Here is a 115,343-nt window from a genome sequence, read left to right as displayed (position 1 = left end):
TTTTAACAGATGTGTCGCATCTAAGTGAAAAAGGATTTTGGGATGTGATGAATCTAGCAAATTTTCCATTTGCTTCTCACTCGAATACAAGTAATCTATGTGAACATCCAAGAAATTTAAATGATGAACAAATAAAAGCAATGTTTGATAAGGGTGGGCATATCCATGTCGTTTTTTATCCTCCTTTTATTAATGGTAAGGACACAGCCGAAATATCTGATCTCATCAAGCATATTGATCATCTATGTTCGTTGGGAGGAGTTAAGCGAATTGGATTAGGCTCTGATTTTGATGGCATGGATTTCTATACAAATGGTCTTCACAAATCCTCTGATTTCCCAGTTTTGATAAATGAGTTATTGAAATGCTATTCAGAAGAAGAGGTACAGGGATTTGCTTACAAAAACTTTATGAATTTACCTGTTTTACAGAAGAATTAATAGTCATTTTACATTATTCGCTATATTTATATTTATTGTATAATTATAGGAAAATTTTAAGGAGGTTTCTATGAAACCAGTCATTGGTGTTTCCTCGAATTTAACGGATCTTGTACTTTCTGTACCGACCGACAATATTCATGCGATTGCAAGATTCGGTGGCGTCCCTATTGTGTTACCAAATATGGAGATCGATGTCATTGAGTCTATTTCAAATTTAATAGATGGACTACTATTAACAGGTGGCGGAGATATTGACCCAACTCTTTTTGGCGAAGAGCCCCATAGAGGTCTAGGAAATATCGTACCAGAACGGGATGAATTTGAAATAGCTCTGATTAAAAAGATGCTTGAGCAAAATAAACCAATCTTAGGAATTTGTAGAGGGGCTCAAATCCTAAGCATAGCTGCTGGCGGTGATATGTATCAGGATATATACGATCAGGTGAAAGTAGATCTCCTGCAGCACGATCAAAAAGCAACAAGAACTCACGCCTCACACTATGTGCAGGTCAATGAAGGAACAGTTCTGAAGCAAATAATTGGAGAAAATCGCATAAAAGTAAACAGCTTTCACCATCAGGCTGTACGAGAAGTTCCTAAGGGATACAAAATTTCGGGTTTAGCTAGTGATGGAATTATAGAAGCATTTGAAAGTGAAAATCATCCTTTTGTATTAGGTTTACAGTGGCATCCAGAATGCTTGGTAAATAAAGAAGATGCCCCATCCATTGCCATTTTTAAAAAATTTATTGAAGCGTGTAAAAATTGACTTTAACGACTGTCTTACATTGGACAGTCGTTTTTATTTTGTTCAAAAGACCATTAAATATGTTTCCATTTTTGATTCATGAAATTAGTTTGTTTGGGGAAACTACTGAAAGAATAAAAAAGGAGGTATTTTGATTTGATGCGCTTACTTGTAAAATCTTTATCCATCGGCTTCCTATTTCTGTTCTTTACCTCCGAGGTTTCGGCAGCCGAGGAACTCACGCGCGAGCAAATTTTAGACAAGCGGATGGATTATTATATAAGGTATTCTACAGATACATTACCTTGGTATTACTTGGCGGCAGTGGACCAATACGAAAGAAATATTCAAGAGGTTAGAAAAGATTTACCAGAGCGTGATGGAGTTGTAGCTATTCAGTTTACAGATGACTTTTGGGTGGGACCACTGAATCCGCTAGGGGATGATACTAATTTAACCACTATTTCATTTTTTGATGGACAAGGTCGAGATGGTAATAATGACGGATTCGCTGATCGTCAAAATGATGAGGACGTCATGTTTACGCTTGTCCAGTATTTAAGTCCAAGAGTGCATTCTGAAAAGGATTTCCAAAGGGCTTTAAGGGAATACTACGACAAAGAAATAACGGTCAAACAAATCATGACGAATGCTAAAATTTATAAGACATATGAAGTGCTAAATTTAGATAAACGAGCCTTTGTACTATCTATTCGGCATGACTACAGCTACCGCAGTACGTGGGGAGACAGACGGGGATGGGGCGGTAGACGTATGCATGAGGGAACAGACCTTTTTGCCTATAGCGGAGTTCCAGTAAAATCAGCAACGCACGGGATAGTGGAAACTAAAGGGTGGAATGACTATGGCGGCTGGCGGGTAGGGATTAGAGATGTTAATAATACGTATCATTATTATGCCCATCTTTCAGGCTACGCTAAAGGAATAGAGGAAGGAAGCATTGTAGAGCCAGGCACAGTGGTCGGCTATGTAGGAAGTTCTGGCTACGGCAAGAAAGGTACATCTGGTAAGTTTGCACCACATTTACATTATGGAATGTACAAATACAATGGACGTACAGAATGGGCCTACGATCCGTTTCCTTTACTGCAAAAATGGGAACGTGAAGAAAAAATCCGATATAAGTTAAATCCAGCGGCTAAATAGTTGCTGGATTTTTTTCGCCATGCAAATTTTACTTATGCAATAAACAACATATATAACCAAAATATATGTTTGAACAGTACAAATGCATAAAGGAATAGGGCACCCGCTATAAGGAGCTGCAAATAAGCTTTAGGCTTTAATTTTGTCATAATATACATAAACAGAAGCGGCAAAACGATTTTAATCGAGAAGAATATAAATACACTGTTTTCATATACATAGCGCATAAGTGGATTGGATTCTTCTATATAGCTGTTACTTAAACCGAAATGGGTGATTAAGCTATCGCAAATAGCTAATACTAAAAGAAGAAACGTTGTAAAAAGCCACCTATTTTGTTCGATAGGCTCGTTTTTAATTTTTATGTCCATAAGAGAAGAACTCCTTAACATTGTTTTATTTCTTGAAAAAATAGTCTTAGTAGTATGACATTTAAAAAATCTTTTTAACCCTTTTTATGGAATAAAATTAAAATAATATAACCTGAAATATTTAATTTTATTAAAATTTTTGTATTATTTTAATATTTTAAGTAATATTTTTACATTTATATTTTTTTACTTTGAAAAGAGAAATGCCTTTGGAATCATAGGTTGTTTATTAATAAACTAAATTTTCTTGAAATTAAAAGTATAGATAGATAGAATTGATAATAATATGTATATCTTTGGAAAATATTAAATTTTGATAATATTTAAAGAAGATTCATACAAAATAGGGGGAATTCGATGAATGGGAAGCATATGAAAAAAATAGTAGTTGCGTTTGTCTTAGTAATATCTCTTCTTTCTAATTCTTTTGTGGGTGCAGCTTATGCATCTCCAATTGATACTGTAGAAAAGGCTCAAATCCAAATAGAAAATACGATGAAGACTTCTTCTAAGTCTCCTTTTTTAAGTTCAATAATTGATCAAACTGTAGCAAAGCTATTTATGGCAATGCTCTATGTAGTACCTCCAGCTTCTAAGGTGAAGGAAAGCGATGAAAAAGTTATTAAAGTAGTCCGTGCTACGTATGAGAAGTTGACCAAAAACCAGAAAAAGCTAGTAGACATAACTAGATTAGTGGACGCAGAAAATGCATTAATAGCGTTAAAAGCGGCTAAGGAAGATAAGTTAATTGCTGCAAAGGTAGTAGCATTAATTGATCAAATTAAAAAAGATTCAAGTGCTTCAGAATATAAAAATGCGATTTCAGTAGCGCAAGCTGAATATAGTAAACTAACTAATAATCAAAAAGCTTTAGTTACAAACTCGGACAAGCTAATTAAGGAAGTAGCTGATTTGAAAGCTGCTGAAGCAGAGACGGCTAAAATTACTCCAAGCACAATTGGAGAATTGGTAGAAGGAGATATTTTGCTCGATAAAATATCAGCTTTAATTGGTGAAGATTATTCAGTGGCATTAACATCTACACCTGAGGGTATGGTTGTAGACGGTCGAATTGTACAGCCGGAAATTGGTGAAGAAGCGAAGTCAGGCACAGTTGTAATGTTGTTGACTAGAGCTGATGGCACAAAGGTTGAGCATTCCGTAGAGCTTACACTAAAGGCTAAAGTAAAGGTTGAGAAAGGTCTTGTTCACATAAGTTTATACAAGGATAGTACCTCTTCTATGAATAAAATTGACTTTGCAACTGTTTCTAATTTTGCATTGAAGAATAAAGAAACAAACAAAGTTTATAATGTAGGGACTTCTCCAAGCAATCAGAAGCATGTATTTCAAATGAAGGACCTCCCAGCGGGCTCTTATACGATCGAGGTAAATACTCCAGACGTATTCCTTGTAGAGCGCATTGACCTTGGAGATACCTATAAAGAAACAGTCTACCACCCAGATACTAATCCCGTAGTAATTGCGAAGGATAAAACGACTTATGTAAAAATTGTATTAAAATCAGAGATTACATTACAGGATATTAAACCATTAGAGAACATAACTGTTCCTTATGATATTACCTTCGAGGAGTTCCAAGCAGCCTTACCAAAACAAGGTAAAATTGTCGATTCAACAGGCGAGGAACATGCTGTTGCATTGAAATGGGACGTACGACCTTTTCAATTTGAAAATTATAAAAAGCCGGGGACTATGACCCTTTCCAGTGAATTCTTCAGTTTACCTATAGAGGTATCTAATAGTACGCCAGCACAACGTCTAGATATGACAATTCAAGTGACTTTTGCAGAACCTGAAAAGGGGAATACACAAGTCAGCTTATTCAGAGATAGCACTTCCTCTATGAATAAGATAGATTTCACCAATATTAGCAACTTTAGCTTGAAGAATAAAAAGACAAATAAAGTTTATCAAGTAGGCACCACGCCAAGTAATCAGAAGCATGTGTATCAAATGAAGGACATTCCAGAAGGTGCTTACACGATTCATTTCGATACGTTAGATACGATGAGTGTAGACAAAATTGAATTAGGAGAAGCGTATAAAGAAACAACTTATCATGCAGACTCCAATCCACTGGTAATTACGAAGAATAAAACGGCTTATGTAAAGATTGTTTTAAAGTCAGAGGTTACTTTACAATCTATTAATCCATTAGAGCCTTTAACAGTTCCTTCTGACATTACTTACGATGAGTTCCTTGCACAACTGCCGAAGCAAACGACTATTGTTGATTCGGATGGTGATGAGCATACAGTGGCAATTTCTTGGGATGTTCGACCATTTCAGTTCACTAACTATAAAAAACCTGGTACAGCTTCTTTAACTAGTCAGTTCTTCCAGCTGCCAGTGGAGGTGTCTAACAGCACTCCTGCACAGCGATTAGAGGTAGGCTTACAAGTAATATTCGAAGCACCAGAGACATCTAATATAGTACAAGACGAGGAACAATAATATAAGGAAATCTCTTTAGAGCCGAGTGCTTTAAAGAGATTTTTTAATTTATAAGAAAGCAGAAATTGTATATCTTTTCACTCGAAGATAAATAGGAAGAAGCTAGTGATTGGAGAAATAATATTCGAGGTTAGCCTATTTAAATGTATAAGAGTTATATATATTTACGTGTTTCTTATAGCTGGAAAGATTATTTTTCTGTATATAGGGTACTTTAATAAGGCTATAATTATAATTAATTATTCTTAAAACAATAAAATACATAGTTCAATGGAGGTTGCATAGATGACAAAAATGAATCGAGGCATTATTACTGCTTTATCGGCAATAGGTTTGGCTCAAGGTTTAAAGGTGCTCACGCATAAAAAAATAACAGGGGAATGGGACATCAAGCAGGCATTTACAACAGGAGGAATGCCAAGCTCTCACTCAGCAGGTGTTGCAGCCCTTGCATCATATGTAGCAGCCAACAAAGGAACACGACACACAGAAACAGCCTTAGCCGTTGTTTTTGGTGCAATCGTCATGTACGACGCACAAGGTATTCGTCGTCACACTGGGGAAATTGCACAACTAGTAAACGACCTAGAGGACAATGTCGTGGCGCTTTCTGGAAATTTTCCAAGCTTCGAATTAGTTCAAAGAGAAGAAGAACTAAAAGAGCTACTAGGTCACCAACCAATCGAAGTGTTGGCGGGAGCAGCCCTAGGCACAGTATTTGGCATTGCATGCGCCCGTTTCGAAGACCGATAACCATGCCAAGTATATTACAGGTGCTTGGCACCTGTAATATACTTGAAATATAAAAAAGCGCCAAGGGGAAAAAATGTCCGCTTGGCACTTTGTATTTTAGTTAACTGTATAATTCATGGTTTCACCGTCATCGTATTGTACATCTAAGTTAAAGGCTGTATATTCATCTACTTCGAATGCTGCTGTAACCTGTTGCACAACTTCTTCGGTGTTCATGTCTTTTTTCAGGTTTAATTCCTTAAAGACTGGGTCTAGCGTTTCTGCAGCTCCATCTCCTTCTGTATTTACAGCAGTATGCATATTTTTATACACTGCTGAAGAAGAATCTACTTTATATTCGACTATTACAGATTTCTGGTTATCAGGTGTATCAATGGTTAATGTAAATTCTTGAAATCCATAATCCGTTTCAGGTTCAGAAATTGCTTCTCCTGACTTTTCTTCTGGATTAGGTTCAACAACGTCCGATTTTAAGACATTTTCATCTTTGTCATCGTTATTATCACCACAAGCTCCTAACAACAAGGCAGTGGAAAATATAGATGCCATTATTAACGTTCGTTTTTTATATATCATTTAAATATTCCCTCCTAGACGTTATAGTGCCTATTCTTTTAATATCCAAATATAATATAGGTTAAACAATTATTTACCATTTATTAATGAAGCTATTTTTAAAAACTATGGTCATAATCTATTGAAGCGGTAAAATACTATCAGTGAATGGAGTTCTAGTTAGCTAATGCGGATAATTTTAACATGGTCACTAAAGTAAAAAAACTAGCATGGGAGATTCAAGATTTCTCCAAGCTAGGCTTGTTTTATTTTGTTCGATTATATTTAATTTCTTTTCCCCCCGCATAGTCAATCTCCAATTCGAAGCTAGAATAATCTTCCGCTCCAAAAGTATTCATCACATGCTGAATAACTTCCTCTTCGCTCATCTCTTGATTTAACTGAAGCTCGATGAGAATGGGCTGTAAAAGAGCAAATGCAGGGTCTCCCTTAAGATCGGTAGAAGCATAATCATTACTATATATAGCCTCGGTTTCACCGTCTTTTTTATCAAACTCTGCTAGCACAGTTGCATCCTTATTTTCTTTTGTATAGATAGCTAGCTTTAATTTATTATATGGAAGATCTTTAATTTGCTCTTCCACATTAGCTGGCTGTTCAACAGTTGCATCTTGTTTTGGATCTGAAGCCATGCCTTCCGGAATTGCTTGAGTATCCTCTTTACTATCCCCACAACCTGAGAGCAACAAAGTAGAGATCAAAAATAATGAAGAAACTAAGCTATTTTTCATTGGTAAACCTCATTTCTAAAGTATTTAATATATATTTAATATTCTCTTCTTGATAGAGCCCTAAACAATAATTAATCAGGATTGATGATTTGTACAAATACTGTACCTTTTTAACAGCAAAGAGCGTAAGAATGAGTTTTGTTTGATAGGATATTTTTATTACAAAAGTGTTACTGGTGCCAGGCACCAGTAACACTTTTGTAATAATTGTTTAAAGTGGCTTATGGAGGGTAAGAGTAAGGAATAAGGAAGGTGATTTAGTGTCCAATTTTAAGGAAATCACAAATATTGAAGAGTGGAAAGATGTGTTGGAACAGTCAAAAAGCCATAAGTTATTACTTTTAAAACATAGCACTACTTGTCCGGTTAGCGCTCATGCATATGCGGAGTTTACTTCTTTTGAATCGCCAGTGGAAAAATATTTAGTGAAGGTAATTGAAAGCAGGGCTGTGTCTAATGAGATAGAACATGATCTTGGAGTTAAACATGAGTCTCCACAGTCCTTTTTGATTGTAGATGGGAAGGCCTCCTGGGGGGCATCACATTGGAAGATTACAAAAAAGGAACTAGCTAACGCCACGGAATCTTTCTAGAGGGTGTGTACTTAAATGAACGAGATTTTAACAGTAAGCGAGTATTTAGTAAAAAATGCAGAATCCATTGGTGATGAGCTTACAGAACGAATATTAGCAGAATTAAATAGTATAGAAAAAAATATTAAGCTTGAACCCTATTTGATCAATAAAAATAAAAATCAACAGCTCATTGCCATTCTTGGTGATGCTTTAACTAAACCAAGAGCGCTTGCAGAGGAACAATTAGTTAGTTGGATTAAGGAAGTTAAAGAAGAAGGGATAGCAGATTTTTATAGCTTTTCTGCTTATATTAAGCCGAACGTGAAAAGTAAGTCTATCTTTTTGGAATATATCAATGAAGTGTGTTTAAAGCTAAAAATTTCAGCTGAAAACATAGTGAATATTAACAACCAAGTTAGCCATCTAATTGATGTGTGGCTCGTAGATAAGATGTATGCCTACGAGGGATTTAAAGACCAAATGATGAGAGAACATCAAAAAGCAATCAATGAATTAAGTGCTCCAATCGTTCCAATTCAAAGTGGAGTAGCAGTTCTTCCGCTTGTTGGAGCAATCGATTATATTCGTGTTCAGCATTTGTTATCTTATGTCCTTCCTACTATTCCCAACATGAATATTGATGTATTAATCATTGATTTTTCAGGTATTTTAACCATTGACGAAGAAATTGCCCAACATATCTTTGCTATTCACAATGTGCTTCAGCTACTTGGTATCAAAGTGCTGTTTACAGGAATCCGTCCTAACTTATCAATGGTAATTGTTAAAGCAGGTATAGATTTTTCTTCTTTTCAAACCTTTGGAAGTGTCAAACAAGCGATAGAAAGTGTAAAACTCTAATTCACCGTTCTACTGGAACGGTTTTTTTTGTTAGTATTTTTAATTGCAAGATGGAGATGAGTCTAAACTATTTTAAAAGTGTTTAATCGGTCTTAAGAAACTTTCTCTGTCCAAAGACATACAACTTCAAATAAGTTGGAATAAGGAAGAAAGAGGATTTGTTTTTGTACATAAAGCAATAAGAAAAGGGGGGGAAATAGGTTTTCATTTTTGAATATAAAGTGGGGTATTTTTACTTTTAATAAATTATTGAGAATTTATAGTTTGAAGTATAAAGCTAAGGGTAATTGGTTATTGTGAACATTTAACAAACAAAAGGAGGACACAGAATGTTTGATGAATTCTATTGGAGGGACACTCTTCATTTCTTACCAGAGTTTTTATTAGCATTATTAGTCTTGTTAATAGGATTTTTTGTAGCCAAGCTACTAGAAAATGCTACGTTTAAGCTTTTAAGAAAATATCGAGTAAATGAACGTCTTGGAAATGTTAAAGGGGAGTGGTCAGTAGAGAAAATACTTAGCAAGGTAGTATTCTTTATTGTTCTAATCTTTGCATTTATTCTATTCTTCTCTATTCTAAACATGGGTACCTTAGTATCTCCATTTGTATCTATGTATTCAGGGATTACAGAAGCTATATTAAATATTTTAAAAGCAGGTCTCATCTTACTGTTTGCATGGGTTCTAGCTACGTTAGTTAAAAAAGTGATTAAAATGGTTGGTAATAAGTTTAGCCTAAATAAATACATTATGAAAACTGGAGGAGATCCTTCAAAGGTAGACCAAGTAAAATGGACAGATACTGCAGCGAATGTTGCGTATTATTTAATTTTCCTTTTATTCATTCCAGCAGTATTAAGTGCACTTGGAATTGATGGATTGAGTGGACCTTTTGAAGGTATGCTTGCTAGCTTCTTTAATTTCATTCCTAAATTAGTGTCGGCAGCAATCGTGTTTGCTATTGGATGGTTTGTGGCTAAGCTTGTTCGCACTTTAGTAGAAAAATTTCTACAGGCTGCTGGAGCAGATAAACTAGCAGACAAATTAAAGCTTTCTAGTTTCATAGAAGGTACAAGTATTTCTAAGATTGCAGGAATTATTGTATTCGTACTGATTATAATTCCAGTTTCAATTACAGCACTCGAAATTTTAGATTTACAAGGAATATCACAACCAGCGATTGCAATGTTAAATAATATCTTAGCAATGCTACCTAAGATTTTCGTAGCAATTGTGCTTGTTCTTGTTGGTATTGTAGTTGCTAAGTGGATTAAAGATGTAGTTGTTACTTTACTGCAAAACCTAGGAATCAATTCTATCTTTGGCAAAATGGGCTTTTCTTCTACTGGAGGTTCAGCACCCTCGTTTGCGGGTATAATTGGTACTATCGTACAGGTTGTCATTATTTTATTGTTTGTTGTTGAAGCATTACAAGTGTTAGACCTAGAATTCATGGTAACCCTTGCTACGGCAATATTTGCTTATTTACCACATGTCATTGCAGCGGTAGTTATATTGGCGGTAGGCTTCTGGCTAGCTAATCTAGCAGAGAAATTAGTAGGAAGCGTGATGAAGCATTCTTCAGGAACTCCACATTTCTTACGCTACGTTGCTAAATATGCTATTCTAGCATTTGCGTTTTTCATGGCATTGAGTCAGCTAGGGATCGCAGCAGCAATCATTAACTCTGCTTTTATATTAATTCTTGGAGGAGTTGCACTAGCATTTGGCCTAGCGTTTGGTCTAGGTGGACGCGAGCACGCATCTCGTTACTTGAGTAAAATGGAAAAAAGCATTGAGGAAGCTGATGTTTCGAAGGAAAGATATGAAACAGAAAAAGAAGGCATAAAAGAATCATTTAAAGAGAATTTCCGCGATCCTTCAGAAGCGGAAAAGAGTTTAAAAAGAGGAAAAGGACCTCACATTGACGAGGTCAAACCAGTAGGTGATTTTGATCAGCAAACTGGCGAAGACCACCCAACTGGAAATCCTATGAAGCAAGCTCATGAAGAGGATTCTCCGAGCACAGGCTATAATATCCCATCAACGGATGACTTACATCCATATGAGGACTTGCCTCCAAATGATAATAATAAACCGAATAACTAAGCATTTTAGGAACACTCTAGCATTAATTGCTAGAGTGTTTTCTTGTGCAACAGATGATGCGATATTTTAATTGATTGATAGTAGGAGCTAGATTACAGATATATTACAGGTGCCTGGCACCTGTAATATATCTGTAATTTGAACGGCGTTCAATTTTTAGTTTTATTTTGTTTCTCTAATCTATATAATAAATAATAATGACAATTTTCTGAATAATATACGAGAGGGTGTGATTGAATGAAGGGTACGTTTTTAACAGAGGAGCATGAGCTGTTTCGAAAGTCTTTAAGGAAGATGTTAGATAAGGAGGCTTATCCTTTTTATGAGAAATGGGAGGCTGAGCGAGAGATACCTCGTTCCTTTTGGACTAAGATGGGGGAGAATGGTTTCTTGTGTCCTTGGGTCGATGAGACATATGGCGGATTAGGCTTGGATTTCTCTTATTCTATGGTGTTAATAGAAGAGTTGGAACGTGTTGGACAGGGTTTAGCTAGTGGTATGTGCCTCCATTCTGATATTGTAAGCCCTTACATCGCGGAGCTTGGAACAGAAGAGCAAAAGCAAAGATGGCTACCCGGTTGTGTTAGTGGGGAGCTAATAAATGCGATTGGTATGACTGAACCGGGTGCTGGCTCTGATTTGGCAGGCATCAAAACAACTGCACGTCTAAATGGTGACCATTATATCTTAAACGGAGAAAAGACTTTTATCACAAATGGTACGATAGCTGATTTTGCTATCGTGGTTTGTAAGACAGATCCAACCGCTCAGCCTGCTCACAGAGGTATTAGCTTACTTGTTGTGGAAAAGGGGATGGAGGGCTTCAAGCATGGAAAGAAGTTAGATAAAATTGGGATTCATAGTGGAGACACTGGTGAATTAATATTTGAGGACGTCAAAGTTCCAGTAGAAAATTTACTTGGGGAAGAGGGCAAAGGGTTTTATTATTTAATGCAAAACCTTCAACAAGAGCGACTGATTGTGGCTAGTCAATGCCAGGTGGAAGCAGAGGAAATGCTTCGAATCACGATAGATTATGTAAAAAGTAGAAAAGCCTTTGGACAGTCTATTAGTAAATTTCAAAACACCCAATTTAAAATTGCTGAAATAGCAACGGAAATTGATATCGGAAGAACCTATATGAACCAATTGACAGCGCGTCATATTGATGGGGAAGATTTAGTCAAGGAAGTTTCTATGGCCAAATGGTGGATTAGTGAAATGGCAAAACGTGTTGCAGCAGAGTGCTTACATCTTCACGGTGGGTACGGGTATATGGAAGAGTATGAGATTGCTAGAAGATATCGAGATATTCCAGTAGCTAGTATTTACGCCGGTACGACGGAGATTATGAAAACAATTATAGCTAAAAAGTTAGATCTATAAGGCATGCAAGGAGGTTCTATTTTGACGCTCTCTGAGAATAAAATCAGGAAGAAGAAAGAGGAAATTATCTTATCAGCGGTCAAAATTATGAATGAAAAGGGATATCAGCGAGCCACGATGGAAGAAATAGCTGCTGAGCTACAAATGACGAAGGGATCACTCTATTATTATTTTAAAAATAAGGAAGATCTTATTTTCCAATGTCATGAGCTAGTACTGGAACAAGCCATCGGAGAGCTTCGAGAGGTTTTTCATAATTGTATTTCTAATGAAGCAATACTTCGCCAAATGATTGCTGTTCATATTAAATATGCGGTGCTAGAGAAGGAATCCTTTAACATGATAATCAAGCCAGATGAAACATTTTCTACAGATCAGCTTCATCCGATTTTGAAGAAAAGAAATGAATACGCTAGTTGGTTCGATCGCGTTATTATAGCAGGAATTGACTGTGGAGAGTTTAGCATTAAAGAATCTAAGATGGCAAGAATGCTTTTATTGGGATCCTTAAACTGGATTCAGCAATGGTACAAGAAAGATGGAGAGAATTCTCTTTTAGAATTGCAAAATATTTATAGTGATTATTTATTGAAAGTAATGAAGTAAGTCTAATCAATTAAAAAGGGGATTGGTTAATATGTTTATTACTGAAAAATTGGCATGGCATGTAAAGGAGCAACCTAATCACATTATCACGCAATTCAATGGAAAAGAGACAACCTATAGGGAGTTTTATGAGCAAGCAAAACGTCTAGCTGGTTACTTTCAAGAAAAAGGCTATAAACAAGAGGATATTATCGCCCTATACCTACAAAACTCCGATTATTTTTTAGTTTGTTATTACGCATGTCAGCTAGGTGGTTTTACAGTGATGCCAGTAAACACCAAGTTAGCTGCTCCTGAGATAGAGTATATATTCAAGCATTCGGAGGCAAAGGCCCTTATATATGACGCTCGATTAGAATCTGTGCTAAATGAAATTACGGAGACATTTGAAAGTTTTCATGATGTACTTGAGGTTGGTGGAGATAACACGCTAGAAGCCATCCTTGGAGACTCGAGTATACAGATGAATGAAGTACCACCAATGGAAGAGAAAACAAGTGTGATTTTTTATACTTCAGGAACTACTGGCAAGCCTAAAGGAGTAATGTTATCTGCTAAGAATGTATATTCGACGGCACAAATATGGGGAGAGGCAATGGAGCTGAATGGAAGGGATAGAATGCAAATAGTAGCTCCGCTGTTTCATTGTGCAGCAAGTCATGTATTTAGCATTCCAGTTATTTATGCGGGAGGAACTATTGTCATAGAAGAGGCTTTTTCTCCAGAGCAAGCGTTAAATACGATGGAGAAAGAGAAAATTACCATTTTCTTTGGCGTTCCAGCAATGTATAGCATTCTATTAAACACACCAAAAATTCAGCAGATGAAGCTTCCTCACTTAAGGTTATTGACTTATGGAGCTGCTCCTATGCCCTATGAAGTTGTTCGAAAGGTGAAGGCTTTATTTCCAACGGTAAATGTACAAAATCTGTATGGTCAAACGGAAAACTCTCCAGCTGCAACTACGTTGAAGGACTATTATGCTTTGGAAAAAGTGGGTTCAGTTGGAGAACCTCTACCGCTGACCGAAGTTCAAGTTGTCGATGAGTTTGGTGAGTCTTTGCCGACTGGGCAGGTTGGAGAAATAGTTATAAAAGGTCCTCAGGTCATGAAGGGTTATTTAAAGAATGAGGAAGAGACAAACAGAGCTATCCAAAATGGCTGGCTATATAGCGGGGACCTTGGGAAGTTTGACGAAGAGGGTCTGCTTTTTATTGTAGATCGTAAAAAGGATATGATCATTCGCGGTGGTGAAAACGTGTATCCAGTCGAGGTCGAAGAGATACTGTATCAAATCCCTGAACTGCTAGAGGCTGCTGTAATAGGGGTCCCTCACCCGGTTTACGGGGAGGTTCCGAAGGCGTTTGCAGTGATTAAAGACGGTCAGCAAATTACGGAAGAAGAGGTTTTAGCTTTTTGTTCCAAACATTTAGCGAAATTTAAGATGCCAGCAGAGGTAGATTTCATTGATGGCTTGCCTAGAAATGCAAGCGGAAAGGTTTTGAAGAATTCTCTTCGAAACGGTTAGGAGGAAAATATGAAAACAGTATTTTTAATTGATGGTGCAAGGACGGCTTTTACGAGTTTTGGTGGGTCCCTAGCAAGTGTAAAAGCGGATGATTTAGGAGCAGTAACTGCAAAAGAGGCGATGGAGCGGTCACAAGTTAAACCGGACCAAATAGATCATGTTATTTACGGAAATGTCATACATTCCAGCACCAACGCCGCTTTTCTTTCTCGACATATCGGTTTAAAAGCAGGAATACCAATTGAGGTTCCAGCCATGAATGTCAATCGCCTATGTGGCTCCGGTTGTCAATCTATTGTTTCTGCGGCTCAAATGATTTTGCTGGGAGAAGCTAATATAGTTCTTGCTGGTGGTGCAGAAAATATGTCGATGTCACCTTATGCAAACTTTACTGCTAGATTTGGTGGTAGCAAAATGGGAACAATGAAGTACGAAGATATGGTACTGAGCACGTTAACGGATGAGTACATCGGAAGTGGTATGGGGTTGACTGCGGAGAAATTAGCAGAACAATACAGAACATCACGAGAAGAACAGGATGAGTTTGCTCTACTTAGTCAAAAACGTGCAGCCTATGCACAAGAGTCTGGTAGATTTGCAGAGGAAATCGTAGGCGTTGAAGTATCGAGTAGAAAGGGCACAACTTTAGTCGATCAGGATGAGCATATTAAAGGTCAGGTAACGGCAGAAAAGCTCGCTTCATTAAAGCCTTCATTTCAGAAGGACGGTACAGTTACTGCTGGTAATGCAAGCGGCATTAATGATGGTGCTGCCTCAGTAGTGATTGCAAGCGGAGAAGCTGTAGATAAGCATGGGCTAAAGCCAATTGCAAAAATTGTGTCTTGGGGCATAGCTGGCGTAGACCCTTCCATAATGGGAATTGGACCCGTTCCAGCAATTAAACAAGCACTTTCTCGAGCAGATTTAACTTTAGAGGATATGGATCTAGTAGAAATAAATGAAGCATTTGCCTCTCAATATTTAGCTGTGGAAAAAGAATTAGGTCTTAACAGAGAAAAGACTAACGTCAATGGGGGAGCAATTGCTTTGGGACATCCTGTTGGAGCGAGCGGAACACGTATCTTTATTTCTTTGGCATATGAGCTAAAAAGACGAGGGTTAAAGTATGGGATAGCCAGCCTTTGCATCGGTGGCGGTCAAGGTATTGCTATTATTATTGAAAATGTAAGCTAAGGAAGAAATTTATGCAAGGATTCTATAAGCTGTCCCTAGGGCTAATAATAATTTACCAATATTTATCATGTTTCGCTAGATAAGTATTTCTATTGGAAGTATAATAATATTATCGGGCAATTTTCTGATAATTGAAGTGGCTTTAAATAGTTATATCAAAAGAGAAGTTAGAAAGAACATCTTAGAGTTTTAGGAGGTAACCATGATGAAGATTGGTGTATTAGGAGCAGGAACCATGGGGAACGGAATCGCACAAGTGATGGCTTCAGCAGGGCATGAAGTGACGCTATGCGATATTGACAACGAAACACTGAGAACAGCAGCTTCAAAGATTGATGCTAATTTATGGAGACTCTATAAAAAAGAGAACAAAGAATTTAGTGAAATTGGACAGGTGCTAGGTAGAATCACATTTACAGCTGATAAAACAAAGCTAGTAGGGTTAGACATCGTAATAGAAGCTATATTAGAAAACAGCGAAATAAAGAAAAGAGTGTTTGCTGAATTAGATGTTATTTGTGATTCAAAGACAATTCTAGCTTCTAACACTTCAGGCCTTAGCATAACAGAAATAGGAGCAGCAACTGAGCGTCCGGACCGAGTGATCGGAATGCATTTCTTCAACCCAGTGCCTGTGATGAAGCTAGTAGAGATTATAAAAGGCTCTGATACAAGTGATGAGACGTATGAAATGGTGAAAGGGTTAGTCCAGCACATCGGGAAAGAAAGTATAACGATACAAGATGCTCCGTTATTTGTTGTTAACCGTATTCTAGTTCCTATGATCAATGAAGCAATTTTTGTCTTAGGCGAGGGAATCGCAACCGCTGAGGATATAGACAAAGGTATGATGCTTGGAACAAACCAACCAATCGGTCCACTAGCATTAGCTGATTTGATTGGTTTAGATACACTTTTATCAGTAGCAGAAACATTGTTTGAAGAAACTGGAGACAGCAAATACAGAGTCCCACCTCTACTTAGAAAAAATGTAAGGGCGGGTAAACTTGGTCGAAAAACTGGCAAAGGGTTCTATACTTACTAAATTAAAAACCATCATCTATTAAAAAATAGATGATGGTTTTTTCAGTTCTATATATTAAATAGATAATCGTGTCAGGAGTGTTACAGGTGCCTGGCACCTGTAACACTTTTGTAATATAAGGGTGTTTAGGGATTGAGTTTGTGTTGGGATTTGTCATAGGTTCAAGTATCTTTGAACTAAGATATTTGGGTGATGCTATATTACAGAAAATGAGGCAAATTACTTGGTTTATGTTAAGGATAATAAAATGTTGATATTTAGAAAAAGTTTTTATGGTGATAATAGCTAGAAATTTGTTATAAATTTTAATTATTAAAAAAACGTGACGAAAGTCTGTGAGTTATTAGTGCTAGAAAGTAAAAATAGCAATTTTGGAATTCTTTGACTCCTTAAAAAGAGAATGTTATTTATTATATTAGGCAATGGAAATAATGTGTTTTATACCCCTTAAAAAAATATTTTTATTAATAGGTTTATAGATTGCCGAACAGGGGGATAAGACTATAAGAATTGGATTTATTTAGTATAATTCATGGCAGAAAGTATCAAAAAGTAAAATATATCCATTAGCAATTATTTTATGTAAAATATTTGTAATCTAATTGGATAAAGCAGTAAAAAGAGGAAGTACCTGTGGAGGAACATAAAGAACTTCTTTACGTTAGCTATCACAGTTATTTTATAAATTGCTAAAAAACTTAAACACAAGGGAGATGTAATGAATGTCAGGAATTATTCGCGTAACACCAGCAGAATTGGATGCTATGTCATCACGTTACAGTCATGAGTCAAGTGAGGTTGCTTCTCAAATCGGCCGTTTGGATGGAATGATTGGCGAATTGCAATCCATGTGGGAGGGTGCTTCTAGTGCAGCCTTTGCAGAACAATATGAAAGACTTAAACCGCATTTCAACGATATGCGTGAGCTTTTAAGTGAGGTTAGTGTGCAATTAAGTCGTACTGGTCAAGCTCTTCAAGATGCTGACCAACAAATTGCTAGCCAAATCAGAGGGTAAGAGTTGCAATGTGAAGGATGAAAACATAGAGCGTCATTCCACTGCGGAAGGCGCTTTTCCTTCTTTTTCTTCTATTTTGGTTAGCTTTAATACTATTTTCGAGAGGTGAGATTTGTGTATATAGAGATTACAGTAGACCTTTCTAAGTATAACGGGAAAATTATTGACCTCCGGCTATCCGATTATTACACGATGAAAAAAATGATTGATATTGCCTGGCAGGCTGCTTCCATCTCAGAACCAAAGCGAGAAGGACATTGGATACGCGTGGTAAACAAAGATAAGTTGTTTCCAGGGCATTTAACTATGTCTGACTGTGGAATTACGACCGGCGATCGAATTGAAATCATTTAAGGAGAAATGGATATGGCCTCTAAAAAGAAAGAAAAGATTAAACAAAGAGCTAAAACAATTAAAACTTATACATATTTAAAAAACAGAACCGGTGCGGAAATAAATGAAGAAGCAAATAAAACCACATTTGTATTCCAGAAGGAACGAGTTGCTTTTAAACGTACAGAGGAAATTATCTTCTTAAAAGAAGTAAATCCTAAAATATCTAAAGATATAGTTATCACAGATGATGAGCTAATTCTTCAGGCAATGATTCCAAAGGATTATATGCGTTTTAAAGACATTCAGAGGGAAGAGGAAAAATCCAGATGGATGCTTGGTTATCAGCTAGTAGAAAAAGTATACTCACATCCATATCCTCGATTAAATCTGATTGTATGTCCTGAAAATATTGTATATAGCAAGGCTGTTGAGCCGATGTTTCTCTACTACGGTGTTCTAGGGAGTCTTCCGCCATATGAAACGGATGAAGAGAGGCTTTGGCTAGAGACAAAAGCAGTAGTAGCAGCTGCAATTGATGGTTCATTTACCTTTGAAGAGTATTTAAAGTACTCCGAAATATTAGAGCTAAAAGAAATTGGAGCTACCATAATGGGGATGAAGAATAGTCAATCCCTTTTAGACTACATTGCAGAACAAATGGAACAACTAGAAATAAAAGAAAGGAGCAATGTAAAACTACCAAGAAAGAAATGGAATTGGACAAAATATTTAGCTATAGGTCTAGGCATTTTAATTCTTCCTGCAATCATATTTACTATTATTTATTTCGTACATGAAAAGCCTAAACATGAGGCATATACATTGAGTCACGAATACTTTCTTGGCCAGAATTATAGTCAGGTAGTGACATTATTAAGTCCATATAGCGTAAAAGGGATGCCTTATGTTGTTCTTTATGAGCTAGCTTACGCCTCTGTAACAAATGAAAGACTTGATGAGGAACAGAAGAAAAACGTACTATCAAATATCACGTTACAGACCGATTCCTCCTATTTAAAATATTGGATACATTTAGGGCGTGGGGAGGCAGAAGAGGCCGTTGACCTAGCGCGAGGAATGGAAGACGGTGAGTTAATTACATTTGGTTTATTAAAAAGACGTGAAGAAGTTAAGGCAGATAAGGATCTGAGTGGGGAAGAAATGCAAATACAGCTTAATGAAATAGATCAAGAGGTAGAAGAATACGAAAAATTAATGTTAGAAGCAGAAGAGGCTGAAAAAGAAGCGGAAGAAAATTCTAAGAACTAACATTGTAAATACGACATATTGCGTTCTATTCGTTTTATTATGTATTCAGTATTTGCTCGCACAAAATTATGAGTGATTGAAAGAAGGTGTTCAGATTGTTACAGCTATGGGTGTTTTATGGAGAAGATTATCAACGAATAGAACTAAAAGAAAAAGACTTCACAGCGCTTACCATTGGCCCAGCTATTGAGCACGATGTGACCGTACAAAACTTTCCGTTTCTTTTTGGAGAAATTAAGATAGAAAAAAAGGAAAATCGTTTAGTAGTTAACGATGGGTCCCAGGAGGTTGGTGAGTTAACAGATGAAAACAGTTTAACGATCGAGCAAAGAGAAAGATTTCTAAAGCTCTATATAACATCAGCTCCGCTCCAAGCAAAGACATACTATACCGACTATGAAAATGAGGTATCTTTTGACAGTAAAGGGGATAATGCAACGTTTTATCGTCATAATATACAGTTTCCTGAGATAGAGCTTGGACATTTCTCTGTAAATAAAATTAATGATGGTTGGATAATAAAGAAGGATTTTCTTTGTCCCTTATATTTGAACGGAAAAAGATGTCAAGCAAATCAAATTATCCAATTAGGGGATGTCCTTCAATGGGCTTTCATGGAGATAAAGCTCGTTAAAAGGGATTTAATCGAGGTAGTTACTAGCTCAAACTATACAAGTTTACTACCTGAAATAGAGCTTCCCAAATCCGAAAGATATAGTATGTATCCTGAATATAGACGAACTCCTCGTATGATATATGACCTCCCGGAGGATAAAGTATCCATATCCTTTCCAGCTCAGGAAAGTGATTCAACAGGAAGAAGTTTGTTATTAACGATTGCCCTACCACTTGTAATGCTTATTGCGATAGGTACAATCACGATCTTTGTACCACGAGGACTATTTGTCATTATCTCCATTACGATGTTCATGGCGGTTCTTGTAACCTCGACGATTAACTATTTTAAGGAACGAAAAAAGCGAAAAGAAAACGAAGAGAAGCGAAGAAGAGTATATGCAGCGTATATGGCTAATTTGCGTGAAGAGTTGTATGAGCTCTCCGAAAAACAAAAATTTGTTTTAGAATATCATTTTCCTTCATTCGACGAAATGAAACAAATGACTGAGGAGTTATCCGGTCGTATTTGGGAAAAAAGCTTAGAGAGTCATGACTTCCTACAGTTTAGATTGGGTAAGGGGGATATTCCTTCTAGCTACGAGATAAAACTTACGTCAGGCGACCTGGCAAACAGAGAAGTCGATGATTTGTTAGAAGAAGCTCAAAGAATGGAAAAAGTATATCAAACGATTCCATCTGCGCCAGTCACAACTGACCTCCATAAAGGTATTTTAGGTTTGATAGGTAAGGAAAGTGTTATTAAACGCGAGCTTCAACAGATTATTGGACAATTGGCATTTGCTCATAGCTATCATGATATTCGTTTTATTAATATTTTTAAACATGAAGAATATGAGGATTATGAATGGATGAAGTGGCTTCCCCATTCCACCCTCCCAAATATGCACGCGAAAGGCTTGATCCATAACGAGGAAACTCGCGATCAACTTCTTTCTTCTCTATATGAAATAATTCGAGAACGCGACGTCGATGAGATGAAAGGGAAAGTGAGATTTGCTCCCCATCTTGTTTTTATCATCTCGGATACCTCCTTAATAGCGGAGCATGTCATTATGGAATATTTAGAGAAAAAAGACACGAGAGAATTAGGCTTCTCTGTTATTTTTGCGGAATCTGCTGAGGAACGAATGACTGAGAATGTTCATACCCTTGTCCGATATGTAAATGAACAAGAAGGAGATATTTTAATAGAAGAAGGGAAGGCAGTTAACAAGCCATTTCATCTGGATGAGTACGATTCAGTTACGAATGAACGATTTTCACGTATGCTAAGAACTTTAAATCATCAAATTGGGATGAAAAATTCTATTCCTAATTCTGTAAGTTTCTTAGAAATGTTCGACGTCAAAGATGTGGATGATATTCCGATTAGCCAATACTGGAAAATGAATGAATCCGCTAAATCATTAGCCGTTCCCATTGGATTAAAGGGTAAGAAAGAGCTTGTTCATTTAAATTTGCATGAAAAAGCTCATGGTCCCCATGGATTGTTGGCAGGGACAACAGGTTCTGGTAAAAGTGAATTCCTTCAAACATATATTTTATCGCTAGCAGTTCATTTCCACCCACATGAGGTTGCGTTTCTATTAATCGACTATAAAGGAGGAGGTATGGCTCAGCCATTTAAGAATATTCCTCACCTATTAGGAACAATCACCAATATTGAAGGTAGTAAGAACTTTAGTATGCGTGCCCTTGCTTCGATTAATAGCGAACTAAAACGGAGACAGAGGCTCTTTGATCGCTATGAGGTTTCTCATATTGATGACTATACAACGCTTTATAAAAATGGTGTCGCATTAGAGCCTCTCCCTCACTTATTTCTTATTTCTGATGAGTTTGCGGAGCTAAAGAGTGAGGAGCCAGAATTTATTCGAGAGCTAGTAAGTACTGCTCGGATTGGGCGTAGCTTAGGAGTTCATCTAATACTGGCGACTCAAAAGCCAGGTGGGATTATTGATGAGCAAATTTGGAGTAACGCTCGTTTTCGTGTAGCTCTGAAGGTACAAGATGCAAATGATAGTAAAGAAATCCTAAAAAATAGTGATGCTGCTTCTATTACAGTCACAGGTAGAGGTTATTTGCAGGTAGGGAACAACGAGGTTTATGAGCTATTCCAATCGGCTTGGAGCGGGGCACCTTATATGGAGGAAACACTTGAAGGAGAAGAAGACATTGCTGTTGTAACTGATTTAGGACTCATTCCGCTTACCGGAATTGAAACGAAGGTAAGTAAGAAAAAAAGCAATATGACCGAAATCGAAGCAATGGCAGCTAAAATTGCACAAACGCAAGACGATATGTCAATTCAAAAGCTACAAAGTCCGTGGCTGCCTCCTTTAGCATTAAGAATCATCCCGTTCGAGTATGCAGAACCGCAAAAAGATGCATTTTTGTTAGGTATGATTGATGAACCAGAAAAACAGGCACAAAATCCAATCTATTACGAGTGGAAGAAGGATGGGAATGTAGGTATTTTTGGTTCCTCTGGCTATGGAAAATCGTATACCCTATTAAGAATCCTACTAGGCATAGCGCAGAATCTTAAACCTACAGAGGCTCATCTATATATTTTAGATTACGGAAATGGTTCCCTTCTTCCTTTAAAACGACTCCCGCATACGGCGGATTACTTTACGATGGATGAGGAATTAAAGTGTGACAAGCTAGTTAAGCTATTAAAAGATGAAATTTCCAATAGAAAGGTAGCCTTCCAAAATGCCGAGGTAAGCAATATCCATATGTACAATAAATTATCGGATACTCCTTTACCTTTAATTTATGTTGCCGTGGATAATTACGATATTGTGCGTGAAGAAATGGAAGAGCTAGAAGCACAGCTGATACAGTTTGGTAGAGACGGTCAATCTTTAGGTATCCACCTTCTTATTTCCGCAACTAGAGTGCAATCGATCAGACAGTCTCTCATGAACAATTTAAAAACGAAAATAGTTCATTATCTAATGGATAACACGGAGGCTTACGGTGTAATCGGTAGAGTCCCATTTGACTTAGAGCCTTTCCCAGGGAGAGCCATTATTAAGAAGGAAGACGCTAAATTTGCACAGCTTTTCTTACCAACGCAAGGAAAAGATGATTTTGAGGTACTTGAATCTTTGAAATCAGAAGTACAAACAATAAGAGCTGCTTATGCAAGTCAGCCAGGGCCAAAGCCTATACCAATGTTGCCTCTTGAACTAAGCAGCAACAACTTCCAAAATTATATAGAAGAAAAGCCTGCCCAAGGTATGGTTCCATTGGGCTTAGACGAAGAGACGGTTCGACCAATCATGATCAACTTCAAAAAGAATCGTCATCTAATGTTAATCGGACCTGTTCAACGAGGCAAAACGAACACAATCAAGTGGTTAATACACCAATTAATTGACCAAGAGAATGGTTTTGTTGCTATCTTTGATTCATTCGATCGAGGACTTGCAACTTTCTCAGACGATCCACAGGTGGAATATTTGGAAACGAAGGATCGATTGATCGAATGGATTGCACGCGTAGAGCAACATTACACAGAGGTAGAAAACAGTTATCTAGAGAGCTTACAAAATGGTCAATCACCAAAGATTATACCTGCTCACTTTATCATTGATGGCTATACAAGATTTTTACAGGTGGCAGATGTGGGCATCCAAGATCGCCTATCTAAGCTTATGAAGAAATCTACACATCTAGGCTTTAATGTGATTGTATCTGCTAACAATTCAGAAATAACTAAGGGATTCGATGCGTTCACTAATGAATTGAAGCTAGTTCGACAAGGCTTAGTCTTTATGAAAAAATCGGAGCAAACGCTATATACAGTTCCTTATGAAAGAAAAGAGGCTGAGCTGCCACTAGGCTATGCTCATTACGTATTCAATGGAAATGCTACAAAGGTTTTAATTCCGTTATGTAAGATGGAGAGGAAGATCACGCAATGAAAAACTTAAAAAGCTCGGGGTTGTGGAAAATAGTTGCTGGGATTGTTTTAATATTAGCTCTCCCTATTTTGTTCTTCCAACTGATGGGGGTCAGTATATTAGATTTGGATAACCCAAATAAACGGGTTATCGCAATTGTAAATGAGGACCAAGGTATTACAAAGGGGCAGGAGAATATTGACATGGGGGTAGAGGTAGTTACAATTCTAGCTACCGACTCACCATATGAATGGAAGGTAGTTGGTCGAGGGGCTGCTGAGAATGGGCTAAAATCCAATCAATATGAGGCAATCGTGTATATTCCTTCTAACTTTTCATCCAATATTATGTCCTATGATCAGCAAAACCCTGCCAAGGCAGAGTTTTCGTATAAAGTGCACTCTCAAAAGGCCGGTCTTCGTAAAGAGCGTGTACTACATGAAATAGAGTCAGCTAGCAATCGAGTGAATGAAAAAGTATCAACTCTATATTGGACGTATGTGGCTCAAGAGATGGATCACATAAAAAAGGAATTCGCCAATATTTTAGGTAAAGAGACTGAGTTTTTAACGACAATGTCTGATTACTATAAACCTGAATCTGAAACGCTTGCTGAGGAAATGAAACGACAAAAAGAGCAGATGGCCGGATTGCTTTCCACAATCAGCTCCGCAAATAATGCCCATGCATCTAGAATTCAAAACGCAGAGACCTTTGGCAACCAAATGGATGGATTTATAAGTTATGTTCAGCAATATAAAGTCTTCCAGGATAGCCAAAAAGAAATTTTGAAGCAGGTTCAGGATGATAGCTTGGCCAAGATAAAAGTAGCGGCATTTTCGCAGTCGGAGAAATTTAACAAAACAGTACAACAGCTTGAAGAAAGCAATGAAAAGTTAAACGATGAAATATATAAGGTCAATGAAATCATAGATGTCAATCAAGAAAAATTTAATGCTTTGTCTGAGCTACGAAAAGGTGAGGTAGACAGACAATTGAATGACCTGCTTGCCGTCCAAAAAACTGCAATTGATCGTTACAACTACTCTGTTCTTAATAGTTTAGAGAAAGGAATTGAGGCTAGAAAGAATGGTACAGCTGTTTTAGGTCTAATGGATATTGGGACAGATCCACAGCAGTTAAATACAATTCGCGAAGAAATGGAGCGCAAGGCTGCAGCTAAGTCGGAAACTCTTCTTCCAGGCTTAGAGGAAGAGCGTACAAAGGTCAATGAAATTCTGACCGCGCTACAATCTTTAAAAACAAAAGTAGCGGAAACAGACCCTACTTCTACTTTAGTAAATGATTTAGAGCAGCTGCAAGGAGAGTTGACGAATGTTACTGCTCTTATTTCTCAGAAGGAAGGTATTTGGAATAACTCAAAGCAAGAAGGAACAAATGATTATGCTGCTGCAACTGAGGAATATAAAAATCTTTTAACTAACTATCATACGGTATACGGAGAATACAAATCCGTTCAACAAATCATCGACACCTATCCGGCTGATACAGTGAGATTGGGATTAGAGATTAGCCAAAAAGAAGAAGCTCTATTGAATCACGCTCAACTAACAGCAGAACAGAAAACTAGATTACAAGAATTATTTAGTAAAAGAGTTACCAATACGGAGCTAAGCTCTTTATTGTCCTATTACGCAACACTAGAGCAGTTCGAATTCACATTAAATGAAGGTGGAGATAGCGTCAATAAGGATGCACTGCTTGAGGATGAAATTTTAACTGCTTTACTAAAAAATGTCGTAGACGTAAATGATTTGGAATTAGAAAGCTGGACTGCGGTTGAAGAAAGTATTCCGCAAACGCAATTAGGTATGACAGACCTTAGTACAACGTTTGCAGCTATTATGTCAGGTCAAAGAGAAACGGTAGAAGAACAGCATTTATCACTACTCAATGATTTAGACACTATTGATAAGCAGGCAAATCTTTTGCTACAACAGATTCAAAACCCAGCTACTATGTTAGGCACTGGTGAGCCTCAACAAACGGTAGGTGAAGGAGAGGTTGTTTCTAGTCAACAAAATGTAAGTAATCAGCTTCTTTCACTTAGCGAAATGATGAACACCTTATCAGAGCGCCAGAATAACCTCGTGAATTATGCGAATGATTTACATGCTAAAGCAGATGATATTAAGTCAACTTCTAACGAGTTTAGTAGCAAATGGGAAACTAACGTGGATGCAATGACCGACTTTGATGGAGACATTCAAAGTTTCCTAGCTAACACATATGTGGATGGACAGGAGAATGGATATGCATTTAACCATTTTGTTAATCCATTAGGAGTAAAAGGAGCAACTGCCGTATCAGAAGATGGACAAAAAGTTCCGCCAGTTATTTTATTTATCATATTACTCATTAGCAGTTTATTAATAGGGTATTTTACTTATCAATTAAAGGATGGGGCAATTGGGCTTCGCGTAGCGATGACGATAATTTTATCCGTTCTAGTAGGAATAATTATCAGCTTATACAGTGTCAATATGTACATTCTAAATGATGAACGTGCCATTCAGTGGACGATTTTTACAGTGCTATTACTATTGGCAAGTGCTTCTATAGTTCGAGCGGCATTAGAATTTGGTCAGGCTGCAGGCTGGTTGGCTAGTATAGCACTTATGTGTGTGTATATCGTTCCTTTACTAATACTTGCAGTTCCAGATGTAAGTGTTCCAGATATTTTATCGAATGTATATTTATCTATTAAATATGAGGCAGACACAAACTTTTTGGTGGGAGTAATTATTACAGGCGCTATTGCTATAGTGATGCTAGTAGTTTCGTATTTTGTGAGCAAGAATAATGGCCAAAATGCTACAACAGTAGATGAAGCCTATGAAAGCTAACAAAATTATTTTGATTATCTTCTGTGCAGCACTACTCTGTTTTTTTAAAAGTGGAGAAGTGCTAGCAGATGAAAATAAAACAATTGATGAATTAGAACCTTTGCTATATGAAAAATTAGAATTCAAGAAGAATACCGATTATCTACACGATGTAAAGAAGACCGAAATGAAAAATACTATTCCTGTTAAGCAATTTAATATTTATTTTGATGGTAGAAAAAAGTTACCTGATCGAAACGACTCCTCTTTCTTATTTCAACATGCTGAAAGAGGAGAGAATAGTACGGTAGCAGCAAGATCGGTAGAATTAAAGCTATTTACTTCAGGGGACAAAGAGACAAAAGTACAAACGAACACCTCTTTTCAAGAGGAAGAAAGCTCAAGCAACAATCTTCTTATCTTCATTTTTCTTTCCATTATAGTCATTGGGATTATCATTCTTTTCACTGTATTTTTACCGAAGCTTGCTCAACCAGCAAACGGTGTTTCTAGAAGAAAAGATCAAAAACCTTTAGGAGAGGGGTAATAGAATTGATCGCACATTATTATGCCATGATAGCAAAAAAAGAAGAGGAAATAAGAAGATTGAACGAGTGTCAATCCTCTTTAACTGGAAAACAATCTGAGTTTACCTCGAATGAACCGAAATGTATGGAACCGGAGTTAACTACTACAACCTGGTACGGGACGCTAGCCACTGCTTTTGATGAAATACGTGAGTCAGGAATAAAGGCTCCTTACCAAGAAATTATTGGGACGCAATTTAGCGCGGTGTTTAGCGCAATTTCAGCTAAAATAGCAGAAATTCAAGCAGAGATTGCGGCTCTTAGGGCAACAATCGCAAGAATAGCGGCGGAGGAAGCTGCTAATCCGGGAAGATATACAGGAGTATAACAAAGGAGGTCTTTTTATGACTGAGGTAAAAATTGTCTACGCTGATGTAGAAAATCAGTTAAAGGAAATGACGGCTGCAAATGAGGGACTAAATCCTACAAAAGAGTCGCCCATTGAAGGAAATGTATTAGATGTCGTTGATAAACTAAATGAACTTTCTACAAATCTAGAAACCTTATTGACTAAATACCAGAATTTATTGAATGAAAATATCCTTACTACTACTAGCTCTGTTGAATTTATGAAAGAAACGGATGAAACATTATCCACGGGTATCAAAGGCTCTGGAGGATATAGGATGTTGGCGCAATGAAGGTATTAGATGTAGATTTACTTCAAACTGGTATAAAGAGCAATTTGGATATGTTGACTCGTTTGGAAGAAGAAATAAAAGAAATAGAGAAGACTATAACAGGCTTAGTGGGAATGGATAGTAGTCTAAAAGGGCAGGGTGGAGAAGCTATTCGCTCCTACTACAATGATTGCCATCTTCCTTTTCTAAAATTCTTTTTACAATTTAAACAAAATTTTAAAACAAAGCTTGACCAGCTAAAATCTGCTTTAGATTCATTGGAGCCAGACACAGAGGGGTATATTCAGGAAAGCTTCCTTTTAAATGAGGTAGAAGAAGGATTAGCTGAAATATCTAGAATTACTGGTAATTTAACTGATGAGTCCAATGCCATAATGGACCAGGTGTCCGATATTGTGGCACTTCCTCATTTAGATGATAGTGACGTTCAGCAAGGGGTCATCGATTCTAGAAAAAAGAAAGATGACACAGTAACTGACTTGAATGAGTTTGACTCAACTCAAGTATCCTCTATGCTATCAGTCGAATCGAATATAAAAACAATGGATACATGGTTACAGGAAATGGAAGGAATGATGAGCTCAGGGCTCTCCGACATTCATTTTCCTGCGGAAGCTTGGGCTCAATATACGGCTTGTACCCCAATTTTAAGTAATCTATCGAGCAGTGTAAACGATCCAGGTTCTGTAGCGGAAAAAGATGCTTCTGAAAGTACTGGGGATGTTTCAAAAGATGGTAATTTTAGTGAGTATGTAGGTCATTATGGTAATGCTAGCACTATCATAACTGACACTAAATCGGGTATTCACATGTATAATGCTACTAAAAACGGGCAACTATCTACTTCTAGGCATTTTGTTCATGAATATGGTAAAACTTCCTACCGAATTAATGCTAGTGCTACAGCTATGGGGAAATTAGGTTTTCCCAATGAATCTGGAGGAATGCTTAAATATGCTGGAAAGAAACCTGGACAGTCAGGTTGGTCAGCAAAAGGAGAAATGGTTTTAGAAAAACATCCCCATCTTCGGTATTGGGGAGATAGTGCCACCTTTGGTGAAAAGGTAAAGACCGTTGGTTCTGCTACGTTTAAAGGAGCTGGAACTGGTTTTACTGATTTAGTAGACTTTAAAGGAGTTACACAAAATGGTGTGGCAAAAGGATTACTAAAAGGAGCTACTAAAGGAGTTGCCCCTCTTACTGCTGCATTGAGTTTTAATGATAATTATAACACCGCTAAGGATGATGGATTGAGTGGAGGAGAAGCCGTAGCAAGAGCTACAGCAGATACCGCTGCTGATGTGGCGATTGGGAGTGCCATTCAAGTAGGTCTGACTGCAGCTGGTACTGCATTTATACCAATACCAGGATTAGGAACATTTGTTGGAGCAATAGCAGGAGTTGGGGTCAATATGTTACTAAACGCTAAAGGGGACGATGGTAAATCCGCTTTGGATAAACTGAAGGGGTGGTTCCATTAAGAAAGAGGAGAGAAATTTGGCAAGTAGGTTAAAGGAAGAGGATTTTGAGGTATTAAGGATTCCTTTAGAGTCAGGGAGACAAGGGCCAGCTCAATTGGCAGTAGCATTAATTTTAGGGGCTATTTTTATGCCACTGATATATGCTTTAGAATACTATGTGGCATCATACGATAGTATTTTTCCTTATAAACAGGAAATTCTGAATGTGCACTTTTGGTTTACAATTATTTTAGCCGCTTTGTCAATTGTTTATGCTATTCCATTCATTTATCGTAGAAGCCAAAAATTCCAATATTTATTAAGCATACTAGTTTCTCAAAATCTTTTTACATTTCCCTTATTTATTTGTGCTTTATTTTTCATCGGGAGAGACGGAGAAGGGATGAAGGCTACGCCTGAATCTCTTCTAAACTTTACATATGTTTTATTATTTATTGGTTTACTGGTTTTTGTTGTAACATTTGTAAGATTTTATATTTTATTACGAAAAGGGCAGTATAGAAAGGGTTCTCGCAAAGAGCAACTTCGAACAAAATTTGAGAAGAAGTCCTTGTTATCTACTGCTATATTTGTGGGAATTGGTTTAGTATTGGTTCTCCAATTCATCATTAGGAAATCTGCTATCAATGATTTCAATATGTACGGTGTAGTCCTAATTGGTATAACTCTTTTTTATGTTATGCTTTTTATTCTTCCGGAGCAGCTTATTATTCTATATTGTAAAATGCGTTTTAAAAGCTTTAATTATAATGAACGTGGTTATTTAAATGGTTTGGAAACTGATCTGAGAGGGTGAACTTGATGGGGATTGAATTATGTGCACTAATGTTTGAAAATTTGCTAGTCTTTAATGCCGAGGGGAATAAGGAAGATTGGCAGGAAGGTATTTATCATTTAGAGGATATTGCATTAACCAAGGATGTATATAGAAATGGACCTTTGTTTTTCTCGTTTAAAAGTGTGGAAGATAACGAGTCTTTTGGAAAATTTACTTATTATCTTCCGATAAATAGTCAAGTGGAAGTTGCAGAAGATGCGAACTTTTCTTTTCAAAAACACTTTAAAGTGGATAGAGCATTATTATTACGCCAGGCGGATGAAAAACTTAATATAAACACTGCGTTCGATGAAATAAAATCCTATTCCAATTTAAATAATATAGAAATTGAGGATTATTATTATTGTATCCTTCTAAATGTTTATGGGGAATACATAGTAGATTTATATGTACCATTAAAAAGCCAGGGTGATGAATAATGATAGTAGAGGACCATCAAATTGCTTATCGTAACGTAGCATCAAAAAAATATAATTTTGTTCCAGAAGAGATTGAATTAGCCTTCCAAGACTTCGTACAGCTTTTATCGAAGCATAATTATTCACCAGCAGGTGTAGTATTTTATACTATTCTTAGTGAACCAACCGCAGAGGTTATGACTGCAGAGATATTTTTGACAATAAATGAAGATAGCTTAGTTATTCCTAGTGAGGAAGCTGTTAAATTTACTAGCTATTTTTGCGTAGACAATTTACTGATGACTAGAGTAAAAGATGATTTCGTTTTAAAATCTCAAGAAAAATACTGGGAGTTATTTAGCTATATGGAGCAAAAAAAATATGTTCAGAAGACCCCACTTTTCATTCAAATGAAAAAAATGCATACAACTAATTCCTCTTACGTGGAAATGAGTATAGGCGTATTTTAAGGTTAATAAGTACCCGGTTTGTAGCATTTTGATGATGGAAATTCAAGAGCCCTTATTAAAGCCTGTACCCGTGATGGTATGGGCTTGCTTATTATTTATTACAGGTGCCAGGCACTTGTAATATATTGGTCATAATTCATAAGAGTATAGTCATTTTGAAAACGCATCCTTTTAAGAAGGATGCGTTTCGTTTTATTTGGTATAAAAATCAATCTTTAATGTTAACAACGTGGTTATCGCTGTTTCTTAACTTGAATTCGTGCTACTTGGTTTAGATTAATGGTGTATTGGTTATCTGTCACCACGAACATTCCACCATTTATGTATTCGCGCTCTGCTGTTCTAATGTCCGTGTTTGTTTCAAATAATAGTTGATGGCCATCGTGAAAAGATAATAAAAATTTATATTTTTTTATTTCATCGACGTTCTCCAATTTTTCACCCCCTTTTAATCGATAGTATCATTTGAATAAATTAATTTCAATATAATTGGTAATAAAGAGTGAATATTTACTCATTGTATTCATTGAGTAAATATAAATAGGTATAAGCCCTTTCTTGGTATATAATAAGTGGACAAACATAATTGTTTTAATAGAAGCTAAAAGGAGTTTGAATTGATTGAGTAAAAAGTCTATAAAAAATGAGTTGCCTGAAAACTATGAAGAGCTAAAGAAAGCAGCCAATCGTACTGGAAGCTGGAGAACTCGTCTTAGTGCCGTTGAAGAATTAGGAAATTATAATACAAGCCAAGTAATAGATATCTTAAAAGTTAGATTAACCCATGATCCTGTATTCCAAATTCAAGAAGAGGCTTTCCGCGCATTGCTAGAATTAGGAGAAAATGTAGAATTACCTAAGCGTAAAAAGTTTGAACTAGTTAAAGGAGCGAACAAGGTGTTCGTTCGAGTGAAAAAAAGCTTACCAAAAGATCATAATTTTGATGAGTATTTAACTAAGCTAAAAAGAATGAGAATCGATGTTTATGATGCATACGAGGGTGAAAAGGGCTTAGACTGGTTAGAAGAAGAGTGGAAAAATTTAAAGTAACCTTTTAGAACAAGGTCAATCGAGCTAGATGATTGGCCTTTTTTTATTATAAAATACATGATTTCTGGCTTTAGAATAAATAGTTTAATTTTTTGAGAGATTTTATTTGTACAAAAACTTGTTTAACTTTATAGTTATTTGAATTTTTTAAATATTTATATAAAATTAACTTTAAAGATAGAGTATAATATTATTTTAGGAAAAGTTTTAATTTTTGTTCTAGCCCAGCTCTTATCCTTTGAAGTAAATGGGTGCTTGGATTTAATTATTTTTATTGAAATGGAGGGAATACGGTGACACAACTATTATGGAATACTCCACAAAAGCTTCGCGAACTATTGTGTGAGCTAGTGAGCTGGAATAGTATCACCTTAACTGACGGAGAAAGAGAATTTGCACCAAAATTATTAGAAAAAATTAGAGAAATAGAATATTTTAAAAATCATCCAAGTCAACTGCAAATGCATGATGCTGGTTTGGGGAGACAAGCGGTTACAGCTTTATATAAGCATCCAGAAGCGACTGAGACAGTAGTGCTTATCAGTCATTTTGATACAGTTCAAACGGAAGAGTATGGAACATTGGAGCCACTGGCATATTTCCCAGAGGAACTGACGAAAGTGCTAATGGAGAATCCAAGTGAACTGCCTGAGGGAGCACGAGCTGATTTAGAAACAGGTAAATATTTATTCGGCCGTGGGACTATGGATATGAAAATGGGTTTAGCCTTACATATGCAATTAATAGAAAAAGCAACTTTGGAAGAGTGGCCAATTAATTTAATTCTTACAAGTGTCCCAGACGAAGAGGTAAACTCTGCGGGAATGCGAGCCGCAGTAACTCAGCTAGTAAGGCTGCGAGAAGAATTTGGACTTAACTATAAACTGTTTTTAAATAGTGAGCCTTCCTTTTCTCAAAATCCTACTGACATAGACGAATATATATATTCAGGAACTATCGGTAAAATAATGCCTGCCGCATTGTTTTATGGTAAAGAAACACATGTAGGAGAGCCAATGAAGGGGATGACGGCAAACTATATTGCTTCTTTCTTAACGCAGCGTATGGAATTTAACCCTTTGTTTACAGAAAAGGATCTTGGTGAAAGTACGCCTCTACCTGTATCTTTGCAGCAAAAGGACTTGAAAATGTCTTATTCTACACAGACTCCTTACCGAGCGGTTGCTCTATATAATGTATTTTTATTTAAAAGAACAGCTAAAGAAATTATGGATTTGTTTGAACAGGTAGCTAATGAGGCAATGGAAGTGCTGAATGAAACTTATAAAAACATTTGCGAGCGTGAACATGTAAAAGGGGTAGGACAGGTCAAAGTCTTAAAATATGAAGAACTGCTTGCTTATGCAAATAAAAAGCTTGGAGAAGAAGAAGTACTTAGGTTAAAGCAAGAGGCTTTGCTAGATGAGGAATGGGATGACAGAGAAAAATCTCTTCGTATAGTCGATAGTTTGATGATTCAATGTCAGGAGCTGGCGCCAGCGACGGTTCTACTATTTGCACCACCTTATTATCCTGCAGTGAATACTTCTCATGATCCAATCATCAAAAATGCGGTTGAGCTAATGAAGAAATCAGCCAAATCCTTTGATAATACAGTAAAGCAAGTTCACTATTTTAATGGAATATGTGATTTAAGCTATGTAAATTATGAGGACGACAGAAATGGCTGGACCTCATTTGAAAGTAACACACCAGTATGGGGAGATACGTATAGCATTCCATTTACAGACATGGCAGAACTAAAAGGACCGGTATTAAATGTTGGTCCATTTGGTAAAGACGCTCATCAGAAAACAGAGAGATTACATATAGATAGTGCTTTTGTTGAAATGCCTGTAATGCTGGAAACACTCATCAAAAGTTTATACTGATTTATACTACAGAATATTGCTTGCTTCTTAAGAGTGTAGGGAAGGTCATTTTGACTTTTCTACACCTTTTTTATTGGTTCATGATTAGAATTAGCCATTCTGAAAATTTATTGACCGGGAAATAAATGAATTGTTACAGGTGCCAGGCACCTGTAACAATTTAATCACGAAAGGGCTTCTTCTGTCTCATGTATGTGATTTTTTAGATATTGAAGAACGCCGGTTGTAAATAATTCTACACCTACGGAAAGCATATCTTCGTCAATATCGAATTTTGGATGGTGATGACCGAAAGAGTTTTCTTTTCCTATGCCGATAAATGTAAATGATGCAGGGATTTCATGTGAATAATAAGCAAAGTCTTCTCCTCCGAGAATTGGATCTATATCGATTACTCTCTCAGCTCCAAATAAACGAGTTGATGTTTGTTTTATAGAAAGAGTAAGGTCTTTGTCATTCATTAACGGTGGATCACCATGAAGGTATTCTAACTCATATTTAGCTCCAAATGATTTACAAACGCCGTCAACGATTTCTTCAACTCGCTTATGGATTAATAGGGAGATGTCTTTGTTAAAGTAGCGAACAGTTCCAGATGCAAAAGCAGTGTCAGGAATAACATTGTAATTACTGCCAGCGCTTAATTCTCCAATACTGATAACGGCATGGTCTATTGCCTTAATACTGCGACTAACAATAGTATGAAGCTGAGTAATGATATGTGAAATGACAAGTGTCGGATCAATAGTAGTTTCTGGCATAGAGCCATGACCTCCACGTCCAAGGATTTTAATAGAGAAGCGATCAACTCCTGCCATTGTTGCTCCTTCTCTTACACCAATTATTCCTGTTGGAATTGGCTCCCACAAATGATAACCAAATATAGCATCTATATCTTGAAGTCCATTTGCTTCAACTATTTCTACCGCACCGCCAGGAACTTCTTCCTCAGCATGCTGAAATAAAAGATGGATTTTCCCATATATTTTATCTTTGTTCTCCACTAAAACTTTGGCGATTCCAAGCAAAATGGCCATATGCCCATCATGGCCGCAAGCGTGCATGATTCCACTATTGTCTGATGAAAATGATAGGCCGGTTTCCTCTAATATTGGAAGGGCATCCATGTCAGAGCGGATGGCGACAGTTTTCCCAGGATGAGCTCCCTCTATAACTCCAACTATATCCTTGCCGGTAATAGAATATGTGTAAATATTAAGTTCATTGAGTCTCTCCTCAATATAAATCTTCGTTTTTGTCTCGAAATGAGATAATTCAGGGTTTTTATGTAAATGTCTTCTTTGCTCAACAATCCATGAATTTAAAGAGGTACTAATTTTCATAAAAATTAACTTCCTTCCTTCAAATCTTTTTTAGTAAGTATACATTTTTCCTTTAAAAGTGGGAATAGGAATTACAGAATTATTGCAGGTGCCAGGCACCTGCAATAATTCTGTAATATAATTTGCCGATTAATACAAAAAGCTGCTCAGGCTTAATGAGCAGCTTTGTTGTTTATAGCTTGAATTTGTTAATGAGGTGTTGGAGTTCTTGCGCAACCTCATGGGTTTCTGCTGAACGATTGGATATCTCATCAATAGAAGCAGTTGTTTCTTCAGTCACTGCTGAGATGCTAGTAGTAACCTCTTCTATTTCACGCATAGATTCAGTCAGACTTTCAATAAGTGCCACTACTTGTTTAGAATTGTTTGCTTCTTTGGTTGTCATTTTGGATATAAGAGAAATTTCTTCAACTGTTTTAGAAACTGCTGTAGAGATGTCACGTAACGATTGAGAGGTTTGCTGAACTGTAGCATTTCCATTTTCGATTAGCTTTGTGCTTTCATTAGTGGAATTAACTACATGGCCAATGCTCTCAGTGATTTCACTTACAATTTTTTCAACCTGATTGACTTCTAGATTAGATTGTTCTGCAAGCTTACGAACTTCCTCTGCTACTACTGCAAAGCCTTTTCCGTGTTCTCCAGCACGAGCTGCTTCTATTGATGCATTTAGAGCCAATAGATTTGTTTGGGCTGCAATTCCAGCAATAGATCCGGTAATTTGCTGTATTTTATTAGTTGCTTCATTCAATTTTACAATTGTTTCTCCAGTTTCAATGGAGGAGCTGTGTATTTTCTCCATATCCCTGCTTGTTTCTGCAGCACGTTTAAGCCCTTCTTGAGCAGTTTGCATTGTGGACATGGAGTGTGTCGCACATTGGTCTGCAGTTCCTTTAGAATGTTGTAACCCTTCTGCTAGATTGTTTAAAATAGCGGAGGAGCTTTCTGCGGAAGCTGTTCCAGTAGAAATAGATGCAACGTTTTCACTCATATTATTGGCGATTTGGTGAATGGCTTCCTTCATTTCATTTAAAGAGAAGGAAGTCTCCTCGGAATTTCTCGTAAGTTGAGAGGAGGTATTTTGGACAGTGCCAATGATAGTGCGTAAATTTTCAGCTACTGTATTAAGCGTTATACTTAAATCGCCAATCTCATCCTTGCTAGTAAAATTCGTATCCTTAACAGACAGATTTCCTTTTGCAATCTCGCCAGCGTGAGCAATCAAAACCGATAAAGGTTTTGTCTTTCTTCTTATTAAAAATAAAGTCGCAAGAGAAGCTAAGATTAAAGGAATTATACTTACTAATAATCCCTTGCTTACTACGTCCCAAGTACGCTCCGATACGATGTCTGCATTGAAATCTATTACACTAATTGCAATTATTTCTTTCGTAGGATCGTGATCCTCAAAAATAGGTGCATATCCAGATAAGCGATTCATCCCTGCGTATTCGTAGCTTTCTGAATAAGTAGAGTGACCCATCGAGACAAGCATATTTATAGCTTCTTCGTCTATGTAAAATTGATCTCCTGCTTTAAAGCCGGCTTCTTTTAAATTATCATCTAAAGCTAATATTTTTCCATCTAAATCTAGTATATATTGCGTTTCAAATATATCTTTGTGTGCAGTTGTCCAATTTAGCTTTTCACCTATGCTGTTAACTGCAGCAGAGTCTCCGGATAGAATTTTTTGGACATCCTCTGGCGTCAGTAGGCCAGTAGTTATATTAGCGCACCCATATGCTTCAATACCAGCTGCTTTATATAGTTCCCCATAGGCAGTTTTATAGGTAGCGATAGAAGTGATAGTTAGCATGACAATCATTACTCCCACAATAATAGCCCCAAGATGGGTTGTAAGAGTATTCTTCCATTTCCATTTCACAATAGATATCTCCTATTCTATTTTTTTATTGATGAAAACTTATTAACCTTCTATTTATAACACGTTTTTACTAATAAAAGATAGAGGAAATGTACATATTACTTATAATACTTACATAATAATTAGGCATATTTACTTAAAAAGACATATTTATAATTAGGGAGAGAGTATTAGCATAATTTTTGCTTGTAATCTTTTTGTTACACAAATGTAAAAGCGCTAGTGTTTATTCCATGTTAGGATGGGTATAGATAAAATTTCAACGAGAAAGTAATAGAGAAATTTTTCAATACTTCTTTGGGGGAACATCAACTTTGAAATCTATGTTTAAAAAAATCATCACTATCTTTACTCTGACTCTAGTTTTAGCCATGGGAACATTTGCAGGAAATACAGAAGCTGCTAGCACTGTAGCGTCCAACAAAATAGTATCAAGTGCGAATAATTTAATAGGAATAAAATATCGATATGGTGGTACAACTAAAGCAGGATTTGATTGCTCAGGATTTATTGGATATGTATACAAAAGCAACGGAATCACTCTTCCTAGAACAGCTGCTGGAATGTATAGTAAAGGAACATCAGTAAAAAAAGCTAACTTAGCTGTTGGTGATCTAGTTTTCTTTAATACATCAGGTAAAGGTGTTTCACATGTTGGAATGTTCATCGGCAACGGAAAATTCATTCATGCTTCTACTTCAAAAGGAGTAAGAGTTGATAAAATAAACGATCCATATTATTGGGGCAAGAAGTACGTAGGTGCTAAAAAAGTAGCAAACGTACAAGTAGCGAAAAAATAATGAAATAAATAAAACCGTTTCGGCTAAAGCTGAAACGGTTTTTTGTGTGCATAAAGTCTAAGGTTAGTCTTTTAATAATAGGGCTAGTTGGAGTGCTATGGCATCCTGAAAGTTATTAGGATTATAGCCTGTCAAATGGGCTATTTTGTTTAATCGATAGGTAAGTGTATGGCGATGAATTCCTAGGTCTTCCGCGCAAATACCTAGTTGCAGATTGCTTTCGAAATATTTTTGTAAAGTTAGCTGTAACTTCGAGTCAAGGTGTTGAAGTAGTCTTTCTGTATACGTTTGAATCTCAAAGGCTTCCTTACTTTTGAAAAGAGAATATATTTCTACTTCCTCAAAGGAAACGATTGGTTTATTAGGATTACCATACTGATGAGCAAGCTTAGCAGTATGGTATGCATAATGAACCTGTTCTAGGTTGGCAACTTCTCTTCCCAAACCTAAAGAAATAGAATAATATTTAGTCAATTTATCAGCTAGTAAAGAAACCTTACGGGAAAACGTTTCTTGATCTAACCCAGATATTAAAATAAAATGCTCACTCGCCTGATAATGTCCTACTAAAATGGAGTCAGTTTCTAAATAAAACTCTATCTCCTCTATAATATTTTGATAGGAGGAAGACTCAGGATCAACCTCAAGCATCATAGCATAAAATGGAGCTTTATTTTGAAAGCCAATTTTATTTAGTCGTTCCTGTAAATACTTCTGGATAGGCTGTCCACTCATCAATTCTTCAAATACCAATTCTTGAATTTTCCGCTTCCACTCTCTTTCTGAAACGATTAAGGCTTGATGAACCATCATTTCTGTTGTGAGTTGAACGAGTTTTGAGATTTCTTCAATCTCTTGTGGCTCTCCAGTGACTCCCATGACTCCAACTAAATCCTCCTGAAAAAATATAGGCAAATTAATGCCTGGCTTTGTTCTAGGAAAAAGGTGATTATTATCTTTTGTAATCCATAGAGGAGACTTAGTTCGGGCTACTTCAATTGCTCCTTCATGAATTCGGTTAACTCTCATCTTGTCTCCAGAGGCAAGAATGACTCCATTAGTTTGCATGATATTAATGTTTCGGTGAAGACGAAGCATAGTCTGTTGGACAATTTGCTCGGCTAATTGTTTGGTTATCAAAGGATTCACCTCAATGTATAAAAAAACTTCTGTTATAATACAGATAATTTATACTTTAAGTATAATGCAATGACTTTTCCTTTGCACTATAATTTTTGTAAGCGCTTCACTTTGAAGGAGGAGATCTTATTAAAATTGTTGTTAGCCCTGATTCTTACAAGGGTTCCTTGTCTGCAACTGAAGTTGCAAGAGCCATTGTAGAAACTATTAATCAGATTAACCCAACTGTTGAAACTGTATTACTCCCTGTAGCAGATGGTGGAGAGGGGACATTAGAACCTCTTATTTTTGCAACTAAGGGACGTTTTGTGAATGCTACTGTAAGCGACCCGTTAGGAAGACCTATACAGGCATTGTATGGCGTTTTAGGAGATGAAGAAACCTGTGTCATAGAAATGGCAAGAGCTTCAGGTCTTACTCTTTTAACTGAACAGGAAAAAAATCCGCTAGAGACATCTACCTATGGAACTGGCGAGCTTATTCGTCATGCTCTCGATCAAGGATTTAGAAAATTCATCATTGGGATAGGTGGAAGTGCAACCAATGATGGCGGGGTAGGAATGCTTCGTGCATTAGGGATGAGATTTAAGAATAAAGTAAAAGAGATAATCCCTGATGGAGGGGGCTATCTTGGGGACATAGAAGAAATTGATATTAGTGGATTGGACGAAAGATTGCAAGGTTCCCAGTTTATATTGGCTTGTGATGTAGACAATCCTTTGATAGGTGCTAATGGAGCAACTGCTGTCTTTGGTCCCCAAAAAGGCGTGACCCCTGATATAATCAGTCATTTGGATGCGAATTTACATGTTCTGGCAGACAAAATTGCTGAAGTAACAGGTATTCATGTGCATCATACACCTGGTGCTGGTGCAGCTGGAGGACTTGGAGGTGCATTTCTTGCATTTTTTCCTGTCCATTTGAAACCTGGTATTGAGGTGGTTATGGAAGCCATTCATTTTGAAAATCAAATAGAGGGTGCTGATTTTATTATTACAGGTGAAGGAAAAACAGATCAACAAACTCTATCTGGAAAAGCACCAATGGGTATTGCTAAAGCTGCAAATAAAAGAGGAATTCCCGTTATATTAGTCTCAGGCTTCATAGAGGATGAAGATAAAGGTGAACTGTCATCCTACTTTTATAAGCTTGTGAGTATAGTAGACGATTCCGTAAGTGTAGATGAATCTATGGAAAATCCGGTTCATCATTTGAAGGCAAAAACGAAGGAAATAATGCAAGCTATCCTAAAGAAAGAGGTGTAGGAAGATGTTGTTTTTAGTTATATTGTTAGGGGTAATTTTTGTTGTTGTTGCTACAGCCATTTTTAAGCTCCACCCTTTTTTAGCTTTATTAATCAGTGCTTTCTTTGTAGGAATTGCCTCTGGTATGCCATTGCTAACAGTGGTAGAGAACGTAAACAGTGGTTTTGGCGGGTTGATGACAAGTATTGGTATTGTAATTGTTGCGGGAACAATTATTGGAGTTATCCTAGAAAAGTCTGGTGCAGCATATCGGATGGCAGAGGTTGTCCTTCGTATTTTAGGTGAAAAACGACCACAGCTCGCTATGTCAATCATAGGCTTTATTGTTTCAATTCCTGTATTTTGTGATTCTGGTTTTATTATTCTATCAAGCTTAAAAAAATCATTAGCAAAACGTGCTAAGGTCAAGGTAGCTTCAATGGCAGTCGCTTTATCTACAGGTCTTTATGCGACTCATACATTAGTTCCTCCTACACCCGGTCCTATCGCTGCGGCAGGTAACATTGGGGCAACAGATTATTTAGGTACGATTATTTTGGTTGGTTTGTTTGTTGCAATTCCAGCTACTATTGTTGGGTACTTATGGGCTGTGAAGGTAGGTACAAAAATTGATGTACCTGCTGACCATGAAGAGGCGCTAGATTATGAAGAGGTTATTAAGTCTTTTGGGAAAATGCCTTCTACATTTAAATCTTTCTTGCCAATCGTCTTGCCTATATTATTAATAGGGATCGGGTCAGTAGCTGCATTAGTTGGGGATGAGTCAGGATGGACGAATTTCCTTAGATTCCTAGGTTCACCGACAGTAGCTCTGTTGTTTGGTGTGTTTACATCTTTTCTATTGTTACCAGAAATTAGCGAAAAAACGTTGTCGGGCTGGATCGGCGAAAGTTTAAAAGAGGCAGCACCGATTCTATTAATCACAGGAGCTGGTGGAGCATTTGGTACTGTTATTAAAAACTCGGGGGTAGCAGAATTACTGCAAGAAATGGATTTAGGAGTTCTGGCAAATGGAGCATTATTCCTGTTAGTACCATTCCTAATTGCGGCAGCTTTGAAAACTGCTCAAGGCTCCTCTACAGCGGCGCTTGTTATTACATCATCTTTAGTAGCCCCAATGCTTCCAACTTTAGGAATAGAGGGAGCATTGCCACTTGCATTAGTCGTAATGGCAGTAGGAGCAGGTGCAATGACAGTCAGTCATGTCAATGATAGCTATTTCTGGGTAGTGACACAATTTAGCGGTATGAAAGTTACAGATGCTTACAAGGCTCAAACAATGGCGACACTACTGCAAGGTATTACCACTATCATCGTCACAGCAATTCTTTGGTTCATATTTGTGTAAGTCATTTAAGAGGTTGATATGCTGACTATTATGTTACAGGTGCCTGGCACCTGTAACATAATACACCCTGTAAAATAAAAAATTGCAAAGTAAAAACCCCATTTAGACACTGCTTGCCAGTGCTTAGATGGGGTTTTGAGATTTACTTGAAGTTCATCATGTCGTCGCGATAGTTTTGTTTTAAGTCAGATTCAAGGAAATTCATGTAACGAACGAGCAATTGTGAAGCTTTTCCTCGAGTAAGAACTTCGTTAGGGTTAATACGATTCTTTTTATCAGGATCGATTAATCCTAATTCACTTGCTACATAGATACTATCTTTTGCAGCTTTCGGTATTTTGTTATCATCGATAAATTTCGTTGTATAGCCAGGAGTTGGAGCGCGTCCTTCCAAACCAAGAGAGCGTACAATAATAGTTACTGCTTCAGCTCTAGTGATGGATTTATTTGCACCAAAAATGTCAGCGTTCACCGGACTCACAATTTCTTTATTCAAAGCACTTTCGATATAGACGTAGTTGGGATCTTTAACATCTAAATCTGTAAAGAGCGCTTTTTTTACATTTTTCTTATTCTTTGGTTTTTCTTCTAGAACACGTAAGTCTACTGCTTTTGCTACTGCCACAGTAAAGAGATCCTTTTTCATTGCTGCGTCAGGAGAGAAAAAGTTACTTGATTCATCGAAAATACCTAAAGAATAAAGTTTCTCTATATTTGGTTTGGACCAATGTTTTTCGATATCTCGGAATTTAGGGACAATCAATCTTTCCACGGTAGGGGTGTTCTCATTATTTAATGAAACAGTACCTGTTGTGTTGCTACTCTTAAGAGAAATTTCATAATCATACTCTGCAACCGTACTAGAGTTACTAATGACAGAATGTCCTCCAGTAAAACTTGATAAGAAAGGGAGATTAGGTTCATATTCTAAAATTTTTGATTTATTGTCAGAAACCTTGCTGGTAACAAATATTGTTCCTTCAGGACTTTCAATTTCATGGTCAATAAGTTGAGTATCCGTTGATCCCCAAAAGTTTTTATATCCTAAATCATGACCATTAATATTTACAGTTATAAGATCATTAGTTGCTACTTTTACATTTTTTTTATTGCGTTTATATATTTTATTGGCAATAATCGTACCTGAATAGTAATCAATTGCAGGTCGGTTATCAATCACAGATCCTTTAGAAAACTTATAATGATCCAAGGTATAAGTGGTTTTATCTGCCATTGTAATTTTTTCAGTGTAACTTTTTACAGTAGTACTAGAAGTAGTTTGTCCTTTTGATACATGATTTTTTAACTGAGATACATACACTATATTTCTTGTTAGTTTATGGGTTACACCTAAGTCGTTACTTGTTAAGTTAAATTTATAGGTTGTAGTAACTTGATTTTTATTTTCTTTTTCGGTAACAGTTGCAGTTCCTGAGAATTTAAGAGGTTTTCCAGTTAGAAAGACATATTCTTCATAGGAATATTCACCTAAAACGCCACCGTTAAAATCTAGAAGCTTTGCACTCGCTCCATTTACGCCTAAAATTAGTATAAAAAATATAGCCATTAAGGGAATAATTGTCTTTTTCATTAATTGATTTTTCATTTTAATTTCATTTACCTCTTTCTGTATGTAATGGAGGGTATGAAACTTCATACCCTCCAAGTTGTTAGTCTACTAAAATAATTTTTGCCTGGTAATAGCTGCTGTGGATCATATAAAGTCGATCATTTCTTTTAATATCCTCTGCTTTTATCACTTTTCCTTCTTTTATGAACATAGTGTTAGTGAAATCTATATAGTTCCGCTGAGAGGCAGCAAGCCAATCGCCGTATAGCCATTCACTTACATCTTTTAGACTAAGCCGGTGGTCCCAATTATTAAAGTTGTATAAATTATTTAATCTACCAATGGAAACGGATGTGTCCGGTGTAGTATAACCAACTATTTTAGCCGCAACAATATGGTTATCCTTCACGTAGAAGTAAGCATTTTTCCCCGTACTATAAGTAAAATCTTTTGTAGAGGTATTAGAATCCTCCGTTACTACTGTATCATTGCTGAAGCTGAAGTTAGCGTTCCCTGTTGAGTACCAATAATTATTAGAAAGCATTTGAGTATTATTTAATGAAAGATGATATTGATTCGTATAACTAATTTGTCCAAAATACAATTGATGATCAGCTAAGTTAGCGCTTTGGAAACCGTCGTTTGTTATATGGATGACATTAGCATATTGATTAGAAGAAGCTCCATTGGAAATGACAAAAGCTTTTCCACTAGGCTGAAGTGCAATAGGATCCACTAATCGGCCATTTCTAATAATAATTGTTCCACTATGATATGGAATGTTTCCAGAAGCGGATAATTTTATTGTCTTGTTTTTCGTATCTACTGCATTCAAATTCTCGTGAAGTGTTCGCTCATTTGTCTTTTTAATAATCATTTTTTGGATTACTTCTTTTCCAGATTGCTTCACTGTCACATAGTAAATCTCGTTGTTTCGATAATTACGTAGTTGGCTTTTATCAATTTTTTTAGTACCAAGAAAGATTGGTGTCTTATCTGTAAAACTCTTTGAATTTATAGCATTGCCGTTAGTGTTGCTCCAAGTCCAATTAATAAATGCTTTCTCATCTTTAATGACTAGCTTATTTTGTTTGGAGTCAATTTGTTGAATGACACCTTTATATATATTTTCTACCTTGACACCATCTTTAGTAATTTCAATGGAGGATAAAATAGAATTGTCATATTCGGATGTTTGGAGTTTCACTCGATCTCCGACATATAAAATACTTAAATCTACTATTTTATTGTCTTTAAATAATTCTGTTTCAGAATCTAAATAGAACCTGGTTGATTTTTTGTCTTTTAAATTTATTGAGATAAATTTTCCGCTTTTGTCTATTTCGTTTATAGTACCTGTAAGACTTTGACCAATGGCTTCAAAGTCACTCTTGTCAGGTGAATCTTGCTCAATTTGAACTAGACCGTTCAGTTCTATTATTTTGTTTCCCTGAAGCTCTGCTTCGACCCATACACCTTCCTTAAAGGCGCCAATAGAGGTAGGGGTTGAGTCCATGTATAGAGGGGTATATTTGTCTATACTTAACGTTATTTCTTTCCCGTTTTGATTCATTAAAATTATGTGAGTCAATTTTTTCTCTGTTGTATTGTCAGCTAGTATGACCTCTTCATAAATTGTTTTGACGAACACGCCGCTTACCATCGATGATGCTTTAGCAGGAGTGGACGAAAAAATGGTGCTTATTAAAAGTAATAAGCTTAATATGTATAAAGTATTTCTAAACACATATTTACCTCCTATCTTTTGGTATTTTCATATACTTTATCTATCGGATTAAAGAAGGGGATATTTAGACAGCAAAGCTTCAATTTAATTAATCATAGGAGGAAAATAAATATTTCTAAAAAATCCACAAAATGTTTTGAAAATTTTATAAAAAGGTATTTTCAAATTTAATAAAAGGAGTATAATTGCATATAATATATTGCACATCTATAAAAGTCGCAATTTACAAAATATTTAATCGATTGGGGAAATACGTCATGAATAGTGTAAAAATTAGAATCACTGAAAATGAAATGAAGAACGAAAAAACGCCAGCTAGTCAACTTGCCTTTGGTACGAAATTTACAGATCATATGTTTATTGCGGACTATACGGCAGGAAGTGGATGGCATGATCACCGTATTGTCCCTTATCAACCGCTTACGTTAGATCCTTCAGCTACGATCTTACATTATGGGCAAACTGTATTTGAAGGAATGAAGGCATATTTATCGGAGGATGGAGTAGTCAGACTGTTTCGCCCCGAACAAAATATGAAACGAATGAATAGTTCATGTGACAGATTGAGCATGCCTCAAATAGATGAAGATTTTGCTTTGGAAGCATTAAAAGAATTGCTAGAGATTGATAAGGAGTGGATTCCAACTGAGCCAGGAACCTCTCTATATATTCGACCATTCATGATTGCAACGGAGGCTCATTTGGGTGTTTCCGCTTCTAAAACGTACAGCTTTATGATCATTATGTCGCCAGTCGGTTCTTATTATAAAGAAGGTATTCATCCTGTTAAGATATTGGTAGAAAGTGAATATGTTCGTGCTGTTGCAGGTGGAACAGGAATGGCTAAAACAGCTGGAAACTATGCATCAAGCTTAAAAGCGCAGGAAGTGGCTGACAGAGAGGGCTATTCACAAGTTCTATGGTTAGACGGAATTGAACGTAAGTATATTGAAGAAGTAGGAAGCATGAATGTGTTCTTTAAAATAGATGGAGAGGTTGTTACTCCATCATTGAATGGTTCTATTTTAGATGGTATTACTAGAAAATCCATTATTGAATTATTAAAATATTGGGGAGTGCCAGTAACAGAACGTAAGGTGTCTATGGAGGAAATACGCGAAGCTTATTTAGACGGTAAGCTAGATGAGGCATTTGGTACCGGGACTGCAGCAGTTATTTCTCCTATTGGTGAGTTACGTTGGAAGGGCGAATTATTCTATGTGAATAATGGAGAAACTGGCGAGATATCTAAGAAACTATATGATACTTTGACAGGTATACAACATGGCACTATTGAAGATCCATTTGGATGGGTCGTTGAACTAAAGCAGTAATAAGTATCGCTCCTAAAATTAGGAGCGATTTTTTTATGGCTCTCTTAAGTTTGAATTATATCAATTAAAATTCATCTCGTAACTAAAATGCAAGTCCTGTCTAGTACGAAAGTTTTCACAATAAGCTACATAGTTTTCTTCTTTGATTTCTGGATATTTTGCTATCAAAGAGGGGAGTAGTTCGGTGTTTACAAAAGGATAGTCACTTTTCTTATTGTAAAAGTAAAAGGCAAAGGAGCTATAAGGATAATATTCCATTCTACTAGCCATAGCTTTAGAAGTTGTAAGTGGGTTTTGGTGAATATAACTACTAACATTTAATAATCCAATGGGATCAGAAACCATACTGGAAAAAAATCTTGTTTCGTAAAGTTGTCCAAAGTAATTATATTTTCGTTTAAAGTATTCAGAGTAGGTCTTGTTAATGGATAACATCACATCCGAAAGTGGTGTTTCAGGGGAGCGTATTAAAAGGTGATAATGATTGTTCATAATGCAATAAGCAACAATAGTAAATTTTGATTTTTTATATGTACGTTGTAAAGCTCTAAAAAAGAGAGATACATCGCCCTCATTTAAGAAGATATTCTGACGATTATTCCCTCTCATTGTCACATGATAATAAAGCTCAGGCTGCCAAATTCTCCTTATTCTACCCATTACATTTCCCTCCATCTGTCCTTTTAAACTAACATACTATAAAGCTCTCAGTTCTTCAATGACTTAAATTATGCAATATTCATAATAATTTGATTTTTGTTGTAAAAAGTCGTTTGAATTCCTATTTTGTCGCTAAATTATAGCCTAAAATATTATAAAGTAGCTTTATTACGAGAGTATTACTGGTGCCAGGCACCAGTAATACTCTCGTAATGTTTGTTTTGGTTGCTTAAATAGGTTGTAGTAGATTGTGTTAAAATAGGTATAAAGAGGAGGGGTGCGTATGAAAGAGAATGTATTAATTATAGAAGATGAGGAAAATATTGCGCGTGTTCTTCAGTTGGAGCTGGAATTCGAGGGTTATTCTGTAGAGATTGCTTATACAGGTACAGATGGCCTTATAAAATATAGAGAGCAAGCATGGGATCTTGTGTTGCTAGATTTGATGTTACCTGGCTTAAATGGGCTAGATGTTTTAAGACGCATAAGAGCGACTGAGGCTAATACTCCAGTTATTTTGTTGACAGCAAAGAGCGGCCTAGAAGACAAAGTAAAGGGTTTGGATTTAGGAGCGAATGATTATGTGACGAAACCTTTTGAAATTGAAGAATTACTTGCGCGAGTGCGCTCTGCCATTCGCTTCAACAAGTCCTCTCTCCCTATACCCGTTAAGCAGGAGAATGTTCATGTCTTTCATTCTATCGTTTTAAACGAGCAAACTAGAGAGATTACTAATGAAGGGGATCAGGTAAATCTGACTCCGCGCGAATATGATTTGTTGCTGTATCTAATGAAGCATCCTAACCAAGTGTTAACAAGGGAACAACTGTTGGATGCGGTATGGGGATTTGATTATTATGGTGATACGAATATAGTGGATGTTTACATAAGATATGTGAGAAAAAAATTAGAGGAAAACGATCGCCTCTCTTACATTCATACGGTAAGAGGCGTTGGATATGTTTTAAAGGAGCTGAGAAATGAAGCTTAAAGTTAAGATTCATTTATTCTCAACTTTTTTGACGTTAATTATTTTAGGCTTAATGAATGTAGGAATCTATTTTATATATGAACAAATGGCATTCGACACTGAATACAATCAATTGAATAGTGACGTGGACGAGCTAGTCTCAGCTCTCAGTAAGATGGGAGTAGATGATGACCCGGCTACAATTCTGAGAGCTTTTATTCCACCAAATGGGGGTATTAGGGTTTTCAATAGTGAAAAAACCCCCATTGTATTTGTAGAATCTATCGAAGAGATGAATGAATATTTTCCAGAATTACAAGAGGGAGAACGATATACCTCAGGTTATTTTCATGGTGTTCCGGTTCTTACGATTATAAAGCCGGTAATTTGGGCGAATGGTGAAGTAGTCGAAGTACAAACTATGAAACAGCTTATTGAAGTGGATAAAAACTTGGACTTTCTACGATGGACTTTAATCAGTGTGACATTAATAGGGATGCTGCTTATGACTATTTCAAGTGTCGCTTTGGGAAACATCATTACGAAGCCTATTAACAAATTGATCAATACGATGTCTCAAAGTAGACTATCAGGAAAATATCAAAAAATAGAGTTAAGTAAAAACCGTAAAGATGAAATGACACAGATGGGCATTGCCTTTAATGAAATGATGGAGCAGTTAGAGGAAAACTACAACAAGCAGGAGCAATTTGTGTCTGATGCCTCTCATGAATTAAAAACGCCTCTAACTGTCATAGAGAGTTATGCGAAGCTATTGTCTCGACATGGCTTTAAGAATAAAGCGATAGCTGAGGAATCAGTGAATGCGATTATTAATGAAACGGCCAGAATGAAAGAGATGATTACTCAAATGCTTGTATTAGCCAAGGGGAATGGTCAGCAAACACAAAAAACAGAAACAATTGATTTATACGAACTTGTTGAAAGCACTCTACAATCTATGCGTACAGCTTATAATCGAAACTTTATCCTAAAAGGTGAGGGACCAATTTATGTAAACACAGATATGGAGCAGCTAACGCAACTTCTTTTTATTATTCTGGATAACGCTAGAAAATATAGTGAAAAGGAAATAAAAACAACAATATCAGAGGATGAGGAAAATACAGTGGTTGCGATTCTGGACTACGGTAATGGAATTCCTAAAAAAGATATTAATTATATTTTTGATCGTTTTTACCGAGTGGATGAGGCTAGAAATAGGAAAACTGGGGGAACGGGTCTGGGACTATCTATTGCTAAAGAGATAGCAAATCGACTATCTATAAAATTGGAAATAGATAGCACAGTTGGATTTGGTACTACAATTTATATTTTTATTCCAAAATCTCCAATTCTCATCAATTTTTAATGTTTGTCTTTTAAAATAGAATTGGGGGGAGGGAAAGCATGAATGAAATTTACTAAAATCAAAAAGTACTCATTGATTTTTGTATCAGTGACAGTTATTGTGGGCACTGGGTTCTTGTTGAATGTCACCCAATCGAACAGAAATTCTATATCAGAAAGTGAAGTTCGTTCCCAGCTAGAGCAATTATATGGTGCAGAGGTAACAGATATAACATTAAAAGAAGATGTGTATAAAGCACTTATTATGAAAAGCGGGACAGTTTATTTAGTTGAGATTAACCCTGAAAACGGTGACGTGTATTCATTGGAGCAAACTACTGAATATATGATTGAGGATTCAGCTTATTATGCAGGTAAAACACAAAGTGCTACATTTGACGATACTTTTGAAGTAATGGAATACCCATTGACTAGCAATATTCGACAAATAGAAAACAATAATAATATTGTGGTAGAAATGAGTCCAATCACGCAAATTGAAATAAAAGAAAACAATAAAAACTCTATAAATAAAGTAGAAACTGCCCAAGCAACTGAGATTAAGTTAATCAAGTCTAGTATTTCTGCAACTTCTAAGATTGAGGAAAAGACTAACGATACTAAAGTTGATAAGCCGATAACAGAAGTGATTAAAAATGCAATAAAGGATGCCTTGAAAACTGAAAATACTAAAGTAGAGGAAGTTAAAAAAGACACCGTCAAAGAAAACGTTGCAAAAGCGGATGACACAAAAACAGAAGTAAAAACAGACTCTACTAAAATCGATGGTATCAAAACAGATTCATCAAAATCAGAACCTGTAAAAAATGAAGTTTCTAAGACTGAAACTTCGAAGACAGAGAGTAATAAAACGGAGTCTGGTAAAGTGGAATCCGTTAAAACTGAGACTAGTAAAACAGAAACGACCAAAGCAGAAGAGGCAAAAAAAGAGGAAGTAAAAAAAGAAGAGGATGACTCTAAATCTTCCACTACAAGCACTACTCAAAGTGAGTCTAAAAAGCCTGAAGAACTAAAACCAGAGAAGCCAGCTACTGTTTTGATCACAGCTGAGCAAGCAACAAAAATAGCACAGCAACAACATAAGGGTACAGTTGAAAGTAATTCCTTTATAAAAACAAACGAAGGCGGTTACTATTTAATAGTAATGCAAACAGCGTCTACAGATGGTGAGTCAAAGGATAGTAAGGATAAGAAAACGAAAGCAACGATTCAGGTGCATGCGATTTCTGGAAAAATTCTTTCTGTGACATGGGAGTAATTAATTCTCATCAATTTCTAATAAAACTCTCTGTGTATTCTCATTTAGTTCCTATATGATGAACTTATAGCAAAATTAATATAAGTTGTTGAACAAGTTTTGAAGGAGCTTTTTCACCAACTAAGCATAATAGGGGATACTTTTTACACACGAGCGATAAAACGATGTGGAAGTAACGAAGGTAAAAAATTACGGCGATTTAAATATACCCTTGAGCGATAACAAGGAAAAACATCTCATTCTACCATCCCCGTAGAATGAGATGTTTTTATTATGTCTAAAGATAATTGCCTAGAGAGTATACAATTTGTATGATCGGACCTCTATTTGATTTCGCTTTTATTCCTAGTTTAAAATAAATGGACAATATAGGAGCAATATGGAAAAATTGTTTTGAATAAATAATCTAAATAAAAGTACTGAATAATTTTAGCTTACAATATTAATAGAGGTGAAAGACAAATGTATGACGTAGTAGCATTAGGTGAAATATTAATCGACTTCACTCCTTATGGTAAATCCGAAAATGGGAATATTTTATTTGAAAGAAATCCGGGCGGAGCACCAGCAAATGTACTAGTTATGCTGAGTAAGCTTGGATTAACAACGTCCTTCATCAGTAAAGTAGGTGCAGACGAATTCGGAAAATTTCTAAAGGAAACTTTAGATTCCTATAAAGTAGATACAACTGGACTAGCTATAACTGACGAAGTGAACACCACTTTGGCTTTTGTTCATCTGCAGCCTAATGGAGATCGCTCTTTCAGTTTTTATCGAAAACCAGGTGCAGATATTACTTTGGAGGAAAAAGAAGTGAACTACAAATTAATAGACAGAGCCAAATTATTTCATTTTGGTTCTGTTTCAATGACTAATGAACCTGCAAGGCAAGCCACTCTTAGTGCAATTCAATATGCTAAAGATAAAGGATTACTTATTTCTTATGACCCCAATTTACGTGAAAACCTGTGGGAGGATTTGAAAGAAGCGAAGAAAATAATCTCCGATAGCTTATACTTTGCGGATATATTAAAAGTATCTGAAGAAGAGCTTCTTTTTTTAACCGATTCATCTGACTATAAAGAGGGAACAGAAACATTATATAGAAACTACGGAATCTCATTAATTTTTGTAACTCTTGGAGAAAATGGATGCTTTTTTAGATATAAGGATAAAACTGAAATTATTCCACCTTATGTAGTGAGAGCTATTGATACAACCGGATCCGGTGATGCATTCTTCGGAGCATTGTTATACAAAATTTTAGAGAAATCTCCTATTGAAGAAATGAATATAGAAGGTCTAAAATCTAGTGTGCTCTTTGCAAATGCTGCAGGAGCATTAGCTGCTACTAAGAGAGGTGGCATACCTGCTCTTCCAGATTTAAAGGATATTACTCAGTTCCAAGAGGCAAACCATAAAATATAATTAAGAAATAAAATATTTTTGAATTATCTTCATGCTATTAACGAAAAAAACTGCACTACCTGTTGGTAGTGCAGTTTTTTTGTTTACTATTTTCTTTTTGTTAGTCTTCCGATGGCAAATGCACCAGCTGCAATACCAAGGATTGTATTTGTTTTTTTGTTGAAAACTTGTTTTACGACAAGGTTCATGTTCGCTGGTCGTTCTGCAAGGCGACGCATGAAGTATCCATACCAGTCTTTACCGAAAGGAACGTATGTGCAGAAGTTATAACCTTCTTTAGCAAGCTCTAGTTGCATATCCGTGCGGAAACCATATAGCATTTGGAATTCAAATTTGTCATATGAAATATTGTTGTCTTTGATAAATTGTTTAATATGGTTAATCACATTATGATCATGTGTTGCGATTGAAGTGAATTTACCATTCAATAAATGCCATTCAATTAATTCAATGTAATTTTTATCGATTTCTTCTTTTGTTTGGTAGGCTACATCTGCTGGTTCTTTATAAGCACCTTTTACGATTCGAAGTCGGAAGTTTTTATACTTTTGAATATCTTCAGCAGCTCGGAAGAAGTATGCTTGAATTACTGTACCTACGTTATCAAATTCCTTAGACAATTCGTCTAGGATATCAAAGGAAGGTTGTAAATGTTTGTTAGATTCCATATCGATATTAATAAATGTATCGTATTTTTTTGCTACTGCTGCGATATCTTTTAAGTTTTGTAATGCAAAATCATAATCTATATCTAGCCCTAATTGAGAGGGTTTTAATGAAATATGAGCATCAACCTGATGTTCTTCAATTGCTTCAATAACAGCGATAATTTGAGCTTTTGCTTCTAAAGCTTCTTCTTTTTCAAAAACAAACTCCCCTAAATTATCTACCGTACAAGAGATACCTTGAGCATTAAGTTTTTTAATACTTTGCATTGTTTCTTCGATATTCGTTCCTGCTACAACATGTTGAGCACCCATTTTTAAACCATATTTTTTAGCTGCTCCGTTTAATGCTTTGTTTTCTGATAATGTCATAAAAATATCTTTTAACATGATAATACTCCTATCTCTATTGGGATAACTAATTATAACATAAATCACTTTCATTCGTAAAAATTAGCGTGAGTCGACAGGGAATTAACAAGAAAAATGATGAATTATTAAGATATTATAAATATTTGAAAACATCTTGCTAAATCTATTGAATTACGATAACTTTTAGTAGTATATGAATATTTTGACAGATCATATATTAGATAAACTAGGAGGTAAGACATGAAGAACAAGACGATCAAAAAAACGGCGGTAGCTGCAATTGTGGCGACATCATTATTTTCTGCATCTAGTATTTCCTTCGCAAGTACATCTATCCAACAGGTGATTGACAACGCAAGAAAAGATATCAAACAAGCTTCTTATTCTTATTCGACACCTGCTCAAGCAGGCAAATTGGCAACGAGCAAAGAATTATACCCTATATTAAATAAAGCAAAAGCAAATTATCAAAAAGCTAAAAACGAAATTAACAAATCTAATGTAAAGAATAAAGCAGCACTTCTAAAAAGCTTAGACGATTTATATTATGAACGTGTAACAAAAGGACTTATTCCGTATATCGATGCGTATAACTATGCTGACAAATATTTAACACCGATTATGAATGAAATTGAAGCAGCAGAAGCTAACAAAGACTGGGCTAAGATCGAAAAAGGTTACCATAAGCTATCTGCTCAATTAAAAACTAGAACTGCTATCTTATACCGCTTTACAGGAAGAGACGCTCGTCATCTATTACTAACTCAATATAAAGATCCAGCTAACGAAGTAAGAAATGAATTGATGGTTCCTGTAACTGTATTTATGAAAGTTAACCAAGCTGAAGCCCTACTTTCTGCAGGAAAACAGGATGAAGCAAACAAAGTGATTGCAACAATCCAGCCACTTCTAGAGAAACTCCCGAATGAAAAGGATCTACCAGCGGTTAACCAGCTTTTGGAGATGGTACACAGCTTAAATTCTCAAGTTGACGCAGATTTTTCTCTATCTCTAATGCATGTAAATGATACTCATGGTCATGTGGAGAAAGCACCAAAGCGAGTCACTGCAGTAAAGGAGTATAGAGCTTCTCACAAAGACGCTCTACTTATAGATGCAGGGGATGTATTCTCTGGAACGCTTTACTTCAATGAATTTAAAGGCCAAGCAGATTTAGAATTTATGAATCTAATGAAATATGATGTGATGACATTTGGTAATCATGAATTTGATTTAGGAACTTCTACAGAAGGACATAAAGCATTAAAAGAGTTTATCGAAAAATCTAATTTTCCGTTTGTTAGTTCAAATGTGGACTTCTCACAAGATGATTTGTTCAAAGGGTTATTTAATGTAAAAGTATCAGATGATCCTAAAAATGGACAAATCTACAGCGGTATTGTAAAAGAAATAAACGGTCAAAAAGTTGGTATCTTCGGTTTAACTACTGCTGAAACAGAAGGTATCTCAAGTCCAGAAAAAGTAAAATTCACTGACTACATTAAAGCAGCTCAAACTATGGTTGATGAGTTCGAAAAGCAAGGAATTAATAAGGTTATGGCTGTCACTCATATTGGTTATGATGACAACCCGGCAGTAGATAATGACTTAATGCTAGCAGCTGCAGTTACTGGAATTGATGTAATAGTTGGTGGACATAGCCATACAGAGCTGAAAAAGCCTGTAGTTGTAAGTAAAGATAGTAAAGGTGCTGAAAAGGATCCTACTGTTATTGTGCAAGCTTATCAATATAGTGATTTCCTAGGAACTTTAGAGGTAGACTTTGATAAAGAAGGTAAAGTAATTGCTCATGAAGGTGAGTTAATTCCAATTAAAGATCAAAAAGATGATGAGGAAGCCCTAAAGCTTTTTGAAAAGTACTCAACTAAAGTAAAAGAAATTGAATCAAAAGAAATTGGTGTATCTACGGAGAAGGATTTAGAAAATCCTCGAGTAAGCGAAGATGATTCACAGCCAAGCGTACGTAAAAACGAAACAATTTTAGGTAATATCATTACAGATGGTATGCTAGCTAAAGCTAAAAAGTATGATAATAAAGTAATTATGGCGCTTCAAAATGGCGGAGGTATACGCTCAGAAATCAAAGCGGGACCAATCACAGTTGGTGATGTAATTACTGTTCTTCCTTTCGGTAATACACTAGCTACAATGGAAATCAGTGGTGCTGACTTAAAAGCAGCATTTGAGATTAGCTTCAAAACCTATCCAAAGGAAAATGGCGGATTCTTACATGTGGCAGGTGGTAAGGTAACATTTGATTCTTCTAAACCTGCTGGAGAGAGAGTCGTTTCCATTCAATACTATGGAGCAGATGGTAAATTAGTAGATATTAAGGATAATGAGACATATGTAGTTGCCACAAATGCGTTCACCGCTAAAGGTGGAGATAGCTATGATGTGTTTAAGAAAATCTACGAAGCTGGTAAAGTAACTGATTTAGGTCTTTCGGATTGGGAAAACCTACGTGAACAATTAGAGTCTCTTGTTAAAATACCTACAGAAATTGAAGGTAGAATTGTTGATGTAAAAAAATAAAATAAATCCTTTAAACCCCTTATCTTTTTAAAATAGATAGGGGGTTTTTATATGCACACTTATTTCCAACATAACGTAAAAAATAAACAAATATATTGTATGTGTGGTCGGAAATGGATTTCTATTACTCTAAAATTCACTTCTTTTTTATTTGTTCGTAATATTATGTCAGAACCTTCTCTTTCATAACAGTTGATTAACAATGATTTTACAACCGTTTAGTAAGAATTATGCGGGGTATTTTAAAGATTAGGCACCTGATATTTACACTTAGGTGTATATCTAACTTCCAGCTTCAAGTCGAAGCGAGTGCTTACTTTCCAAAAGAAAGAGGAGGCGTTTTCTTATGAAGAAAACAGGTATAAAAGCAACAGCTGCAACAGCCCTTCTATCAGCTACAATTTTAGGAGGACCTTTAGTTGGCAGTGCACATGGAGGACCAGGAGATCACGGTGGCCCTAGTAAAGATAAGGGACATTCAAAAAACGGATATAAATCTCATCAAATGATGGAGAAAAGGGAACAGCAGAAAGATGAGCGTAGAGACGGATTAGAGCAGAAACGTGGCCAGTGGAACAATAATGTTGATAACGTCAGTAATGTACAGGATAAAAAAATTGATAGAAGTAAAGGAAATGCGGGAGTGGCCCATCAGGATAGGGAACATGTGAAACCAAATATGCCAGAAGTTTCAGGAGTTACTTTTGCAGTAGCAGACGCTTATGGTAAAAATACTATTTTGCCACTGTTAGCAAACATTAATACAGCAGAGGCAAAATTAGATTGGCCAGTCCTTGCAGAAAATTATCATCTGCTATCTAAGGAATTAAAATATGGCACGGCTATTTTTTATAAAACGACCGGTGAAGAAAATAGAAGTACCCTGATCGCTAACTATAAAGCACCTGCAGAAGAAGCAAGGGGAAAGCTAGCTTTACCATTGTCCATTTATACAGGACTAGTCCAAGCTGAAAAAGAGCTGGATGAAGGTAATGTAGCGAAGGCATGGAAAAAAATTGAGAAACTTAAAGTACTAGCGAGCAAATTAGACAATGTGGAAAACAATGCTTTACAAAAGGACATAGTGAATAAAGTAAATGCTTTAGAGGAAAATGTAAAAAATGATCTCCCAGATCAAACTTTCTCTAAGCAACTATAGGCTTTAATAAAGTGATCTCCCTTACTTGCTAAAGTTGTAATTTGATAGCTTAAACAGAATAAAATTTATAAAAGGGTTGTAAGTGTAGCTTGGCACTTACAACCCTTTTAGTAAAGTATATGCTTTCTTTTTATCTACAGCGAGCCTCTATAGAAAAAGCTATAGTAGATGGTCGTTTAATTGTTTACTAACTTGATTTCTTAATATGCTGATTTAAATATCCAACGGTCTATTGTGAATTTTTTTATAGTCTCCATATTCGGTTCATAGCCTATTCCGTATCCAGTCGGGGCAGTAATGTATCCATCTTTAGCAATAACCTCTGGACTAATAATATCCTCATCCCAATAACGGGAAGAACTAGATGTATCTCCTGGAAGAGTAAAGTTTGGTAAGGTTGTAAGCGCAATGTTGTGTGCCCTACCGATACCGGCTTCTAGCATACCTCCACACCAAACAGGTATATTTTTTTCCATGCAATAGTCATGTATTTTTTTCGCTTCTGTCAGTCCGCCAACACGACCTATTTTAATATTAATAACTTTAGCGCTGCCTAATTCTACTGCTTTTTTAACATCCTCTAGTGAGAGAATACTTTCATCCAAGCAGATGGGAGTTTGTATTTCATTCTGTAGCTTAGCGTGGTCTACAATATCATCGTAATCTAGTGGTTGCTCTATCATTAATAGATTATATTGGTCGAGCTCTTTTAATAATGAGATGTCTTTAAGTGTATAAGCTGAATTAGCATCGGCCATTAAAGGTATATTTGGGAAAGCTTCTCTTAGAGCTGCTATTAAATTGACATCTTGTCCAGGTTTTATTTTGACTTTAATACGTTTATAACCTTCATGTATGTAACGACGGACTACGTTTAATAGCTGCTCTGTGCTCTTTTGTAAACCAATACTTACTCCTACTTCAATTTTTTTAACTGAACCACCGAGTGCCTCGGAAAGTGTTAAGTGATTTCTTTTTGCGTAAAGGTCCCAAATGGCTCCCTCTATACCGGCCTTTGCCATATTGTTTTTTCTTATAGGAGAGAATATGGCAGATACTTCGTCAGGGTGGTTTATTTGTTTATTTAACACTAAAGGGATTAAAAAATCTTTTATGATATGTAAATTGGTTTGAAAGGTTTCCTCGTTATACCAAGGCGCTTGGAAGGCAGTCGTCTCACCCCAGCCGATATTTCCCTCTTTATCCATGACTTCAACGAGTAGGAAAGGCTTCTCCTGAACACTACCAAAGCTAGTGACAAAAGGGGTTTTCATATTCATATTCAGATGATGTAACGTTATTTGTTGAATGATCAATTTTATATGGCTCCTTTGTTTGGAGGTACTTCAGGATTTTTTAATAAACTGATAATAATTCACCGGCTCATTGGTTTTTCGAACTGCAATAATAGAGTAATCCTCTATAAATAAAGTTTGAATAATTTTTCTAATTTGCAGATTCCACTTTAATGCTAAATCAGGCTCGGTAACCCGCATTTCCTGTATCAGTTGAGGAATTGGCACCTCATATGCTTCCTCTGTCGGAATAAATAAACAAGGTTCAATTAATACTGGATAATTATGTTCTGTAATGGCAATTTGAAATGGTTGTTTAAAAGTTTTATTTTCCGACATCCAATTATCCTCCACTTTCTCACTCTTAATCTACCACTTTTTCATAACTGTTTCATTGATATTCCATGTAATTTTATGAATCCTCGTCAGTACTTTCAAAAAGAAAATGACTCGGAATACTTTGATACATAATCTGCCTATTTTTGAAGGCATCCTTTTGCTCCACAATTAACCCAGAAACGATAGCATTCATAAATGAAAATAAGGGGGCTACTGCATCAAAGGTCGATTTATTTTGAGAAAACACAGGAAATAATACGTCGCTAAATTCATGAATAGGAGCGAGCATAGAATCACTGATACCAATAACATAAGCCTTTTGTTTTTTGACAAGCTCAGCAATTTGAAGTGTTTCCTTCAAATAACGATGAAACGATATAATGATGACAACTGAATTCGAGTTCATCTGGGAGACAGTTCTAATCACATCTTCAGTATCTGGTCTTATAAAGTGAACATTTTCTTTTACTAGCCCTAAAGAAAAGGAAAGCCAATTCGCTGCTGGATATGAAGTACGTAGACCCAAAACGTATATTGCTTTAGCCTTTGACAGGCGCTGAACAGCTGCATAATAAGAAGCAGCATCTATTTGATCCATAGTTGTGAGGATGGATTGGCGATCTTTCTCCATAACCTGTTTATGAAAGCTATCTTCTTGAGACAGCTCAATTTCTGTGTGCTGATAGGGGCTAGTCGTGGGTTCATTTATAAAAAAATGTTCTCGCATTCGTTTTTGAAGCTCCACATAGCCTGAAAAGCCAAGAGAATATGAAAATCGTATAACAGTTGATTCACTTATCCCTATTCTTCCACCTAATTCGGCGGCGGAACAAAGCGCAATATCCCTAGGATGATCTAGTACATAAGTAGCCATCTTTTTTTGACTTTTAGACATACTAACGAAGTTATCTCGAATCAGATTATGTAATATCACATTGTTCTCCTTTTGAAGTTAAGGCATTATTTGAGATCCTTTTTGAAGTAGAAGCTTCATTTTCTATTATTGCTTAATTTATCATAATATTCCATTGATTACAATTACTTTTTGGTAAATGGTAATTATTACGTAAATTGTTTATAATAGCTTAATCGTAAAACGAAAAAACCCACTTATTAGTGGGTTGAAATTATTTTGTATTTTCTTTTTTCTCGTTTTTTTTATCCTCTTCGGCGTCAAAATCAGGACAACCTTCTCCAACCATGTTAAGAGAGGCGATCTCATCTAAATCTCGCCTTCTTTTCATTTCATTCGGATCAACAGGATTTGAATGCAATTATTATCCCCTCTCAACTTTTACTTCAATATATTCTTTCAAAAAAGAAAAAAGTCCAAAAAAATATTTTGTCCATAAAAAATTGCTTAAATTTGTATTATGTGCAGGAATTAAATCACAAAATGTAATAATCACGTTAAAAAAATGATTCTGATAATTGTAAAAATAAAATGAAATAGTAAAATAAAATTAATAGAGGGGAGCGTTAATCGTGCCAGTTAAACATTTTGTCCATGGAATGAATAAAAGTATTAGTCATGTCGAAAAATCTGTAGAACAAATGGGATTTCAAACGAGTATGACTAAGGCGGAACAACAACAAATTATGCAAGCTTTACTAGAACTAAGTGAAAAAGTAAAACTGATTGAAACATATATTAATATGGAAAAAAGAAAAGACATTTCTTAATGTCATTTCTTTTAACAAATATTTAAGCATGCCCAGGTTATAAAGACTCGTAAGAAAGTGCCTCAGCAATTTTTGTGATCTCTGTCAAAGGTGGATGACAAATATTGTTTTGACATATTTGCACAGATAAGGCCTGTGGCGAATCGTTCATTGACCACACATCAAATGGTCTGTATGTTGTCTGCAGGAGAGTGGTAATATCTCCAAATGGATGACCGCTTAATTTTATTTGTCTACCATTACTATTTTGTGACATAAAGCCAATTAGTAAAGAAAGATGAGAGGTAGGGTACAGTGTGATTTCCTCAGCAAAAGTTGTGACTGTTCTTTCAGCCTCTTTCAGTAGAGCCATGTCATCTGTAATTTTTGCTAGTTTCCATAACTGCCAGGCAACGGTTCCGTTTCCGGAAGGAATAACCTGATCCATCACGATTTTTTCTCGAACCAATAGTTTTTCGGCATTATTGCTTGTAAAATAAAATCCTCCGTTTACTTCATCCTTAAATTGCTGTGTAATTATTATTGCTGTTTTTTTAGCTTTTTCTATATATTTTTCTTTTCCTGTAGCCTCATATAGTTCGATAAATGCCCATAATAAATTAGCATAGTCATCCAAATATGCGATATGCTTTGTCTCGCCTTCTCGATATGTTGCATATAGTGTGCCTTCCCTTATAAGATGGGATTCTATAAATTGAAGTGCATCTTTTGCTAATTCGATAAAGGGAGAGTTAGTAAATACGGCTCCTGCCTTTGCAAGTGCAGCGATCATCAACGCATTCCAAGAAGTAATCACTTTGTCATCCAAATGAGGGGAGACACGTGATTGACGCTGCATTAATAGCAAGGTCCTTGAATTCTCTATACGTTCCTCCCATTCATCCTCTGATATATTAAACTCTTCTAGAATAGAAGCTGGATCGATATAAATCAGGTTCGGTATGTTTTCGCCCTCGAAATTTCCTTCTTCCGTAATATCATAGGTCTTAGCAAAAAGTAAGCCTTCCACGCCTCCTAAGACCTCCATTATTTCATGATAAGACCAAGTATAATACGTACCTTCTTTACCTTCACTGTCTGCATCAAAAGCAGAATAAAATGCACCATTTGGATGTAACATTTCTCTTTTAAGAAATTTAACCGTATTATAAACAATTTCTTCATATTGCGGGATTCTGGTGATTTGGTACGCCTCTGTATAAACCATTAGAAGTAAGGCTTGATCATATAACATTTTTTCAAAGTGAGGGACAAGCCAAACCTCATCTGTAGAGTATCTAGCAAATCCATAGCCGAGATGATCATAAATTCCACCACGAGCAATCCCATCTAAAGTAGTTTCTACTATGTTTAGAGCGTCTGCATCCTTTGTTGTATCATAGTATCTCATCAAAAAGAGCAGGTGAAGAGGAGAGGGAAACTTTGGCTCTTTTCCGAATCCGCCATATTGGGAATCAAACATACTCGATAAATGTTTGAACGCAGTTTCAAATATAGAAGGTGGTAGAGTTTTGTCTTGACCCATTTCCTTTTCGGTAGCTTGAAGTGCCGCAGTGAGCTTTTCACTAATCTCTTCTATATGTTCAAATTCGTTTTGAAATACATTATGTAATCGTGGCAGCAATTCAAGCAAACCGGGTTTTCCGTACTTTTGTTCCTTTGGAAAGTAAGTTCCTGCATAAAAGGGCTTTTGCTCAGGTGTTAAAAAGACATGGAGTGGCCATCCTCCTTCTCCAGTTAGCATCTGGCAAACGGTCATATAAATAGAATCAATATCCGGGCGTTCCTCTCGATCAACCTTTATGGATATAAAATGCTTATTTAAAATGTCGGCGATTTCTTGATCCACAAAAGATTCTTGTTCCATCAAGTGACACCAATGACAACTACTATATCCAATACTAACAAAGACCGGCTTGTTCTCTAGTTGTGCTTTTTCAAATGCCTCCTTGCTCCATGTAAACCATTCGACTGGATTATAAGCATGTTGCAGTAAATAAGGAGATTTTTCAGTGATTAGTCTATTAGGTTTATTATTAGGCATTAAATCAACTTCCTTCTGTAAGAATGATTTATTTGTACTTTACCCAATAATTGATCTTTTAATAGTTATCAATGGCTTTAGTATTATATTTTCTTATATATAAAGCAGAGTTAACATCTAGTTTGTATAGAAAAATATATAAATATAATTATATTCTATTTGTCTTTTTAAATGGTACAATGTGGAATGTATATAGTGTAAAGGGATTTATATACATAAGATTTTAGTAACTAATAGGTAATAAATACAAAAGGATTGTGTATGTAAATGAAATTAGAATTGCTTTTAAATGAAGTAAAGAATATTAAGGGAAATCATGAACTTATTCAACGGAAAACTGGAGGCTACTATAATATTTTTGAGATTACCAATATTGCTCATGATGAGGTACGGATATGCCGTTTCCTCTATGATTTATTAAATCCGAAGGGTAGTCATTATCAAGGAAATATTTATTTACAACTTTTTATCGAACATGTCCTTCAATTAGAAATACCTTTAACGGAAATAGAACACGTTAATGTATATCGTGAATTCTTAATTGAAAATAATCGGAGAATTGATTTAGTCATTCAGACGCCTAATTATTTTATTCCAATTGAAGTTAAAATTTTTGCAACAGATCAAGAAAATCAGTGCGCAGACTATTTAAAAGTAGCCCAAAATGCCAACGTTTTTTATTTAACTCGTTTTGGTGAAATGCCTTCTGATAGTAGCATTATAGAGAAGAAACACATTACTCCAATCTCTTTTTCTCTAGATATTATCAAATGGTTAGATAAATGTCTTGAGCACCGTGATATTATCAAGGTTGCATCCATACGAGAGGTACTTTTTCAGTTTCAATCAGCTATTAGGAATTTTACAAACCAATTGGAGGATGAGCAAGAGATGGAAATAAAAGAGCTGCTGAAAACCTCGTCTGCATCAATGAAAAGTGCTGTTGCAATTGAGAAGAGTTTAAAAGGGGTAAAAACTGATTTATTGCTTCGTATATTTAAAGGATTAGAAGAACGCATAGGGTTGGGAAAATTACATAATACATATGATTATGAATTTAATAACATGAAAAAAATAGAAACCTTTTATGATGTAAAGGGCAGTACTTGTCCAGGGATTAGTTATTTATATAAAGAAAATGTGAAGCCAGGAGTGGATATTTGGTTTCGACTTGAAATAGAAGATTATTTAGATGCTGGATTTGTCGTGGCTAAAAATTCAGAGCTTACTCAACAGGTTTTAACTGAAGAAGAAATTAAACTTCATATTCCTCATTTAAATCCCGAGCTCTTAAACTGGTGGGCGTATTGGGAACACTTACCTGTAGATGATGCAAATCAAGTTCCTAATTTTAAATATTTAGATGATGAAAATTTATATTTTAAGCTTTTTGATGAATGGTATTTTAAAGAATTTATAAACGAGTCAATGAAACGAATTGAATTAATTTTTCCATATAGAAAGTAAAGTAATTTTCGAGGTAGGATTTTTTTGCTCTATCATTATACAGTTGCTAGTAGAACGCGAACGTAGCTAATACCCCTCAAAAAGCCCAAAAAATGAATCATGTTTACATAAAAGTAAACATGATTCAAAACAAATCGGCTACAAGCTAATACCGGTAGAAAGTAGTAAAAAGTTTAGTGAAACAACTGCTACTGAGATGTGCATTAAAACTGTTAACCAGTTTTTGCTCGAGCTTTGGAAATCCTGTACAGTCATAGCTACTGACCATATGAAAATAAACAAATATGCTAATTGTAAAAATATTGCTGGCAACATCATAACACCTCCTCTTTTCTATCATATTGCGACGAGAGGAAAAGAACTCCACTAATGTCTATCTTTTATTTATTAGACTTTTATTGAATGTAAAAATGTTAACAATGGCATGCTAAAGCTATGAATTTAGTATCTCTCTTACAAATGTTAATTTCACATAAAGTATGAGATAACAAAAGAAGTTAAGTTGCATAAAGTATGGTGATTTCTACTAACTATGAACGCATTAGCTTTGGAAAGCGACAAGTTCTTCATGAAGCCTATGCGTCTTTTTGATGCTGTAACTGTCTCAGTCGTCCTAATGGTTTTTGCGACCTCCTGGAAATAAAGTTATAAAACCTTTGACAAGCTATAATAAATCGTGTAAATTATCCAATGGACGAACAATTTATCTTTTATACAATAAAAATATTCGTGTTTAGGAGTGTTGTAACGTGGAAAACGTATTTGATTATGAGGATATTCAATTAATTCCTGCGAAATGTGTGGTTAACAGTCGTTCTGAATGTGATACTACAGTTTCTTTAGGTGGACATAAATTTAAATTACCGGTTGTGCCTGCAAACATGCAAACAATCATTGATGAAAAAATTGCATTGTATTTAGCGGAAAATGGATATTTTTATATTATGCATCGTTTTCAGCCAGAGGAACGTGTAGATTTTATTAAGAATATGCAATCCAAAGGTTTAATCGCATCTATTAGTGTAGGTGTAAAAAAAGAAGAATATGATTTTGTTGAACAATTGGCTAATGAAGCATTAGTTCCTGAATTTATTACAATAGATATTGCTCATGGTCATTCTAACGCAGTAATCGATATGATAAAGCATATTAAAAAACATATACCGAAAAGCTTTGTCATTGCTGGCAACGTGGGAACACCTGAAGCTGTGCGTGAGTTAGAAAACGCTGGTGCAGACGCTACGAAGGTAGGAATTGGACCAGGCAAGGTGTGCATTACAAAAATCAAAACTGGCTTTGGAACTGGCGGTTGGCAATTAGCTGCATTACGCTGGTGCGCAAAAGCTGCTAGTAAACCAATTATAGCGGACGGTGGAATTCGTACCCATGGTGACATAGCTAAGTCTGTAAGATTTGGAGCATCCATGGTAATGATCGGTTCGCTATTTGCAGGACACGAGGAATCTCCTGGAGTAACAATTGAAAAAGATGGTAAACGTTTTAAAGAGTATTTTGGATCAGCTTCTGAGTTTCAAAAAGGTGAAAAGAAAAATGTAGAAGGCAAAAAAATGTTCGTTGAGCATAAAGGGAATCTTGAGGATACCTTAAGAGAGATGGAGCAGGATTTACAATCTTCTATTTCTTATGCAGGTGGAAACAAACTTGACGCTATACGTAATGTAGACTATGTAGTCGTTAAAAACTCCATCTTTAATGGAGATAAAGTATATTAAAAAGTATCTTATTTTGGAAATAATTTCTATTAATTAACAAGGTGATATGGTACAATTTCTCTGAGATTATTATTATTTCAATAACAAAAAATAGGGAGTGTTTCATATGGCTGTTAATGTATATATTAACTTTAATGGGAATTGTCGAGAAGCAGTAGAATATTATAGCCAAGTTTTTAAAACAGAAGAGCCACAAATAATGACTTTTGGTGAAGCACCAAAAGATCCAAACTTTAGTCTTCCAGATGAGGTCAAAGATTTAGTTATGCATACTCGTCTTAATATTGGTGGTAGTAATGTGATGTTTTCAGATACTTTCCCTGATTATCCTTTTGTTGTTGGAAATAATATTAGTTTAGCTTATATGAGCGAAGACGAGGCAGAAATTAAAGCCGCTTTTGAAACTCTTAAAGAGGGTGGAAAAGTTGGTATGGATATACAAGAAACCTTTTGGAGTAAGTGCTACGGAATTGTAACAGATAAATTCGGGATTGAGTGGCAATTGAGCCTTGAAATGAATAACCATTAGTACATTTTAAAGAGGATGGGACAAAACCCACCTTAGAAAATTACGAGTCCCGAAAATTTACCGATTAGTAAATTTTCGGGACTCTTTTCTATTACATAGTGGTGTTCTCCGCTACAGTGGACGCTTTCCTAGGGCACGGATCGAGCCCATAGTCTCTCCCACACGCTATCTTAAATAAATATCTTGCCTGGATTTAAAATACCATTCGGATCAAAAAGTAATTTAATAGACTTCATCAATTCTACCGCTTCGCCATGCTCTTTTAGTTGATACTTCATCTTCCCGACACCTACACCATGCTCACCTGTACAGCTCCCACCTAATTCTATTGCTTTCATGGCAATTTGGTCGTCTGTATATTTTGCTTTAGCTTTTTCTACAGGATCGTTAGGATCATACATGACCATCGTATGGAAATTACCGTCACCTACGTGTCCAAACACACCACCGATAAGACCGCTTTCCTCTAATAGTGTACGACCGAATACTACCATCTCGGCTAGCTTAGAGATAGGTACGCATGCATCGGCACCAGTAGAAGCTTTTCCTTTAATATGCTTGTAAGAATAGGCTAGCTCATGACGAGCCTTCCACAAATCGGCACGATCTTTTGGGGTATTGGCGCGTTCCCAATTGCTACAACCGAATTCCTTCATTAATTCTTCTACAACCGAAGCTTCCTCTTCAACAATGTTAGGTGTACCTGCAAATTCAAAGAATAGTGAATGCTCTTCTGGGAACGCATAGCCCCCATAACTATTCACTTGTTTAATACTCTCAGCATCTACTAGCTCCATTCTAAGTACTTGTATCCCACAGGACAAGACTGCCTGAGCAGCTTCTGCACATTCTCCAGGTGTATTAAATGTACAACGTGCAGCTAAAACCTTTTCAGGTATGCCATGTAGCTTGAGTGTAGCCTTTGTAATAACTCCTAACGTCCCTTCGGAGCCAGCCATTATTCCATTCAAGTTGTAGCCAGAAGAGGACTTCTTCGCCTTTGAACCAGTATGTATGACAGTGCCATTTGCTAGAACAACCTCTAAATCTAATATTTGGTCTCTCATAGACCCATATCGTACGGCCGTTGTGCCGCTTGCATTATTTGCGATCATTCCACCAATCGATGCATCCGCACCGGGATCAATTGGAAAGTAAAGTCCATGCTTATTTATAAATTCGTTTAGCTGAAGTCGGGTGATGCCTGGCTCTACTGTTATCATCAAATCCTCAGGATAGAATTCTATAATTTTTTTCATATTATCGAAGTTCATAGAAATTCCTTTGTGAATCGGAATAGCTTGACCTTCTAGTCCGGATCCTGCTCCATAGGGGGTAACAGGAATTTTATGCTCATTTGCTATTTTCAATACTTTCACAATATCTTCTACGCCTTCTGGAAAGTACACAAAATCTGGCTCCACGTAGGGATGGGAGGATTCATCTCGACTATGTCTATATAATTCTGATTCACTTTTACTTATTTTTTCTTTTCCAAGTACCTCTAAAAATTGCTCATATAAATAGGTTTCCATGACAATCCTCCTGTAAATCTAAAAATTCAAAATATTTATTTACAATAATATTAACATAATATATTATTCATGTATACAGTATACAGAAAGGAGAATGCTCTTTGTGAAAAAGCTATTTCCAAAAGAATCTCTTGCTGATCAAGCTTTTAAGGCTTTAAAGGATGCAATTATTACGGGCAAACTTCCCCAGCAGGAAGAATTACCAGAAGAAAAGTTAGCGGTAGATTTAGGGATTAGCAGAACTCCAATACGTGAAGCTATAAAAAGGCTAGCAGTCGAGGGTCTTGTACAGTTAAATAAGTCTAAACCAGCAACTGTAGCAACTTTTAAGAAAGAGGACGGACTCCATTATATGGAGATACGAAGGCTTTTAGAAATCTACAACATCGACAAACATGCCCATCAAATCTCTGAGGAGATACTGTGCGCCTTAGAGGATAACCTAGTGGAGCAATTAGCATCGATTAAAAACGAAAGCTACAATACATTTATTGACTTAGACCAACAATTTCATTTGCTAATCGGAAGTATAGGAGCCAATCGCAAATTGAGTGAGCTGATAAATGAAGCCAATGCTGGAAGTAATCGTGCTTTTTTAATACTCTCCAACACGTTAGAGGTCAGTGCAGAGGAAGCCTATTATGAGCATGAAGAAATTTTAAAAGCGCTTCGAATACATCATAACGATTTAGCCAAACAACTTATGACTCGTCATCTAGATAATGTAGAAAGAAGATTTTTATCATATTTTAATGAGGAGGATAAGAAATGAAGAAATTATTCACATTACTAATTATTACATTAATTACGTTAAGTGCATGTGGAAGACCATCCACCAATACATCAACATCTAGCTCGGGGGAAGAACAAGATCAATATACTATTAATCTTGCATATTTGGTGTCCGAAGAGCAGTCCACACATTTAGCAGCCAAAACATTTAAGGAAAAGCTAGAAGAAGAATCTGATGGACGTTTAAAAGTAGAGTTATTTCCAAATGGACAGCTATACCCTTCAGACAGAGAGGCTATTGAAGCTGTTCAGTTAGGTAACATCGAAATGACTATTCCAGCAGTAGCACCATTGGCATCTTTCAATAAAAAGTTCATGGTTTTTGATTTGCCATTTTTGTTTAATGATCATGAGGCAGCATATAGAGCGCTTGATGGAGATTTAGGGGATAAGTTGCTTGCGGAATTAGAGAGTAATGATATGAAGGGATTGGTTTTCGCTGAGAACGGCTTCCGTCATATGTCTAATAACAAAGGTCCAATTGAAGGTATAGCAAATCTGAAGGGGTTGAAATATCGAACGCTTGAAAACCCCGTACATACGGATACCTTTAAGGCCTTTGGGGCAAATGCCTCTCCATTTGCTTTTGGCGAATTATACACAGCACTTCAACAAAATACATACGAAGCAATGGAGTCTCCAATTTCTTTGTATTATACTAACAAATTTTATGAGGTTCAGGATTATCTAACTCTTACTAGTCATGTTTACGCTGCAACTATTTTGTTGATGAACAATGATTTCTATAATAGCTTACCTGATGACTTGCAGGAGCTAGTACAAACTGCTTCTGAGGAATACAGAACAGAACAACGAGAAATTGCACAAAAACAAGATGTAGAATTCCTAAAAAAATTACAAGAAGAAGGAATGAAAGTCAATGAACTGACTGAAGAGCAACGCAACGAATTCAAAGATGCAACTCAATCCGTTTATGACAAATACGTAACTGAAATAGGAGAGGATCTTGTCCATATGGCAGAGGAAGCAAACAAACAATAATGGAGCAGGGGTGAAATGTATATGCTAAAGAAATTTGCCAAGTTCGAAGAGATATTGCTAGTCTTCTCCCTAGTTTTAATGGTTGTACTAATTTTTGGTCAAGTAATAGGCAGATATGTCTTCTCCTCAGCACCAAGCTGGACAGAGGAAATGGCAAGATATATTCATATTTTCCAAGTTTGGATTGGCGCAAGCTATGCGGTCAAATTAAGACAGCACATTAGAGTGGAAGCGTTTATTACTCGCTTCCACGGGGTGTTTCGCCAAGTACTAGAAATATTATCTATCCTGATTTGGTTTGCAATGGCACTATTTTTGGCGGTATTTGGTACAGAACTTGTTCTGAGTAGCATTAATTATGGTCAACTGGCACCCGCTATGCAAATTCCTATTTGGATTCCTTATTTGGCTATACCACTTGGTGGAATTGGAATGGCAATCCGATTAGTGATTCAAATAAAAGAAGTCATACGCGGCAATTATGAAAAACCTGAAGAAGAGGAGATCATACTATGACGGTAGCTCTTTTGTTTGGTACTTTGTTTATTTGCCTATTGATTGGCGTTCCTATTGCAATTTCGTTAGGGGTTTCTGCTTTAGTCGCTATTTATTTCGGTTCGAACCTTCCACTCGGCATTATAGCTCAAAAAGCATTTACATCTTTGGATTCTTTCCCACTATTGGCAATCCCTTTTTTCATGTTAGCAGGGGTTCTGATGAGTAAAGGAGGAGTCTCTAAAAGGTTATTGGATATGGCTGCAGCCTTAGTAGGTTGGATTGTTGGAGGGTTATCTTTAGTAACTATAGTGGCATCTATGTTTTTTGCAGCTATATCAGGATCAGGACCTGCAACGGTAGCAGCAATTGGTGGTTTTATGATTCCTGAAATGAAAAAAAAGAAATATGATGGTGGATTTGCGGCTGCTGTTTCCGCTTCTGCAGGATCCATAGGTGTGATTATTCCACCAAGTATTCCTTTTGTTCTTTATGGAGTAATTGGGAGTGTGTCCGTAGGAAGTATGTTCCTTGCAGGAATATTACCTGGTATTATTATCGGTATTGGTCTTATGATCACTGCTTATTTTATTGCTAAAAAACGTGGCTATAAGTCAGAGGACAACGCAAGCTTTTCATTTAAGGATGTATTAAAAGCTACATACGATGCAAAATGGGCATTGCTAATACCTATAATTATTTTGGGTGGGATTTACGGGGGCTTTTTCTCTCCTACAGAAGCTGCAGTAGTAGCAGTCGTCTATGCATTAATAATTGGATTGTTCGTGTACAAGGAGCTTACTTGGAAATCCGTTTTTGAATGCTTTCGTGAAGCGGTCGTCATTAATGCTACTACGATGATTATTATTGGACTTTCAGTATCTTTTGCGTATTTTATGACTTTAGAACAGGTACCCAATGATATTTCTTCTTTCTTGACTGAATTATCTACCAATCCAATTGTCATTTTAATAGCTATTAACATCATACTATTAATAGTAGGAATGTTTATCGATACAATATCTGCATTAGTCATCCTAACACCGATCCTTTTGCCAATTGTTATTGCCGTTGGTGTCGACCCTATTCATTTTGGGGTAATATTAGTTACCAACTTAGCGATTGGTTTTATCACACCACCACTTGGTGTAAACTTGTTTGTAGCTTCTAGTGTAGGTAATGTAAAGTTTGAAAAAATAGTAATGGCTGTCATTCCGTTTTTATTCAGCATGATCGTTTGCTTAATCCTAATTACTTTCTTACCGAGTCTATCTTTATGGCTTCCAAGCATTCTAGGCAATAAATAATTGTGAAAGAAGGATAAATAGATATGTCTTTAAACATTAATCCACGTGCAAGAGCACTTGAACAACCTGGCATTCGTCAGTTTTCTAATCAGCTCGTTAACTTCCCAAATGCTATTAATCTTACAATAGGACAACCAGATTTTCCAACTCCACAGGCAGTAAAGGATGCTGGAATAAATGCTATTCAAAATAATTTAACTGGATATTCTCATAATGCTGGATTAATAGAATTACGAGAAGCAGTTAATAATTTTTTTACAGACAAATATGGTTTCTCCTACAATCCTGCTAAGGAAATTGTCATTACGAACGGGGCCAGCGAAGCCATCGACACAGTATTTCGAACAATTTTGGAAGAGGGCGATGAAGTTATATTGCCAGCTCCTATCTATTCCGGCTATGAACCTGTCATTAAATTTTGTGGAGCTAAGATTATTTATCTAGATACGACAAACACTGGTCTTCAACCATCAGCCGATGCACTGGAAAAACTTATAACCGATAAAACAAAAGCTATTTTGTTTAATAATCCATCAAATCCTACGGGCATGGTCATTGAAAAGAACGTAATGGATGACCTAGTTGAAATGCTGAAGGATAAGGAAGTTTATATTGTCTCTGATGAGATTTATAGTGAAAATACCTTTTTAGGAGAGCATGTTTCCTTTGCTTCATATCCGGTGCTAAGAGAGAAATTATTTTATATCCACGGTGTTTCAAAATCCCATTCAATGACAGGCTGGAGAATTGGATTTATATTAGGGCCTGAAAAAATTATGGAGCATGTGCTTAAAGTACATTTATACAATTCAATTTGCGCTTCCTTGCCATCACAGTATGGTGCGTTAGAGGCATTAACGAATTCGAAAGATATCCCAAGTGCGATGAATGTAGAGTATGTAACAAGACGTGATTATGTATATAATCGTTTGTTAGAAATGGGCCTACCTGTCATTAAGCCTAACGGAGCATTTTATATATTCCCTTCTATAGAAGCATTTGGCATAAAGTCATTTGATTTTGCTACTAAGTTGCTACATGAAGGCGGTGTTGCTGTTGTTCCGGGTAGTACATTTACTCCATATGGAGAAGGATATATTAGAATTTCCTACGCTTATTCCATGGCAGTTTTAGAAGAGGGTTTAAATCGTTTAGAACGTTTTATAGAAAAACTATAATTAATAGTCCCAAAGATTTCTATTACATGACGAAATGGAGAATACAATGAAAAAAATTATTTCGTATTCACTTGCAATTGGTATTTTTAGTAGTGCTCTTTTTACTCCAGTGGCTAATGTACATGCGGCTTCTCTAACAAAAGCGGAAACACTTGTTCAGAGAGCGCAGAAAGAAGCGACGGCTCTAAAATGGCAAATTTCCTACGAGCATACTAAGTCTATTAAAACTCCAGATATGAGGGTTTTTAATTCGACTAAATCAGCTTACCTAGCGGCACAAAAAGAAATTGCATCGATCAATGACTCTGCAAAAAGAGCTGAACTAGAAAAAAGGTTAGAGGAAACGGTAGGGAGCCATTATAAGCGTTCCATGGGATACGTGGATGCAATCACGTCTGGAAATAAAATTCAGAAACTATCAGATACCCTGGAACTAGAGTACAGGAAGGACCCAAGCTCTAAACTTACGGAAACAGCTTATCGTGCCTTGTCTGAGGAGATTAAAAAACAAGGAAAGCTTCTCTATAAAGTATACGGCAAGTCTACGCGTGAAGCTTTTATTACTAAATATAAGTCGCCTGCCGAACAGATGCTACTTAATGTAAAATCTGCGAAAACAGCTACAGGCTTAATCAATGACCTGGATCAGGCGATTCAAAAGAAAGCAAAACAACAGGAAAAGGATTCTATTTTAAATCAGTTGTTTTTAAGTCTAGAAGCGCTAAAAGATGATTCTATGTATTATCAATTATTTGATGAATACAGCAAGATAATTCGAAAAGACTCTAATTTTCTTTCTCAAGAAAAAGAATTAACAGCTTATTTTGAACATATGAATCAGCTAATAAATAAAAAGGATATAGCTGGAGTTTTTGCATTGTATAGTGAGGAATTTCCGGACTATCAATATTTGAAAGAAGATATTCAAGGCTCTTTCAATGAAAATGATACAAAATTCGAATTGTTAAATGCATATGTCTATACAATCATTAGTGATTATGCCTATGTTGAAGTGGAGGACTTGGCGACAACTGGGAATCAGAAGGAATCTATTCTAAATGTATACTTACTGAAAAAAGAAAGTAAGGAATGGAGAATTGTGGATATTTTTACTCCTTACTAATATATGAATTTCTAACAACCAATGGGTTATAAACTTGTTGGTTGTTATTTTTTGTTTGAAAGAATGTTAGAATTATTAATATAGAAAATTCTAATAACTTTATAATTGCTTTCGAGGAGGAAAATAAATGAAGAAACTTCTTTTAACAGGATTTGAACCGTTTTTAAATTATACAGTGAATCCAACTATGAAAATTGTAGATGAATTGGATGGTTTAGAAATCAATGGTTATAAAGTGGTTAGTAGAATCCTAACGGTAGACTTTCTTTTGTCTGGGCAACAATTACTTCAATTATTGGAGGATGAAAAGCCAAATGTCCACATTTCATTGGGCTTAGCAGCTGGCAGATATAAAGTCACTCCGGAGAGAATTGCTATTAATGTTAAAGATGGAGATGCAGACAATGTAGGAAATAGACCAATTGATGAACCTATTCAACCAGAGGGAGAGCCAGGTTACTATTCCACGCTACCAATTCGCAAAATGGTTGATAAGCTAATAGAAAATGGTTTTCCTTCAGAAATTTCTAATACCGCTGGCACTTATCTTTGTAATAATGTGATGTATGAAGCATTACATTACGTGAATACGACTAATAGTTCTATAATATCAGGGTTTATTCATATCCCAGCCTCTCATGAACTGGCTATTGAGCATGGTAAAGTTCCAAGCTGGTCTCATGAAGATTTAAAAAATAGTGTTATCACTTGTATAAGTGTTTTAGATTCTAATGAATAGAGATAAGCCTAAGTTCTTTAGAACAGGTGAGAGAACCCTGCGTTTTAGTTTCCAGGAGGCTATTAGTCACGAAATACTAAGTAACGTACATTCCTTTGCCGAAATGATTTCTTTGGAATGGAGTCATTATATAGAAGAAATCGTACCAAGCTACCATACGGTTACTGTTTTTTTCTACACTTCGTCTACTTTAGAGAAGGCAAATATAGAGGAATTACTAATAAAATGGCAACAACAAAAGCAAATGGATAAAAACAAATCGACTAGATTAGTACATATTCCGGTTTGTTATGAAGAGTCATTTTCAATTGATATTGATAGAGTAACTTCTATTAATAAATTATCTAAAGAAGAGATTATTAAACTTCATACGCAAACTTTATACACCGTGTATATGGTTGGATTCTTGCCTGGTTTTCCTTATTTGGGTGATTTAAATAAAGATATTTGCGTGTCACGTTTAGATAAACCCAGAGCTTTTGTACCAAAAGAATCTGTTGGAATTGGTGGAAGTCAAACAGGTATATATCCGATCGACTCTCCAGGAGGGTGGAATATAATTGGTAGAACCCCTTTGGAAATATATTCGGTTAATCGAAAATCACCATTTTTATTGAAAGCAAGAGACCTTCTTCAGTTTTATCCTATTTCTTTGAATGACTACAAAGAGTTAGAAATCGAATTGGAAAAGGATCCTGAGGCAATTTATCGTTTTGTAGAGGAGCTGTGACCATGAGGATTGATATAAATGCTGATGTTGGAGAAAGCTTTGGTAGCTTTAAGGTAGGAGAGGATGAAGAATTATTTAAAGTCATTACCTCTGCAAATATTGCTTGCGGATTTCATGCTGGAGATTTCACGGTAATGAACAGTACAGTCCAAGGGGCAAAGAAAAATAATTTATCTATTGGTGCTCATCCTGGTTTTCCTGATAAACAAGGATTTGGACGTAGAAATATGAATATGTCTCCAAATGAAATTTATGAAATGATCATTTATCAAATAGGGGCGTTAAAGGCTTTTTGTCAGATTCATAATGTACAGCTTGCTCATATAAAACCTCATGGAGCACTATATAATATGGCAGCTATAAATAGTTCTATTGCTAGAGCGGTAGCTCGAGCAATCTATGATATAGAACCGAATGCGATTCTATTTGGCTTAAGTAACAGTGAAATAATAGTCGCTGGGAAAGATCTTGGACTTCAAACTGCCCAAGAGGCTTTTGCTGATCGACTTTATGATGAAGAAGGTTATCTCGTTAGTCGAACTGAACCAAATGCTGTGTTAGCTACTGTGGAGGATGTTGTCAATCAAGCATTACGAATTGTAAAAGGAAATGAAGTAAGGACCAAGACAGGTAATATAATAAGTATCCATGCCGATACTTTGTGCTTTCATGGTGATGGAAAAAATGTCTCGTCTATAGTTAAGAAAGTGAGAATGGTGCTAGAGGAAAATAACGTAAAGGTTGCACCTGTGGAGTTGAGTAAGTGAAAGCACTATTTAAAGTAATAAAAGAGGGGGTATACGCCTCCTATCAAGATTTAGGAAGAACAGGGTATCGAAAATTTGGTATGCCAGTGGCGGGGGCGATGGACAAGTTTGCTTTTCAAATAGGTAATAAAATAATGAATAATTCTCCAAATTCCCTTACTTTAGAAATATTTTTAGGAGGAATTTCTCTAGAAGTATTAGATACTCATAAAATAGTCATCTGTGGAGCAGACCTCGAAGCTGCTTTAGATGGAAAGCCCATAACTTTATGGAAGTCTTTTAGTGTCTTTAAGGGACAAGTCTTAACTTTTAAAGGACCAAGGGGTGGAAGTATTGCATATATAATACCAGTAGGAGGGTTTTGTGCTGACACAGTCATGAACAGTAAATCTGCATATCCACGAGCTGACATAGGAGGTTTGTTGAAGCCAGGAATGATCTTGTTTGTCCCAGATATCCCTTATAGTAAAGTGCAAACTGGTTTAATACCATCTTTTATTCCTAATTATGAAAAAGAAGTTACCGTAAATGTATGGAAAAGCCCCCATTTGTCTTTGTTTAAACAAAAAAGTATCGAGACTTTTTTGGACTCGACATACATTTATAAAGCTGGTGATCGAATGGGGTACTACATAGAGGGCGCAGAGCTGGAATTTGTTACAAATGGAGACATCTTATCCGAGGCTACACAGTTTGGTACTATCCAAGTCTCTAACAATGGTCAGCCTGTTATTTTAATGGCAGATGCACAGACAGTTGGCGGATACGCAACCATAGGAAAGATAGCTGAGGAGGATTTGTGGAAGGTTTCTCAGTTGAAAATTGGTGGGAAAATACATTTTCAATGGATTATATAACTAAACTGTCATAATTTACGAGTATAGAGTTACCGTATTTTATGACAGTTCTAAAAAATGATATTTATAGTTGGTTTGTAAAAGATAATATTTGCGCTTCTACAGAGCTTTTACTACATTTTTAAATGCTCGTTCATTTCCCTGGAAATATCATTTAATTCATCCTCGTTCATCATATAATACCAAATACCATTCTTTAATTCTCCGACACCGTCCTCAAAGGATAAAGATTCAATCGTATTTATGCTTTTTTTATATTCCTTTTGTATATTTAGCATTTGCTCGAAGGTCATATTGGTTTGTATATTTTCTTCGATAATATGAAGAAGCTCATTATGCTTTAAGAGTATGTTAAAGTTGGCTCCCTTTTTTAGTAGGGATTGAATTACTTGTTTTTGACGTAATTGCCTCCCAAAATCTCCCTGTGGATCATCCTTACGCATTTGTACATAATCTAAAGCCTGTTCTCCGTGTAAGCTAATTTCTCCTTCTTTGAAGATAGTATCATTCACCTGGAAGCTCCTGTCATTGTTAACTGTCACGCCACCTATAAAATCCACAATGTCCTTAAATCCTTCCATATCTATTTGAATCACATAGTCAATTGGAACATTTAGTAGATTTTCAACTGTATTTACAGACATTTCTATGCCCCCGAATGCATAGGCGTGATTGATTTTGTCTTGAATTTCTTTTCCGATGATCTCTGTATAAGTATCTCGAGGAATGCTAACCATTTTAATGGATTCACTAGTAGGGTTCACTGTTAGGAAAAGAATTGTATCAGAACGTCCTTTATCTCCTTCTCTTTTATCCACACCTAAGATTAATAAGGAAAAAGGGATTTTCTTCTGTAACACAATCTCATCTTTTCTTAATACAGAAACTTTTCTTAGCTCTGGCTCATGTATTTCTTGAAGAGTGGTCGTAACGTCACTATATACATTTTGGGCATAAAAAAATAAACCTATAAAAATACAACAGAAAAATAATAGAACTAACAGGATGATATTCTTTTTAGACATAAAAAGTCTCCTTAAATAACATATTCTTATGTATTTGTATGAATTTATTGAAGTAAGTAGTAGTAATATATGTCCGGTTAGAAAAGTATTTTTTATGCTTGAACTAGCAAATTGAATATTTCAATATATAGATAGTTTTTAGTGAATATTTGATTTAGATTCTTCTGCATTCTCCATCAGCACCGATTCATAAAATGATTAAAAATAGTTGTTTAATGTAATTATGTGATAATTATCACAGGGTGTTCGATTGAATATAGGTATAATTATTCGTGAAAGGGGTGTAATTATATGAAGGGGTCTGTGAGAAGTAAACTTTTAGTCCTAGCTTCAATCGTGATATCAATACCTTTACTAATGGTAGGTCTAAACAATTATTTATTGGCAAAAAACGAATTAGATGAATTAGGCAAATTAGGAATTCAAAATGGCACCTACGCAATTTTGGATTTGATTGATGAGTTAAGCAAAGAGGTAGAAAAAGGTAATTTAACTTTAGAAGAGGCACAGGGTCGAGCGGCCGATAAAATCATAGGTCCTTTAAATGAAGACGATAAACGAACGATCACTAATCCGGCAACCTTTGGGGATAACTTCTATTATTATGTAATGGATGAGAAAGGTACATTATTGGTGCACCCTAGCATGGAAGGAGAAAATTTATATAATAATCAATCCGAAGATGGTAAGTATTTTATAAGAGATGTAATAGAAAAAGCAAAAAATGGTGGGGGGTTCGTTTCTTATAAATGGCCACTCCCTAGTGACCAAGAGCAAGTGGAGCCTAAAATTACATACAGCATATTAGAACCTAACTGGGGTTGGGTGGTTGTTGCTGGCACGTATGAAATGGAATTTAATAAAGGTGCAAACACCATTTTACTTACTACCATTATTACTATTATTATATCTCTTTTATTGGGAATTGGTCTCTTCTGGTTCTTTGCGGGAAAAATGACCTCTTATATAAAGAAGATTATGGTGACAACCTCGGATATAGCAGGCGGAAAGCTTAGCGGAAACGTTATTCCTATAGAAACAAAGGACGAGCTTGGCCAGTTAGCATTAAATGTAAATAACATGAAAAAGAGTCTAGAGGAAATGGTAAGTCAAACAAAAATATCATCAGAGCATATGAGAGATTCCTCTGAAGCACTTAGTGCGGTGACGGAAGAAACAACTGCAGCAACTAGTGAAATTTCTCATGTCATCACAGAAATCTCTAGGGGGGCAGTTATACAAGCGGAGGAAGCGGAAGTTGCTTCTGACAAAGTAAATGACCTTTCTGCTGTGATAGAAAAAACGCTAGAGCAATATAAAGAGATTATAGATGGTGTTAGCCAAATGACGAACGTGCAAGAGAATGCCGTATCTAACATAAATATTTTGACTAACAATACCGATAGATTTCAAATCGTTATGGATGTGCTTCAGTCGAACTTTACTCAGCTTACTAGTCGGATGGGAGAAATAGGGCAAATTGTTCAAACGATAAATGATATTTCTGCTCAAACTAATCTACTTGCTTTAAATGCTAGTATAGAAGCTGCTAGAGCAGGAGAGCATGGCAAGGGTTTCGCGGTGGTGGCAGAGGAAGTTAGAAAGCTTTCAGAAGGTACCCAAGATGCTACGAACAGTGTACGCAGTCTATTAAAACAAATTGAACAGGATACACGATCGGCAGAAGAAAAAATGAGAGAAACCCAATTTATCTCAAATGAACAAATTATTTCAGTAGGATATACAAAACAAGCCTACCTCGAACTATCTAATTCAATCCAACGAATAAAGGAAGGGCTTATTTATTTAAACGATGAAATGAATAAAATGTACTCTAATAGAGAAGTAGTTGTCGGAGCAATTTCTAATATTGCTGCAGTTGCAGAGGAATCTGCAGCTGCTACTGAGCAGATGAATGCTTCTATAGAAGAACAAAGTAATGCAATTGCTTCTATTATGAATTCAGCTCTTCAACTTCAAGATGAGGCAGAAAACATGCATGAATTGGTATCGAGATTTGAATGAAATCACTTCATAACTAATGGAACATTCGAACTCCTATAATAGAATATGCAAAATATGGTTTATCTTCTTTCTATGTTATAATAGATACATATTTTTATTAAATAGAGGAGTTTTAAATGATGTCAAATTCACCCCAAAAATATAAAACAGAAATTAATTTCTCAAATGACTGGGACATTTCAACACAGGATAAGTATATTTTCCAATTTTTTCATCAACAATTAGAGGATTTAGAAGCTAACCAATTACATGTACATGGAGTAAAGCTATATAAAGTAGAATCAAGTATAGTCGTTACAGCAATTTTAAGACACTCCCTTCCTAAAAAGTTATTGTTAGAACAAGTCGTCCTACTAGTAAAAAATAAGGATGGTAAAGAGCTTGCTAAAAAGCAATTTGATATGGCTTTATTCGGAGAATTAGAACCATGTACTGCGAGACCATGGAAGTTCTTATTTGAAGAGGCTGATCTATTAGTGCCGCTTGATGAAATTGAAAACGAGATGGACTTTGAAATGGCATTTGAATATTATGAAAAAGTTATAAGTGACTTTGAATTATATTTAGATGAAAACTGGTCTAACGGCCTTACAGTAGATCAACAAGGATATGTTAAAAATTTAGTATCAAGTCTAGAGCCTATTAAAGTAAATGAGATTTCTATAGTAGGGTTCCATTTCGAAGAATCTGAACAAGCTGTTAATATATTTATCATTATACGAAATGCTTTTTCTCAAGCATTAACTATAGAAAATCTGCCTATACAATTGTTTGATGCTACAGGAGATATAGTTTGTAAGCTTGGTTTCCCAATTGGGGAATTTCAAATCGCATCTAAACAGGCAAGACCAATTAGCCTTTCCTTTTCAAAAGAAGTTTTCCAAAAAGAGAATCCTGATTTTAGTTCATGGAAAATTGAAATGGTTCCACAAACACTATAAAAAAAAGTCTAGAGGAAATCCTCTAGACTTTTTTTTTATTCCATATCCTTTGTTACTTGTACTTGTAGGTAATAACGAATGACATCACGGAAGAAGGAGTTAATCATTTTATTGAAAAGATCCAAAGCATCAAATGAATATAATCGATAAGGATCTTCTTGCGCATATCCTCTAATGGAAATGCCTTCTCTTAAATGATGTAAGTTATCTAAATGGGTAATCCAGTAACGATCCAAGGTTTCAATATAAATGGCTTGAATATCATTCCAACTTTCGTCTTTTGAATCTATACTTTCGAGTGTTTCAAAAGATTGATTGTATACTGACTCCAATGCTTTTGTTAGTTGTTCTTTGTTTTCAGGGTCTAACGCTGTAAATTTACTATCATCTTTTGTAGTCAGCATTGTCATTATTCTTACTTCATCCATAATTTCATTAAGGATTGACGAAGTGGACTCTTCTGAGTTTAATTCAGGAATCTCTTGTACAAAGCCAAAGTAACGTTCTTGAAGTGCTTTTTCAATTAAATGCTTCATGTTCTCAACATGAAGTGCTCTTTCCCGATAGCTATAAATAACTTTTTGCTGATCATTATTTATTTCATCTAGTTTTAAAAGGTGGGAGCGGCTTGAAAAATGAATGCCTTCAATAACCTTTTGAACATTATAAACAAATTTTGTTGGATTTGGTGAAACAATAAGGCCGGTTTCGTCTGATTTTACTTTGTTTTTATACCTAGCAAACTCTTCTTCGTCATAATAATAAAATAGCTCATCCTCTAAAGATACAATAAATTGCGTACTACCAGGATCTCCTTGGCGACCACTACGCCCCCTCAGTTGCATATCTATACGAGCACTGCTGTGCAGCTCGGTTCCGATAATGTGTAAGCCCCCAAGTTCTGCAACTCCATCACCAAGTAGAATATCAGTTCCTCGACCAGCCATGTTTGTAGCGAGCATGATTTTATGCATCTGACCAGCATTTGAAATGATAGCGGCTTCATCTTCTTCAGTTTTAGCATTTAAAATGTTGTGTTCAAGACCAGCTTCTTTCAGACGTAAAGAGAGCAATTCTGATTGTTCGATTGAAGTTGTACCAATCAAAACTGGTCTACCAGTCTCGTGAAGTTTTTTTGTTTCTTCCACAATTCTCTTGGTTTTATCTTCATGCGTTAAATACACTAGAGTATCCATGTCAATTCTTTTGTTAGGCTTATTTGTAGGAATTTCCGTTACTCTTAAGCTATAAGTTTCCCAAAACTCCTCTTTCGAAGGAACAGCACTACCTGTCATTCCAGAAACATGTTGATATAGTCTAAAATAATGTTGAATAGTAATAGATGCTTGGGTGTTGTTTTCTTCTTTAATGGAAACCTTCTCTTTAGCTTCTATAGCTTGATGTAAACCATCACTATAAGTTCTGCCCTCCATTATGCGACCTGTGTACGGATCAACAATCTGAATTTTGTCATCCTTTACAATATAATCTACGTCTTTGCGCATTATCACTTTTGCTCGAAGTGATTGCATAGCGATGTGCATGAACTCACGATGTTCACTATCATAGACATTTTTTATTCCAAATGCTGCTTCTAGTTTATCTGCCCCTTTATCTAATAGGACAATTTGTTTTGTTTCTGGATAGTAATCATATTCCTTTTTATCCTCGAAAGTGTCGATCACCATATGCATTATTGGAAAAAGGTTTAAACTTGCATTTGATTTGCCGGCAATAATCAACGGAGTTCTTGCCTCATCGATTAAGATGCTATCTACCTCATCTATTAATGCATAGAAAAGCGGTCGTTGAACTAGCTGGTCTTTACTTTGAATCATATGATCTCTTAAATAATCAAAACCAAATTCTGTTCCTGTTCCGTAAGTGATATCGCTATTATAAGCAGCTTGTTTTTCATCACTTTCTAAGCCTGCTACATTTAACCCTACTGTAAGACCTAGAAATTCAAAGAGTGGTTTCATTTGCTCATAGTCCCGTGTAGCCAAATATTCGTTGGCAGTAATAATATGAGTACCTTTACCATAAGCAGCCATTACATAAGCGGGTAGAGTGGCTACTAAAGTCTTACCTTCACCTGTTTGCATTTGTGCAATTTGCGACTGAGTTAAGACAGCGCCTCCCATTAACTGAGACTCATAGTGTCTCATTCCTAATACTCTCTTAGAAGCTTCACGCACTACAGCAAAGGCTTCAATAATTAGTTCCTCAGGAGATATTCCATTATTTAATTGCTCTCGGAATTTATCAGTATATGCTTTAAGTTCTGTATCACTTTTTTGAGCAAAAGTTTCTTCTAAGGAATTTATTTTATTTACAATCTTATTCAGCTGTTTTAACTCTATAATTTCTCCTGAAATCATTTTCTTAATAGATTCTAGCATATATGTCTAATCTCCTATCTTTTATTTCCAGTATTATTATATCATGAAACATTAGTGGTAGCATTTGCTATATATATCGCTAACATTACATTTTAGTTACATGATTATATTTTAAAAGTTACCAAATCATGTTAAAGTTAGAATAGTTATGAAAGGGGTTAGAATGTTGAAAAAAATTAGTTTGACGATGATTGCTGTTATGTTAGCTTCGCCAATGAGTAATGTCTATGCTGAAAATATTGTAAAAGAGACAAGTGCTGAACAAGTTAAAGAGATAGAAAGTTTAGTAAGAGAAGAGCCAATAGAGGAAACTGTTGAGGTAGATAACTCAGAAGAATGGTTGGACGATATCATTGAAGAAAAACCTGTGGAAGAAGTTATTGAAGAAGGCTATGAAAATTTAGGGCCTATGATTTTTAAATCTTCTGCTGTATCTGCCAAAATCGCACCAAATAGCGAGGGCGACTATTTTATTTATTACATCATGCATGGCTCTCCAGCGGCTCTAGTTGTTGTTGACTATAAGTCAAAGGAAATCTTACATACGTTTACGTTAGAAGATTCAAAAAGTGCATGGGGATTAGATGTGGATGAAAACGGTAAGCTTTGGATTGGTGGATCTGTTTCTAGTGTGCTTTATAGCTATGATCCTAATGAGGAAGTATTTGAAAAACATGGAGCTATTTTTTCAAACAAAAGCGACACTTCTATTCAGGATTTAATTGTATCTGGTAAAAAAGTATATGCAGGCTCTGCATACGGAGGATCATTGGTAGCTTTCGATACGGAAACAAAAGAGATTGAAGAGTTCGGACAAATTCGTAAACGCAAAGAATTTGTAAAAGCTATTGTAGCAGATGAAGAAAAAGATGAAGTGTATGTTTCTATTGGCTCTCCTATGGACTTGCTTATTAAAAAGCCAAATACAAAAAATTTTACAAGCTTTCTTCCTGTTAAGTACATGTCAGAGAAGTATGCTCAAGATTTAGTTCTAACAGAGGATTATGTTATAGCAAGATTGCATCCATCCAATATGGCAGTAATTTTTGATAGAAAAACACTTAAGATAGTTGATGAATTTGAATTGAATTCAAAGACTGTCTCTACAATATCTCCTAACGGAGAAGGTATGTATTATACAAAAGGTCAACAGTTGGTAAAGTATGATTTTGATACTAAAGAGCATACAGAACTTGGCCTGTTTTTACCTAAGGGAACTGAAGCGATTAATTTAGATTTCATTATAACAAGTCCAAAACCTGCAAAAGATGAAAATGTTGAAGCCAAGGAAAATAGCTTACCTGAAAATCCAAAGGTAACAGACCCATCAATTAAAAACAATTCAGGTAAAATTACCGTGGATTCTAATATCCCTACTACATTACCTCCGGTTATTGGGAATCCGACTGAAGAAGATAACATTGAAGCACCTATTGAAGAGGAAACGAAAGAATGGATTTTATCAGGGATGGTCGATAACTTAGGTCAAATCTTTGAATATAATCCGCAAACAGGTGAAATTAAACATCAATCTTTTGATTTGCCAGAGCAACCAGTGGAATTATATACATTAGCATCCAGTTCCGATGGGAAAAAGATTTTTGCAAATGGATATATGTCCGGAGGTCTAGGGGTTTATGATGTTCAAACTGGAAATAAAGAACTTTACCGAAATGTAAGTCAAATTGAATCCATGTATGACATTAACAACAAGCTCTATATTGGTGCGTATCCACTTGCTAGACTGCTAGTATACGATCGCTCTAATCCATGGGGAAATGGTAATCCAACAGAAGTCATTAGAATGAGTGAATATGGACAAGAACGTTCAACAGCTGTTACACCATACAACGGTGGTAAAGAAATAATATTAGGCACGCTTCCTGATACAAGTGTCGGTGGTGGGGCATTAGTGTTCTATGATACCGCTACGAATAAAACGGAGATATTTGAAAACTACATTTATAACCAAAGCATCGTTTCATTGGTAAGCCGTGGTACACAAGTATTTGGAGGAACTTCTATTCATGCGAACCAACAAATAAATCCTCGTGGAGCAAGACTATTCTACTTTAATAGATACAACCCTGAAGATAAAAAATACATTCATCTTCCATTTAGTGCAAGTATGATTACAAGTTTAATAGTAGATAAAGAGAATAAAATTTGGGGTATGGCAGATGGAAAGCTATTTAATTATACAGATGAATGGACAGATGTAAAAACAGTTGAATTATTACCTCTTATATCCGGTCGTTTCCGTAATGCACAAATCTTAGAAGGTGTCGATGGCTACATTTACGGAAGTGTGGAAGGTAAGCTATTCCGCGTTACTAAAGATACTTTACAGGTTGAATGGTTGAAGGATAAAGGAGTTTATGGTCTTGAACAGGACTTAAACGGTAACCTTTATTACTACGATGGAAGCAACCTTTGGAGATATACGATTGAGAAGAACAGAGGAAAACAAGCTGAAAAAGCTGGGAATTAAAGGAGAATTAAATTAAAATGAAACGAAAATTGCTATACCTTTTTGTCGTTTTTGCAGTTGTCACGAGTTCACTATTCCAACCAAGTCAAGTAGAAGCGCAAGCAACGAAAGTATATTGGGACGGTATTTTAATGGTTCCAGGTCAAGTGGGAAAAATTAAAGTAGTAAAACCGATCAACCTATGGAAACGTACATCAAATGGTCTAGTGTTTGAGAAAATTCTAAAGCCAGGGGAACAATATCGTGTTTACCGATATGATAATTTATACGGTGGCCAGTACGGTCTAGGTGGAGGAATGTATATAACAAAAATGGCGGGATATGTTGAGTATAAAACACCGTCTAAGTCAAAGCTAAAAGAATTGGAAAACGCTCAGGGAGGAACTCCTTCAGTAGGAAATCCTTCATCAAATCTGTTTCCCAAGGAAGCTATTCCTAACCTATCTATTGGAAAGGTAGCAGCTCAGGCAATTACGCAAATAGCTCCTGGAGTAAGGAAGAAGCTAATTGATATTGATGGGGCTGTAGGTCCTCAAAAGTTATTTGTCATTGATTATGATGGTAAAACATCCAATATTCAAATGAAGGCAGAGCTTGCTAAAGATCAAATAATCGGATTTGAGACTACTTCTTCTCAGGCAAATAGTGTTCCTCAAAACGATTCTTATCACGTAGTAGCAGGTGTCAATGGAGATTATTTTGATAAGCAAGGACAGCCTGTTGATTTAATGATGATTGATGGAACAATTGTATCGACACCACAAACAGCATTAAGTGATCTAGCAGTACTAGGTATTACAACGAAAGGGAAAGCAATTATTGGTGCTCCTCAAGTTGCGATGAGCCTTTCTGTAAACGGAAAATCTTATCCAATTAACTCTGTTAATAGAAAAAGGTTAGCCAACCATTTAGTAGTATATACAAGAGATTTTGCTCCAACTACTAATACAAATGAGTTAGGTACTGAAGTTCGTGTCAAAATTGACTCAGGGAAACTCAATGGCGGTGAAACGTTAGTAGGTACAGTTACAGAGATAATAAGTGGTGCTGGAAATGCTGCTTTAAATCCAAATGAGATTATTTTGTCTGGACATCATTTTGCTAGTGATTTCTTACAAGGTATTACTGTTGGTGACCAAATTCAAATTGCTACTAAGTTTACTCCAGCCGAATGGAATGATGTTAGAGAATCGGTAAGTGGAAGATATCACTTAGTTAAAAATGGGGCACTTCAAACTATTAAAGTTGCGGGAGTTGCACCTAGAACAGCGGTCGGAGTCAGAAAAGACGGAAGTCTATTTACAGCTGTAGTAGACGGGCGTACAACTGGAAGTAAAGGACTTACATTACAAAATACTGCAAAGCTAATGAAAGATCTGGGAGCTAACTACGCGATGACTTTTGACGGCGGGGGCTCTTCCACAATAGTAGTAAGAGAGCTTGGAAACAATAAAGTAACTGTTGCCAACAACCCCTCGGATGGCTACGAACGTTCTGTAGCTAATTCTCTTCTATTTGTTAGCACATATAAAACGGGTCCAGTCGCAACAATTGCTCCTGCATCTGATGTGGTAGAAGTGTTCCAAGGTGCTTCTTATACTAATTTATCGGTACCTGTTAAAGGGATAGACCAATATATGAATCCCGTAGCAATTTCTGGATCAGGAAAAGTAACTTCCTCTATTTTAACTAACTCAAATGGGAAGCAGGTCGTAAATGCAAAACCTGGTACCTATGCAGGGATGGTCAATTATGAAGGAAAAACTACTAATATACAATTAAGAGTAACAAACACACTTGATAGTATAAAAGCTTCAGAAAGCTCTCTGCAAGTAGCTAAAGGACAAACTGTACAGCTGTCAGTAAGCGGTATGAAAAATGGACAAGCGGTATTAACAGATGCAAGCGCGTTTACTTGGACTAGTTCGGTAGGTAAAGTCCAAGCAAACGGTAAATATACTGCACCAAATAAAGATGGTATTGGTACTATAACTGTTAAATATGGTTCTAAATCGTTAAGTATTCCTATTATAATAGGTGACGTTCCACCAACTATTCTAGAATCATTTAACAAAGGGATATTAAACTATGAAGCAACGAGCGACCGAGCTAATAATGTTACTGTTTCCTCTGTAGTCAATGATCGTGATGGATCAAAAGCTATTAAACTAGCATATGATTTTAAAAATACTACGGGTACTTCTGGTGCATATATTAATGCTAAAACTAATTTAACTATTAGCACTCCTTTGAAGAAAGTTGGGATGTGGGTTAAGGGAGATGGTAAAGGCAACTGGTTAAGATCCCAGGTAGTAGATGCTTCAGGTAAAACGGTTCAATTAGACTTTGATAAAAATGTTACCTGGACTGATTGGAGATTTGTTACTGCTGAGGTGCCTGCGGGACTTTCATATCCGTTAAAAATGGACCTTCCTGTTCGTTATATGCAAACAGAAAATGCTAAGAAAGCAAATGGTGAGATTATCATTGATGACATTCAAGCTATTTACAAGGATTAAAATGAGTAAATAGTAGTAGTTGTTGCGTAGCAATTTAAGGTATGATAATTTAATAAGTATCGATTTTTGCTAACTTGGAGGGAAGTACATGACTTCGGAAGAAAAAAGTAATGAAAACAAAACTGAAGAAAGTGCCCAGAAAGTAATAGGTTTCTATAAGAGACAGGCTTGGGCGGCTAAGGTTTTTGAAAAAATAGAACAAGAAAATATTGTAGAAGATGGAAATGGAATAGTACTTGTTTCTTCTATTATTCAATCAAGCAACAATTTATACTTTCCTGCCTTTATGAGAATAAACCTGAAAGAAAATGGGAAAGTAGCTGGAGCTTATATGATTATGGAAGAAGATGATAGCTTCAAACTATTACCATTAGAGATATTGCTAGAAGAACCTGAAATGGAAGAACTTCTTCCACTTAAGTATCGAACGATTGAAAAGATAGAAGGCGACACTTATCAGGTTAATTGGCCAGAATTCTCGTAATAAAGTACTAGAGAAAAAGTAAAACTTTTTACTGGAATAGAAAGGACTGATTTTTGCTCATACTAAAGCGAAAAGTCAGTCTTTTCTTTCTTTATATTAAATTTGGTTACAAAGCTATTTTTATAGTATAATCATTTATTGAAGAAACTTTCATGTCGTTAGTTCGTCTATTTTGTAGAACCTAGCGATAAATGAAAATAAAAAAACAAGGATGATATTTTTGGATATAAAATTACTTCTTGCTTTTATCATATCTATGGCCACGGCAATCGCAGTTACCCCGTTAGTAATCAAGCTTGCTCATAAAATAGGGGCTGTGGATAAACCTTCTGAAAGAAAAGTTCATCAAAAAGTGATGCCTCGTTTAGGCGGACTTGCGATTTTTATAGCAGTAACAGTTGGTTATTTCGTTGCGGGATTGTATGAAGCAAAGATTACTGGAATTATGGTTGGGGCTATAATTATTATTGTCTTAGGTATTATCGATGATAGACATGAAATCTCCGCCAAAGTAAAATTATTAGGTCAAATTTTAGCGGCATGTGCAGTAATGGGTAGTGGACTAACTATTGAGGTTCTAAATATCCCTTTCTTAGGAGTATTTGATCTTGGTATCTTTTCATATGTAGTAACACTTTTTTGGATTTTAGCAATTACTAATGCTATAAATTTAATCGATGGATTAGATGGACTATCAGCTGGAATCTCATCCATTGTATTTGCAAGTATCGCATTTTTAGCGTTTTCTGCAGACAAAATGTTAATCCTGACACTTTCTTTAATATTACTTGGAAGTACATTAGGGTTTCTATTCCACAATTTTCACCCAGCGAAAATTTTCATGGGTGATACGGGCTCTATGTTTTTAGGGTATGCTATTGCTATATTGTCTCTTTTAGGACTATACAAAAGTGTTACACTCTTTAGTTTTGTAGTTCCAATTATGATTTTAGGAGTACCAATTTTTGATACTTCGTTCGCGATAATACGGCGATTGGTTAACAGGAAGCCTATTTCAATGGCAGATAAATCACATTTACACCATAGATTATTAGCTCTTGGACTTTCGCACAGAGATACTGTGTTGGTAATATATGGTTTTGGTTTGATATTTAGTATATCAGCCATTACTTTTGAAACACTAACGTTACGCTGGGCGATTTTCATTATTTTATTTATCTTAATTGCATTTGAAATAATTGCAGAGAAAATTGGACTTGTGAATGAGGAATATCGACCAATTATTTCTGTTTTTCAAAAAGTTGTTGGGTATAAGCGTAATTAACCACTAGAAAACTCTTTTGAAGTTCATTTGGCCACTTATGAGTGGTTTACGCTTTTCACATATTAAATAATTCATACAGGGTTGGTGTAAACAAAATGAAAGTACCAATGTTAGATTTATCGGAGCAATATGCATCGCTGAAAACAGAAGTTTTAGAAGCATTAGATGGAGTTATGAGTAATTCGGTCTTTATTCTAGGAAGCAATGTAAAAAAACTAGAAGCAGATATTGCTGAGTATAGCCATGTGGCGCATGGTATTGGTTGCGGTAATGGTAGTGATGCAATCCACATTGCACTACAAGCAGCAGGAGTAGGACCTGGAGATGAAGTAATTACAACTCCATTTACTTTTTTTGCTACTGGTGGAGCAATCGTTAGAGCTGGTGCAACACCTGTTTATGCAGATATTGACCCTGTTTCTTTCAATATAGATCCAGCTGAAATAGAAAAGCATATCACAGTTAAAACAAAGGCGATTATACCGGTCCATTTATACGGCCAAATGGCTGATATGGTAAGTATTCGTAAAATAGCGGACAAGCATAATTTAATTGTTATTGAGGATGCCGCACAAGCAATAGGAGCTCGACAAGGAGATTTTACTGTTGGAGAGTTAGGGGATGCTGCAACTTACAGTTTCTTCCCAACGAAAAACCTTGGGGCATATGGTGACGGTGGTATGATCGTTACTAATAATGAAGATATCGCTGAAAAGTGCCGTGTAATCCGTGTACACGGTAGTAAGCCAAAATACTATCATAGTGTATTAGGTTACAATAGCCGACTTGATGAGCTTCAAGCTGCTGTATTGAACGTTAAGTTCCCTCATTTAGAAGATTGGAGTAAACTACGCAGAACTCATGCGGATTTTTATACTCAGCTATTGAATGAAAAAGTTGGAAACTATGTTAAAACTCCTGTGAAGGTAGAAGGTTTCCATCATGTATTCCATCAGTACACAATTCTAACTGAGCGTCGAGATGAGCTTCAAGCTTACTTAAAAGAAAATGGTGTGGAAACTATGATTTACTATCCACTTCCATTACATATACAACCGGTATTTGAAAGCTTAGGGTATAAAAATGGGGATTATCCTAAAGCTGAAAAAGCAGCCAATGAGGCTCTTTCTTTACCAATGTTCCCTGAGCTAAAAGAAGAACAGCAAAAATATGTTGTAGAAAAAATTGCTGAGTTCTTTTCTGGAAAATAATGATTGAACAAGTAAAGGGAGACGTTTTTGCGTTTCCCTTTAACTACCTATATGAATGTATTTAAAGGAGAAGAGATATGTCAGAAAATAAATCGTATCGTCTATATGACTCTCTAGAGTTTTTCTGGAGGAAAAAGATTTGGTTCATTATTATACCGATCATTGCAGCTTTAATAGGTTACGGAGCATCGTTCCTAGTGCCATCAGACGGAAAGTATGTTGGAAAAAGTACAATCTTTACGGGCTCAGTAAAGCTAGAGGCCTTAACTAATCCAGACCATATTATGACTAAATATGGAGAACATTTTACTGGTAAGACTGAAGTTTTTGTTCCTACAAGAAGTTACATAAAAACGGAGACTTTTGGAGATAATGAAGAACAAGTATCAAAAGAATTAACGCAATTTAATGACCAATTACTCGCAGGTTTAATGGAACAACATGATAAAGTAATTGGTGGAACAGAAACATACGCTTCTGTTCAAGCAGAACGTATCGCTTCTCTTAAAACTGCTATTGAGGAATACAGAGAGATTTTAAACGAATCAGATAATCTAACAGTGATTAATAATTTTACAACATTGTTATCCACAGCAGAAATGGATTTAACTAATGCATTAGCAACAGAGCAAAGAGTACGAAATGACATCATTGCATATGAAAAGCCAAGCCTTGCTGTTGAAACTTATGTTGTAAAAACAAAGACATATGGATTAGAAGCTGCAATAGCAGGATTCATTTTAGGGATTTTATTAGCGATTCTTACTTTATCTATGTGGAAGTATATTATAGATGCTAGAAAGAGCAAAAGAGCATAAATAAAGAACCCAGTCTTATAAGACGTGACAATAGCATCAATTATTAAATAGTGGGTTGATATGTGAATCCTAGAGATGCTATTGTACGTTATTAAAGTGAATAATATTAAATGATAAATTGCTTAGGATATGATGGTGTGATAATTTACTATTTATATTTTGAGTTATCTTAGATTAGTGAATAATCGAGCAACACCTATAAAAGGAGAGAAAAATAATGTCTACATATTATGAAGAATTATTGGCGAAAATTGAAAATCATACTGCTGTTATTGGGGTAGTAGGTTTAGGTTATGTTGGCTTACCGCTAGCAGTAGAAAAAGCTAAAGCCGGTTATCACGTTATTGGCTTTGATGTACAGGAATCTAAAGTACAACAAGTAAATGAAGGTATTAACTACATTGGCGATGTAGTAGATGTTGATTTGAAGCAAATGGTAGAGTCTGGTCATTTAAAAGCTTCTTCTGATTATGGTTCAATTAGTTCGGTTGATGCTGTAGCTATTTGCGTACCAACGCCTTTAGATATTTATCAACAGCCTGATACTTCTTATGTAGAAAGCTCAGTACATGAAATTGCTAAATACGCTAAAAAGGGAACATTAGTTGTACTTGAATCTACTACATACCCTGGTACAACAGAGGAAATTATTAAAACAGCGCTTGAAGAAAAAGGGTTTGTAGTTGGAGAAGACATCTTTATTGCTTATTCGCCTGAACGTATCGATCCAGGTAATAAAAGCTTTAATACTAAAAATACTCCAAAAGTAGTTGGCGGTATAACTGATAACTGTACAACAGTAGCAGCCGCTTTATACAGCAATGTACTAGACGGAGACGTGCATAAAGTTTCTAGTCCGGCTATTGCTGAAATGGAGAAAATTTTTGAAAATACATTCCGTCATATCAATATTGCACTTGCTAATGAAATGGCAATTCTTTGCGAAAAAATGGGTATCGATGTATGGGAAGTAATTGATGCAGCTAAAACGAAACCATACGGCTTCATGGCATTTTACCCAGGGCCAGGTCTAGGCGGTCACTGTATTCCAATCGATCCATTCTACTTAACTTGGAAAGCAAGAGAGTATAACTATCACACAAGACTAATCGAGCTTGCTGGTGAAATTAACAACTCAATGCCGGAATATGTAATTACTCGTGCAATGCAAATTTTAAATGATGATGGTAAAGCTTTACGTAATGCTAAGGTTCTTTTATTGGGCGTAGCTTATAAAAAAGATATCGATGATATGCGTGAATCTCCATCCCTAAAATTAGTTGAGTTATTAATGCAACAAGGTGCAGAATTTAAAACGGTCGATCCGCATGTAACTTCATACAGAGTAGCAGGACAAGTAATTGAAACAGTTGAGTTAACTGACGAATTATTGGAGTCAGCAGATATCGTTGTGTTAGCTACGGATCATACTGGTTTTGACTATGCGAACATTGCTCAAAAATCTAAAGTTATTTTTGACACTCGTAACGCGTTTAAAGGAATCGAAACACCAAATCGTTACATTAAACTTTAAGGGCGGGATTTAAATGAATTTTATACATGAAACTGCTGAAATAGGCGAAAATACGACAGTTGGACATTTTTCTGTAATAGAAGAAGGAGCAAAAATTGGCGATAATGTTCGCGTAGGCAATCGTGTTACAATTCACGCTGGTGCCATCATTGGAGATGGTACCACCATCGATGATGGTGCAGTAGTTGGTAAACAGCCAAAGCCTGCTAAAACAAGCACAATGCAAATTACTAAAGAGATACCGCCGCTTGAGCTAGGTAAGGAATGTACAATTGGTGCAAATACAATTGTCTATAGAGGGGCTAAAGTTGGTGAAAGTACATTAATCGCTGATTTAGCAACTGTACGTGAAGATGTGGAAATTGGTTCTTATGTAATCATTGGTCGCAATGTAACAGTTGAAAATTTTGTTACTATCGGAGATCGTACAAAAATTCAATCTAACTCATACATTACTGCACATTCTACTTTAGAGGATCATGTATTCATTGCTCCTTGTGTAACTACTACTAATGATAACTTCATGGGTAGAACAGAAGCACGATTTGACAAGATTAAAGGTGCAATTGTTAAGCGTGGTGCTCGTGTGGGCGGAGCATCTATTATTCTACCTGGTATAACAATAGCTGAAGAAACATTCGTAGCGGCTGGAGCAATTGTGACAAAGGATACGGAAGAAAAAACTGTAATTAAGGGATTCCCAGCAAAATTCTTGAAAAATGTACCTGAGGAGGAGCTTCTCTAAGTGTTCTCTCAGTTAAAACGTTTAGGAGCGGATTCGCTCCTTTATGCATTTATGAACGTAGGAACTAAACTAATCGCTTTTATATTGTTTCCTTTGTATGCACATTATCTTGAAAAAGAATCCCTAATTGGTGTGCTTCAAATGGTAGATACTACCGTATCTATGCTTACCTTCCTAGTGATATTTGGAACCGATTCTGCTCTTGCCTATTATTATTTCGAATATAAAGACAAAGAAACCCGTGAGAAGTACGTTCGCTCAGTTATGACTTTCCGTTTATCTATGGTTATCTTACTTTTTGCCATATTTTTAATCGGTGGAGATTGGCTGGCTGCTATAATATTAGAATCGGCAGGCTACTCACAGCTATTCTATATTGCTTTAGGTACGTTGTGTTTAGATACAATCATTACACTTGTTTTAACCATTCTAAGATACGAGTTTCATACTAAAAGAGTGGTATTTACAACTATAGGTAAAATGTTATTAATCGCAGTTGTTTCGATACTTTTCTTAATGTTTGTATGGACTTCTCTAGAAGGAATACTTGTAGCTCGTTTAATCAGTGTCGCAATTATTGTAGTAGTCTTAATAAAGCCTACTAGAGTATATTTAAAGCCACTGTTCGATAAAGTAATTTTAAAGAAAATCTTAGTTTACGCAGCTCCTTTAGTGCCAGCGTCTTTAGCATTTTGGATAATTGCCAATGCCAATAATTTCTTTATACGCGCATATGGTACGTTAGATGATGTTGGTATATATGGGACAGCTATTAAGTTTGCAACATTTATCACATTATTGACTAGTGGGATCCAGCTAGCCTGGAGACCATTCTCTATGTCTTTAAAGGATAAAAAAGATAGCCCTCAATTATTTGCAACATTATATGCGGCATTTTTAATAATTGGCAGCTTTGGAGTTTTAGCTTTAGCGACCTTCATGCCACTGATTATTTTGGTTATGCCGGAGAATTTTAGAATTGCATTTCAATATGTGGCACCAATATCGATTGCAACATTTTTAAGTTTTTACTATATGATTGTTTCTACAGGGATATTTTACTCTAAACAGACAAAACATATTTCTATAGCATTTGGTATTGCAGCAGTTGTTTCGGTTGTATTGAACTTTATATTCGTGCCGTACCTTACTATTTGGGGAACTGTTATTTCTTATGTAGCAGCATATTGTTTAGCCTTGTTTATGGTATTTCGTAAAAGTCAGAAACTATATTATGTGCCTTTTTCGGGATTTAAAATGGCTTGGACAATATTATGGCTAATAGCTGCAACACTTGGAATTGTATATATTCAATTAAATGATTTAAATAGCTGGTTAATCCTAGGAGTATGGATAGTATTTATCATCCTGGTTTTACTAGTTCGCATGGATAAATATTTTGTAAAAAGAAAGTAATGGGGGATAAGGCATGTCGAAAAAATGTATAACTAACCTTAGGCATAAAGATTTTTATCCTATAAAAGGCGCTGGGTATGAAGGTTTTTTGAGAGGATACTTCTACTATGAAAATCAATATGTCACCCATGAAAACTTCGCTAGCATTATTAATGAAGAAATATTAGCTTCCAAGGACTTTGCTAAGTGGAATGGAGAATATGCACTTATCTTTACTAATGATGAGTGCACAACTCTTGTTACGGATATGAAACGTTCTATTCCGCTGTTCTATTCAATGGATGACTCAGGAAACTGGCTAGTACAAGACTTCATACAGCCTCACGAAGGAATGAAGATGAATTCGGAGGCAGAGGAAGAATTCCTCATTACGGGCTTTGTTTTTAGAGACAAGACCTTATTTGAGGAATGGAAGCAAGTTCCTGCAGTGTCTTATCTTATTTTAAAAGAAGAAGCATTCCAACACTATTATTATTCATATGTATTACCAAAAGAGACAGAGCCAATTGATGTATTCGCAAAAGAGCTTAAGCAAGTTTTCAATGACTTGTTTGATGATTTAGCAGATAGATTAAAGGATCGTCAAATTGTCATTCCGCTAAGTGGTGGGTATGACTCACGGTTAATAGCATTAAACTTAGTGGAACGTGGTTTAAAGGATAATATTACTGCCTTTACATACGGTAGGCCAGGAAATGGAGAATCCACTGTAAGTAAGCAGATTGCCGACAAACTTGGTTTAAAGTGGAAGTATTTTGCCTACGACAAAAAGATGTGGGAAGATATGTACAAGTCTGAGGAATGGAAGGACTATGTAGTGTATTCTAGCAATGGTGTTTCAGTAGCACACTTGCAAGACTTTCCAAGTACCAAGCTACTTGTGGAGCAAGAAGGCTTACAGGATGCTGTATTTTTACCAGGTCATTCATTAGATTATCTAGCTGGCGGTCATTTACCCTATGAATCCATTGTAGATAAGCAATTTGAAAAGAGTGAGATTCAAACCTTTATCATGAACAAACATTTTCGTTTGTGGGAGCTTTCTGGGAAAGATAGCTACGCAGAAACGGCTATTGGAAAAGGGTTGTATCAAGATATTGAAGCACATTCGAATTATACCAATGAACGAGTTACTTCATTAATAGACGAATGGAACTGGCGTGAAAGACAAGCAAAATTTATCATTAATTCTGTTCGGGTATATGAGTATTTTGGACAAGGATGGTCCATTCCATTATGGGATGACCGTTTGATTCACTTCTTTAGTAAAATACCAGCGAATTTAAAGTATAAAAAGTATTTATATGATTATACATTGCATCAAATGTATCCAGAATATTATCCATTGCCACAAAAACCAGGACCTGAAAATTCTCTAAAAAATAAATATGGAATTCTCTACCCTATGTTGCGCAAAATATATAGAAAGAAAAATCTATATCGCAAATATTTTGATGAGCCGATGGAATGGTATGGGATCTATCCAACCTACAAGCAATATGTTCAATCTCTGACATTTAAACGAAATGGGCAGAAGTATGAGCATCCGTATAATATAAATTCGTTTATCGTAAAAGATATGATTCAAATGATGAAGGAGATTACAAAATGAAAGTTTTAACGATATTAGGAGCAAGACCTCAGTTTATTAAAGCCGCCGCTGTTTCACGCGTTATTCGTGAAGAGGTAAAGGAGCTTATTGTACATACTGGACAACATTATGATGCCAATATGTCTGATATTTTCTTCGAGGAGTTAAATATTCCAAAACCAGATTATCACTTAGGAATTGGTTCTGGGAATCATGGCAAACAAACCGGTGAAATGTTAGCAAAAATTGAGGAAATTATTTTAAAGGAAAACCCAGATTTCTTGCTAGTATATGGAGACACTAATTCAACTTTAGCTGGAGCTCTTGCCGCTGCTAAATTGCATATTCCAATTGTGCATATCGAAGCAGGTTTACGCAGCTTTAACATGAGAATGCCAGAAGAGGTTAACCGTATTTTAACGGATCATGTATCGACTTTGTTACTATGTCCGACAGACACTGCTATCCAAAATTTAACTAACGAAAATATTACTGCTGGTGTTTATAATATTGGTGATGTTATGTATGATGCAGTGCTGTACAATAAAACATTGGCACAGTCTTCTTCTACTATTTTAAAAAATGAAGAGCTTTCTCCGAAAGACTATTTATTAATAACGATACATCGTGCTGAAAATACGGATGATGTTGAGCGTATGAAAGCCATTTTAGATGCGTTTACTCAAATACCTGAGAAAAAGGTTTGGCCAATACACCCACGCACTAAGAAAAAGCTGGAGGATTATGGATTCCAATTAAACGAAATTCCTAATTTAAAAGTAATTGACCCAGTTGGATACCTAGATATGCTTTCTTTAGAAACAAATGCAATGAAAATCGTAACTGACTCCGGTGGTGTTCAGAAGGAAGCCTATTTTGCAGAGGTTCCTTGTGTGACAGTTCGGGATCAAACAGAGTGGGTAGAGACATTAATTGAGGATGCCAACATTTTAACTGGAACTGATACTAACAAAATCGTTGAAGCGGTTAAAAAAGAAGTAACTCCTTCTTATACTCCTGTTTTTGGTGATGGAAAAACATCGGAAAAAGTGTTAGCTTTACTAAAGGAATATTCAAGTAAATAAAGTAGGTGTGAGCATTGTTAATATTTAGCATATGGCTCTTTACTGTGGTGGCTTCCACATACCTTTTCAAAAAGGTTTCTGGAAGCCTTTCTCTTGTAAAGCCAAACATGATTTCTATCGTTTATTATTATTCTTTCCTTATCTCCAGTTATATTGGCGGATTATTAATAGCTTTAGGAATAGATGATTACTATATGATCAAAAGAATGGACCATGAGGAATATCGAATCATAGGTTTTATTTTATTGACCCTATTAATGATTTTATTCCCACTAACTCAGTTAGTTGTAGGTAGAATTTTAGGCTTTAATGCGGAACTAGAATTCAACAAGTATCTACAAGAACCCGTTCGTACAAGTGTAGATAAAAATAAGCGTATTTTTAGATTGGCATTTGGGGCTTTATCCGCTATTTCTGTTTTAGCAGTCGCTTATACCTTATTGAAGACGGCGAACGTTCCATTGTTAGAACTATTAAAGGGGAACACATCAGAGCTTGCTAAGCTACGGATTGATGCTAGCAGAGGCTTTAGTGGAATTGATGTATATATCCGAAATATCTTTGGAATTGCATTAACACCAGTGCTCTCTATTGTTGCATTTGTATATATGACTAAGTCGAGAGCTCTATACTGGAAAGTAGTTTTTTTCACATTGTTTATATCTAGTATATTGATTTCTACTTATGATTTAGCGAAATCTCCAATATTCTTCTATCTAATCATGTTATTGTTGGCGGGTGTATATACTCAAAAGCTCAAGCTAAATTGGAAGAGAATAAGCGGTTATATTATAGCAGGTAGCGCATTATTGATTGTTATGTATGTAGCTATACAAGGGGTAACTGAGCTAGAAAGCTTTTTGGCTTATAATTCCGGACCAATTGGACGAATATTGTTAGCACAAATTTCTCCTTTCTTTTTACATCTGGATACTTTCTCTCATTCCTTGAGCCCATTAGAGGCGAAGGGATTACCATCTTTTATCGCTGGTATTTTTGATATTGAGCAAGTGCGTTCGGCACGAATGGTAATGGAAAATGTATTTCCGGAAAATATAGATAAAGGGACGGGTGGAGTACTTAACACTATTTTCCTTGGTGAAGCCTTTGCATCATATGGTTATCTTGGGGTTATTGTAGCTATCATTTATATCGCTGCTGTCATTCAGGTGTTATATATTATCTTTTTACGTTTACCGAAAACACCAGTTGTCATTGCATTATTTGTTTACTTTACAATTAATATTCCTAGAACGCTTGTAGGGGGAGTTGCAGACTTTTTCTTTAATCCTATTTGGATTATTATGACAGTTGTATTAGGAGGTTTGTTTATTCTGGAGCAGTATTTCCATGTTATTTGGAAATTCCTATTAAGCAAAGTACGAAAAAAAGGAGTAACACAATGAAGAATATTTTAATTTACTATCCTTTTACTCTTGCTACTAATCCTAAAAGTGGTTCTGCAATTCGTCCCATTGAAATGATTAAAGCATTTGAAAATTACGCTCAGAAAAATAACGTAGAAGTAATTGTCATCTCCGGCACAAGTACCGAAAGAAGACAGCTTTGGAACAAGATGATATCCGAGAAAAAACAAGAGCAAACATTGTTTTGCTACTCTGAAAATCAGACGATTCCATTATGGCTTACAGATCCTGGACATATTCCGAAGGATTGGATTATCGATCATGATGTGTTTAAGACATTGAAGAGACTTCATGTACCTATTGGTGTTTTTTATAGAGATGTATATTGGAAGTTTGACGAGCTTTATAAGTTAAAGGGTATTAAAAAGACTGTTATGAAGACCATTTATAAGATGGAAGAAAAGTTTTATAAAAAGTATGTGCACACTTTATTTTTGCCCAGTGACGCTATGGGTAAATTTGTTAATATTGATACAGCTAAAATGGCACTTCCCCCGGGAGGACGTTTCACTGATATAACTACTAATGATCAAAATATTCAATCGCCATTTAAGGGTATCTATGTGGGTGGTATAAACAGTGAGGATTATGGTTTGCCAACTTTAGTAGAAGCGTATGCAATATTAAATAAAACGCAAACTAATGGTGAATTGGTAATCGTTTGTCGAGAAGAAGAATACACGCAGCTAAGCAAAGAGGAAAAAGAAAAGCTAAACAAAGCATATATTGAGTTAAAGCATGTGAGTGGAACAGAGCTTCAAGCATTGTATGAGCAGGTTGATTTTGCTTTTATCCCACGTAAAAGATCTACATATAATGATTTTGCTGTCCCAATCAAATTAGTAGAGTATTTGACTGCAGGCTTGCCAATTGTAGCTACAAATTGCTCCGCTCAGGAGGATTTTATCCAATCGGGTCCCTACGGTGTTATCACAGAGGATAGCGCAGATGGATTAGTAGAAGGTATGCAGGCTATACAACCAGACTATTTGCAGTTTAAGAAAAATATTCAACAAAGCTTTTTACAGCAGCATGCATGGAATACACGTGCTGAACAAGCTGCACAAGCACTTCTAGGAGGTAAAAAATGAAAATAGCAGTATTAGCTCCAAGTAAGTCAATTCATACTCATAAGTGGGCTTTATTTTATCAGTCTAAAGGTATTGATGTGAAGGTTTATACATTTAAGGATCACTATTCAGAGAACAATGCAAAACAGGTTCCAACAGAAATATTGCCAAAGGTTTTACCAGGTAAGGCTTCTTATATTGCCGCAGCACCTGCTTTAAAGAAGCTTCTTAAGGAGTGGAATCCAGATATTCTGCACTCTCATTTCATCTCTAGCTATGGTTTATTGGGAGCAATAGTCGATTATAAAGTACATTTTGTTTCTGTATGGGGTAAAGATATATTTGATTTTCCTAAGAAAAATAAGTTAAATGAAAAGCTAGTAAGATTTACTTTAAGTAAGGCAACTGCCATATGTTCTACAAGCCATATTATGGCAAAAGAAACTAATCTTTATACAGATCGTCCGGTTTATGTTACACCGTTTGGAGTTGATTTAGGGATATTCCACCCGGCTCAAGAGGATACTGAGTTTACAGAAAAAATTATTGTTGGAACGGTGAAAGCATTAGAGGACAAGTATGGGATTGCGGACTTAGTGAAGGGCTTTGCCTTATTTAATAAGGAATATCCTAACTCAGAATTGCTTATCACTGGTGATGGTCCTCAAAGAAAAGAGTATGAACAACTCGCAACTGATTTAGGAATTTCTGATGTGACGACTTTCACGGGGAAGGTTCCTAACACAGAAGTTCCGAATATCATTCGCAAGATGTCAATCTTTGCTGTACCTTCTACAGAAGACAGTGAAAGCTTTGGAGTTGCAGCAGTTGAAGCAATGGCATGTGGCGTTCCCGTCGTCGTTTCTAATGTTGGTGGGTTACCAGAGGTTGTAGTTAAGGATGTTACTGGCATTGTCACAGACAAGGAAAGCCCAGACCAGCTCGCAGCAGCTTTTAAAAAGCTAGCTAGAAATAATGAGATGAGAATGAAAATGGGTGAAGCTGGAGTCGCTCATGTTAAGAATCATTACAGCTGGATAGATAACGCAAATTATATGCTGACATTGTATGAAAAATATAATTTAGAGCGATAAAGGTTACTTCATACGCTCTCAAGAAGAAAAGGTGATTATATGATTAAGAAAGCAGTTATCCCTGCAGCAGGCTTTGGAACAAGATTTCTTCCTGCAACAAAAGCATTGCCTAAGGAAATGCTTCCAATAGTTGATAAGCCCAACCTTCAATATATTATCGAGGAAGCAATTGCTTCAGGAATTGAAGATATTATCATCGTCACTGGACGAAACAAAAAATCAATGGAAGATCATTTTGACAAATCCATTGAATTAGAGCTTTTACTAAAAAATACAGGAAAACTAGAGCTGTTAGAGCAGGTAGAAAATATCTCTAATCTAGTTGATATCCATTATATGAGACAGAAAGAACCGCTTGGACTTGGGCATGCTATATTATGTACGAAAAAATTCATCGGTAACGAGCCCTTTGCAGTGTTACTTCCGGATGACATTATAGATGCTGAGGTTCCAGCATTGCAGCAAATGATTTCAAAGTATGAGGAAGTACATAGCAGTATCTTAGGAGTAAATGAAGTACCTACAGAGGATGTACATAAATATGGAATCGTGGATTACAGTGCTGCTGAAAATGGTTTGTTTTCGGTAAAGCGATTAGTGGAAAAGCCGTCTGCTCAGGAGGCACCATCTAACCAAGCTATTGTTGGGCGATATATTTTAACCCCTGGAATTTTTGAGGAATTAGAAAAAGTAGCACCGGACGCTAAGGGAGAAATCCAGTTAACGGATGCTATTGATTCTTTGATTAAGAAAGAATCAATTTACTCCTATATGTTTGAAGGAAAACGCTATGACGTTGGGGACAAGTTTGGATTTTTACAAGCAACATTTGACTTTGCATTAAAGCGTGACGATTTAAGAGAACCGTTACTTGCTTATTTGAAGAATAAATTGAAAGATTAACGGTGATAGTTATGCGTATTGTATATTTATGTCAACATTTCCCACCTGAAACTGGTGCACCCCAAATCCGTGTTTATGAGGTAAGTAAAGAATTACTTGCTCAAGGACATGATATTCAAGTCGTGACTGCATTCCCACATCATCCTCATGGGATTATACCGGATGAGTACAAGGGAAAAAAATATGAATTTGAAATGTGGGATGACATTCCCGTTCATCGCACATGGATCTATCCTTCTAAAAAGGGTACCTTTTGGAAGCGTTTAGTCTCCTACTTCTCATTCACCTTTAGTTCCTTCTATGGATTGATGAAAACAGGGAAGGTAGATGTGATTATCGTCAATTCTCCGCCGATCTTTTTAGGTTTGACAGGTCTAATTGGCGCTAAACTTAAAGGAGCAAAATTTGTTTTTAATGTAGCTGATGTATGGCCTGAATCTGCAGTAAAGCTAGGACTTGTGAAAAACAAAATGTTCATCAAGCTTGCTGAGATATTAGAGTCGTTTCTATATAAGCATTCATGGAAAATTGCAACTGCCACAGATGGCATTAAATCATATATTATTAACCATTCCCAGCCGGAGGAAAAAGTATTTGTATTGCCGAATGGTGTAAATACAAATTTCTTTTATCCACAAGAAAAAAATGTAGAATTCTTAGAAAAATACAATCTCCATGAAAAATTTGTTTTTTCATATGGAGGGAATCTAGGCTATGCGCAAGGCTTAGAGTACATTCTATATGCTGCTAAACAGATGCAAGAAACAGTTCCTCATGCACATTTCCTAATTGCAGGAGCGGGTCCTGAAGAAGAAAAGCTACATAAGCTCAAAGAAGAGCTTGGCTTGCAAAATACAACATTTTTAGGGCATCTACCTTTAAAAGAAATGCCTAAACTATTTTCAGTGAGTGATGTAAGTATTGTTCCGCTTCGTGATATACAATTATTTGAGGGAGCTCGACCTTCTAAAATTTTTCCGGCTGCTTCATCAGCAGTTCCTGTGCTTTACTGTGGAAAAGGAGAAAGCGCGAATATCATTACTCAAAATAACATAGGTTTAGTAGCACAACCTGAAAATGTTGACTCAATTTCTGAAAAAATGTTTGAATTTGTGGAAATGCAGGTAAATGATAGAAATGCCATGAAAGAAAATGGAAGACAGCTAGCAATGGGAGAATTTAGTTGGACTACCATCGTAAAAGAATTACTACAAAATATTACACAAAAGTAATTTTCTTTGCAATATACACCATCCTTTAAATTATGTATAATAAATTAGATAAAATTTAAAAGTAAAGTAGGGAACTAATATGACTACTTCACGTCAAAAGAACAGGAAAACGAAGACGAGAAGAAAAATTTTATATACAATACTTATCGTTGCGATGGTGTTATTGTCTGGAGTTATCGTCTTTGCAACTAATTTGTCGTTTCAAACCAAAAATGCTGTAAATAAAATTTATGAGCCACTAGAGCGTGAGGAAAAAACAGAGAACGAGGCAATTGACAAATATGACAAAGCTAAGGCGGAGGATTCTGCTTTTACCATTTTATTAGCCGGTATTGAAAATCAAGAAAAAGCAAAATATGGTCGTTCCGATGTTCTTATTGTCGCAACAGTAAATCCAAAGACAAATAAAGTATCTATGGTTAGCATCCCGCGTGATACTAGAGTTTATATTCCTGATTTAGGATATAACGATAAGATTAATCACTCGTATGCAAACGGTGGTATAAATTATACTATTAATACGATAGAAGAATTATTAGATATTCCAATAGATTACTATGTTTCAACAGACTTTCAAGGCTTCGAGGACATCGTAGATACTGTTGGTGGAATTGAAGTAGATGTGCCATTTACGTTTAAAGCGCAGCTAACAGGTAGTTTAAAATGGAAAACGTATACACAAGGTACAATGGATCTTAACGGTAACGAAGCTCTTGCTTATGTTCGTATGAGAAAGAGTGATCCAGAGGGCGATTTAGGACGCAATAAACGACAAAAGCAAATTATTCAAGAAATAATTGATAAAGGCACGAGCTTATCAAACATAACTAAAATAGATAACATGATTGAGGATATTGGTAATAATGTCAAAACGAACATACCATCATCTGAATATTTTGGTTTGATCAAAACATATCAAAAGTTAAAATCTACTCCATTTGAACAACTTCAATTAGAGGGTTACGATGACACACGTAATGGAGTATACTATTTCATTCCTGATGAAGAAGCTTTAGATGAAATCAGTGAGCAATTGAAACTTAACTTAGATGATTTTGGACAAAATGCTAAAACAGAATTGAATCAGTCAACTAAAATTACAGATTTAACAATAGGAGAGTAAAAGGAACAGTCATTTGGACTGTTCCTTTTACTCTTTTTGCTATTTTAACCGATAATTAAACACCTATTAATCCATTTGTTGGATTGTTTTATGGTAAAATGTGCATTAAAATGTAGAAAACACACGTTTCAAGGAGGAACAAATGAAAAAAGTAATCGCATCATCTGTTTTAGCAACTTCTGTCCTTTTGCCCATTAATCTTCTAACGAGTGATACACTTCACACGAGTGCTGCTACTAATTCAGCAATCACTTCTGCTCAGTTATCAGGTAAGGCAATGATAACAGCTAACAATGTCAATATTAGAAAAGGAGCTACAACTAGCTATAGCAGTGTTGGAAAGGTCCAAAATGGACAGCTAGTTACTATAATTGACCGCTTTACAAATGCTAGCGGTGAATTATGGTATAAAGTGAACTTTGATTCAACTACTGGCTGGGTGATTAGTAATTATGTAAAAGAGGTTTCCAATGCTGTAGGAGGAAATTCGACTATTAATGGCAACTCTTATGTCGGTTCCACACAGAAAATAGGTAAGTCTGCAACTAATATGAGAAGTGGTGCAACTACTTCCTATAAGTTAATAGAGACAATTCCTGCTGGAACCTCACTAAAAATATTAAGCAGCTTTACTAATACTCAAAATGAAGTTTGGTTTAATGTTGAGTATAAAGGCAAAAAAGGGTGGGTACTTTCGGAGCTATTTCTTTTAAATGCTACGAATGGAGATACAGCGACTTCTATGAAGGTAGTGAAGCAATCTACTGTACATAAAGGAGCAACCACAAGTTATGCAGCAGTAGCTACAGTGAAGGCAGGAACAACTTTGACTGTTCACCAAGAGTTTACGAATGCTGCTAAAGAAAAATGGATGCAGGTAACTTATGCAACAGGTAAAAAAGGCTGGATTCAAGCTACAGCTTTTGAACAAGCTACAGTTGATTCGAAGACAGTTGTAAAAGCGTCTACAGTACATTCAGGAGCTACAAAAAGCTATAAGGTCGTAGCTACGATTAAAGTAGGAACGAAATTAACTATCCATCAGGAATTTACAAATGCCGCAAAAGAAAAATGGTATCAAGTGACCTATGCTACAGGCAAGAAAGGATGGATATCTGGAGAAGCATTTGATAGTGTATCTACTTCACCAGAAACACCACCAACTGAAACACCTGATATTGGACAAGCTATTGAACAGAATACAAATTTAGTAGTCTCCGTTTCTGTCGCTAATATGCGTTCAGGCCCTGGCACTTCCTACGATGTTGTAACTCAATCTCGATTAAACGATTCCTTTATCTCTACCCATTATGCATTAGATGCAAACAATGAAAAATGGTATAAAGTAGGTACAACAAGCGGAGAAGCATGGCTACATCAATCTGTAGTAACCGTTGGTGGGGATGTGACTCCAGGCAATGGAGAAACTGGCACTATTCAACGATATAATGCTTTAGTTTATGCAGATAGTAAGTTTAACTCAGCAGTATTACAGGGGTTACCGAGAAATACAACATTCACTGTGTTAAATAAAGTAACTGGTACAGACGGGATGAAGTGGTTAAACATTAAAGCAGGCTCTGTTGTAGGTTGGGTTCCAGATTTTGAGGTAAGTGAAAGTATACCAACTAAGTATGCTACAAAGGCGTCCACTGTTTACAGCAGTGCAAGTGCTACCTCTAAAAAGATAGAATCTATTTCTGCTAGCTCGCCACTAAGAGTTTTACGTTCATTAAACAGTTGGTTAAACGTTGAAACGCAAAGTGGAAAACGCGGATGGATTCAGTCATCTCTAGTAGGCGATGCGTCTCCAATCTCACTTATCAATGGAAGAACAGAAGTACGCAATGGGCAAAATTATTTAGTATGGACGAAGCCTACTAAGTTTAATATTACTTACACAATGCCTTCAGCAAATGTATTAAAAGTTAATGGTAATCTATCGAATATTAGCGAGATTGCTTCAGGCTTAACGGGAGTAAAAAGCATGAAGGTTGAAAAAGTATCCGGTGGAACATCAGTCTTGACTGTAACATTTGATCCAAATTATACGTACACAATAAGAGATTACGATAAAGAGTTAACGATTAAAGTCGTGCCTAAAGGATTGGCAGGTAAGAAAATAATTATTGATGCTGGGCATGGTGCTAAGGATCCTGGCGCAGTTGGATCTAAAGGTACTAAGGAGAAGGATGTAAACCTTGGAACAGCTAAGTTTCTAAAGGCTGAGCTTGAAGCAGCAGGTGCTATTGTAACCTTAACGCGAAGCACAGATGTATTTTTAGAGCTAAAGGACAGAACAGATATTGCTAACGCTTCCGATTATGATGCATTTATCAGTATCCATGCAGATTCATTCTCTTCTACATCTAAAGGGACTACTACTTACTACAATTCGTCTGTAAGCTTTAATGGTCCTAAGAGCTTTACCCTTGCAAAAAGTGTCCAAGCGAACCTTGTCAAAGCGGTTGGAACATACAATCGTGGCGTGAAACAGCAAACATTCTATGTAAACCGTATGAATGAAATTCCATCAGTATTAGTAGAGTTGGCATTCATTTCAAATCCTTCTGAAGAGGCATTATTAGCTTCAGATGCTTTCCGTAAAAAAGCAGCAGTTGGAATTCGTAAAGGAATGGAAGAGTTCTTTAAACAGTAAAAATTTAAGATTAGGAAAAAGTAACCGATAAATCTCCTAGGAATAATTCCTAGGAGGGCATATCGGAAGTTTTTTTGACAGATTTTTTTCAAATAGTTAGTTTAGCTCCAGCGCCTTGTCTCTCGAGGAAAATGGGAAAATACTGTGGTGGCTTGTTAGTTGCCTATTTGCTTATTCTCCATTTGCTTTTCGGGGCACATAGGCGCTGCCGCTTTTTTTAAAAAAATATTTATCGATATGTCCAAATGTTGTGTTATTTCTAGCGATAAAATAATAAGAGCGAGGAAGGTAGACAAAATGAAAAAGAAAATACTAGCAACGGTTGGTGTCGTATTAGGTTTAAGCTTTCTAATTGCAATTAATACACCTGCATCTACAAAAGCAAATTCTAATCTACTATTAGCTTCCGTTGACTGGGTACAATCACAATTGAACCCTTTAACTACAAGAGTATCTACTCTAGAAAAACAAATAAAAGAACAGGATGCTTTGATTAAGCAGCTACAAAAAGCAGTTGAAGAGGGTGGAACAGTTATAACTCCTCCTACTACAACACCTACGCCACCTGATAACTCTACTGATCTACCATCAGTTGTATATACAAATGCGAATAATGTGAAGGTACATAGTGGAGCAACTCGTAATTACAAGGTGCTTGCAACATTTACAGCAAACAAAGCATTGAACGTTATTGACAAGCATGGTTCTGGCACTAATTTATGGTACCGTGTAGAAGTATCTTCAACTGTAAAAGGGTGGATTCATTCAGAGGATGTTACAACAACAAAACCTAGCACTGCAACACCAAGTTCCGTTGTAGCAAAAGAAGCACTTAATATACGCAAAGGTGCTACAACTAGCTATGCTTCAATCGAGCTAGTAGCTAAAGGAACTTCTTTAAAATACATAAGCTCCTTTAAAAATGCAAAAGGTGAAACATGGTATAATGTTCAATCCCCAAAAGGAAACAAAGGTTGGGTGCTAAGTACGCTAACTGAGGTGAGATAATTGAATAAAAAATTTATAGCAGTATTAGCGGCAATTTCTTTAAGCTTTGCTTGTGCTAATACAGCATTTGCATATAAGCAAGAGACTTATTCGAAGCAAATACAAGTTGAGGTACACAACACCTTTACATCCTCCTTGAACTTAAATGGTATATATAAATTAGAAAATCTTACAACAAAAGAAATGTTTTTTGCTTTACCTAATACACCTATAACATTTTCACAGGTAAATGGTGAGGTTTCCATTTATCAAAAGGGAGCAGCAATGTATTCTTCCCAAGGATATGCCTTACATGCTCTTACAGGAAATGAAAAAATAGTTGTTTTTAATGCTCCAGTAGATGGAAGAAAGGGTGCAACCGCAGATTATGCAGTTGTTAAGTCCTATAAGCCATTTCAAGGTGCAAAATATGTAACTGAGTTCACGAACGTAAAGGGAGAGCTTTGGTATTCTATTACCGATGAACAGGGTGCCTCCTCTTGGGTTCCAGCAACAAATGCAACCGTAGAATCTGTCGTATCTCAACCACTTGGTAAAACACCAACTGGTACACAGTATCGAGGTAGCTTCAATGTAGTAAAATCAGGAACTAACGTACAAATTGTTAATAGACTAGACTTAGAAAATTACTTAAAAGGCGTTATTCCTAATGAGTCACCTGCTTCTTGGCATATTGAAGCGTTAAAAGCTCAAACAGTAGCAGCACGCAGTTACACTTTGAGTAAGGCTGGAATTTTAAGTAGTACTACTAAGGACCAGATGTACAAAGGCTATACATCTGAGCACAAAAACTCAAATGCAGCTGTAGATGCTACGAAGGATTTAGTAGTTAAATATAATGGTAAGCTTGTACAGGCATACTATTATTCCACTAGTGGAGGTAGAACGGCAAATATTAGTGATGTTTGGAATTCAACACAGGTGCCACAATTTGTTTCAGTAGATGATTCAATTGAGCAATCCCCTTACAAAAACTGGTCTGTTCAAATTTCAGCAACTAATATTTTGAAGAAGTTTGGTTTTAGCACATCTGATCAGTTGCTAGATGTTAAGCTAACAAAGGGCGGAGCAAATGGAGAGATAACAGCAGTAACAGCTGTCACAAACTCTGGAGAGAAAACTATCACAGGTAACGAAACAGTAATGAGAAACGTTTTCTTAGATGCAGGCAACAAATCTTTAAAATCGAACTGGTTTGATATTTCATTCACCAAGCCAACAGGCGGTGTAAATGACATTACAGTGCAGCAGGTAAATGGAACAACTCCGATAGATTCGTTAAATGGTGTTTCTGTTCAAACTGCTAACGGTGTCGTATCTATACCGGATGGCTCAGTAAGCATTCAAACAAGTAGTGGCGTCGTAAACACAGATACTGTTCAAACAGGCATTCAGTCAGTTACAGTGAACGGTAAAGGCTACGGACATCGAATCGGTATGAGTCAGTATGGAGCGAAGTCACGTGCAGAAGCTGGTTGGACATACGATCGGATATTGAAGCATTACTATCAAGGCGTTACAATTGAAAAATATTAACCTACCAAAAGAAAAGGCAAGAATGTTGTTAAATCAACATTCTTGCCTTTATATATTTAATGAGTTCTAGTCTTCATGTATTTCTTTTTTATCCCCAAAACTAAACAGTAAATACATTGTAGCCGTAGCAATAGCAAAAATGACTGCCCCCGTAATTGGTAAGTAAATCGTCTCTATGAAAAGTGAAATTGCCATAATGAGCGTAAATGATACGATCATATGCCCAAAATATTTATGGAATTTTTGATGACTATTTGCCTTTAGTTCTATGAAAGCATCTAGCGCCATTATGACGATAAATTCAACGACTCCATAAACAACAATAAACCAAATTAAACTTGACCAACGTTCAAAATCAATTCCTACAAGCAATAGGATTCCAATCTCAGCTGCAATGGAGATAGCAAGTGTCCCGATGACGATAAGGATAACTATAAGAATAGCAAGTGCTTTTCCAAAATTTTTTTTCATGCAGTTCCCTCATTATTCTTGTTGTAATTATTCATTAAAAAGAGTGTATACAAAGTAAAAAATAACTTTGTCTACACTCTGAAAGCTATTATTATGGTTTGATAAAGTTTTGAGTGTAATAAGGAATGGAGCCATGTGTCCATTTGGCAAAGTAGACGCCAACTCCTACATGAGTGTATGCAGTGTTTATAACGTTTTTACGATGTCCTAATGAATTCATCAATGCTTCATGTGCAAAATATGGATCTGTATAGCCCATTGCGATATTTTCACCGGCATTTCTAAATTGTACTCCGCCATTAGCTAAGCGGTCAAAAGGAGATTCACCTTTTAAGTTATTATGATTGAAGTAATCATTGACACCCATGTCTACACTATGCTTTCTTGCCACATCTGCTACCTTTGGAGCGGACTGTAGCACAGGAACCCCATGAGATTTTCTTTCTGCATTAATCAAATGAAATAATAGATTCTCGTAGCCTGTTTCTAGAGTAGTAGATTTTTTAGGATATAGATTTGGATTTTTATTGATCAATTGGTAGTCTACTAAGTAGATTGCCGAGATTTTATTGTCATTATGCACGTCTATAAAGAAATTCGCTTCATACTTTGGTAAGGAGTACGTAATGATTTCTACAGGGTATGTGTTTCCAGTAGTTTCATAGTTTTTACCAAACTCATTTTCTAGCTGACTTATAGTATTTGATACGGAAATTCCGTTTACTTGATAGGCTTTGTCCTTAGTATATAAGGAAGATATTTTATTACTTAATGTACTGATTGCATAAAATTTATCGTAATTATTATGGTAAATTCCAGTAATAGCTCCAAACTCATTTACTACTGATTTCTTGGCTGCTCCCAATTGAGCGTTCACAGTTGAAATATTGTTACCAATTGTAAAGTTTGTAGTTGCAGCCTTTGTTGGCTTGCAATTTAATTGATTGAGCTTAGTTTTAGACGGCGTTTGATATAAAATTGTTGAATCGTCCTTAATTACTAATCCGCCGCCAAGATGGTAGTATGTAGATTTATTTGCATAAACTCGAAAATTTTCACCTGGCTTTACTGTTCGAGAGGATTCAAAGCTTCCATTCACATTTTTGTATATGGTTGTGGGCTTTTGTATGATCACCCTCCCAATTTGTCCTTTTTTTAACTCTACTCCGTCCCAAAAGACCTTGTCTGGACATTCAGCTGCTAAAGTAATTGCCGGAGCAATACTTAATCCGAATAATAAAAGAAATAAAATTGAGAATTTTTTCATGTTTTTCCATCACTCCTCATTACTTTATTATAAATCAAACGACGTCAAACTCCAAAAATACTTTCTCTACGGTGTCGATTATTGCTTGTCCATTTGTTATTTCTGTTACCCACTCTAAAAATTTTACCTCATCCTCCGCTTTTGTGTATACATAAATTTCCACTAAATCTGCATAGGCAATTTCTTTTAATTGGAAAATAGAGTTTCTTATTTCATTCTCCACTTTACCTAGCCATGTATAATCTATGGAAACTTTCATTAAGTGATGAAGCTGGCATTCTACCTCCCCAGTAGCATCTATCCCTTCTGTAGTAGCTTTGCCATAAGCCCTTATAAGGCCTCCGCCTCCCAGCTTAATACCACCAAAGTAACGCGTCACTACTACTACTGTATCCTTTAGTGCTCTTTTTTTAAGGACTTCAAGCATAGGAACTCCGGCTGTACCGCTTGGTTCACCATCATCGTTTGCTTTTTGAATATGATCATGCTCTCCAATAATGTAGGCAGAGCAGTTATGAGTAGCATCTTTATGCTTTTGTTTAATTTTATTAATAAAATCTTGCGCTTCCTCCTCAGACTCAGCTCGTTCAATATAAGTAATAAATTGGGACTTTTGAATAATAATTTCACTTTCTCCGTGACCCTTAACTGTTTTATAATTGTTTCTCATAATAAATTTCCCTCCTAAAGGCTTTGAAACATACTTGTAAAGTAAATTTAATTTATTTTTAGTCAATTAGTGCTATAATAGAGTTTGTCAGTAAAAATGAATGAAGACTCATGTTGAATGTCTAAAGGAGAAAAAACAGATGACGAACAAGAATCTCGAATTGCAATCGTTAGATGTTATTTTCGATAGGATGGTCGAAGTAATGGACCATTCGAAAAAGGATATATTCATTATAAGCGAACAAAGTCGTCAAAGCTTCGAAGAAATGAAAGTTGAGTTGGAAATAATTCGCGGAAGCATTGAGGCTGTCATACTGGAAGGCGACTCGCTTGAGGCAAAATCGAGACTTGCTCGTAATAGATTAGCAGAGGTTTCGAAGAATTTTAACTCATATGATGAACCACAAGTCCGAAGCGCTTACGAAAATGCAAATGAGCTTCAAATTAATCTTTTAATCAAACGCAATGAAGAAAAACAACTAAGGCAGCGTAGAGATGAACTAGAACGAAGATTGCAAGGGCTATTAGAAATGATAGAACGTGCAGATCAGCTTGTCAATCAAGTCAATATTGTCATCAATTATCTTACTTCTGATTTAAAGGAAGTTGGAGAAGCGCTTGAAAACGCAAAAATTAAACAAGATTTTACATTGAAAATTATTGAAGCCCAAGAAGAAGAAAGAAAACGTCTCTCACGCGAAATTCATGATGGCCCAGCTCAAATGCTAGCTAATGTGTTGCTCAGAACAGATTTGATCAACCTGACGTATCAGCAACGAGGTGGGGATGAGGCGATGAAAGAAATTATCGAATTAAAGAGCACCGTTCGAGATGCCCTTTCTGAAGTTCGCCGAATCATCTATGATCTCCGTCCAATGGCTTTGGACGACCTAGGTTTAATCCCAACGCTTCGAAAATATATTACAACTACTGGGGAATACAACCCTGCAAAAAAAATACATTTTCAAACGTTTGGAGAAGAACTTCGCTTACAGCCAAATTTTGAAGTAGCTATTTTCCGTCTAATCCAAGAATGCCTGACAAATGGACTAAAGCATGGTCAATTTACAGAAGCTTGGGTAAAGATTGAATGGGTGAAACACAAAATTAACATTATCGTCAAAGACAATGGGGTCGGTTTTGATCCAAAAGTAGTAAAAGAAAAATCATTTGGCTTAATCGGTATGCAAGAGAGAGTCGATTTATTAGACGGTACGATGAAAATTATATCGTCACCAGGAAATGGAACAACAATTTTGTTTAGTATTCCGCTAAATGAGGAATAGTAACTACAGCCGTTTTTAATAGGAGGAAATGACCAATGACAAAAATTATCATTATAGATGATCACCAACTTTTCCGCGAGGGAGTAAAGAGAATACTAGACTTCGAAGATACGTTTGAAGTGGTGGCAGAAGGAAGCGACGGTAGCGATGTACTACGCTTATATGAACAATACTTACCAGATGTTGTTTTAATGGACATCAACATGCCTACAAAAAATGGCGTAGACGCTACAGAAGAACTAATGGAAAAATTTCCAGATGCAAAAGTTATCATGCTTTCTATCCACGACGATGAATCATACGTATCGCACGCGTTGAAAACTGGTGCATTAGGCTATATGTTAAAAGAGATGGATGCTGTGGCAATCGTATCAGCGATTAAAGTAGTAGCTAAAGGCGGCTCTTATTTACATCCAAAAGTAACACGTAATCTAGTGGCAGAATTCCGTCGTTTAAGCGAGCGCGAAAACAAAGGAAACTTCCACCAAACAGAAATCCGTCGTCCATTCCATTTATTAACGAAACGTGAATGTGAAGTTCTTCAATTATTAACAGACGGACAAAGTAACCGCACAATCGGAGAAACTCTTTTCATCTCCGAAAAAACAGTAAAAAACCATGTATCTAGTATTCTACAAAAAATGAACGTAAACGACCGTACCCAAGCCGTAGTAACCGGCATCAAAAACGGTTGGGTTGAAGTTCGATAATACTGAATTTGACATGTACACCCCCTCTAATCTTTGATTGGAGGGGGTTTTGTTTTTTTGGAGAAGAAGTGTTGCAGAAAGCGAGTAGATTGTTGCGAGAAAAGCAAAGAGTGTTGCGGGAAACCGGTGAAGTGTTGCGAGAAACAAAAGCGTTGCGAGAAACAAGGGAAGTGTTGCAGAAAAAGAGTAAAGTGTTGTGCAAAGGACAAAGAGTGTTGCGGGAAACAGGTAAAGTGTTGCGAGAAACAAAACCGATACGGGAAAGAAGGGAAGTGTTGCAGAAAAAGAGTAAAGTGTTGCGGGAAAGGTAAAGAGTGTTGCGGGAAACAGGTGAAGTGTTGCGAGAAACAAAACCGTTGCGAGAAAGAAGGGAAGTGTTGCAGAAAAAGAGTAAAGTGTTACGCAAAGGACAAAGAGTGTTGCGGGGAACAGGTGAAGTGTTGCGAGAATCAAAACCATTGCGTGAAAAAAGGGAAGTGTTGCAGAAAAAGAGTAACGTGTTGCGCAAAGGACAAAGAGTGTTGCAGAAAACAGGTGAAGTGTTGCGAGAAACAAAACCGTTGCGAGAAAGAAGGGAAGTGTTGTAGAAAAAGAGTAAAGTGTTTAGCAAAGGACAAAGAGTGTTGCGGGAAAATAAATCTAGCATATTATTTCAGCTTAAAGTATCTTTTGTTTGCCTTTCCATAGCCTTTTAAATTTTTCATGCTGTTTAACATACGAGAAGCGGAGTATTTTGACTCAATTTTACAGAAGTCTCGGAAAGCTCTATTTGTTATCTCGTTATTTATTAGCTGAAAGTATTCATATACGGCAGCAATATGAGCATTCCGATCATTCTTCCCACAGCTCGGACATTTCCAAGTGGTGGAGTGGCGAAGCA

General features: G+C 36.1%; 101 protein-coding genes (2 of these 101 running past the window's edge). 77 read left to right on the top strand and 24 right to left on the bottom strand.

Translation table 11 applies throughout. The features are described 5' to 3' along the window. The 3 genes from H9650_RS03395 to H9650_RS03385 form a co-directional block, all read left to right on the top strand. Positions 1-440: the 3' end of a dipeptidase gene (locus tag H9650_RS03395; RefSeq protein ID WP_151111053.1), read on the top strand. The gene continues 517 nt to the left of window position 1, outside the view; the window shows 440 of its 957 coding nt (coding positions 518-957); the start codon falls outside the window, past its left edge; its stop codon occupies positions 438-440. A gap of 70 nt (positions 441-510) precedes the next feature. After that, positions 511-1,212, top strand: coding sequence for a gamma-glutamyl-gamma-aminobutyrate hydrolase family protein (locus H9650_RS03390; protein WP_144537378.1), 702 nt, complete (start codon positions 511-513; stop codon positions 1,210-1,212). 138 nt (positions 1,213-1,350) lie between these two features. Further along, positions 1,351-2,358 (top strand): M23 family metallopeptidase, encoded by a 1,008-nt coding sequence (locus H9650_RS03385; RefSeq protein WP_191696700.1) that lies wholly within the window; start codon positions 1,351-1,353, stop codon positions 2,356-2,358. Between the two features lie 32 nt (positions 2,359-2,390). Here H9650_RS03385 and H9650_RS03380 read toward each other — a convergent pair whose 3' ends face one another. Beyond that, a complete protein-coding gene (locus H9650_RS03380; RefSeq protein WP_144537380.1) occupies positions 2,391-2,729 on the bottom strand; it encodes a DUF5658 family protein in 339 nt (112 codons plus the stop codon). 357 nt (positions 2,730-3,086) lie between these two features. Here H9650_RS03380 and H9650_RS03375 point away from each other — a divergent pair, with 357 nt between their 5' ends. Both H9650_RS03375 and H9650_RS03370 read left to right on the top strand, forming a co-directional pair. After that, the gene (locus tag H9650_RS03375) at positions 3,087-5,207 is read left to right on the top strand and encodes a hypothetical protein (protein ID WP_191696563.1); all 2,121 of its coding nucleotides are present in this window, start codon (positions 3,087-3,089) and stop codon (positions 5,205-5,207) included. Between the two features lie 285 nt (positions 5,208-5,492). Beyond that, positions 5,493-5,960, top strand: coding sequence for a divergent PAP2 family protein (locus tag H9650_RS03370; RefSeq protein WP_144537384.1), 468 nt, complete (start codon positions 5,493-5,495; stop codon positions 5,958-5,960). Positions 5,961-6,056: 96 nt separating this feature from the next. Here H9650_RS03370 and H9650_RS03365 read toward each other — a convergent pair whose 3' ends face one another. Beyond that, positions 6,057-6,536, bottom strand: coding sequence for a YusW family protein (locus H9650_RS03365; RefSeq protein ID WP_144537386.1), 480 nt, complete (start codon positions 6,534-6,536; stop codon positions 6,057-6,059). 245 nt (positions 6,537-6,781) lie between these two features. Continuing rightward, positions 6,782-7,267, bottom strand: coding sequence for a YusW family protein (locus H9650_RS03360; RefSeq protein ID WP_191696562.1), 486 nt, complete (start codon positions 7,265-7,267; stop codon positions 6,782-6,784). Positions 7,268-7,527: 260 nt separating this feature from the next. Between H9650_RS03360 and ytxJ the strand changes: the two genes are divergently transcribed. From ytxJ to H9650_RS03260, 20 genes are all read left to right on the top strand, one after another. After that, positions 7,528-7,860 (top strand): bacillithiol system redox-active protein YtxJ, encoded by a 333-nt coding sequence (gene ytxJ / locus H9650_RS03355; RefSeq protein WP_144537390.1) that lies wholly within the window; start codon positions 7,528-7,530, stop codon positions 7,858-7,860. 15 nt (positions 7,861-7,875) lie between these two features. Continuing rightward, positions 7,876-8,703 (top strand): STAS domain-containing protein, encoded by an 828-nt coding sequence (locus H9650_RS03350; RefSeq protein ID WP_191696561.1) that lies wholly within the window; start codon positions 7,876-7,878, stop codon positions 8,701-8,703. A gap of 329 nt (positions 8,704-9,032) precedes the next feature. Next, positions 9,033-10,814, top strand: coding sequence for a mechanosensitive ion channel (locus H9650_RS03345; RefSeq protein WP_191696560.1), 1,782 nt, complete (start codon positions 9,033-9,035; stop codon positions 10,812-10,814). A 237-nt stretch (positions 10,815-11,051) separates the two neighbouring features. Then, entirely contained in the window at positions 11,052-12,200 is a 1,149-nt protein-coding gene (locus tag H9650_RS03340; protein ID WP_191696559.1) for an acyl-CoA dehydrogenase family protein, read from the top strand. A 21-nt stretch (positions 12,201-12,221) separates the two neighbouring features. Beyond that, positions 12,222-12,806 (top strand): TetR/AcrR family transcriptional regulator, encoded by a 585-nt coding sequence (locus tag H9650_RS03335; RefSeq protein ID WP_225215874.1) that lies wholly within the window; start codon positions 12,222-12,224, stop codon positions 12,804-12,806. 31 nt (positions 12,807-12,837) lie between these two features. After that, positions 12,838-14,334 (top strand): class I adenylate-forming enzyme family protein, encoded by a 1,497-nt coding sequence (locus H9650_RS03330; RefSeq protein WP_191696557.1) that lies wholly within the window; start codon positions 12,838-12,840, stop codon positions 14,332-14,334. A gap of 9 nt (positions 14,335-14,343) precedes the next feature. Then, positions 14,344-15,528: an acetyl-CoA C-acetyltransferase gene (locus tag H9650_RS03325; RefSeq protein WP_191696556.1), complete on the top strand. Its 1,185-nt coding sequence runs from the start codon at positions 14,344-14,346 to the stop codon at positions 15,526-15,528. Between the two features lie 205 nt (positions 15,529-15,733). Beyond that, complete coding sequence (locus tag H9650_RS03320; RefSeq protein ID WP_191696699.1) at positions 15,734-16,573, top strand: 3-hydroxyacyl-CoA dehydrogenase NAD-binding domain-containing protein; 840 nt, start codon at positions 15,734-15,736, stop codon at positions 16,571-16,573. 722 nt (positions 16,574-17,295) lie between these two features. Next, entirely contained in the window at positions 17,296-17,589 is a 294-nt protein-coding gene (locus tag H9650_RS03315) for a WXG100 family type VII secretion target (RefSeq protein WP_144537407.1), read from the top strand. A 114-nt stretch (positions 17,590-17,703) separates the two neighbouring features. Then, positions 17,704-17,943, top strand: coding sequence for an EsaB/YukD family protein (locus tag H9650_RS03310; RefSeq protein WP_151111032.1), 240 nt, complete (start codon positions 17,704-17,706; stop codon positions 17,941-17,943). Between the two features lie 12 nt (positions 17,944-17,955). Further along, positions 17,956-19,194, top strand: a complete 1,239-nt coding sequence (gene essB, locus H9650_RS03305) for a type VII secretion protein EssB (RefSeq protein WP_186318105.1) — start codon at positions 17,956-17,958, stop codon at positions 19,192-19,194. A gap of 95 nt (positions 19,195-19,289) precedes the next feature. Then, positions 19,290-23,768 carry a type VII secretion protein EssC gene (gene essC / locus H9650_RS03300; RefSeq protein ID WP_191696555.1) on the top strand — a complete coding sequence of 1,493 codons (4,479 nt, stop codon included), beginning with the start codon at positions 19,290-19,292 and terminating at the stop codon, positions 23,766-23,768. After that, positions 23,765-26,614 (top strand): type VII secretion protein EsaA, encoded by a 2,850-nt coding sequence (gene esaA / locus H9650_RS03295; protein WP_191696554.1) that lies wholly within the window; start codon positions 23,765-23,767, stop codon positions 26,612-26,614. Before essC ends, esaA begins: the two co-directional genes overlap by 4 nt. Continuing rightward, positions 26,604-27,140, top strand: coding sequence for a type VII secretion protein EssA (gene essA, locus H9650_RS03290; RefSeq protein WP_191696553.1), 537 nt, complete (start codon positions 26,604-26,606; stop codon positions 27,138-27,140). The genes esaA and essA overlap by 11 nt, the downstream gene beginning before the upstream one ends. Positions 27,141-27,145: 5 nt before the next feature. Further along, the gene (locus tag H9650_RS03285) at positions 27,146-27,508 is read left to right on the top strand and encodes a YwqH-like family protein (protein ID WP_225215872.1); all 363 of its coding nucleotides are present in this window, start codon (positions 27,146-27,148) and stop codon (positions 27,506-27,508) included. 16 nt (positions 27,509-27,524) lie between these two features. Beyond that, on the top strand, positions 27,525-27,821 hold the full coding sequence (locus H9650_RS03280) for a YwqI/YxiC family protein (protein ID WP_144537419.1): 297 nt from the start codon (positions 27,525-27,527) through the stop codon (positions 27,819-27,821). Next, a complete protein-coding gene (locus H9650_RS03275; RefSeq protein ID WP_191696552.1) occupies positions 27,818-29,302 on the top strand; it encodes a ribonuclease YeeF family protein in 1,485 nt (494 codons plus the stop codon). The genes H9650_RS03280 and H9650_RS03275 overlap by 4 nt, the downstream gene beginning before the upstream one ends. A gap of 16 nt (positions 29,303-29,318) precedes the next feature. Then, a complete protein-coding gene (locus H9650_RS03270) occupies positions 29,319-30,098 on the top strand; it encodes a hypothetical protein (RefSeq protein ID WP_191696551.1) in 780 nt (259 codons plus the stop codon). A gap of 5 nt (positions 30,099-30,103) precedes the next feature. Continuing rightward, positions 30,104-30,559: a DUF5085 family protein gene (locus H9650_RS03265; RefSeq protein ID WP_151111018.1), complete on the top strand. Its 456-nt coding sequence runs from the start codon at positions 30,104-30,106 to the stop codon at positions 30,557-30,559. Next, positions 30,559-31,008 carry a DUF5085 family protein gene (locus H9650_RS03260; RefSeq protein WP_191696550.1) on the top strand — a complete coding sequence of 150 codons (450 nt, stop codon included), beginning with the start codon at positions 30,559-30,561 and terminating at the stop codon, positions 31,006-31,008. Before H9650_RS03265 ends, H9650_RS03260 begins: the two co-directional genes overlap by 1 nt. Before the next feature lie 233 nt (positions 31,009-31,241). Here H9650_RS03260 and H9650_RS03255 read toward each other — a convergent pair whose 3' ends face one another. After that, positions 31,242-31,442: a hypothetical protein gene (locus tag H9650_RS03255; RefSeq protein WP_144537429.1), complete on the bottom strand. Its 201-nt coding sequence runs from the start codon at positions 31,440-31,442 to the stop codon at positions 31,242-31,244. Between the two features lie 187 nt (positions 31,443-31,629). Between H9650_RS03255 and H9650_RS03250 the strand changes: the two genes are divergently transcribed. Further along, positions 31,630-32,058, top strand: a complete 429-nt coding sequence (locus tag H9650_RS03250; RefSeq protein ID WP_191696549.1) for a HEAT repeat domain-containing protein — start codon at positions 31,630-31,632, stop codon at positions 32,056-32,058. A 293-nt stretch (positions 32,059-32,351) separates the two neighbouring features. After that, on the top strand, positions 32,352-33,950 hold the full coding sequence (locus H9650_RS03245) for a M20/M25/M40 family metallo-hydrolase (protein ID WP_191696548.1): 1,599 nt from the start codon (positions 32,352-32,354) through the stop codon (positions 33,948-33,950). A 164-nt stretch (positions 33,951-34,114) separates the two neighbouring features. Here H9650_RS03245 and H9650_RS03240 read toward each other — a convergent pair whose 3' ends face one another. Both H9650_RS03240 and H9650_RS03235 read right to left on the bottom strand, forming a co-directional pair. After that, positions 34,115-35,293 carry a M20 metallopeptidase family protein gene (locus H9650_RS03240; protein WP_191696547.1) on the bottom strand — a complete coding sequence of 393 codons (1,179 nt, stop codon included), beginning with the start codon at positions 35,291-35,293 and terminating at the stop codon, positions 34,115-34,117. Positions 35,294-35,465: 172 nt separating this feature from the next. After that, positions 35,466-37,178, bottom strand: a complete 1,713-nt coding sequence (locus H9650_RS03235) for a methyl-accepting chemotaxis protein (RefSeq protein ID WP_318245379.1) — start codon at positions 37,176-37,178, stop codon at positions 35,466-35,468. 323 nt (positions 37,179-37,501) lie between these two features. On the opposite strand from H9650_RS03235, the gene H9650_RS03230 reads away from it, so the two are divergent. After that, on the top strand, positions 37,502-37,978 hold the full coding sequence (locus tag H9650_RS03230) for a C40 family peptidase (RefSeq protein WP_191696697.1): 477 nt from the start codon (positions 37,502-37,504) through the stop codon (positions 37,976-37,978). Between the two features lie 63 nt (positions 37,979-38,041). Here the strand turns inward: H9650_RS03230 and H9650_RS03225 are convergent, their stop codons facing one another. After that, positions 38,042-39,118, bottom strand: coding sequence for a CdaR family transcriptional regulator (locus tag H9650_RS03225; protein WP_191696546.1), 1,077 nt, complete (start codon positions 39,116-39,118; stop codon positions 38,042-38,044). Positions 39,119-39,246: 128 nt separating this feature from the next. Between H9650_RS03225 and H9650_RS03220 the strand changes: the two genes are divergently transcribed. Beyond that, on the top strand, positions 39,247-40,383 hold the full coding sequence (locus H9650_RS03220; RefSeq protein WP_191696696.1) for a glycerate kinase: 1,137 nt from the start codon (positions 39,247-39,249) through the stop codon (positions 40,381-40,383). Positions 40,384-40,387: 4 nt separating this feature from the next. Next, positions 40,388-41,731, top strand: coding sequence for a GntP family permease (locus H9650_RS03215; protein WP_191696545.1), 1,344 nt, complete (start codon positions 40,388-40,390; stop codon positions 41,729-41,731). 142 nt (positions 41,732-41,873) lie between these two features. On the opposite strand, the gene H9650_RS03210 is transcribed toward H9650_RS03215, so the two are convergent. Next, positions 41,874-43,337 (bottom strand): S-layer homology domain-containing protein, encoded by a 1,464-nt coding sequence (locus tag H9650_RS03210; RefSeq protein WP_225215870.1) that lies wholly within the window; start codon positions 43,335-43,337, stop codon positions 41,874-41,876. A gap of 64 nt (positions 43,338-43,401) precedes the next feature. Then, entirely contained in the window at positions 43,402-45,048 is a 1,647-nt protein-coding gene (locus H9650_RS03205; RefSeq protein ID WP_191696544.1) for a hypothetical protein, read from the bottom strand. A 257-nt stretch (positions 45,049-45,305) separates the two neighbouring features. Between H9650_RS03205 and H9650_RS03200 the strand changes: the two genes are divergently transcribed. After that, positions 45,306-46,382, top strand: coding sequence for a branched-chain amino acid aminotransferase (locus H9650_RS03200; protein WP_191696543.1), 1,077 nt, complete (start codon positions 45,306-45,308; stop codon positions 46,380-46,382). Positions 46,383-46,442: 60 nt separating this feature from the next. Here the strand turns inward: H9650_RS03200 and H9650_RS03195 are convergent, their stop codons facing one another. Next, entirely contained in the window at positions 46,443-47,042 is a 600-nt protein-coding gene (locus tag H9650_RS03195; RefSeq protein ID WP_191696542.1) for a transposase, read from the bottom strand. 283 nt (positions 47,043-47,325) lie between these two features. Here H9650_RS03195 and H9650_RS03190 point away from each other — a divergent pair, with 283 nt between their 5' ends. The 4 genes from H9650_RS03190 to H9650_RS03175 all read left to right on the top strand — a co-directional run bounded on the left by H9650_RS03190 (position 47,326) and on the right by H9650_RS03175 (position 52,069). Beyond that, positions 47,326-48,033 carry a response regulator transcription factor gene (locus H9650_RS03190; RefSeq protein WP_151111000.1) on the top strand — a complete coding sequence of 236 codons (708 nt, stop codon included), beginning with the start codon at positions 47,326-47,328 and terminating at the stop codon, positions 48,031-48,033. Next, complete coding sequence (locus H9650_RS03185; RefSeq protein ID WP_151110998.1) at positions 48,023-49,384, top strand: sensor histidine kinase; 1,362 nt, start codon at positions 48,023-48,025, stop codon at positions 49,382-49,384. Before H9650_RS03190 ends, H9650_RS03185 begins: the two co-directional genes overlap by 11 nt. A 42-nt stretch (positions 49,385-49,426) precedes the next feature. Beyond that, positions 49,427-50,641, top strand: coding sequence for a PepSY domain-containing protein (locus H9650_RS03180; RefSeq protein WP_151110996.1), 1,215 nt, complete (start codon positions 49,427-49,429; stop codon positions 50,639-50,641). Between the two features lie 462 nt (positions 50,642-51,103). Continuing rightward, complete coding sequence (locus H9650_RS03175) at positions 51,104-52,069, top strand: carbohydrate kinase family protein (protein ID WP_191696541.1); 966 nt, start codon at positions 51,104-51,106, stop codon at positions 52,067-52,069. Positions 52,070-52,155: 86 nt separating this feature from the next. Here the strand turns inward: H9650_RS03175 and H9650_RS03170 are convergent, their stop codons facing one another. Continuing rightward, positions 52,156-53,124 (bottom strand): proline dehydrogenase family protein, encoded by a 969-nt coding sequence (locus H9650_RS03170; RefSeq protein WP_151110992.1) that lies wholly within the window; start codon positions 53,122-53,124, stop codon positions 52,156-52,158. A gap of 222 nt (positions 53,125-53,346) precedes the next feature. On the opposite strand from H9650_RS03170, the gene H9650_RS03165 reads away from it, so the two are divergent. Together H9650_RS03165 and H9650_RS03160 are read left to right on the top strand one after the other, a co-directional pair. Beyond that, positions 53,347-55,662 (top strand): 5'-nucleotidase C-terminal domain-containing protein, encoded by a 2,316-nt coding sequence (locus H9650_RS03165; protein WP_186318108.1) that lies wholly within the window; start codon positions 53,347-53,349, stop codon positions 55,660-55,662. A 346-nt stretch (positions 55,663-56,008) separates the two neighbouring features. Next, a complete protein-coding gene (locus H9650_RS03160; RefSeq protein WP_151110990.1) occupies positions 56,009-56,821 on the top strand; it encodes a hypothetical protein in 813 nt (270 codons plus the stop codon). 200 nt (positions 56,822-57,021) lie between these two features. Here the strand turns inward: H9650_RS03160 and menC are convergent, their stop codons facing one another. From menC to H9650_RS03140, 4 genes are all read right to left on the bottom strand, one after another. After that, positions 57,022-58,137 carry an o-succinylbenzoate synthase gene (gene menC, locus H9650_RS03155; protein WP_144537462.1) on the bottom strand — a complete coding sequence of 372 codons (1,116 nt, stop codon included), beginning with the start codon at positions 58,135-58,137 and terminating at the stop codon, positions 57,022-57,024. A gap of 30 nt (positions 58,138-58,167) precedes the next feature. Next, positions 58,168-58,455, bottom strand: coding sequence for a hypothetical protein (locus H9650_RS03150; protein WP_151110988.1), 288 nt, complete (start codon positions 58,453-58,455; stop codon positions 58,168-58,170). Between the two features lie 73 nt (positions 58,456-58,528). Next, positions 58,529-59,389 (bottom strand): MurR/RpiR family transcriptional regulator, encoded by an 861-nt coding sequence (locus H9650_RS03145; protein ID WP_144537466.1) that lies wholly within the window; start codon positions 59,387-59,389, stop codon positions 58,529-58,531. Between the two features lie 193 nt (positions 59,390-59,582). Then, complete coding sequence (locus H9650_RS03140) at positions 59,583-59,729, bottom strand: hypothetical protein (RefSeq protein ID WP_154311328.1); 147 nt, start codon at positions 59,727-59,729, stop codon at positions 59,583-59,585. Between the two features lie 211 nt (positions 59,730-59,940). Here H9650_RS03140 and H9650_RS03135 point away from each other — a divergent pair, with 211 nt between their 5' ends. Further along, positions 59,941-60,138: a hypothetical protein gene (locus tag H9650_RS03135; protein WP_151110986.1), complete on the top strand. Its 198-nt coding sequence runs from the start codon at positions 59,941-59,943 to the stop codon at positions 60,136-60,138. A 37-nt stretch (positions 60,139-60,175) separates the two neighbouring features. Here H9650_RS03135 and H9650_RS03130 read toward each other — a convergent pair whose 3' ends face one another. Then, positions 60,176-62,182 carry a thioredoxin domain-containing protein gene (locus H9650_RS03130; RefSeq protein ID WP_151110984.1) on the bottom strand — a complete coding sequence of 669 codons (2,007 nt, stop codon included), beginning with the start codon at positions 62,180-62,182 and terminating at the stop codon, positions 60,176-60,178. A 267-nt stretch (positions 62,183-62,449) separates the two neighbouring features. On the opposite strand from H9650_RS03130, the gene H9650_RS03125 reads away from it, so the two are divergent. Then, on the top strand, positions 62,450-63,649 hold the full coding sequence (locus H9650_RS03125) for a PDDEXK-like family protein (RefSeq protein WP_144537472.1): 1,200 nt from the start codon (positions 62,450-62,452) through the stop codon (positions 63,647-63,649). A 138-nt stretch (positions 63,650-63,787) separates the two neighbouring features. Here the strand turns inward: H9650_RS03125 and H9650_RS03120 are convergent, their stop codons facing one another. Next, positions 63,788-63,964, bottom strand: a complete 177-nt coding sequence (locus H9650_RS03120; protein ID WP_154311326.1) for a hypothetical protein — start codon at positions 63,962-63,964, stop codon at positions 63,788-63,790. 434 nt (positions 63,965-64,398) lie between these two features. Here H9650_RS03120 and guaC point away from each other — a divergent pair, with 434 nt between their 5' ends. Further along, positions 64,399-65,382: a GMP reductase gene (guaC, locus tag H9650_RS03115; RefSeq protein ID WP_144537474.1), complete on the top strand. Its 984-nt coding sequence runs from the start codon at positions 64,399-64,401 to the stop codon at positions 65,380-65,382. 106 nt (positions 65,383-65,488) lie between these two features. Further along, entirely contained in the window at positions 65,489-65,911 is a 423-nt protein-coding gene (locus H9650_RS03110; protein ID WP_144537476.1) for a VOC family protein, read from the top strand. Positions 65,912-66,081: 170 nt separating this feature from the next. Here the strand turns inward: H9650_RS03110 and H9650_RS03105 are convergent, their stop codons facing one another. Beyond that, the gene (locus H9650_RS03105) at positions 66,082-67,446 is read right to left on the bottom strand and encodes an FAD-binding oxidoreductase (protein WP_151110980.1); all 1,365 of its coding nucleotides are present in this window, start codon (positions 67,444-67,446) and stop codon (positions 66,082-66,084) included. 103 nt (positions 67,447-67,549) lie between these two features. On the opposite strand from H9650_RS03105, the gene H9650_RS03100 reads away from it, so the two are divergent. The 10 genes from H9650_RS03100 to H9650_RS03055 all read left to right on the top strand — a co-directional run bounded on the left by H9650_RS03100 (position 67,550) and on the right by H9650_RS03055 (position 76,436). After that, complete coding sequence (locus H9650_RS03100) at positions 67,550-68,218, top strand: GntR family transcriptional regulator (protein ID WP_191696540.1); 669 nt, start codon at positions 67,550-67,552, stop codon at positions 68,216-68,218. Beyond that, positions 68,215-69,240: a DctP family TRAP transporter solute-binding subunit gene (locus H9650_RS03095; RefSeq protein WP_151110976.1), complete on the top strand. Its 1,026-nt coding sequence runs from the start codon at positions 68,215-68,217 to the stop codon at positions 69,238-69,240. Before H9650_RS03100 ends, H9650_RS03095 begins: the two co-directional genes overlap by 4 nt. A gap of 21 nt (positions 69,241-69,261) precedes the next feature. Then, a complete protein-coding gene (locus tag H9650_RS03090; protein ID WP_191696539.1) occupies positions 69,262-69,756 on the top strand; it encodes a TRAP transporter small permease in 495 nt (164 codons plus the stop codon). Continuing rightward, a complete protein-coding gene (locus H9650_RS03085; RefSeq protein WP_151110972.1) occupies positions 69,753-71,042 on the top strand; it encodes a TRAP transporter large permease in 1,290 nt (429 codons plus the stop codon). The genes H9650_RS03090 and H9650_RS03085 overlap by 4 nt, the downstream gene beginning before the upstream one ends. A 23-nt stretch (positions 71,043-71,065) precedes the next feature. Then, on the top strand, positions 71,066-72,220 hold the full coding sequence (locus H9650_RS03080) for an aminotransferase class I/II-fold pyridoxal phosphate-dependent enzyme (RefSeq protein ID WP_144537488.1): 1,155 nt from the start codon (positions 71,066-71,068) through the stop codon (positions 72,218-72,220). Positions 72,221-72,266: 46 nt separating this feature from the next. Beyond that, a complete protein-coding gene (locus H9650_RS03075; RefSeq protein ID WP_144537490.1) occupies positions 72,267-73,343 on the top strand; it encodes a hypothetical protein in 1,077 nt (358 codons plus the stop codon). Positions 73,344-73,470: 127 nt separating this feature from the next. Further along, positions 73,471-74,082, top strand: a complete 612-nt coding sequence (locus tag H9650_RS03070; RefSeq protein ID WP_144537492.1) for a pyroglutamyl-peptidase I — start codon at positions 73,471-73,473, stop codon at positions 74,080-74,082. Beyond that, on the top strand, positions 74,075-74,812 hold the full coding sequence (gene pxpB / locus H9650_RS03065) for a 5-oxoprolinase subunit PxpB (RefSeq protein WP_191696538.1): 738 nt from the start codon (positions 74,075-74,077) through the stop codon (positions 74,810-74,812). The genes H9650_RS03070 and pxpB overlap by 8 nt, the downstream gene beginning before the upstream one ends. Positions 74,813-74,814: 2 nt before the next feature. Next, the gene (locus H9650_RS03060) at positions 74,815-75,579 is read left to right on the top strand and encodes a LamB/YcsF family protein (protein ID WP_191696537.1); all 765 of its coding nucleotides are present in this window, start codon (positions 74,815-74,817) and stop codon (positions 75,577-75,579) included. Next, entirely contained in the window at positions 75,576-76,436 is an 861-nt protein-coding gene (locus tag H9650_RS03055) for a 5-oxoprolinase subunit C family protein (protein WP_151110966.1), read from the top strand. Before H9650_RS03060 ends, H9650_RS03055 begins: the two co-directional genes overlap by 4 nt. Before the next feature lie 113 nt (positions 76,437-76,549). Here the strand turns inward: H9650_RS03055 and H9650_RS03050 are convergent, their stop codons facing one another. Next, the gene (locus H9650_RS03050) at positions 76,550-77,461 is read right to left on the bottom strand and encodes an LCP family glycopolymer transferase (protein ID WP_151110964.1); all 912 of its coding nucleotides are present in this window, start codon (positions 77,459-77,461) and stop codon (positions 76,550-76,552) included. A 291-nt stretch (positions 77,462-77,752) separates the two neighbouring features. On the opposite strand from H9650_RS03050, the gene H9650_RS03045 reads away from it, so the two are divergent. Together H9650_RS03045 and H9650_RS03040 are read left to right on the top strand one after the other, a co-directional pair. Beyond that, complete coding sequence (locus H9650_RS03045) at positions 77,753-79,486, top strand: methyl-accepting chemotaxis protein (protein WP_151110962.1); 1,734 nt, start codon at positions 77,753-77,755, stop codon at positions 79,484-79,486. Between the two features lie 119 nt (positions 79,487-79,605). Continuing rightward, positions 79,606-80,427, top strand: a complete 822-nt coding sequence (locus tag H9650_RS03040; protein WP_191696536.1) for an SLAP domain-containing protein — start codon at positions 79,606-79,608, stop codon at positions 80,425-80,427. Between the two features lie 35 nt (positions 80,428-80,462). On the opposite strand, the gene secA is transcribed toward H9650_RS03040, so the two are convergent. Further along, on the bottom strand, positions 80,463-82,829 hold the full coding sequence (secA, locus tag H9650_RS03035; protein ID WP_191696535.1) for a preprotein translocase subunit SecA: 2,367 nt from the start codon (positions 82,827-82,829) through the stop codon (positions 80,463-80,465). 166 nt (positions 82,830-82,995) lie between these two features. On the opposite strand from secA, the gene H9650_RS03030 reads away from it, so the two are divergent. The 20 genes from H9650_RS03030 to H9650_RS02935 all read left to right on the top strand — a co-directional run bounded on the left by H9650_RS03030 (position 82,996) and on the right by H9650_RS02935 (position 110,060). Beyond that, on the top strand, positions 82,996-85,320 hold the full coding sequence (locus tag H9650_RS03030; protein WP_191696534.1) for a hypothetical protein: 2,325 nt from the start codon (positions 82,996-82,998) through the stop codon (positions 85,318-85,320). Between the two features lie 17 nt (positions 85,321-85,337). Next, positions 85,338-87,839, top strand: a complete 2,502-nt coding sequence (locus tag H9650_RS03025; RefSeq protein WP_191696533.1) for a phosphodiester glycosidase family protein — start codon at positions 85,338-85,340, stop codon at positions 87,837-87,839. Between the two features lie 88 nt (positions 87,840-87,927). Then, entirely contained in the window at positions 87,928-88,323 is a 396-nt protein-coding gene (locus H9650_RS03020; protein WP_191696532.1) for a hypothetical protein, read from the top strand. A 220-nt stretch (positions 88,324-88,543) separates the two neighbouring features. Then, positions 88,544-89,608, top strand: coding sequence for a glycosyltransferase family 4 protein (locus tag H9650_RS03015; RefSeq protein ID WP_144537513.1), 1,065 nt, complete (start codon positions 88,544-88,546; stop codon positions 89,606-89,608). A gap of 95 nt (positions 89,609-89,703) precedes the next feature. Next, complete coding sequence (locus H9650_RS03010; protein WP_191696531.1) at positions 89,704-90,819, top strand: DegT/DnrJ/EryC1/StrS family aminotransferase; 1,116 nt, start codon at positions 89,704-89,706, stop codon at positions 90,817-90,819. A gap of 77 nt (positions 90,820-90,896) precedes the next feature. After that, the gene (locus tag H9650_RS03005; RefSeq protein ID WP_191696530.1) at positions 90,897-91,637 is read left to right on the top strand and encodes a hypothetical protein; all 741 of its coding nucleotides are present in this window, start codon (positions 90,897-90,899) and stop codon (positions 91,635-91,637) included. Between the two features lie 217 nt (positions 91,638-91,854). Beyond that, the gene (locus tag H9650_RS03000) at positions 91,855-93,171 is read left to right on the top strand and encodes a nucleotide sugar dehydrogenase (RefSeq protein WP_144537519.1); all 1,317 of its coding nucleotides are present in this window, start codon (positions 91,855-91,857) and stop codon (positions 93,169-93,171) included. Positions 93,172-93,184: 13 nt separating this feature from the next. Further along, on the top strand, positions 93,185-93,916 hold the full coding sequence (locus H9650_RS02995) for an acyltransferase (protein WP_191696529.1): 732 nt from the start codon (positions 93,185-93,187) through the stop codon (positions 93,914-93,916). Continuing rightward, positions 93,917-95,332 carry an oligosaccharide flippase family protein gene (locus H9650_RS20740; protein WP_151110949.1) on the top strand — a complete coding sequence of 472 codons (1,416 nt, stop codon included), beginning with the start codon at positions 93,917-93,919 and terminating at the stop codon, positions 95,330-95,332. A gap of 13 nt (positions 95,333-95,345) precedes the next feature. Next, positions 95,346-96,944, top strand: a complete 1,599-nt coding sequence (locus H9650_RS02985; protein WP_191696528.1) for an asparagine synthase C-terminal domain-containing protein — start codon at positions 95,346-95,348, stop codon at positions 96,942-96,944. After that, positions 96,941-98,008: a non-hydrolyzing UDP-N-acetylglucosamine 2-epimerase gene (gene wecB / locus H9650_RS02980; RefSeq protein ID WP_191696527.1), complete on the top strand. Its 1,068-nt coding sequence runs from the start codon at positions 96,941-96,943 to the stop codon at positions 98,006-98,008. The genes H9650_RS02985 and wecB overlap by 4 nt, the downstream gene beginning before the upstream one ends. 14 nt (positions 98,009-98,022) lie before the next feature. Then, entirely contained in the window at positions 98,023-99,414 is a 1,392-nt protein-coding gene (locus H9650_RS02975) for an oligosaccharide repeat unit polymerase (RefSeq protein WP_144537529.1), read from the top strand. Next, entirely contained in the window at positions 99,411-100,526 is a 1,116-nt protein-coding gene (locus H9650_RS02970; RefSeq protein WP_191696526.1) for a glycosyltransferase, read from the top strand. Before H9650_RS02975 ends, H9650_RS02970 begins: the two co-directional genes overlap by 4 nt. Then, the gene (locus H9650_RS02965) at positions 100,523-101,599 is read left to right on the top strand and encodes a glycosyltransferase (RefSeq protein WP_191696525.1); all 1,077 of its coding nucleotides are present in this window, start codon (positions 100,523-100,525) and stop codon (positions 101,597-101,599) included. Before H9650_RS02970 ends, H9650_RS02965 begins: the two co-directional genes overlap by 4 nt. Before the next feature lie 39 nt (positions 101,600-101,638). Further along, positions 101,639-102,502 (top strand): UTP--glucose-1-phosphate uridylyltransferase GalU, encoded by an 864-nt coding sequence (galU, locus tag H9650_RS02960; protein ID WP_191696524.1) that lies wholly within the window; start codon positions 101,639-101,641, stop codon positions 102,500-102,502. Between the two features lie 11 nt (positions 102,503-102,513). Next, complete coding sequence (locus H9650_RS02955; protein ID WP_144538234.1) at positions 102,514-103,734, top strand: glycosyltransferase family 4 protein; 1,221 nt, start codon at positions 102,514-102,516, stop codon at positions 103,732-103,734. Positions 103,735-103,813: 79 nt separating this feature from the next. Further along, positions 103,814-104,857: an LCP family protein gene (locus H9650_RS02950; protein ID WP_191696523.1), complete on the top strand. Its 1,044-nt coding sequence runs from the start codon at positions 103,814-103,816 to the stop codon at positions 104,855-104,857. 142 nt (positions 104,858-104,999) lie between these two features. Next, complete coding sequence (locus tag H9650_RS02945; RefSeq protein ID WP_191696522.1) at positions 105,000-107,516, top strand: SH3 domain-containing protein; 2,517 nt, start codon at positions 105,000-105,002, stop codon at positions 107,514-107,516. A gap of 297 nt (positions 107,517-107,813) precedes the next feature. Further along, positions 107,814-108,524 carry an SH3 domain-containing protein gene (locus tag H9650_RS02940; protein ID WP_151110936.1) on the top strand — a complete coding sequence of 237 codons (711 nt, stop codon included), beginning with the start codon at positions 107,814-107,816 and terminating at the stop codon, positions 108,522-108,524. Continuing rightward, on the top strand, positions 108,525-110,060 hold the full coding sequence (locus H9650_RS02935; RefSeq protein ID WP_191696521.1) for a SpoIID/LytB domain-containing protein: 1,536 nt from the start codon (positions 108,525-108,527) through the stop codon (positions 110,058-110,060). It abuts the gene before it with no gap. A gap of 66 nt (positions 110,061-110,126) precedes the next feature. Here the strand turns inward: H9650_RS02935 and H9650_RS02930 are convergent, their stop codons facing one another. From H9650_RS02930 to H9650_RS02920, 3 genes are all read right to left on the bottom strand, one after another. Further along, entirely contained in the window at positions 110,127-110,531 is a 405-nt protein-coding gene (locus H9650_RS02930) for a histidine kinase (RefSeq protein ID WP_191696520.1), read from the bottom strand. 91 nt (positions 110,532-110,622) lie between these two features. Next, positions 110,623-111,798, bottom strand: a complete 1,176-nt coding sequence (locus H9650_RS02925; protein ID WP_191696519.1) for a CAP domain-containing protein — start codon at positions 111,796-111,798, stop codon at positions 110,623-110,625. Between the two features lie 34 nt (positions 111,799-111,832). Continuing rightward, complete coding sequence (locus tag H9650_RS02920; RefSeq protein WP_191696518.1) at positions 111,833-112,468, bottom strand: YigZ family protein; 636 nt, start codon at positions 112,466-112,468, stop codon at positions 111,833-111,835. Positions 112,469-112,607: 139 nt separating this feature from the next. On the opposite strand from H9650_RS02920, the gene H9650_RS02915 reads away from it, so the two are divergent. The 4 genes from H9650_RS02915 to H9650_RS02900 all read left to right on the top strand — a co-directional run bounded on the left by H9650_RS02915 (position 112,608) and on the right by H9650_RS02900 (position 115,050). Continuing rightward, on the top strand, positions 112,608-113,753 hold the full coding sequence (locus H9650_RS02915; RefSeq protein ID WP_144537551.1) for a sensor histidine kinase: 1,146 nt from the start codon (positions 112,608-112,610) through the stop codon (positions 113,751-113,753). A gap of 35 nt (positions 113,754-113,788) precedes the next feature. Then, positions 113,789-114,463 (top strand): response regulator, encoded by a 675-nt coding sequence (locus H9650_RS02910; protein ID WP_144537553.1) that lies wholly within the window; start codon positions 113,789-113,791, stop codon positions 114,461-114,463. A gap of 71 nt (positions 114,464-114,534) precedes the next feature. Beyond that, positions 114,535-114,774 carry a hypothetical protein gene (locus H9650_RS02905; protein ID WP_191696517.1) on the top strand — a complete coding sequence of 80 codons (240 nt, stop codon included), beginning with the start codon at positions 114,535-114,537 and terminating at the stop codon, positions 114,772-114,774. A 3-nt stretch (positions 114,775-114,777) separates the two neighbouring features. Next, positions 114,778-115,050 (top strand): hypothetical protein, encoded by a 273-nt coding sequence (locus H9650_RS02900; RefSeq protein WP_191696516.1) that lies wholly within the window; start codon positions 114,778-114,780, stop codon positions 115,048-115,050. A gap of 60 nt (positions 115,051-115,110) precedes the next feature. Here H9650_RS02900 and H9650_RS02895 read toward each other — a convergent pair whose 3' ends face one another. Beyond that, positions 115,111-115,343 carry the 3' portion of a nuclease-related domain-containing protein gene (locus tag H9650_RS02895; protein ID WP_191696515.1) on the bottom strand. Its footprint extends 685 nt past the window's final position, so 233 of the gene's 918 nt are visible here — the last part of the coding sequence; the start codon falls outside the window, past its right edge — the gene reads right to left on this strand; its stop codon occupies positions 115,111-115,113.

Origin of the sequence: Psychrobacillus faecigallinarum (assembly GCF_014836595.1) — a bacterium.
Classification (GTDB): Bacteria; Bacillota; Bacilli; order Bacillales_A; family Planococcaceae; genus Psychrobacillus; species Psychrobacillus faecigallinarum.
Note: the sequence above shows the minus strand (reverse complement) of the source record. Positions and strands in the feature narration are given on the sequence as shown.

Bases quoted from the DNA above. Each gene is read 5' to 3' on its own strand.
- H9650_RS03380 (WP_144537380.1), bottom strand. From the start codon at position 2,729: ATGGACATAAAAATTAAAAACGAGCCTATCGAACAAAATAGGTGGCTT.
- H9650_RS03260 (WP_191696550.1), top strand. From the start codon at position 30,559: ATGATAGTAGAGGACCATCAAATTGCTTATCGTAACGTAGCATCAAAA.
- H9650_RS03330 (WP_191696557.1), top strand. From the start codon at position 12,838: ATGTTTATTACTGAAAAATTGGCATGGCATGTAAAGGAGCAACCTAAT.
- H9650_RS03105 (WP_151110980.1), bottom strand. From the start codon at position 67,446: ATGGAAACCTATTTATATGAGCAATTTTTAGAGGTACTTGGAAAAGAA.
- H9650_RS03025 (WP_191696533.1), top strand. From the start codon at position 85,338: ATGAAACGAAAATTGCTATACCTTTTTGTCGTTTTTGCAGTTGTCACG.
- H9650_RS03360 (WP_191696562.1), bottom strand. From the start codon at position 7,267: ATGAAAAATAGCTTAGTTTCTTCATTATTTTTGATCTCTACTTTGTTG.
- H9650_RS03170 (WP_151110992.1), bottom strand. From the start codon at position 53,124: ATGTTAAAAGATATTTTTATGACATTATCAGAAAACAAAGCATTAAAC.
- H9650_RS02985 (WP_191696528.1), top strand. From the start codon at position 95,346: ATGTCGAAAAAATGTATAACTAACCTTAGGCATAAAGATTTTTATCCT.
- H9650_RS03150 (WP_151110988.1), bottom strand. From the start codon at position 58,455: ATGTCGGAAAATAAAACTTTTAAACAACCATTTCAAATTGCCATTACA.
- H9650_RS03240 (WP_191696547.1), bottom strand. From the start codon at position 35,293: ATGAAAATTAGTACCTCTTTAAATTCATGGATTGTTGAGCAAAGAAGA.
- H9650_RS02920 (WP_191696518.1), bottom strand. From the start codon at position 112,468: ATGAGAAACAATTATAAAACAGTTAAGGGTCACGGAGAAAGTGAAATT.
- H9650_RS03230 (WP_191696697.1), top strand. From the start codon at position 37,502: ATGTTTAAAAAAATCATCACTATCTTTACTCTGACTCTAGTTTTAGCC.
- H9650_RS03365 (WP_144537386.1), bottom strand. From the start codon at position 6,536: ATGATATATAAAAAACGAACGTTAATAATGGCATCTATATTTTCCACT.
- H9650_RS03085 (WP_151110972.1), top strand. From the start codon at position 69,753: ATGACGGTAGCTCTTTTGTTTGGTACTTTGTTTATTTGCCTATTGATT.
- H9650_RS03215 (WP_191696545.1), top strand. From the start codon at position 40,388: ATGTTGTTTTTAGTTATATTGTTAGGGGTAATTTTTGTTGTTGTTGCT.
- H9650_RS03110 (WP_144537476.1), top strand. From the start codon at position 65,489: ATGGCTGTTAATGTATATATTAACTTTAATGGGAATTGTCGAGAAGCA.
- H9650_RS03320 (WP_191696699.1), top strand. From the start codon at position 15,734: ATGAAGATTGGTGTATTAGGAGCAGGAACCATGGGGAACGGAATCGCA.
- H9650_RS03075 (WP_144537490.1), top strand. From the start codon at position 72,267: ATGAAAAAAATTATTTCGTATTCACTTGCAATTGGTATTTTTAGTAGT.
- H9650_RS02930 (WP_191696520.1), bottom strand. From the start codon at position 110,531: ATGAAAAAAAATTTTGGAAAAGCACTTGCTATTCTTATAGTTATCCTT.
- H9650_RS03175 (WP_191696541.1), top strand. From the start codon at position 51,104: ATGTATGACGTAGTAGCATTAGGTGAAATATTAATCGACTTCACTCCT.
- H9650_RS03165 (WP_186318108.1), top strand. From the start codon at position 53,347: ATGAAGAACAAGACGATCAAAAAAACGGCGGTAGCTGCAATTGTGGCG.
- esaA (WP_191696554.1), top strand. From the start codon at position 23,765: ATGAAAAACTTAAAAAGCTCGGGGTTGTGGAAAATAGTTGCTGGGATT.
- H9650_RS02950 (WP_191696523.1), top strand. From the start codon at position 103,814: ATGACTACTTCACGTCAAAAGAACAGGAAAACGAAGACGAGAAGAAAA.
- H9650_RS03345 (WP_191696560.1), top strand. From the start codon at position 9,033: ATGTTTGATGAATTCTATTGGAGGGACACTCTTCATTTCTTACCAGAG.
- pxpB (WP_191696538.1), top strand. From the start codon at position 74,075: ATGAATAGAGATAAGCCTAAGTTCTTTAGAACAGGTGAGAGAACCCTG.
- H9650_RS03350 (WP_191696561.1), top strand. From the start codon at position 7,876: ATGAACGAGATTTTAACAGTAAGCGAGTATTTAGTAAAAAATGCAGAA.
- H9650_RS03390 (WP_144537378.1), top strand. From the start codon at position 511: ATGAAACCAGTCATTGGTGTTTCCTCGAATTTAACGGATCTTGTACTT.
- H9650_RS03040 (WP_191696536.1), top strand. From the start codon at position 79,606: ATGTCAAATTCACCCCAAAAATATAAAACAGAAATTAATTTCTCAAAT.
- H9650_RS03095 (WP_151110976.1), top strand. From the start codon at position 68,215: ATGAAGAAATTATTCACATTACTAATTATTACATTAATTACGTTAAGT.
- H9650_RS03190 (WP_151111000.1), top strand. From the start codon at position 47,326: ATGAAAGAGAATGTATTAATTATAGAAGATGAGGAAAATATTGCGCGT.
- H9650_RS03160 (WP_151110990.1), top strand. From the start codon at position 56,009: ATGAAGAAAACAGGTATAAAAGCAACAGCTGCAACAGCCCTTCTATCA.
- H9650_RS02955 (WP_144538234.1), top strand. From the start codon at position 102,514: ATGCGTATTGTATATTTATGTCAACATTTCCCACCTGAAACTGGTGCA.
- H9650_RS02915 (WP_144537551.1), top strand. From the start codon at position 112,608: ATGACGAACAAGAATCTCGAATTGCAATCGTTAGATGTTATTTTCGAT.
- H9650_RS03315 (WP_144537407.1), top strand. From the start codon at position 17,296: ATGTCAGGAATTATTCGCGTAACACCAGCAGAATTGGATGCTATGTCA.
- galU (WP_191696524.1), top strand. From the start codon at position 101,639: ATGATTAAGAAAGCAGTTATCCCTGCAGCAGGCTTTGGAACAAGATTT.
- H9650_RS03185 (WP_151110998.1), top strand. From the start codon at position 48,023: ATGAAGCTTAAAGTTAAGATTCATTTATTCTCAACTTTTTTGACGTTA.
- H9650_RS03070 (WP_144537492.1), top strand. From the start codon at position 73,471: ATGAAGAAACTTCTTTTAACAGGATTTGAACCGTTTTTAAATTATACA.
- H9650_RS03120 (WP_154311326.1), bottom strand. From the start codon at position 63,964: ATGTTGCCAGCAATATTTTTACAATTAGCATATTTGTTTATTTTCATA.
- essB (WP_186318105.1), top strand. From the start codon at position 17,956: ATGGCCTCTAAAAAGAAAGAAAAGATTAAACAAAGAGCTAAAACAATT.
- H9650_RS03090 (WP_191696539.1), top strand. From the start codon at position 69,262: ATGCTAAAGAAATTTGCCAAGTTCGAAGAGATATTGCTAGTCTTCTCC.
- H9650_RS02910 (WP_144537553.1), top strand. From the start codon at position 113,789: ATGACAAAAATTATCATTATAGATGATCACCAACTTTTCCGCGAGGGA.
- H9650_RS03200 (WP_191696543.1), top strand. From the start codon at position 45,306: ATGAATAGTGTAAAAATTAGAATCACTGAAAATGAAATGAAGAACGAA.
- H9650_RS03020 (WP_191696532.1), top strand. From the start codon at position 87,928: ATGACTTCGGAAGAAAAAAGTAATGAAAACAAAACTGAAGAAAGTGCC.
- H9650_RS02945 (WP_191696522.1), top strand. From the start codon at position 105,000: ATGAAAAAAGTAATCGCATCATCTGTTTTAGCAACTTCTGTCCTTTTG.
- H9650_RS03195 (WP_191696542.1), bottom strand. From the start codon at position 47,042: ATGGGTAGAATAAGGAGAATTTGGCAGCCTGAGCTTTATTATCATGTG.
- H9650_RS03385 (WP_191696700.1), top strand. From the start codon at position 1,351: ATGCGCTTACTTGTAAAATCTTTATCCATCGGCTTCCTATTTCTGTTC.
- H9650_RS03045 (WP_151110962.1), top strand. From the start codon at position 77,753: ATGAAGGGGTCTGTGAGAAGTAAACTTTTAGTCCTAGCTTCAATCGTG.
- H9650_RS02925 (WP_191696519.1), bottom strand. From the start codon at position 111,798: ATGAAAAAATTCTCAATTTTATTTCTTTTATTATTCGGATTAAGTATT.
- H9650_RS03060 (WP_191696537.1), top strand. From the start codon at position 74,815: ATGAGGATTGATATAAATGCTGATGTTGGAGAAAGCTTTGGTAGCTTT.
- H9650_RS03125 (WP_144537472.1), top strand. From the start codon at position 62,450: ATGAAATTAGAATTGCTTTTAAATGAAGTAAAGAATATTAAGGGAAAT.
- H9650_RS03370 (WP_144537384.1), top strand. From the start codon at position 5,493: ATGACAAAAATGAATCGAGGCATTATTACTGCTTTATCGGCAATAGGT.
- H9650_RS02940 (WP_151110936.1), top strand. From the start codon at position 107,814: ATGAAAAAGAAAATACTAGCAACGGTTGGTGTCGTATTAGGTTTAAGC.
- H9650_RS03050 (WP_151110964.1), bottom strand. From the start codon at position 77,461: ATGTCTAAAAAGAATATCATCCTGTTAGTTCTATTATTTTTCTGTTGT.
- H9650_RS03005 (WP_191696530.1), top strand. From the start codon at position 90,897: ATGTCAGAAAATAAATCGTATCGTCTATATGACTCTCTAGAGTTTTTC.
- H9650_RS03080 (WP_144537488.1), top strand. From the start codon at position 71,066: ATGTCTTTAAACATTAATCCACGTGCAAGAGCACTTGAACAACCTGGC.
- essA (WP_191696553.1), top strand. From the start codon at position 26,604: ATGAAAGCTAACAAAATTATTTTGATTATCTTCTGTGCAGCACTACTC.
- H9650_RS02970 (WP_191696526.1), top strand. From the start codon at position 99,411: ATGAAGAATATTTTAATTTACTATCCTTTTACTCTTGCTACTAATCCT.
- secA (WP_191696535.1), bottom strand. From the start codon at position 82,829: ATGCTAGAATCTATTAAGAAAATGATTTCAGGAGAAATTATAGAGTTA.
- H9650_RS03280 (WP_144537419.1), top strand. From the start codon at position 27,525: ATGACTGAGGTAAAAATTGTCTACGCTGATGTAGAAAATCAGTTAAAG.
- H9650_RS03180 (WP_151110996.1), top strand. From the start codon at position 49,427: ATGAAATTTACTAAAATCAAAAAGTACTCATTGATTTTTGTATCAGTG.
- H9650_RS03010 (WP_191696531.1), top strand. From the start codon at position 89,704: ATGAAAGTACCAATGTTAGATTTATCGGAGCAATATGCATCGCTGAAA.
- H9650_RS03340 (WP_191696559.1), top strand. From the start codon at position 11,052: ATGAAGGGTACGTTTTTAACAGAGGAGCATGAGCTGTTTCGAAAGTCT.
- H9650_RS03375 (WP_191696563.1), top strand. From the start codon at position 3,087: ATGAATGGGAAGCATATGAAAAAAATAGTAGTTGCGTTTGTCTTAGTA.
- wecB (WP_191696527.1), top strand. From the start codon at position 96,941: ATGAAAGTTTTAACGATATTAGGAGCAAGACCTCAGTTTATTAAAGCC.
- H9650_RS03265 (WP_151111018.1), top strand. From the start codon at position 30,104: ATGGGGATTGAATTATGTGCACTAATGTTTGAAAATTTGCTAGTCTTT.
- H9650_RS03275 (WP_191696552.1), top strand. From the start codon at position 27,818: ATGAAGGTATTAGATGTAGATTTACTTCAAACTGGTATAAAGAGCAAT.
- H9650_RS03210 (WP_225215870.1), bottom strand. From the start codon at position 43,337: ATGAAAAATCAATTAATGAAAAAGACAATTATTCCCTTAATGGCTATA.
- H9650_RS02995 (WP_191696529.1), top strand. From the start codon at position 93,185: ATGAATTTTATACATGAAACTGCTGAAATAGGCGAAAATACGACAGTT.
- H9650_RS03130 (WP_151110984.1), bottom strand. From the start codon at position 62,182: ATGCCTAATAATAAACCTAATAGACTAATCACTGAAAAATCTCCTTAT.
- H9650_RS02965 (WP_191696525.1), top strand. From the start codon at position 100,523: ATGAAAATAGCAGTATTAGCTCCAAGTAAGTCAATTCATACTCATAAG.
- H9650_RS03000 (WP_144537519.1), top strand. From the start codon at position 91,855: ATGTCTACATATTATGAAGAATTATTGGCGAAAATTGAAAATCATACT.
- H9650_RS03325 (WP_191696556.1), top strand. From the start codon at position 14,344: ATGAAAACAGTATTTTTAATTGATGGTGCAAGGACGGCTTTTACGAGT.